Genomic DNA, 115,343 nt, shown 5'->3' with positions numbered 1-115,343 from the left:
TCCACTTTTAGATTTTAGAATCAGTTCATTCCCTTCTATAGATACTTCATAATTGTCTATTGAATCTGGTATATCTTCTCCATAAAGCTCTACTTTTGGATCCATCATAGAAGTTGTATGAATGGTTATGTAGTCTGATTTATTGTTTTCTCTATTTTCTTCAGTGAAAAGTTCTGTACAAAATTCAATATCATCTACAAAAGAAAATGTAATTGTACCATTTTGATAATCAACTTGATTTTTAGTAGGTTTGGTCTCTTTAATAATATCTTGTGGATATATAGACTTTTCATCTCCTTCTGTTACAAACGGAAAATTTATACCTTTACTTTCTTTTCCTTGAGCATTTATAAAAAAACCTTTAGGAATAGAAATATTATACAAAGTATGCCTTCTCAATTCTAAAGGATGCATATACGTATTATCTCCTGGTCCATCTTTTAAAGTGATTCTTATCTCATTATTTTGTATTGAATATTCAAACTTAAAATGATCTGCATCTTTCTCTCCATTCACCAAAATAGCTATTTCGTTGAGACTCTTATTAAGAGTTAGATTCGAATCAAATGATAAGTCTATGTATTTAACATTATAATTTACTCCTTTTTCTCCTTTATTAATCTCATTTTCATCAATCTTTACTTTCATAGATACATCTATTGTATCATCATTTTGTGCAAATCCTGTTTGAATAGGAATAGTACTTACTAATAAAATAATTGCTAAAGTAAGACTAAATATTTTTTGAAAAACTCTCATGTAATCCCTCCATTTTAAAGTCCGTATAACATAAACTTTATTTTATATGTTTCAATTTTGAAAAAATCTATAAAAAATACCCTTTTGCTTATATTATCGGACAAATTTCGACTTTTCTTTATTTTTTACCTACTTCTTATTCTACCAAATTTTTCTTGTATTGTTTGTTTCTTTTTTATTACAACCCTCATATAGTTCTTTTGGACTATTCTTAAGCTAAATGTTAATTTAAATAGAAATTCATAAAAATTAGGAATACTCATTAGATTTTGCTTATGTTTTTTATAAATCTTTTATTAAACAAAACTATAATATAGTCCTTTTTTCACGGTTGAGGTTTCACTCTTTATTGTGATACAATAAAATGAGTATATAATATTTTGGAGGTATTCATTATGAAAAGAAAAATTTTAGTATTTTCCTTAACTTTAAGTCTAATGTTTTCAGGAACGATAATAGGAAATGCAACATCTTATAGTCCAGCAAATATAAGTGCTCTTCAATATGAACTAGATCAAAAAAATATTGAAATTACAAATCTTAAATTTCAACTTAGTCAAAAGAAAATAGAACTTGAAATTTTAAGAAATGAACGTAGTACATCTACTAGTAGTAGCAATTCTAGTAGTAGCATTAAAGACGTACAAGATATTTTAAACGATCGATATGATAATCATAAAAACAATGGTCGAACTATGTATTTTGATGATTTTACTGTATCTCAACTCTCTAGTGGTAAAATACAAGTAAAAATTTATGCCGATTTTGATCGGGATGATCGTATCTGGAAAAGCAGAAGCAACTCCAATTTCGAAGATTTTATAAAAGATATTTGTAAAGAAGTAAACAGGAAATATGAAAAAGATATTGAAATTACAGTATATGATAAGGATAGAGATAGAATTGCAGAATATAGTTATGATGAATATAGAAATAAATTAAAAGATGATTATACTTACGGAGGATCATCTAGTTCTTCTAATGATCTAGATGATGTAGAAAAGATTTTAAATGATCATTACGATCGTCATAAAAATGATGGAAGAACCTTAAAATTTGATTATAAACTTGTAAATTATAGTAATACCATAGATGTAAAAATGTATGGAGACTTTTACAAAAATGATAGAGATTGGAGAAGTAGAGATAAAAAAGAATTCGAAAAATTTATAAAAGATGTTTGTAAAGAAGTTAATGATGCCTTTGACATAAATGTAATGGTTTATGTTCATGACAAAGACAAAGGAAATAGTATTGGAAGATACGAATTCAAAGACAAAGATAATTCTTTTGAAGTAAAATATGAAGAATAAAAAAAATCGCATAATGCGATTTTTTTTATTCTATCTCTACATAAAATATTTTTCCTTCTGGGTTTTTATAAATTTTAATCATATCTCCTATTCCAATCACAGAAGGAGGATTGACTTTTCCATTTTTATACACTGGGAAACCCTTATGAAAACTAGATATATTAGATCCTTGTATCAAAATATCTCCATAGATACCATCATCATTTAAAATAGTAATTACTGAATTTTCTACTCCTACTAAATTTAAAAATCTAGGATTTTGCTGAGAGGACACATAGTTTTGTATTTTTTGTATCTCTCCATATTCTACATTATATCCTTTCATTCTAAGTATTGTCTCAGAGGCTGTATCTAATACAGCTGATAACTGAGCTCTTGTAATATTAGCTTTAGGGTTTAACCGTCCCCCATCACCATTTATTATTCCTGCTTGTAAGGCAGCCTCTATCATAGGTATATTTTCAGTTTTTATATTTTTAAAATCTTTCATTGTATAAACTCTTTGTTGATTTTCATAGACAGGACTAAGCCCTAAAGTTCTTGCTGCCCATAAAATAGATTGTTCTTTATCTACAGATACTTTCCAAGTATATGCTCTTTTCATTTGATCTTTTGTTATTCTTTCTATATTTCTTAATTGTTGAGGTTTTAAATCTTCATCATCCTCATATTTCTCTCTTTTAGTTTCAATATGTTGATCTATTTTTTCCTTTTGAGCATCTGATAGTTTTTCAATTGCTTTTATTTCATCTCCAGTAAGAATCCCTAGATTTTGAGCAACTTGAATATAAGCATCCATATAAGTATCATTTTTTGTATTAAATTGATATTTTCCAGTATCTATATCTTTTATATTCCCTTGTGCTAGTGTTTGAGCTTCTTCTTCTCCTCCTAAGAGTCGTACCATCCACATTAACGCTTCTTCTCTTGAGATCTTGGCGTTTGGATAAAATTTATTTGTTCCTTTTACTACTTCTAAAATCCCCATCTTATAAATAGATTTTTTTGCCCAATGATTTCCTACATCTGTAAAGTTACTATTTTGATACATACTTGTATAGTTTTCTACACCTTCATAAGTAAGGTCAAAAGCATATGCAGAAAATGTAAAACTCAATAAAGTCATCATCACTACCAATAGTCTTGTTTTTTTCATTTCTTCACCTCTTCTATTTGTCTATTTATTATTTCGTCATATTCTTACTTTTCTTTTAGTATATATTATTTTTATAAACATAATTATCCTAAAGCAAGAACGACACTGGGATCGTTCCCTACAAGGCGAGTTTTCAAAGTTTTAGATTTTAGAGATTCATGAGATTATAGAAATCTCAAAATGAAACTTTTAGGCTATCTATTCTATTGGATTTTTATAATCATACCTAAATATAAAAATACTTAAGGCAAATGCCTTAAGTATTTTTATATTTATTCTTATAATTTTTCTCTATCTACTAATCCTCTTTTAACAATTTCAGTTACAGCAAAAGTTCCAACATCATCTGCATAAGATCCAGCACCAAAACCTGCATCATATCCTAATTCTGTTGCAAGCTCATGGCTAACTCTAGGTCCTCCACAAATCAATACCACTTTATCACGAATTCCTTCTGCTTCAATAAGTTCTACTAGGTTTGTAAGGTTTTGGATATGAACATCTTTTTGTGTAACTACTTGAGATACTAATAATACGTCTGCATTTAATTCAATTGCTTTTGCAATGAATTCTTCGTTTGGCACTTGGCTTCCTAAGTTGTATGCATCTACACCTTCATATCTTTCAAGTCCATAGTGGTGATTGTAACCTTTCATGTTCATAATAGCATCAATACCTACTGTATGAGCATCTGTACCAGTACATGCTCCTACAATAACAACTTTTCTTTTAATATTTTCTGCAATATATTCTTCTACACCTTCTTTACCAAAAGATGTTACTTCTACTTTTGGTACTTCAATAGTTGTAAAATCAATTGTATGAGAGCATTTTCCATACATTACAAACATTGTATATCCTACACCAAGATCTTGTGCATGAGAAACAGCTGGTTCTTCAAGTCCCATTTTAGCTGCAAGACGTTTAGCAGCTTCTTTTGCTTCATCTCCACAAGGAACTGGAAGGGTAAAGCATAATTGTACTATCCCGTCATTCATTGTGTCTCCATATGGTTTAATTTTAGTTAAGTCTATTTGATTTGTTGACATTATCTTGCACCTCCTAACATTAATTCAACAAATGGGTTGAAGTGTTTTGGATCTTTTGTAGTAACTCCTTCAAGACCTTTTCCTCCATCTATTGCTCTTCTGATTCCTGCAAATTTACCTTGTGCAATTGTTTCAAACATTCCTTCTTCTTCGATTTGTTCTAACAAATCAGCAGCATGAGCTAATACTTCTTGTGCTCTTTTTTGAATGATTCCATCTTTTTTAAACTCTATTTCACCGGAAATATCTCTAGCATTGTTAAATACATATTTAGCATTGTCAATAGATAATGCTCTATCTTGTAGTAGTGGAGTATGGATTGCTTCTGTAAGCATTCCTAATAATTGAAGACTTTGGTTTGTCATGATTGCAACCATATTAAATAGTGCATCTTGAATATGACCTTTGTAGATATCTCCTGTCATGAATTTTGTTGGTGGCATATATTTAAGTGGTGCTTTAGGGAATATTTCTCTTGCCATTTGTGCTTGTGATAATTCATATAAGAAACCATTTTTAGTTTGTGGATCCATTTCAAATGCATGACCAAGTCCCATTTGTTCTTCTGGAAGTCCAGCTACTAATGCAAATTGCTCATTGATAAATTGAGATGCAAGCACTGTATGTGCTTCTTCTATAGCATCTGCAGTTGTTAGATAGTTATCTTCTCCAGTATTTATAATAACTCCTGCAAAACCATTGATAATTCTTGAGAAATATTGGTCAACTAACGTTCTTTGAATATTGATATCTCTAAATAAAATTCCGTATAATGCATCATTTAGCATTACGTCTAATCTTTCCATTGCACCCATAGCTGCAATCTCTGGCATACAAAGTCCTGAACAGTAGTTACATAATCTAATATATTTTCCAACCTCTTGACCAACTTCATCTAATGCTTTTCTCATGATTCTGAAGTTTTCTTGTGTTGCATACGTTCCACCAAAACCTTCAGTAGTTGGTCCATAAGGTACATAGTCAAGTAAACTTTGACCTGTTGTTCTGATTACTGCGATAATATCTGCTCCTTGTTTTGCAGCAGCTTGTGCTTGCAATACGTCTTCATAGATATTACCAGTCGCAACAATTACATATAGATATGGTCTTGGACCTTCTCCTAATGTAGCTAAAAAATGATCTCTTTGTGCTCTATTTTGTCTAATTCTTTCAACCATTTTTACGGCAATTCCTTGAACAGCTTCTTTGATTTTTTCATCATCTGCTACAGGAACTTTTGTCAAATCAAGTTCTCCTCTTGAAACCATTTCAGCAATCTCTTGAGGCTCTTTTTTAGTGTGGATCATCGCATTACCAATCCAGTAAGCTGCTCCTGCTCCTAATCCACCACCTTCTTTAATGTTGTCTACTACAACATTTGGTAGTGGTACTTCAATTTCATCAATACCATCTATTCCTAAAAGTCTAGCAACAGCTCTCTCTACTGTTACTGTTGTATGTTTGTCGATAAAAATTTGAGTGTCTGCTGCAATTTTTTCAGAAGATTTTCTTGCTCTATCAATAATGCTTTGGTCTAGGTTTAACTTACTTTGCATTCTTTTTCCTCCTTTTTTTAGTTAGCATTTAGCCGTTAGCAGTTAGCATCTGCAAAATACTAACGGCTAACCGTTAACATTGTTGTAGATATTTCTCTGCATCTTTTAATAGATGCTCTTGAAGTCCCATAAGTCTTGCAATATTAATAGCATCTCTTGGTACTTCATATTTGTTTTTTACTTCTATCAATCTATAATCCATATATTTATGAACAACTTCTATTCCACCTTCTAAGGTTTTTCCAATTTCTTCTTTTAATGCCTCATAATCTACTCCTTTAAGACCTTTTACTTGTAGATGATCAATATCATCATCAGATGTTAATCCATCAAAATGAGAAGTAATCACTGTAATCGTCTCTTTCTCCTTTAAGAAATTGATTAGTGCTTTAGAAATTGCATATCCTTCAGATGGATTTGTTCCTCTTGCTAGCTCATCAATTAAAATGAGTCCACTTTCATAAGCTCTCTCAATAATATTTTTAATTTGTAATATTTCTGCCCCAAAAGTACTCAGTCCCATATCTGTTGACTGCAAATCTCCTAAAGAGAAAAATATATAATTCTTTATTGAAAAAGTCATCTCTTTTGCAGGAACAAATAATCCAAATTGGGCCATAGCACTTAAAACTCCTATAAGTTTTAAGGATATGGTTTTTCCTCCCATATTAGCACCTGTAATACAGGTAACACCTTTTTTTAAATTTACAGAAATAGGTGTAAATTCCTTTCCCTGTTTTCGAAGAGTGTCAGAGACTTTTATATGTCTTCCATCGATGATCGTAAGGGATTCTTTATCTGAAATTTTAGGCTTTACAGCTTCCATTCCTATTGCCAAGTATCCCTTAGCAATTAAAAGATCTAATAATCCGATAGCTTTTATATTTTTATAAAGATCTTTAATTTCCTTTTTTAAAGCTTGAGTCAAACTTGTTCTTATAACAAATTCTTCTTCTTCTTCTTTTAATTTTAGTTCTTCTAGTTTTTTAAGTATTTCATCTATATTTTCTTCAAGTTTGACTTTAAAAGTAATATTCATGTAAGTTTCTGAACTATATACAAGGCGAGAACAATTTTCCAAAGCCTTTACTGCTTTTTGATCACTCTTATTTACAGATATTTCACCATTTGGTCTTACTTTCATATTAATTTGTTGTTGTACATCTTCTCTTGCTTGTTTTTTAGAACGTTGTATTTGGCTTTCCATATCTTTAATTTGTTTTCTTAAAGATAATAATTTTTCTGAATAGGTATCATATATATAAAAAGTATTGACACCATTTTTTTCTGGATCTAATAGATCCATTAGGCTGGGCATAGGCATAATCTTTAAATCTAGTGGCACGTTCCAATTTAACTTTTGAATATTTACATCCATTTGTTCAAGCAAAAATAAGAAGCTTTTGATTTCAAATAATTCTACTGTGCTTAAGACCTCATCTTCTTCAATCCTTTTAAAAGAACCTCTCAAATCTTTAATGTGTTTAAATATATTTCGCATATCTACTAATGTGTATCTATGCTTTTGAATCAAACTCACTACCTTTTCAATTCGTTCATATTCTTCTAAAAGTACCGACTTTTGTTCTTTTAAATAAGGAATCATCTGTTTTTTAGCAGTATCTCCATAAGGAGTATATACAGTAATTCTATTAAAAATATAGTCAAGCTCTAAATTTTTAAATATTTGTTCGGAAATAAACATCTTTACTCACCACCTAACACAACATCAAAAACAGGAATTGGATTTAAAAACTTTTTCATATTTGCCAGAAATTCTTCTGGCTCATAATAATATCCTTGAGGAGCATAAGGGTTAATTGTCACCGCTAAAGGATCCATTTTATCGATCACTTGTACTTGAACGCCTGCTTTTTTAAAAAACAGCCAATCTTTTGAAGATATGAATATCTTTGTTGCATCCCTTACTATAAAAATTACATTTTTGTATTTTCTAGTAGTTTCAACAATCTTTTTTAGAGTATTGGTTACTAAAGACCCTCCTATAACTACATATCTTGTTTCATCTGTAATAGCTCTTCCAATTATATCTCCACTATTTAGTGCTGTTTGTATGTCAATAGAAGTTACTTTTTTATCTTCATCAATAATGGCATAACCTTTTTGATCTATTATTTCTTGTGCCATGATTTTAATATCTCGATCTTGTACTGGTGGCAATGCAAATAACTGTACTTGATGCATTGTCTTTTCTATAACTTTGTTCATATCACGACTAATTACTGCCCCTGTTGCCAATATGGTAGCCTCTGTAATAGATGGTGAAGCAGATGAAATTCGATCTAATGCTCCATCTACTACTATTAAATCTGCTCCTCTTGCTAGAAGTTTATCACATACCATTTTGATTTCTCGGTTTGTATTTGGTCCTGCAATCTGAACATATCCTGAAGTTTTGGCTTGAACAATCACAATTTTTCCCATAGCTGTTGAAAAATCTGTAACTTCTAAGATTTCAAGCTTTGCTTCTGTGTATTTGAAAGTCCCTTCTGTTGTTGCAAGTAAAGTTCCTTCCTCTACATAAATCATAGGTTTTTCTGTTTGAGTCACAAGATCTTGATTTTCTCCGTCTCTTCCTGTAGAAGTCAATCCTATTTTGATATTTTTTTCCATGGCTTCATCAATAATTTGATTTAGGGTTACTGTTTTTCCTGCATTTTTTGACATCCCTACAACTGAAACGACCTTGTATTTATTCAGTATTAAATCCAATAGCTGCATAAATTTTCCCCCTCAAAGTTATGAACAGCAGTTAGTTAGCAGCTAGGCTGCTAACTATAATCTGCCGAATCATTTTTACTCATGATGAGTTCTTTTTTTTCTGTCTAAATCAGTTGGCTCAAGAGCAACTTGATTTCCTTGTAATAATCCAGCAACACCAGTAATTTTGTGTTGTTTTTCGCCACTACATACTGGGCAATGACAGGTATCTTTATATGGAGAAGGCTCTGAATAAGTTGTAATAACTCCTTCGAAGTTTCTTAATACTACCTTATTTGGTGATTGAGAAATTACATATTGTGGCATAACTGGAGTTTTTCCACCACCACCAGGAGCGTCAACAACAAATGTTGGTACTGCATATCCTGAAGTATGTCCTCTTAAACCTTCAATAATTTCGATACCTTTAGAAACAGGAGTTCTGAAGTGTTCGATACCCATTGAAAGGTCACATTGGTAAATGTAGTAAGGTCTTACTCTGTTTTTAACAAGATTATGCATTAATTCTCTCATTACATGTACACAATCATTTACTCCTCTTAAAAGTACAGATTGGTTTCCTAGAGGAACACCAGCATTTGCAAGTAATTCTAATCCTCTTTCAGCAGTAGGTGTAATTTCTTTTGTATGGTTAAAGTGAGTGTTTAACCAAATTGGATGATATTTTTTAAGCATATTTACAAGTTCTGGTGTAATTCTTTGAGGCATTACAACAGGAGTTCTTGATCCAATTCTTACGATTTGAACGTGTGGGATTGCTCTAAGTTTTTTGATGATGTATTCTAATGTTTCATCATCTACTAATAAAGCGTCTCCTCCTGATAATAATACGTCTCTTACTTGTGGAGTATTTTTAATATATTCAATAGCTTTGTCAATTCTTGCTAATGGCATTGCATCGTCACTACTTCCAGCAAATCTTCTTCTTGTACAATGACGACAATACATTGAACACATGTCAGTAATTAAAAGAAGTACTCTATCTGGATATCTATGAGTAAGTCCTGGTGCAGGAGAGTCTCCATCTTCATGAAGTGGATCTTCCATGTCAGCATCAGCTTTATGAGTTTCAAGCATTGTAGGTACTGCTTGCATTCTTACTGGACAATGTGGATCATCTTTATCCATTAAAGATGCATAATATGGTGTAATACCCATTCTTAATATTTCTAATGATTTTCTAATTCCTTCTTCTTCTTCTTGTGTAAGGTTTACTACTTTTTTAAGATCTTCTAATGTTGTAATTCTGTTTTTTACTTGCCATTTCCAGTCATTCCATTGCTCATCTGTAACATCTTTCCATAGTTCGATTTCTTTGTAGTTTCTCATTGTTTAAAAAACCCCCTATAATTATATTTTAAAAGAAAATCGTTTTCTCTGCGTTGCACACAGAAATCTATTTATCTATTGGTTAAGCACCGTAGCATTTGCTACGATGCGTTATCCTATTATGCATATAATTCTTCGTAGATTTCTCTAATTTCTTTGCTTTCTCTTAAAATTTGAAGAGTTTGTTCTGCATGACCTTTTGTATATCCATTACCCATAATCATTGTTACATCAGAACCAACACCCTCTGCTCCTAATGCTGCTTTTGTAAAGCTTGTAGCCATACTAAAGAAGTAAATTACTCCATCATTTTTAGTAGCTAGGATACTTGACATTTCAGTATTTGGAACATTTACGTTATTGATTGTAACATCAGTCATTTGTCCATCTGTAAGTTCTTTGATTTTTTCCATCATTTCAACTGGTTTTGTAGCATCTGCTGCAACATATACGTCAGCTACATTTGCACGTTTTGCAACTTCTAAACTTTTTTCACTATGTCCTAAGCAAATTACTTTACCAGTAACTCCTGCTCTTCTTTTTGCTTCATAACAGCAAAGCATACCTGATTTTCCAGCTCCACCAATTACTAATACAGTGTCTCCTGGTTTTACTAATTTAGCAGTTTGAGCTGGAGCTCCTGCTACGTCAAGTGCAGATAAAGCAAGATTTTCTGGAATATCATTTGGAAGAACTGCATAAATTCCTGATTCAAATAAAATTGCTTTTCCTTTAATGTCTACTTGATCAATATCTTTTCTTACAGTTACGATTTCATCTATTCTTAATGGAGTTAAAGATAAAGATACTAATGTAGCAAGTTTATCTCCTACTTTAAGATCTGTTTTTCCTTCTAAAGCTGATCCAATTTTTTCAACTGTTCCGATTAACATACCACCAGAACCAGTTACTGGGTTTTGATGCTTTCCTCTTTCAGCAACAATTCCTAACATAATTTCTTTAATTTTTTCTACGTCTCCACCTGCTTGTTCTTTTATTTGTGTAAAACTTGCAGAGTCAACATTTAATGTTTGAACATTTAATAAAATCTCATTGTCGTAAATTTCCATATTGTTATCAATTTTTGTAGCAGGTTGTGGAAGAGCTCCTTTTGGCTCTATAACCCTGTGTGTTCCATAAGGACATCCTTTTTTCATCTTAAGTGCCTCCCTATTTAATTTGTATTTTTATATCATATTTTGTCATATTGACCTTTAATTCTTATCACCTAAATATATAAGCAAACTTCATGCCAATTTGTTTTTTGTTTTATATTTTTTCAAAAAAACCTTTGTAACCCTTGTATTTATCTTGTTTTTTCCCTTTTTATATTTTTTCATCCTTGAAAAGGTTTTCTTTTTTTATTTAGAATAATATTGATTTTTCTTTTTTGTGCCGAATTTTAAGCATTTGAATTTTCGAATAAAATGACATATTTTTTATCAAAGCAGCAATTCAATTCTAATATGAATATTATATTTTATATTTTTTTATTTTGTATTGTAGAGTTTGTCTTGGTATTTTAAGTTCATCTGCTGCATGGCTAATATTTTGATCCCACTTGATTAAAGCATCTTTAATCAAGTGTATTTCTAAATTTTCTAAAGCTTCTTTTAAAGAAATATCCTCTACATCTATTTTTTTTATATTTTTTTTATAATACTTTTCAAAATGCATAGGCAAACATTCTAATGTAATGGTATCACCATCCATAATATTCATAGCACCTTCTATTACATGCTCTAACTCTCTCACATTCCCAGGCCAATCATAATTTTCAAAAAGTTTTAATACTTCATTAGAAATTTTTTGTACATTTTTGTTTAACTTATAATTAAATTTTCCAATAAAAAATTGAGTCAAAATAGGAATATCTCCTATTCTTTCCTTAAGCTGCGGAAGTACTAAAGACACTACATTAAGACGATAGTACAAGTCTCTTCTTAAACGTTTTTGTTCTACTGCTATTAATGGATCTTCATTGCTCGCAGCTACAATTCTTACATCTACTTTTCTAGTTTTTATATCTCCTACACGTCTTATTGTTCCATCTTGTAGCACTCTTAAAAGCTTTACTTGCAATTCTATAGGCATAGAGTTGATTTCATCTAAAAATAAAGTTCCCCCATCAGCAAGTTCAAATAATCCTGCTCTATTATCAGCTCCTGTAAAGCTTCCCTTTACCGTTCCGAATAATATACTTTCTAATAAACTTGTAGGCAAAGCTCCACAGTTTTGAGCAATAAAAGGTTTATTTCTTCTTATGCTACTTGCATGAATAGCATGTACAAATAACTCTTTTCCTGTTCCTGTTTCTCCATAAATCATGATTGGAGAAGAAGTTTGAGAAGCTTTTAAAGCCAGTTCCTTAACCTTTAGAATCTCCTTGCTTTGACCTATAATATCTAAAAAAGTAAAACTTGTACTATCTTGACTTTTTTGGTCTTTTTTTTCTTTATACAAAAGTTGTTCTTGCAAAGCCATTACTCTTTCAGAAAGTTCTTGTACATGAGTAATATTTTTAGAAATTTCAATAGCTCCTATTATTTTTCCTCTTGTTTTAATGGGGAAAGAAGAATTTACAGTTGTAATTTTATTTCCCTTGTAGCTTAAAAAGCTTTGTTGTATATCAAATGTAGGCACTCCTTTTTCAATAGCTTTTAAAAGAGTACTCGTGTCAGGATCTAGTGAAGGATATACATCTAAGATATGTCTTCCTATTGCCTCTTCTCTATGTATATCTTCATATTGAGCAGCCGAACAATTGAAATACACAATTCTTCCTCTTGCATCTATAATTTGTATACCTTCTTCTACATAATCTAAAATTGTTTCTACATTACTTTTGGAAAAAATCATTTCCATCTCATCACCTCATAATGCCAGTTTTTAATCATTGCATGCCGAATTTTTGTCATCACCTCCAAAAAAAACGCAGCTTTCGCTGCTTTATTTTCACATTTTTTCTGGTGCATCTAATAAAAAAACTTGCAATATTTTCTGAATTATTTTTCTTACATATTCTATTATATTTAGCATAACATATTGTGCATTCTTTTCAAGTTTTCTAAACAAAATTTTTTCTTCTATTTTATAGAAAAGTTCACTTAAATCTATTCCATATAAAAAAATTGTTTCTGTATCTTTATCAATCATCTCTTCATATAGAAAAATCTTTTTAAGAATTTGTTTTTGTAAAGATGAAAATTCATATTCTCCTAGATTGATTTTTTCATCCATATTGATTCCCTCTTGTTTAAATATTTTTATGATGGAATAAATTCTACTATGAACATATTGCATAGAATCTATTTTTTCTTTAGGAAAAGACTTTAGACAATGTTTAATCTTCTCTTCATCTATAAATTTTAAAGGTATTTGGGTTAAGTTTTTTTGATTCAATTCCTCATACAAAGCATGAGCACTTATAAAAAAGTTTATAAATCCAGGAGAGCTTACTACTACATCCTCAAATATATTATCTGTTTTTAATAATTTTGTAATTTCATTTGCAATTTCTATAGGTAATTTATGAAGTCCTTTAGAAAGTTTAAATGCTATATTGGTTGTATAATCTCCATAAGAATTATTTTTAGGTATTGTTACTTCAATATAAGAAGGTAGCTCTTCATATCCATATTTTGTTAATACTGTTTTTTTTATTTTATCTTGTATTATTTTCATGTTCATCTACTTTCTATGAATTCATTTATTACATAATAGTAATATTAAGCTTGTTTTGACTTTCTGTCATTCCTTCTAAATTTATAAAATATTCTATATGCACTCCACCCTTTTTCGCATCTGTAATAGAATAGTTCATATCTTGTGTTAATACTTCCATATCAAATACTCCATAAGGAGTATGATAATGAGTCATATATCTTTTACCTTTTTCAAATATAATTTCTGACTTTAATCTTCCAAATCTTTTCATATAGATTTTATCTTGAGAAAGTTTTACACTCGTTGTGCAACCTTTCATTCCTGATACTTCTGTTTCTTCATATACTAAATAAACTGCATCTTCTTTTTCGTAGAGTTTTCCTTCTGTCACTAATTCAATTTTGTTTTCTTCACCATCCATATCTATTTGCATTCCTTCTATTTTTAGCATAATATTTTTCATTCGTTTCCCTCACTTATCGATTTTTATATCTTTTTATTGCAAGCTGTATAAGCTCATCAATTAAATCTTCATAAGAAAGTCCAGTTGCCTCCCATAAAAGAGGATACATACTATATTTTGTAAAACCTGGCATAGTATTGACTTCATTAATATATACTTTCAAAGAATCTTTTTCCACAAAAAAGTCTACTCTTGAAAGCCCTGATCCATCTATAGCTTTATATGCACATATTGCCATTTTTCTTATTTCGTCAGACTTCTCTTTTGGAAGATCCGCAGGAATTATAAGTCTAGATTTTTGATCGTCGGAATATTTTGCTTGATAATCATAAAATTCATGAGAAGGTAATATTTCTCCTAAAACTGATGCCTTAGGATGATCATTTCCTAAAATAGCACATTCTATTTCTCTTCCATCAATATAAGCTTCTATAATTATTTTTCTATCATGTAAAGATGCCTGATTCAATCCTATTATTAATTCTTCCCTATTATGAGCTTTACTAATCCCTACACTAGATCCTAAATTAGCAGGTTTAATAAAAACAGGATAAGAAAAAGCTTCTTCAATTTCTTTTATACATTGGTCTATGTTTTCTTTTAGTTGATATTTCATCACAAACATATATTTTCCAACAGGAAGGCCCTCTTTTTCAAATATTTTTTTACTAAGAATTTTATCCATTCCTAAAGAAGATGCCAACACCCCTGCTCCTACATAAGACATATCTGCCATCTCTAACAATCCTTGAATAGTACCATCTTCTCCAAAAGGCCCATGAAGTACTGGAAATACTACATCTGCCATTTCTTTTAGCTTGGAATATTTTCTATTTATAGGCATTATAGAAAAATCTTCGATTTGTTTGTTTTTTGCAATTTCTTCCCACTCACCTGTCTCGATCTTTTCTACGGGTCCATTATATATCATCCAATTTCCTTCTTTTGTAATTCCTATAGGAAAGCAATTGTATTTTTCTTTATTTATAGCTTTGATCACAGAAGTTGCAGACATTAAAGATACTTCATGTTCTCCTGATTTTCCCCCAAATATTACTGCTACATTTATTTTTTCCATACTCTAGCCTCCATATCAATTCTTTAATTCATTTCTATTCTATACTTATAAATTTTATTAATCAATTTATTTATGTAAAAAACAGCTAAAAATTTAGCTGTTTTAGATCATAAGTGTTCCTTTTTCATTTTTAATAACTTTTAATATTTTTTCTTCTTCTCCTGTATCTGCATTGACATAAACTAAAAAGTGATCTCCCTTATAAGAAGCTTCAAATTCATAACAATAAATTTCTCCAAAGGAGCTTGTAGGAATAATACAAAGGCTAGGTTCTTTTTCAATCGTAGCACGAAGATTAATTTTTTCTCTTGCTTGTTCTTTTGTAATTTTAGGTGGCTCAATACTTCTTATGTAATTGGTAGTTAAAAAATGAGTTGAATCAAAACCTACGATCTCACCATTATCTAAAGCAATTTTTACTTTCACTAAATCTGAATACATAAGCACTTCATCTTGCTTATACACATAATTAATTAGCAACACTCCATCATATTGTAAGGTATAAGTAGGAACTAAATTAAAAAATCCTTTTTCATTTAAAAATTTAGATGCATGTTCTACTCCTTGCTTTGGAGATAATGTAGCTTTTTTCACTTCTCTATTATTTAAAAGCCATGCTACATATCCATTTCTTTGACTAATATCAATATATACAGGATTTCCTTTTCCTGCTTCTTGATTTTTAGGAATCACTTCAAAGCTATAAGTATCAATTCTTCCTTTCCCATTTGTTGTTTTTTCTACTTTATCAACTTTTCCTCCTCCTAAAAAATCTATTACCTTTTTTTGAGCTTGCTCTTGTGTAATTTTATCTCCCTTTAATCTTGGTCTCATTCCCTCAATCACATGTTCTGAAAATGGTCCATCATAAATAAGCTCTGGATATTTTACCATTCTCTCTTCAAATTGATTAAATTTAAGCTGAATAGGATTTTTTTGCTCTGCTTCTTTATTAAGCTTCTTGCTAGCCTTTCTCCTTAATTGATCTTTCCAAACTGTACCTTTTAGAGCTGTTTTTTGAAGTTCATGCAAATCTTTTGAAAGATCTAATGCATAATTATGAAGCTGTTCTAAATTATTAATTTCCTTTTCTCCTAAAGCTTCATTATTAATACTTCTCTTTGCCATGGCAAAAGTATAATCTCCTAATTGACTTAAAAATTTTTCAATCTTTGTAATCTCTCCATGACGAATAGGCAATTGAGACAATTTTTCTTGAGCATTATATGCATTTTGCCATATATCAGAATACAAAACTATATTTTCTTTTTTTTGAGAAGATACAATAAGTTTTGATAAATCTGTAGTAATCGTCTCTACACTTCCCATCAAATCATAATACATTCTTTGAAATTGATTATCTAAAAAAGTATAATATTCATCTTTTTCTACTTGTTGATTATATCCCCATACACCTGTTCCAATCAAAGCTACAGCAAGAATAAGGGGAAGAATAAATTTTTTCATTCATCTACCTCCTTAATTTCCAAACCAATGTTTTCCTATTTTTTTCTCTACTGTTCTAGACCAAATCCACTTACTTGTAGCTGTAGCTGGATTCCAATAATATAAACATCCTCCTGTAGGATCCCATCCATTCAAAGCATCTCTAGCAGCTTTGATACAACTCTCTTCTACTGGAGCATTAATTTGTCCATCACTTACAGCAGTAAAAGCTCCGGGTTGATAAATAACACCTGCAATCGTATTTGGAAAAGAAGGGTGTCTTGTTCTATTTAATACAACAGCACCTACTGCTACTTGTCCTATATATGGTTCTCCTCTTGCTTCTCCTGTGATAGCTCTTGCTAATACATTGATTTCATCATCTCTAGATGCACTACTATTACTAGGTTTATAATCTGTAGATGCTGTAGTATCTTTTATAGGTAATCCAAGTTTTTTTGCAGTTTCATTTCCCACTACTCCATCTACAGCAAGTCCATTTTTCCTTTGAAAAGCCTTTACTGCTTCAAAGGTTCCTCCTCCATACACACTATCAATAGGTCCATTGTAATATCCCCATTGTTTTAATTTGTTTTGAACTGTTTTCACTTTTTCCCCACTTGAACCCCAATATAGAGTTTCTTGTGCACTCCCTACATATAAATATGTTTGAATGGCAACAGTCGTACAGAAAGTGAATACAATAAGCAATATAGTAATTAGTTTTTTATGACGATTCATCTACATCCTCCTTTCATAGATTTATCTTATTTTTTGTTAAATTCTGCTGAATTATTCAACATTTGATTATGTGGTTATTTTTAGCAAAAAAACTGAGGAATTTTCCTCAGTTTTTTGCCATTCTATTTAATTTGACTTTTGCTTCTTCTAACATCTCTACTACCTTAAACTTTAATTTAATAGGAACTTCTCCCTCACTTCTAGCAGTACGAATCATATTAAACTCTTCTTTTGTAAGAATATTCATCATCTCTTTTTCAGTTTTTTTGTCCGTTAGTCCATTTTCCATGTCAATAAAGCATAGAGGTGGAAACATGACACACCACCAATTTTGACCTTCTCCTTTTCCAATCACTACTCGTAAAGCCTCATAATTTCCTGCTGGAAGAGTAATAGCTCCATAATTTTTTGTAGGAAAATCATAATCCCCTAAAGAAGCTGTAACTTTATAACTTTTATTATTTTTTTTGATTTCATTTTTTGCTATATTTTCTATCTCTTTTATGTTTTCTTCAATCATCTGTCTACTTTCTTCAAGACTTTTAGACTTTTCAAATTTTGGATTCATCTCTTTAATAATTTTGTCTCTTACCTTTAGTTTTAATTCTTGATCCTTTGGATCATCACTATTTGCAAGAACATGAAATCTTATCAAATGGCTTTTGTAGCTTTGTTGATTGTTGTATACATCTTTTGTAAAATAATAAACAAAAAAAGTACTACTTAATACAAATATAATTCCTATCATCCATATCTTTTTATTTTTCAATAAATATGTATTCATAAAAATCCCCCTATCTGCCAATTTATTATCTTACTTTCAGTATTAGCAAATAAGGGAATTTTTAAACCAGTTTTTATATATTTTCCCTTGGAAATTATTGTGTATCTCCAATCCTTCTTATTATAATTTCAGAATTTACTTTTACTTGAGTTTTGGGAAATATTTCATTCCAATCTTTCTCAACTCTTTTCCATATATTTGGTTCATATTTTCTTAAGTATTCTCCACTTTGTACTAAGTCTGCTTGAAATTCTTTTTGGATCTTTTTGTACAAAGTTTCTATTCCTATATCCAATTCCTTGGATGCTATTTTTTCTACTCTTTTGAGATATCCATCATCTAGAGGTTGATTTCTTACTTCAAATAAATGTTGACTTAACTCTGCTTCTACTTTTATATCAAACGAAGTATAAATTTGTCCATTTTTTTCATATACTTTCATTTTAGTCTTGGAGTCTGTTACTTGTAAAGGAATTCTAATATTATCTATTGTTGTATTCAAAATCCCTCCATTTAATTTGTTTAGCATAAACATCATCTTCTCAGTTTCTTGTTCTCCTAACCATCCTATCTTTTTGAAATTTTTGAATACTGCTGATCCTGCAACCTTTATTTCATCCTCAGAAACAATCATTCTAGGAGTAATAGCCGCACGACTTTCATGCAAACTCCTTAATACATATCCTAAATCTGCATCTGGAATTTTAGGTGTTATTTTTTTCCTCCGCATGATTTCTCGAATAAACAATCCTGTACCTAGTTCATCCTTTATCTTTGCATTTACTACATCTTGAGCTTTTCCTTTTGTAACCATAAGATAAATTTTTCTTCCTACTCCAGGACTTCTTTCAATATTATCTAGTGATTCTCTTACTAATGTCTCATCTTTAGCAAGCTCTTCTCCTAATACAATGGCTTGTGTATGTCTAAAATTTAGAGTTCTTCCCGTTCTTGTTTCAAGTTCATCTAGTACTTCCTCTAAATTATCTCCTACTGTACTATATACATATTTGGGATCTCCTTCTCCTTTTTGAGCTAAAAGTCCTGTATTAGGAGAAGAAACTGTTACTACATATCTATTTTTTATTTGATCTAAATTTTTCTCTTCTGTCTCTATTATATTTTTTTTATCTTCTTCATATTTATCAATTCCTACAATAGCAACAAAAGCTCTCTTTTCAATTTCAATTTTATCCCAACATCCTGTCATCAATAAAATACTCATGATACATAATAAAATTTTTTTATACACCTTTATTCCTCCTTGCCTTTTTCTTTATATAAGTAATAAGCAACAAAGTAGAAGGTAAAATCAGCATATAAAAGGTTCCTAAATAATAGGCAAATCGATCTGAATAATCTCCTAATTGAGCTATATTTTCTGGAATTAAAGCCATAAAATAAACAAGAGGAATTAAAGGTAATACCAAATAGTTTTGTTCTTTTGATTTAAATATACGACTTAAAGTTAGGCTTGCACCAAAATAAAGAGGTACCAATGTCATAAAAACAGTAATAATCCATACAGCAATAACAAAAATCTGTATATTTTCAATAAATGCTCCTGGTAAATCTATAGTTTTAAATAATTCTAAAGATGGCCATATAATATGAGTTGTCTCAATAATACCAAATCTTGTAACTGTAATGATCAATATAAACATATATATAGCTGCTACCATCAAGATAGATTTATCTATATTTTTTTTTATATTCTGAGGGTCTACTACAAAATTAGCACAAACTATAATCATTTCCATTCCAACAAAACTAAAAAATGTAACAGGAATTACTTGGATGATTTTATAAATAGGGGTTCTAAAAACCGGAAGCAAATTACTAAATTCTAATTCCGATAAAACAGGTATAGTAATGATAAATGCAAAGATAATTATAAAAGGAAAAATCATCTGTGCCATTCTAGCTATAGATTCAATTCCACTTCTTGCAAAATATGAAGCTGTCAGAAGTAGAGTAATCATCAAGATTTCAATAGGTGTATTAAATAGTAGATACGCTTTTGTAATTTCTCCAAATATTCTTAGTTCAAATGCTGCAAAAATAACAAGGTAGATACAAAGCCCTACATTAATTAAAGTCCCTAAAAATTTTCCTACTAAAGAGTTGCTATATTCCACTATGTTTTGATTTGAAAATTTTCCTGCTAAAGTAGTAAGAATCCTGCCTACTCCTAAAACTAAAAATACTGTAAATACTAGAACAATCCATCCATCTGGTCCTACTTCTTCTGTAAGAGTTCTTGGAATCGTTAAGATCCCTACTCCTACAACGGTGATACTAATCAGCATACCTAGTTGAAAGCTTGAGATTTTATCATTATTTCTATTCATCCTCTGTATCCTCCTCTATAGCTGATTTTGGATTTTTAAGTCGATCATTATTCTTTCTATGTAAGAATTCCGGACGTTTTTTCATAAATTGAAGAGGTACTCTAATAAATACATCTTTAAAATCCTTCCATGTAGTCTCTGTAGCTACAAACGGACTTAAGTATGGAACCCCAAAGCTCTTTAAATTACATAAATGGATTAATATAACAATCATACCTAATATAATCCCATATAATCCAAATATTCCTGCTAATATCATAAGTATAAATCTTAGCATTCTAAAAGCGATAGCAAAGCTATAGTTTGGAGTTGTATAAGCTGCCATGGCAGTAAGTGCTACAACAATTACAATCAATGGACTTACAATTCCTGCTTGAACTGCTGCTTGTCCTAATACCAAACCTCCTACAATCCCAATGGTTGAGCCTATAGCCCCTGGAAGCCTTACTCCAGCTTCTCTTAATAACTCTAAAGATGCTTCCATAATAAAAGTTTCAATAAACGCTGGAAAAGGTACATTCATTCTACTTCCTGCCACATAAAGAGCCAAATCAGTAGGTAACATCCCTGGATGATAAGAGGTAATAGCTATATAAAGACTTGGCAAAAACAAAGCAAATACAATAGATATAAATCTTAAAATTCTTAAAGCAGATGCAATTAAAAATCTTTCATTATAATCCTCTGGAGATTGCAATAAAGCAACAATAGTTGCAGGAATCAAAAGAGCAACAGGCGTATTATCTATAATCATAGCAATTCTTCCTTCAAATAAAGCTGCTGAGACTACATCTGGTCTTTGAGTATTTTGAATTTGTGGAAAAGGAGATTTCCACTCATCTTCTATAAGTTGTTCTATGTATCCACTTTCTAAAATAGCATCAATTTTAATCTCATATAATCTTTTTTCTACCTCTTTTAGTATATCTTTATTCACAATCCCTTCTATATATAAAATAGCTATATCTGTCTTAGATCTTTCTCCTATCTGCATTTGTTTTATTTTAAATTTAGGGTCACGAATTCTTCTTCTTATTAAAGCAGTATTAATACGCAATGTTTCTACAAACCCTTCTCTTGATCCACGAATTACCGTTTCTGTTGAGGGTTCACTGATCGATCTAAATTCCCATCCTTTTGAAGCAATCACAAAAAACTTATCCCATTTGTCTACGATTAAAACAGTATCTCCACAAAGAATAGAATCAATAGCTTCATTCATATCATCTATTTCTTTTATATCTGCTACAGATATAGATTGTTTTTTTATTTCTTCATAAAGTTTTTCTTTCATCAGCCGAGGTTCTTTTAAAAGATCTGAAGATAAGAGCATCAGACTTTTTAAAACATATTCTTGCAAAAGATCTTTATTCGATATGCCTTCTGCATAAACTACTGCAAAATTCATTTTCTTATCTTTCATAGGTTGAAATTCCCTATAGATGACATCATCACAATTTTTTAAAATTTCTTTGATTGTATCTAAATTTTTTTGGTAATCTTCTTTAATTGGAACTTTTACTTTCTCTTCTTTGGGCTTGAATAAATCATCAAAAAAACTCATAAGAGTCTTTCTCCTTTCTTTAAACTATTTTAAGAACAATATAAAGTCCTATTCCTCCTATAATATATACTAGCCCTATTGTCTTACAAATTTTTGCTTCCTTGTTTAATTTTTTGTTCTTTAGATTTTTTCCATCTACCCATATAGCAAAAAATCCTATTCCTATAATCAAAAACAGCATATAAAAAGAATATATATCTTGTAATTTTTGGTAAACATACAAAGTTACTTTTTCCACACTTTATCACCCACTTTTAAAAGTCTATAATATAATATTTACCTCTTTTGAAAAAGATATGCAAAAATTCGCATGTCCCTATCAAAACTACTCATAGCGCCAACGAAAAAAGAAACAGCATTTGCTGTTTCTTTTTACTGGCATTCATCATAAGTTTTCACAAGATATACTTGATTGTATACTTTGCTTAAATTTTCATAAGCACATTTTGCCTTATTATAATCTTTGTAAATTCCAAACACAGTAGGACCACTTCCACTCATCAGACTCCCTAGAGCTTGATACTCTAGCATCTTTTTTTTAATATCTTTTATAATAGGATGTATTTTTTCCGTTACAGTCTCTAATACATTTTCTAAATTTTCCGCAATAAGTTTTATATCTTTATTTTCTAAAGCTTGAATCATTACTTCTGTTTTAGGATGATTTGAAATTTGTTCTACCTCTAAATTTCCATACACATTAGCTGTTGAAACACTAATATTAGGTTTACATAAAACAATCCACTCATCAAATCCTTTTATAGGAGTTAATCTTTCTCCTATTCCCTCTGCCAGGGCTGTTCCTCCTAATATACAAAATGGTACATCCGCTCCTAACAAAACACCTAATTCCATTAATTCTTTTTTTGTAGCTTGAAGATTAAAAAGTTCATTCATTCCCATCATAACCGCAGCAGCATCAGTACTTCCTCCTGCTAATCCTGCTGCTACTGGAATATTTTTATTGATGTAAATTTCAACCCCCTGCTCAATATGAAAATGATCCATCATAAGCATTGCTGCTTTATATGCAATATTCCCCTCATGATTAGGTATATATTCACAATTTGAATTTAAAATAATTCCATTTCCAATAATCTTCAAAGCAATTTCATCATATAAATCAATTTGCTGCATAATCATTTTCACTTCATGATATCCATCTTCTCTTCTTTTTAGAACATCTAGTGATAAATTAATTTTTGCCCTCCCTTTTATTTCTATACACTTCATTTATCTCACCTCTTTTGTTCTTTCGTATTATTTTATCATTTTTTATCTATCATTGTACACAAAAAAGCCTATAACTTTATAGGCTTTTAAACTAGTTTTTAAAACTCATATACAAAAGTTTTTTGAATGACAATCTGATCTCCAGGCTTAATAGAATCTACTTGTTCAATATGGTTGGTTTCAATTAATTCCTCTACAGTAGTATTATACCTCTTTGCAATCTTCCAAATTGTATCTCCAGGTTGTACATAATATATAGTAATACTTGGTCTTTTACTCATATCTATTTTTTCATCAGATTCTTGTGCATCTACAATGACTTCTATTTTTGTCTTTTCTTTAACTGTACAATCGGCTCCTATATTGACTTTTACTTCTATTTGTTCTGAATTAATCAAGTTATAATCTACATCATAGATATGTAATTCTACTTCTGCGTCCATGTTTTCCTTTGCTTTAGGAATTTCTACAAAGTGTCTAAAAGGAATCTCTTGCGAGAAATTTTTTGTGGCCTTTTCTCCATCTTCACATAAATACAATACATTTGTTTCTAAAACGCCTTCTATGATAACTTTTTCATTATTTAAACTCATATCTGTCATAACAGGTCTTGACTTTACATGAAGCACTTTCAAAATTCCAAGTGAATCTGAAGGTAAATCTAACATTTCTTTTACAACCATATTGCCTGTATTTTCACCTATTTTTTCATAAAAGAAAATAGGTTTTTTGTCTATTTTCAGTGCTTTTGTTGGAGAATAAGCATCTATTAATACTTCATTTTGTTCTATCTCACTTACTACTGCATCAATCTTGATTACAGCTTCTACTTCTACAATTCTTCGATCTCCATCTACATTTTCTTTTACTTCCGTGTATACTTCATCCCCTTTTAATCTAATTTTACTCTCCATCTCTTTCATAGCATTAGGAATTTCAACAAAATGGGTAAAAGGAACTTCATTTCTCATCATACACAAAGAATTCTTATCGTCATCTCCCACATACAAAGTATTAATTTTAACTACTCCACCTACAATAACCTTTCCATCTGTAACCTGTTTTTCTTTTTCTACAGGATAAGCATCACATTTTATAATCTCTAGAATATCTGGCATGTTTTCATCAATTTCAAGCTTTTCTCGTACCATAGTCTCTGATTGATTTGATCCTACTAAATCTTCATAATATATATTTTCTTTTAAAACCTGTACATCTTCTAAACCTTCTATTTTCCTAAGTACTTCTATTTTTGTAGTATCCATGCTTTTTCCTTCTAAATTTAATACTGTTTTGATTCCTATTTTTCTTTCATTCACTACATAAAAGTCAATATGTTCTATAAAAGCACTAATATCCGTCCTCATGTTCGGCTCTGTAGATGGAATATCAATATTTTGACTAAATCCAGCACTAGCATTCATTCCATATATAGGATACTCCCCTGTATCTGCAACATATAGTATTTTAAAATTTATTACACCCTCTATGCTCACTTTATCCTTTAGGGTTTCTTTTCCTGTCAGACTAATATCACCATCTACAGATATAATTCTTGAAATATCAGGTTTTACATCTGGCACTAATATTTCTCCCTCTACAAGCGCCTGTGTATCTCCCTCGCCCATCACTTGATCTATCTTTAGTAAATCTCTCATTAATTCCATAGCCATTGATTTTCCTCCTCCTTTAGTCCCTACATCACACTACTATTTATCTCTTTCTATACTTATGATTTAGTACATAAAAAAAGAAGTGAAAAATTTATTTTTCACTTCTTTTTATGAAATTCTTTCCTTCTTCAATCATTCTTTCAACATTTTTTCTAGTAGGAGATCCATATGATTTCTTTGATTCTATACAATTTTGTATTTTTATCACTTCAAAAATATCTTCTGAAAATACAGTTGAAAATTTTTCAAATTCCTCTATTGTTAAATCTTCAATGATTTTATCTTTCTCAACACAATATAGAACCATTTTTCCCACTATTTCATGCGCACTTCTAAAAGCTAATCCTTTTTTAACCAGATAATCCGCTACATCAGTAGCATTCATAAATCCTTCTTTTGTATTCTTTTTCATAACATCTTTTTTTATTTTCATAGTTAAAATCATTTCACTAAAAATATCAATACAACTACTTACATTCTCAATAGTATCAAAGAGTGGAATTTTATCTTCTTGCATATCCTTATTGTAAGCTAGGGGTAATGCTTTCATAATCGTTAATATATTCAATAAATTTCCATAAATTCTACCTGTTTTTCCTCGAATCAGCTCTGCTACATCAGGATTTTTCTTTTGGGGCATAATACTACTTCCTGTACTATAAGCATCATCTAGCTCTACAAAATTAAATTCTGCACTATTCCAAATAATCAATTCCTCACAAAATCTACTAAGGTGCATCATAATTAAAGATACATCGCTAATAAACTCAATAATAAAATCTCTATCACTTACTGCATCTAGTGAATTTTGACATATTTCAAAAAATCCAAGCTCTTCTTTTAAAAATTCCAAATTTGTATCATATGTGGTTCCTGCTAGTGCTCCTGCTCCTAGGGGCATTACATTAACCCTTTTATAACAATCTTGTAACCTTAAATAATCTCTTTGAAACATTTGAAAATATGCCATCATATGATACCCTAAAGTAATAGGCTGAGCCCTTTGAAGATGTGTATATCCTGGCATAATGGTACTTATATGTTCTTTTGAAAGTAATATTAGTGTATTTAATAATTTTTTTATTTTTTGTAAAATTTCATCTATTTCATCTCTTAGATACAATCTTATATCTACTGCCACTTGATCGTTTCTACTTCTTGCTGTATGAAGTTTTTTTCCTGTTTCTCCAATACGATCAATCAAAAATTTTTCAATATTCATATGAATATCTTCATAAGCTGTTTGAAATATTATTTTTCCTTCTTCAATATCTTTTAAAATCTCTTCCAATCCTTTTATGATCTTTTGTCCTTCTTCTTCTGTAATAATATTTGAATACTTTAGCATTTTTGCATGAGCAATACTTCCTATAATATCATGTTTATAAAGTTTTTGATCAAAAGAAATAGATGCATTAAATTCATCTACAATAGTTGCTGTATTTTTTGAAAAACGTCCTCCCCATAGCTTCATATCTTTTATTTCTCCCCTTTTGAATTTTTTTCATTCATCAAAGCACGAATCGTCAAAGGAAGTGAAAATAAGTTTATAAAACCTTCTGCATCCTTTTGATTGTATACATCATCTTCTCCAAAAGTTACAAATTCTTCGTTATATAATGAATAAGGTGAAAAAGATGCAACGGATGTACAATTTCCTTTATAAAGCTTTATTTTCACTTTTCCACTTACACATGCTTGTGTACTATCCACAAATTTAGATAATGCAGTTCTAAGAGGAGTAAACCATAATCCATCATAAACAAGTTGTGCATACTTTTGTGATATGATTTTTTTATAATTTAAAGTATCTCTATCTAGTGTAAGCTTCTCTAGAGCTTGATGTGCTTTAAAAAGTATTGTTCCTCCTGGTGTTTCATAAATTCCACGTGATTTCATCCCCACTAATCTATTTTCAATAATATCTATGGTTCCTACTCCATTTTCGCCACCTAATTGATTCAGTAGCTTCATCATAGTCACAGGATCATAATGTTTTTGATTTATTTTTGTTGGTATTCCTTTTTCAAATTCTATTTCCACAAAGGTAGGTACATCGGGAGCATTTTTAGGAGATACACTCATCATATATATACTCTCATCATGTTCATTCCATGGATCTTCTAAATTTCCTCCTTCATGGCTTATATGCCAGATATTTTGATCTCTGCTATAAATTTTTTCTTTTGTAACCGTAATTTGAATATTATGTTCTTTTGCATATTCAATACAATCTTCTCTTGATTTTAAATCCCATATTCTCCAAGGAGCAATAATTTTAATGTGGGGATCTAATGCTTTAATAGTAGCTTCAAAACGAACTTGATCATTTCCCTTCCCTGTAGCACCATGAGCGATACCAATAGCTCCCTCCTTTTGTGCTATTTCAACTAATTTTTTTGCAATCAATGGTCTAGCAAAAGATGTTCCTAATAAATAATCATCTTCATATACAGCAGATGCTTTAAGAGTTGGAAAAATATAATCTGTAATAAACTCTTCTACAACATCAACCACATAAGCACTTACTGCTCCTGTTTGTAGTGCTTTTTTCTTCACTTCCTCAAAGTCATCCTCTTGTCCTACATTTACACATACAGCAATTACTTCTACTCCCTGAGTTTCTTTTAACCAAGTCAAAATTACAGAAGTATCCAATCCTCCAGAATATGCTAATACTACTTTTTCTTTTTTCAAATGAATTTCCCCTTTCAAATTTATCTATTGAATATATTATAACAAAAATTTATAATTATTCAACATATTTATTCATATTTCTTTATAATTATTCAATTCCTTAAAATATAAACAAAAAAAGATGAAAGCAAAAGCTTTCACCCCAAAAACAAAATACCTTCTGGCTTTCCCAGAAGGTTATGATCTTTAACTAGCTTGAATTTTTTTGTCTTTATTGCATAAGGTAATTTCAACTGTTTCTGTAAGTATATCTGAATAGCTGTAGGAAACTCTTCTTACCGTATTGTATCCACCGTCTATACATACCACAAAGATGTCAGGGTAAGTTTCTTCAAGAATACCTTCTTTTATGCTGATCTTCTTTCTTCCTTTGTTGGCTTTTAATCTTACTTTTTCTCCAACAAGGTGTTCTACATCTCTTTTGATCCTAGCCAAATCATTCTTTTGAGCCATTGAATCACCTTCTTTCACATAATACAACACCATCATATCATATTACAGAACAATTGTCAAACACTTGACCTATTATTATATAATGGATATTTAATATTGTCAATAAACCTTTTAAGTTACAGCAGGAAAACATTTGCAACCTGTGTCGATACTACACGAAAATAGAAGAACACACGGTTCTTCTATCCATAAGAATAAAATCTTATTAAGCCTGTGGCGATAGCCTCTGCAATTTTATCTTGTGTTTTTTCTTCTCTCAATTTATTTTCTTCTTGTGGATTAGTAATAAAGCCAACTTCAATATGAAGAACACTAGATTTTACTTCCCTTAAAAGATAAAACTCAGCTGTTTTTGTTCCTCTTTTTATAAATCCTACTTTTTTATGAATCTCTTCTAAAATAAGATTTCCGAGAGTTTCTCCTTCTTCATCTCCTCTATAATGATAAATTTCACTTCCTGATATATTATCATTAAAAAAAGAGTTTTGATGAATACTTAGAAAAAAATCTGGTCTTACTTCATCAGATAATTTTGCTCTTTTTCCAAGAGAAACATAAATATCTTCCTTTCTCGTTTCATATACTGTAGCTCCTAAGTCTCTAAGCTTTTTGGCAAGTTTTAAGGATATATAAAGATTTACATCTTTCTCTCTAAGTCCTGTAGGTCCATATACATCCTCTGTATTCACACCTCCATGACCTGGATCAAGTACTATTATTCTCCCCGTTAAAGGTTTATTTATACTAGGCTTGTCAAAGTTTTTGATTTCTACTCCTGTAAAATAATATTTTAAAATTTCTTCTGCCTTTTTTCCTCGTGTAGCCATATTATTTGCACCATACTGACAAAGTCCTAACCCCTCACCTTTTCCTTGCATCTCAATTTGAAAGGCTATAGGCTTCCATCCAAATCTTGTTGAATTTAAACCTAATAAATTCATTACTTCTATTCCTTTAAATACTTTTCCTCCAATCTTTATAGAAACTACTCTTCCTTCTTCATCCCTTTTTATATCTTCTATAATCCCTTCTATACAAGATCCATCCAAAGCAGTAGGGGGAAGAGTTTTCGTTTTTAATCTTTTCTCCATTTCTTCAAGAGATAAAACTCTTGATTCATTATATCCAGGAGCATTCATACAACCATCACATAATACTTTTCTTAAATATATGCTTTTATTTCCTAATACTTTTTCACAATTTTCCGTAGATCCTCCACAAATAAGATGATATTTAGGATCAATAGGTTTATTATTTATAGTAATAATTTTTTCTTTTGTCTCGTGTACAATTTTTTGTATTTTATTCCAATTTTCTTCAAAATTTTCTTTCCATTTTTCTTTTAGTTCATCTACATTTCCAATGATTCCACAATGTCCATCTGTACAAAGATCTACTCCCTTGTATTTTATGCAACCTTCTCCACCAAATATTTTTGAATTTTTCACTAAAAAAGTTCTATCCATAATAGCTTGTGCTTTTAGCGCTTCTATTTGAAAATCTATATTCATTTGATTAGCTACCATAAGTTGTACTACCTGATCTATATCCATAAATATTATTTTTCCTTTAACATGATCATATATTTTAACAAAAATAGATTTTTCCTCATTCAAATTCTGCCCCTCCTTTAACTCTCACCCTTTGTTATCTTCAATCTTTTATATGTGAATAATAGGTCTACACAATAGACTAGTATGGAGTGTACAATATAAAAAAAAGATCTAAAATTTATTTAGATCTTTTGCTGTTAAAATTTATGACTTTGTATATTCTCTAAAATTTGAGATAAAGTTTTTTCTTCTCCTTGTAAGCATTCTCTCATTACTTGAATTTTTAATTTCCTTGCCTCTTCTTGCTCCCATATAGTATATGCAAACCAAGATACAAGTCCTAAGTCTAAAAAATCTTCTGTGATTAATCCTCTCATAAAAAAAGAAGATTCCATAGTGAATATACTATCAATCATTGTCTGCCTTTGTTGTTTTGTCATTCTTTTGTAAACTTCAAAATCTGTGCAATAATCAATTTTATAATAAGCCACTTCTTCTGGAATAGAAATTTTATACTTATTTTTTAACATTTTCATATTGCAAATATTATCACTTAATACTCTTTTATATCCTTCTTCATATTCTTCCTTCGTCAAGTGTCCAAACACCCTGCATACTAACGGTCTAACATCATAAATCATACATTTTCCTTCCTCATCTAAAAAAGGGCATTTGTTTTTGTCTACCATCTCTAAAAAATAATACTTTACAATTTTAGGTAAAATCATCTTATAAAGTTGTGGTCTATTTATTAAATAATGAATGATATTTAAAAACTCTACAAAATGTGTAGATACAGATTCCATACAACATTTCGTACAACCTAAGCAATTTCCTCTAGGAATAGTACGATAAATTTTATTCAACCGATCAAAACAATCAGATTTTTGTGCAAATTTAATAGATTTCTCTATATGTTTATGATTAATTTTCATTATATGCTCCTTTAAAGATTAACATGTTCCTATTATAAAATGATATCTCCTTCACATTAAAAAAGAGGATGCCCTTAAGCTCCTCTTTTTATACTCATAATCCTTATTTTCTCTCTACGATTAGAGCTGTTCCCATTCCTCCACCGATACATAATGTTGCAAGACCACGTTTTGCATCTCTTTTTTCCATTTCATGAAGTAATGTAACTAAAATTCTTCCGCCGCTTGCTCCAATTGGATGTCCAATCGCAATAGCTCCACCATTTACATTTACTTTTTCTATATCAAGATTTAAATCTTTTGCTACTGCAATAGATTGTGCTGCAAATGCTTCATTTGCTTCAACTAAATCTATATCTTCAATAGTAAGTCCTGCTTTTTCTAAAGCTTTTTTACTAGATGGAATAGGTCCTAATCCCATTACAGATGGATCTATCCCTGCTGTTGCATTAGATACGATTGTAGCTAAAGGTTTGATTCCAAGCTCATCAGCCTTTTCTTTTGACATAATTACAAATGCTGCTGCACCATCATTAATTCCAGATGCATTTCCTGCTGTTACAGTACCGTCTTTTTTGAAAGCTGGTCTTAATTTTGCAAGAGCTTCTAATGTTACTCCATCTCTAATGAATTCATCTTGGTCAAATACAATTGTTCCTTTTTTAGTTTTAATTTCAACAGGAACGATTTCATCTTTAAATCTTCCTTCTTTTTTTGCTTTTTCTGCTCTATTTTGGCTTCTAACAGAAAAAATATCTTGTTCTTCTCTTGTAATTCCATATTGCTCAGCAATATTTTCTGCTGTAATACCCATATGGTAATCATTAAATGCATCCCATAGTCCGTCTTTGATCATTTCATCAACAAACTTTGCATCTCCCATTCTTTGTCCCCATCTTGCTTTTTCAACTACATATGGAGCCCCACTCATTACTTCTGTTCCTCCAGCAATAACAATATCATTGTCTCCTGCTGCAATAGTTTGAGCAGCTAGTGCTACTGATTTTAATCCAGAACCACAAATGATGTTTATAGTTGTTGCTGGAATTTCTACAGGAATACCTGCTTTTATAGAAGATTGTCTAGCAACTCCTTGACCTTGTCCAGCTTGTAGTACACAACCAAATACAACTTCACTCACTTTTTCTGGTGCAACTTTTGCTCTGTTTAGAGCTTCTTTAATTACAATCGCTCCTAAATCAGCTGGTTTAAAATCTTTTAAAGATCCTCCATAACTTCCTACAGCCGTTCTCACAGCACTAGCAATAACTACTTCTCTCATGAATACTCCTCCTTAAATATATATAAGTTATAATGTCATATTTACTCTTACATATTTTATGCAAGATTTATGCCATATATTTTTTCTTTGTATTTCCTCATTTTTTCAGTATTTGCACGGTATTCTTACAATTTATTGCATATTATTCGTCCTTTTTTCTGTATGCATTGTTCTGTTTTCAAAACAGTATGTTTGTTTTTTTGGACATGTTATATTTAAATACTCTCACAATCATACTCTATTACTATTTTTTTATCATGAAAAACTTCTATTTTCTTTATAAATTTACAAAGAGTTACTCTATCTAAATTTTTAAATTGCAATAAATCATTTATATGATCTTTCCATCCCCTCATATCTTTTTTTAATTCTTCTTGTATTTCTCTTTTATTTTCATATAATAATTTTTGCTGTTGTTGTATCTCATAAATCTTTTCTTTGTAAATATATTCATCTACTAGATGATCTATGAGAAGATTTAATAATCTTTTTTTTTGATTTTCAAGTTTTTTAATAGACTCTTGTATTTTATCTATTTTATTATTATCATTTTCTTTTTTTATCTCTTCCATAATTTCACAAATTATATCTTCTTGTTTTTGTATATAATTGCTAATTATCTCTTTTAAAGATTTAGTAACTATTTCTTTTAATTCTTTTTCATTTATATAAGCTCCTTGACAATATTTTTTTCCCATTTTATTTACTTTTCCACACAAATAAGCTTCCTTATCTTTTTTATAATGCATAACACTTTCGCATTCTCCACAAACCAATAGATTAGAAAAAAGATGTATTCCTTGAGAACCCTTTTTCTTCCCATTTTCCTTTAGTTTTTTTTGTACTTCTTCGAAGGTTACTCGGTCAATAATTCCTTTATGAGTATTTTGTATTTTTATAATATCCTTTTGATTATATATAGAACTTATTTTTTCTTTGTTTTGAACTAAATCTCCTACATAAAAAGGATTAGATAAAATATTTCGAATCGTACTTTGATGCCATAAAAAACTACTATTTTTCTTTTTAGCTACTTGACTAGGTGTAGGGTAAGCTTTGTCATTTAGTTCTTTTGCAATTTTATAAATTCCGTTTCCTTCTACATACATAGAAAATATCTTTTTTACTACATAAGTAGATATATCTTCTGATGGAGTCATTTGATCTTTATTTTTCATATATCCATAAGGTGGATGACTTCCGTTATAGTACCCTTTTTTGGCTCTACATAATTTTCCAAATCGAATACGCTCTCCTATTTTTTCAGATTCTTTTTGTGCCATTGATAAAAGCAGAGTAAACATAAATTCATCATATTCTTCTGAATCAAACCCATCTTCAATAGTTATAAATCTTATATTTCTAGATTTTAAATCTCGAATCATCATCAGTCCTTCTAAGGTATTTCTAGCAAATCTTGATATAGATTTTGTAAGGACAACATCAAATTCTTCTTTTTTGCTATCCTCTATCAAATTTTTTAATCCTTCTCTATTTTTTATACTTTTACCACTTTCAATGTCTTCATAAATTTTATGAATTTTCCAATCTCGTTGTTCAGTATATCTTTCAAAAAAAATTTTCTGATGTGCAATACTGCTCTTTTGTGTATCCATATCTGTAGAAACTCTTACATATACAGCACACCTCAATTTTATTCCTCCTATTTATTTTTTAATTTCAAAACAATGAATTCTTTCACTACATCTCTTAAACTATTCTTGCCTGTACATCTTGCAATAACTTTATTTTCTTTTTTCACAAAATCCTCTCCTTTCATCACTCCACTAGTATCCTATAGGGTGAACTTATATAGACTACGCTGTATTATATAATATGTATGAAAAAACGAAGTGGTGCATATCGCATAAATTCTAAAATATCTAAGAATAAGAATTATTATTTTATTATGAAAAATTAAATTTAAAAAAGATATAATTACTTGATTCCTATATTTTATTGAAAATATTAAATAAATGAGTTATCATGTACATTAATTCGTATTTGAAGATTTAAATTTTTCACATTATTTTTATATTTAAATTTATATTACAACACATCAACTAATTTTAGTGTATTTATGCCAAAAGGAGTGATCTTATGAGTACTATTAAAATTATCAATGGAAAAATCCCTGACTTTAATCAAAGAAAATTTGTTCAAAAAGATATTTTTATTCAAAAAGGAAAAATTGTAGAAATAGGTCAGATTCACAAAGAAGCTAAGAAAGTTATTGATGCACAAAATAAAATTGTTTCACCAGGTTTTATAGATATACATATGCATGAAGAAAACTTAAGGGCAGAAAATTACAACTATGATATTACAAATTACATGTTAAATATGGGTGTTACCACCTGTGCAGGCGGGAATTGTGGATTATCAATGACGCCATTGGTGGACTTTATATCTTTTGTAAAAAAAACAGGTGCGCCTACTAATTACGTTATGTTTACAGGCTATAATACCTTAAGAGAAGAGGCTGGATATAATAATCGGTATACTTCCATCGATTCACAATCCATTGGAAAAATCAAAAAATTAATTGAACGAGATATTCGTGCAGGAGCAGCAGGTATGAGTTTTGGTATTGAATATACTCCTGGTATTTCATTCGAAGAAATAGTGGAAGCATCACAGGCTATTCCAAATGATGATTATCTCTTGAGTGCTCATTATCGATATGATGAAGCAAGATCTAAAGAATCTATTGAAGAAATGATTGAGATTGCAAAATATACAAAAATACCTTTTCAAATTTCCCATTTAGGAAGTGCTGCAGCATTTGGATTCATGGATGATTGTTTAGATACTATTCGAAAAGCACGTAATAATAAAATTGATATCATGGCAGATTCTTATCCTTATGAGGCATTTTGTACACATATTGGTTCAGCTGTATTCGACGAAGGCTGTTTGGATCGTTGGCATAAAGATTATAATGACTTGCTTTTGACGCAACATCCTTATAAAAATCAACGTTGTACCTTAGAGATATTTCAAGATGCTAGAAAAAATTATCCAAATATATTAACCGTTGCATTTACTATGAATAAAGAGGAAGTTATTCAAGCTTTAAAAGAACCTTTCATCATCATAGCCTCTGATGGAATTTATACAAACGGACAAGGTCATCCAAGAGGGGCAGGAACATTTCCACGAGTACTTGGTCATTTTGTTAGAGAAAAAAATGCTATGGAATTGATCGATGCTTTAGAAAAAATGACAAAACTGCCTGCACAAAGATTAAAATTATTTCACAAAGGAGAAATCAAAGAGGGTATGGATGCAGATATTACTATTTTTGATCATCAAACAATTATAGATACAGCTTCTTTTGACCGCCCCATTTTAAAGGCACAAGGTATTGATTATGTTTTAATTAATGGAAAAATATCTATTGAGAATGGTGTAGTCATAGACCATCGAAATGGAACAATTATCAAAAAATAAAATAATAAGAATTATTAATTTTTTTGCATAAAAATTTATTTTTCGATAATTCCCTCTTTATTTTTATTTTTTATATGCTATTATATTTATTAAAGGCGCCTTTAATGAAGCATCGCAATACCGTACTAAATATTATAGATTATATGAAAACGTTTTTAAAAAATATTTTAAAAATATGGAGGTCATCATTTATGGAAGAAAGTCTGGTTAGAAAACCTAAAATGTGGGAAGCTCTTATTCCTATAGTATTCTTAATACTATCTTTATCTTCTACAATCTTAATTTTTGGTGGAGATCCTCAAATACCACTTTTAGCTACCACTATTGTAGCAGCACTAGTAGGTAAACGTGTAGGTTATAATTGGGAACAAATGGAGCAAGGTATTTTTGATACTATTTTACCAGCTCTTCAAGCAATTTTAATTCAAATGATTATAGGTATTATTATAGGTACTTGGATTATAGCTGGAATCGTCCCTACTATGATTTATTATGGTTTAAAAATTTTATCTCCCGGAATATTCTTACCTGCTACTTGCTTAATTTGTGCTATTGTATCTTTAGCAACTGGAAGTGCATGGACAACTGCAGGAACTGTAGGGATCGCTTTACTTGGAGTTGGTCAAGGTCTTGAAATTAGTACTCCATTAGTAGCAGGTGCTATTATCTCAGGAGCTTATTTCGGAGATAAAATGTCTCCTTTATCTGATTCTACAAATCTAGCTCCAGCTGTAACCGGTACAAATCTTTTTGATCACATTAACCACATGATCAAAACTACAGGTGTAAGCTTTATTTTAGCTATGATTGGATATTCTATTGTAGGTATGAAATATGCTGGAAAAGAACTGGATGTAGAGGGAATCAATAGACTTCTTACAGCTTTAGGCGAACAATTTCAAATTACTCCAATTCTTTTGATTCCTCCTATTTTAGTTATTTTAATGGTTATATTCAAAATGCCAGCCATTCCTGGTCTTTTAGGAGGTAGTATTTTAGGTGGTATATTTGCATACTTCTTCCAAGGAGCAAAAATGGGAAAAATTATAAAAGCTTCTCACTATGGCTATGTATCTGAAACCGGTTTTGAAGCAGTAGACAAGCTGTTAACTCGTGGTGGATTGGATTCTATGATGTGGACGGTTTCACTAATTTTGGTTGCTATGAGTTTTGGTGGAGTTATGGAAAAAATAGGAATACTTGAAGTAATCGGAGAAAAACTTCTTACTTTTGCAACAAGTACTGGTTCTTTAGTACTGACAACTGCTCTTACATGCATATTCTGTAACTTTACTATGTCTGATCAATATCTTGCAATCGTAGTCCCAGGAAGAATGTTTAAGAAAAAATATGAAGAACAAGGTCTGCACCCTAAAAATTTATCTAGAGTGTTAGAAGATACAGGAACACTTACCTCTTCTTTAGTCCCATGGAGTACTTGTGGAGCATTTATGAGTACAACACTTAGCGTTCATCCTTTTGCATATCTTCCATATGCCTTTTTAAACTTAATTAATCCAGTTGTATCTGTCCTTTATGGATATATAGGATTTACAATGGATAAATTAGATGATGAAGATATAGCAACAGTTAAATAATACATATACTACATAACATGAATTACATAAATAAAGAACCAACCTTCAATCCAAAGGTTGGTTCCTTTATGACTATTTTATCTTGATTGTAGAAAAGCTATAAATCTTTTCATAGGAGAATCTTCTCTCTCCATTAGTAAATATGCTACTGGAATTACATATAGTGTAAGAACAGATGAAACTAACATTCCAAATATAATAGAATATGCCATAGGAGCCCATAGAAGTCCTCCTGAAATACCTAGTGGAACTAGGGAAATTACAGTTGTAATCATCCCTATCATAATAGGTCTAATCCTTGTAGCACATGCTTCTACAATTGCATCTGATAGATTTTCATACTCATTTTTTACAATCTTAATATAATCTAATAACACAATTCCATTATTTACTACTACCCCCATCAAACTAATGGCTCCTAAAAGTGACATAAACCCTATAGGATATCCTGTAATTTTAAGTCCCCATATAATACCTATAAAAGATAGTGGAATAGTTCCCATAATAATAAATGGTTCTCTTAAATCTCCAAATTGCATAACTAAAATCAAGTAAATAATAGCTACTGCAATAATAGATGGTATCTTCATAGATGTAAAGGCATCATTTCTCTCTTCACTTTCTCCTCCGACCTCTATACTATATCCTTTAGGAAGCTCATAATTTTCTAATTTTTTTATAACTTCCTTCTCTATAGAATCTGTACTATATCCATCTTGTACAAACATTCCTACAGTAATAGTTCTTTTCGTGTTTCTTCTTATAATTTTGTTTAAAGCAAATTCATTATTTATATTTGCTATATGTTGTATTGGGATATTTTCTCCCGTAATAGTAGATGTAAAAAATAAATCATCTAAAATATCTCTACTATGTTTTTTCTCATCTGAAATTTTCATGATTACTGGTAAATCGTCATCATCAATATGTTCCTGTTTTAATTTTGTAATCTCTATTCCATTAATAGCCATTCTTACAGTTCCTGCAACATCATAGTTGCTAAGACCTACAAGATTTGCTTTTTCTTCATTTACATTAATAGAAAGTTTATATGAATCTAGCCCAAAAGTATCTTGTACATTTTGACTACCTTCTATAGATTCTACTTCATGCTTAATATCTTGTGCAATTTCTTTTAGTGTTTTAATGTCTTCACCTGAAACTCTCACCTGTACTGGAAAATCTACTGGCTTAGCAATTTCAAGTTTCTTTACATTAATTCTTGCACCTGTTATTTGTTCATCTAAAACCTTTTGAATACGTGGCATATCATCTTGTTTTCCATTTACAATAATTTGTGCTTTATCACTAGAAACTTTATTAGGAATAAATGTAATATAATATTTTAAAGGACCTTCTCCCACTTTACTCATAAAAGAGTCTACAGATTTCTCTTCTAAAAGAATTTGCCCTATCTTTTCTACAATCTCTCCAGTCCTTTGTGCTGTACTTCCTTCTTGTACATCTATATCAATAACATATTGATCCCTTTCTACTGGTGGAAACAACTGTACTCCTAGACTAGGAATCAATGTCAAACTTCCTAGCAAAGCACCTATGGCAATAAATATAATAAATTTAGGTTTTTTTAATGCAATAGAAAGACTTTTTTTGTATTGTTTAAGTAAATTTGTAGATACTTTATCAATGGGAATAAACTTTTCAAGATTTCTTTGAAATATATTCTTCTTTCCCTCTCCCTTTACTTTTAAGAATGTATATCCTAAAGCTGGTACCATAGTAAGAGAGGTAATATAAGAACTAAAAAGTGCCACTGACACTAAAATAGGTAAAGTCTTTACAAACTTTCCTGCCACTCCTTCCATCATTGCAAGAGGTAAAAAAGATGCAATACTGGTAAGTGTTGAAGTCAAAATAGCTATTTGTACTTCACTTACTCCTTTTATACAAGATGTCTCTCTGTCAAATCCTTTTTGCATATAAAGATACATACTATCATTAGCTACAATTCCATTTGCAACTAATAAACTTAAAGAAATAATCAAAGATGCTATAGATACTTGATGAAGCTGCATATTTTGAAGCTTCATATATACAAAAACACTCATAATAATTAGTGGAATAGAACTAGATACTACAAGAGCACTTCTAGCTCCCATGGCTAAGAGTACAACTAATACTACTAATCCTATAGCAGATATTAGATTGCTTTCAAATAATGTAATAGCTTCATTTACATATGCTGCTTGATCTGTAAATGTAATAAGCTCCATTCCTTCATAGAGTTCACCTTTAAATTCCTCAATAATTTTGTTTAATCTTTTACTAGTTTTAACCATATTCTTGCCTTCAGAATACTTTACACCTATAGCAATAGTTTTTTCATTATTGTAATTGACAAATATCTCTTTTTTTTCTTCTTTTTGAACAATCTCTGCTATATTCTTAAGATAAATTGGATTTCCTGTTTCAGATACTCCTACTACTGTATTTTTTAAATCCTCTATATTTTCATATTCTCCCGAAGTCTGAACAGGCACTTTGATAGAACCTATCTCTAAATTTCCTCCAGGAATATTTACATTATGAGCTTTAATTAATTTTCCAATAGTACTTGGGGCAATTTTATATTGTTTTAATTTTGCCATATCTACATTGATATGTACTTCTTCATTAATTTCTCCATCTAAATCTACTGCCTTTACATCAGGATCTTCTTCTAATCGGTCCTTTAAGTCTTCTGACATAACTTTTAAATCTTTATAAGTATAATTTTCTCCTGTTAGTACCATCAAAAGACCATATGTCTCTGTAAAATCTGTTTCTACTTCTGGCTCCCATGCTTGTTCTGGTAAATCTTTTTTTACTTGATCTACATCATCCTTTAGCTCATCCCAAACCTCTTTGATTCTTTCATCACTTAAATCTATTAAGCTTACTTTAATTACTCCAACACTATCCATAGCAAAGCTTTCTAGCTGTTTTATTTCAGATATTTCATTAATCTTAGTTTCAAGAGGTTTGATGATTAACTTCTCTACATCTTCAGGGCTAGCTCCTGGATAAATACATTTGACCATAGCATCTGGAGAAATTACATTAGGATTTTCTTGTCTTTCCATGTCTCCATAGATAAACACTCCTGTAATGAAGACAAAAAAACAGATAAGCATTACTATACTTCTATGCTTTACACTCCATTTTACCATTATTTCATCTCCTCTACATGTACTGCTTCATCATTTTTTATTTTTAGTTGTCCTTCTATTACAAGTTTTTCTCCTAACTTTAAACCTTCTTTTATTTCTATCTTATCGTGAAGGATTTCTCCTGGAACTACCTTTCTTTTATATACTTTCTTTGTTTCTTGATCATATACAAACACAGCAGCTCCTTGTGGTGTATTTAAAACTGCATCTACAGGAACTAATACTGCCTTTTTCTTGTCTAGAGGAATACGTACTTTTCCCATCATACCTGGTTTTAATTGATGGTCTTTATTGTCAATCGTAATTTTTACTGGAAAAGTTCTTGTTTTTTCATCTGCTAAAGCTCCTACTTCACTCACTACTCCTTCAAATTCTTTTTCAACTCCATATACATAAACCTTTGCCTTTTGTCCCTTTTGAATTTTATTGATACTTGCATCTGCTACTCCTATTTCTATCTCTACTTGATTAAGATTTCCAAGTACCATAACAGGATATCCTTGTGCTACTGTTTCTCCAACCTCTGAGATTTTTTTAAGTACAATTCCATCGATAGGACTTCTAAGAGTTGTATCTGAAAGATCAGATTGAGCCTTGTCTTTTGCAGCTTTTGCCTGCTCTAATTCTATTTTTGTATAAACTTTGGCATCTAATGCTTCTTGATAAGTATTTTTTGCTGCTATATATTTTGTTTGTATCTCATCTAATTGAGCTGTAGAAATCGCTCCTTCTTCATAAAGATTTTTCATTCTTTCATAATTTTTCTCAATCAAATCTAAAGAAGCCTTTGCTTGTTCAATCTTAGATGGTACTTGACTATCCATTTTCATTCTTGAAGATTCAAGCTTTGCATTAGTCGAACTAAGATTTAATGTATAGTCATAAGCATCTAATGTTATTAAAACTTGATTTTTTTTGACTACAGCTCCTTCTTCTACAAAAATATTAGAAACTACTCCTCCTGGAACCTTATATGCAATTTTTACTGTTTGAGATGGTTTTATATTCCCACTCAAATCAATTTCTTCTGAATAAGATTGTTCATTTACTTCTTCTACTACAACAGGCTTTAAGCTATTTGCTTTTACCTGTTCTTCTTTTTTGCCGCATCCTGTTAAAAGCAATTGAATAGATAATAAAAAAATAAGTAGTGTTGCCATTTTTCGTTTCATACTAGCTCCCCCTTTACAAAATATCATTTTTCATCCATTACTAGTCCATAAAGAATAATATCTATCATATCATTTAAGGCTTCTCTTAACGTAATGTCATTTTTCATTAAGAAATTTCTATCCACTAATGACATAATAGATTGCACAATGATCTGTCTTAAAACAACACTATTGGCTTTTCTTAATTTTCCACTTTTCATTCCCTCCTCAATAAGTCTTTCTTCAGGTTTCCATTCATTGACCCAATGTTGTACCATCCTCCACTGCTTCGGATAGCACTGCTTCATTTCATAAAATTTGCTTATATACGTAAGCTTTGGATCATTAGGAAGAATCCTTGCAATTTCTTTTAATTTCTGAATAGGATCTAAATTTTCATTTCCTAAAATTTCCTCTTGTTTTTCCTCTATTTGTGTGAAAAAATGTTCTATAATTGCTTCCATTAAAGCTTCTTTTGAAATGAAATTTTCATATAATGTTCTTTTACTCACTCCTAATTTCCTAGCTAAATCACTCATTGTAAATTTTATTCCTTTTTCTCCTGTTTCTTCAATAGCTCCTTGAATAATTCTCATCCTCATGCACATCACTTCTTTCATCCGTGTAATCATAAAACTATTTTAGTTTTTTCAGTACCAACATTATTTTAACATCCTCTTTCATGCATGTCAAACAATATTTTCCTAATTTTCTAAGCTTATTTTTTCCATTATATATACAAAAAGATGAAAGAATATCTTTCATCTTTTCAAATATGCACATCATATACTTTCTTCATGCAAGAAACAATCTCTTTTTCACTTTCATAAGAAATAGTATTCCATTTCCATAAGTTTTTGTATAAATAAATTTCTCCTATAATTATACTTTGATATTCTTGAGAAGTTGTTCCTGAGTCTATCAAAAAGGTTTGTTCATTTTTTCTAATCTCCAAAGAAAAATTCAACTCTCTATTTTCCTCTATCTCATCATAGATCGTCGCTACACAAACTATTTTTTTAATTTGTTCATCTATTTGATCCATGGATATTTTTATAATTTTTTGATCTTCATTATAAGATATGCTTTTACAACTACTATAGGGTTGATTGTAAAAGACAATATTATTTTTATCCACTTGATTTTTTTCATTCATCATCCAAAGCATCAGATCTATAGATGTAGAAATTTCACATTTCATTTTTATAAAAATATCAACAGGTTCGCTTATTTTACATAGTTCTACTTTCTGTCCTTTAATAAGATTTTGAATCATATTCATTCCCACCTTCAAAATCAAATTGTAAGTATAAAAAAACAATAAAACCATGGGTTTGTGCATATTCTAAAAGACCATATACAGAAAGGTCTTTATTCTTTTGAAAAAAAATATCCTGAGTATCTACTTTTATAGAATAATCTACTGCATTTACATTATTTATGGGACAAATACAATTTTTATAAGAAGTTGTCCATAGATGCATTAAAAATGTTTTTACTTCTTCTGAACATTTTTTATTCCAATGTATAAAATGCGTGATATATTTTTTAAATTTTTCTCTACTAAGAATCATTTGATTCATTTGTTTTTCTTCATATTGTGATAATTCTAGATAAGTATTTTTCTTCACGGTTTCAAAGAAATTTTCATCATCTTCTATAATATAATCTATATCTCCTGAAACTATATATTTTTTCAATATTTCACTATGCTGATAAGCATGGTAGAAAAAATATCCCAAATCAGTACAAACTCTGCTCATATTTTTAAAAATTTTCCTTGCAGAATCTGTAACTGGCTCAATTCTAAAATATCCATGAAACAATCCTTCAAAATCGTCTGTTACATAATATACTTCTAATACAATATTATGTTTCTTATTTTTAGAGTAGATTTTTAAAATTTTCAATTCATCAATTGAACGAAACACATCTTTGAAATAAAAAATTCGACTTTTTATATTAAAGTCAGGGTCTTTTAAAGTACTAATCAAGCTCTCAATCTCAAAATAAGATTTGATCCATTCTATACATTCTTGTTTATTCATTTTAATCCCCTTATTTATATTGACCTCTATACTCTAAAAGCTTTTGTTTTTGTGTATTTTCAAGTTCTTTTAACTCTTTTTCTATATTTTCTCTTTTAATCTTTCCTTCTTCATAAATTTTCATAGATCCTTCAATCGTTTCAAGTAGCTTTTGATGAGTTTCTTTTAATGTCTCTATACTGATTACTCCTCTTTCACTTTCTTTTGCAATCTCTATAGTATTTACTCTTAATAGCTCTGCATTTTGCTTTAACATATTTTCAGTAGTATCCGAAACCTTTTTTTGAATTTCTAAAGCTGATTTTTGCTTATTTAACGAAATAGCCAAAGCAATTTGATTTTTCCAAATAGGAATTGTAGTTAAGATACTAGCTTGAATCTTACTTGCTAATATTTTATCATTGCTTTGCATAAGTCTTATTTGTGGTAGCGTTTGAATCGAAATTTCTCTACTTAATTTTAAATCATGAATTCTTTTTTCTATTTCACTAAGTAGTTGTGTAAAATCATTATACCTTTGAATATCTAACATATCTTGAGTTTTTTGAGCTTGTTCTTTTAATTGTACCAAAGTATTTTCTCTTAATTCTTTATATTTCAATTCTCCTGCTGCAGTATACAATTCCAATTGGTGAAGATACTCCATATTCTTTTCATATAAAATGTCTAATACATTTACATCTCTTATAAGTTCCTGTCTTGCTGTATCTAATGATACTACAATTCTATCTACAGTTTGAGTAATATTTTCTACTTGAATTTTTGCTTTTTCCATACTATTTTTGAGTTTCCCGAAAAAAGGAATATTACTCATAATTGATTTTTTTTCTTGGAACTTCTCCACATCTATTTGCTTAATAGTTGTTAAAAGAGAGGTTAGATCATTTCCAATATATCCTGTATCTTTTGTTTTGACTCCTTCTAATATACCATCTGCAAATTTCGCAATATTGCCTTGTATTTCCATTCCAAAGCTTCCTATACTATTTGTATCTTCCATTTTTATTTCTTTTTTCAAGTCCTTTACCATTTCTAATTCTCTTTGACTAAATTTGCTTAGGTCCATAGAAATATCTTGTTTTTTTTCTAAAACTACCTCTTGGTTTTCTTGTTTAGGTATTTCGGATACATTATTTTGTTCTACTTGGTTTAATAAATCCTCAAAGCTCATTTTAATCTCCTCCATTTAAAAATCTGATTGAATCAAATCCTGTATTGTTTTTAGATCGATCTTCAAATTTAAATTTTTCTGTTCTTTTATATTTTTAATCGTTTGATAAAGCTTTGTATTCATCTTTTGAATAGTCTTTATAAGTTCTTTCTTCATGATTTTGTCTTCTTCATAATTTGTTAATATATCCTGGATCATAGGAATATATTTAAAAAACAGAAGTTCTTGAACAGAAATCATTTCTTCTTCATTTTCTTTATAAAATTCTATAATAAAAGTATAATAAGATACAAAAGAATACAAACTTATAAAAATTGGTTTATCCTTTACTTGATACAAAATATTTTCTATATTTTCTAATGATTCTTTTGCCTTTTCTATCATATTATCATTAGTATTTGTTTCTTCTATATGATTTTGTTGTTTTTTTCTTTTGAATAGATGAAATATTTCCACCACATCCTTTTTGAAATTGAAAGAATTTTCTACTACATTATATCAAATGATCTAAAACTGGCAAAGGTATATTCCTGTTAATTTATTGAATCCTCTTTCTATGTATTATACAATAGAAGTAATATGATACTTGGGAGTGAGACATTTGCTCAAAAATAAAATCAAAGAAAAATTAAAAGAAAACGGCTATAAACTAACTGATCAACGAAAAGCAATATTAGAAGTTTTAATCCATCATGAACATCAATTTTTAACAGCAGAAGAAATTTATACAAGAGTAAAAAAAGATCTTTCTCAAATAAATTTTTCTACTGTGTATCGAAATCTAGAAATTCTTGAAAAAATAGATATGCTTCATAAGATTAACCTAGAAGATAAACCTTCTCAATATGAGATTATTTTACATCATGATCATCATCATCATGTAATTTGTAAAGATTGTGGAAAAACTCAACCTATTCATTTTTGTCCACTTAAACAAATACTAAACTCCCTAGAAGATGAAGATTTTACATTGACAGAACATAAATTTGAACTTTATGGATATTGCTCTAATTGTACAAAAAAGAAAAAATAATTTAATTTTAACTTATTAACAAAGTCATAAAAATCATCACTAACTTTCAATTTGGAAAATATAAATTATAAGTAGTACGCTTGCATTTTTCTGAATTTTTAAATTTCCGATAGCCTATTGCTATTTTTTTTACGAAGTGCTATCATTTTATTAAGTAGTTATTATGATTTAAGTTTTATCAATTTAATATTTTCGGATGATGATAATGGGAGAGAGATGCAAATGCATCCACCGAAGGGGTTAAGCTTTCAGGTAAAAGGACCGTTATCGGACGAGCCTCTGGAGAGACTCAGTATGAGCACCGAAGGAGCAAGCCATATTTATATGGTGAATCTCTCAGGTAAAAGGACAGAGTATCATGATTTATTTAGTCATGTTCTAGAGGCCAAATCACATAGGATTTGGCTTTTATTTATGATTTATGCATTTTTAATGTATAAATTATAATAAAAGTCTTCCTTTATCGTTTTTAAGTTTAAAACCAAAAGGAGGAAAGATTATGGAAAATATAACCAATGTATTGGAACAAATCGATTCATTTGTATGGGGTCCTCCCCTACTCATTCTTTTAGTAGGCACTGGTATTTATCTCACCCTTCGTTTAGGACTACTACAAGTCTTTAAATTACCCCTTGCTTTAAGATATTTATTTTCAAAAGATGATGATCACACTGGAGAAGGTGATGTATCTAGTTTTGCCGCATTATGTACAGCACTGGCCGCAACTATTGGTACAGGTAATATCGTAGGTGTTGCAACTGCTATTAAAGCAGGAGGTCCTGGTTCATTATTTTGGATGTGGATTGCAGCTTTCTTTGGTATGGCAACAAAATATGCAGAAGGTCTTTTGGCTGTAAAATACAGAGTTGTAGATAAAAATGGTCAAATGTCTGGTGGACCTATGTACTATATCGAAAGAGGTCTTGGCAATAAATTATTAGCTAAAATGTTTGCATTTTTCGGAATTGGAGTAGCATTCTTTGGGATTGGTACCTTCCCACAAGTAAATGCTATTACAAATGCTGCAAAAATTACTTTAAATATGCCAATTATTGTTTCATCTGTGATCCTTACTCTTTTAGTAGCTTTAGTTTCTTTAGGAGGAATCAAAAGCATTGCAAAGGTATCAGAATTAGTTGTTCCATTTATGGCTGTATTTTATATTATCGGTTCTTTAATAATTCTTATTTTAAATATTGACTTAGTTCCTCAAACTATAGGACTTGTTTTAAAAAGTGCTTTTACTCCAACTGCAGCAACTGGAGGATTCTTAGGAGCATCTGTCATGTTTGCAGTCCGAAACGGAATAGCTAGAGGTGTATTTTCTAACGAATCAGGTCTAGGAAGTGCTCCTATTGCATCAGCTGCTGCAAAAACAAAGTCTTGTGTTCGTCAAGGTCTTATTTCTATGACAGGAACATTTTTTGATACTATTGTAGTATGTACAATGACAGGTTTGGTTCTTGTTTTAACAGGTGCTTGGTCTTCTGATATGGAAGGAGCTGCTATGACCAACTTAGCCTTTAGTCAAGCTCTACCAGTATTGGGTCAATATATTGTTACAATTGGACTTATGTTCTTTGCTTTTACTACTATATTAGGTTGGAATTATTATGGAGAAAGATGTACGGAATATTTGTTTGGTGTAAAAGGAATTAAGCCTTTTAAATATATATATATTCTTCTTGTAGCTAGTGGAGCTTTCTTAAAATTAGATATGATTTGGATTTTAGCAGATATTGTAAATGGCTTGATGGCTATTCCAAACTTGATTGGTTTGATTGGATTAAGCGGAGTCATTGTAGCTGAAACAAAAACTTTCTTTGAACTAATGAAAAAGGAGAAAAAGTCTTTTTAACATAGTAAAGTAGCTTAAAGAATGTACATTTGTACATTCTTTTTTTATGGAGTAAAATATAGAATAGAATCTATTTTTTTGGGTATACAAAGGGAAGATGTAAAAAACAACGAAGGAGATGCTTTATGTTTCAAAATAACATTACATTAAAAGACAAAGCTTTATTTGAAAAATATATTTTTAGTTATCCTTATGAAACTTCTGGACTTAGTTTTACAAGCCTTTTTATGTGGCGACAATTAAATGAATTTAAGTATGAAATAATCAACGACTTTTTATGTATAGGAGGAGTTAGCCTACTCAATATGGATAAAAAAGAACCCTTTGTTCTCCCTCCTTTAGCTATCGGCCAATATGATCTGAATAAACTTTCTTTAACGATTGATGAAATAAAAAAAAGATTTGATCAAAAAGGTTTCCCTTTTCAAATCAAATTATTGCCTAAGCACTTAATATCTATATTTGATGAAGCTATGAAAAATAAGCTTAACTTTACGGAAGATCGAGTAAATTTTGATTATGTATATCTTAAAAATGACTTAATAGAATTAAAGGGACGAAAATATCATTCTAAAAAAAATCACTTAAATTATTTTATAAGAAATATCCCTTATAAATATGTTTCATTAACAAAAGATTTAATAAAAGATTGCCTTGATTTTAATAAACGTTTAATTGACTATAAAGATCTAAATTCTTTTTCAAATCATTTAATAGAAGCAGAAGAAATAGCTTTAAAAGAAGCTCTCTTAAATATGGATCATCTTAAATGCAAAGGAGGAGCTATTTTAATTGATCATAAGCTTCAAGCTTTTACTTTAGGAGGCATGCTTTATGATGATACAATTGTTGTTCATATAGAAAAAGCCAATCCTACTATTAAGGGGTTATATCAAGCTATTAATAATGAATTTTGCAAAAATGAATGTATAGATATAAAATATATCAATCGAGAAGAAGATATGGGCCTTGAAAATTTAAGAAAAGCAAAGCTTTCTTATCGTCCTTATAAAATGGTTGAAAAATTTAATGTAACCTTTAAGTAAAGGAGTGAAATGATGTTTTTAAGATTTTTGAAAAAAGAAAATATTCCCGAAGCAAAAAAATTATGGGGATATGCTTTTGAAACAGATGAACCCTTTTATAGCTGGTATTTTGATGAAGTATTTTCTCCAAAGCACTCATTAGGTATTTTTGAAGAAAATAAACTCATATCTTATATGCAATTAAATCCTTATACTATTTTTTTAAATGGATCTTTATTTGAAACTTCTTATGTAGTAGGAGTCATTACATCTGCTGAATATAGAAATAAAGGAACTATGAAGCTTCTCATCCCTAAAGCTTTAGAAGAGATGAAAAATAAAAACCATTTTATCTCTATCCTTATGCCCTTTGATACTACCTTTTATCAAGCTTATGGATGGGAATTATCCTATAGTCAAAAAAAATACAAAGTTCCTATGGAAATTATAGGTCATTTTAGTCAAAGACAAAAAGATTTTTATTTCAATGAAATCAATCTAGATCATAATTTTGAAGATTTAAATAAAATTTATGAATCTTTTTTAAATGGATATCATGGATATATAAAAAGAAACAAAAAAAATTGGGGTTTTATATTGAAAGATTTGATTGATTATGGAGGATATGCTTTTATTTTAAAAGATAACCAAAATGAATCTATTGGATATATATTGTATTTTATAAAAGATAAAAAATTTATAGTAAGAGAAATGTGTTATAAAAATTACAAAGCAAAAAAAGCTTTATTTAGTTTTATATATAGTCATATTTCTCAAGCTACTCATGTAGAATGGTCTACTCCTTTTGATGAATCTACACATCTTTTTTTGAAAGATACTATACAGCCTGAGCCTACTAATGAAGTTAGTCTCTACCCTTTCATGTGTGGGAGGGTAATAGATGTAGAGGCTGCTATTGAGCATTGTACTTTTCATCAAGATATAAACACAAAGTTCTCCATCGAAATCAAAGATCCTTATGCTCCATGGAATGAAGGAATCTTTATGGTACATATTGAAAATCAAAAAGCTATTGTTCAAAAAAATAATCATATAAAAGCAGATTTGTCTTGTTCTATCAATACCTTCTCTCAGCTTTTCTTTGGAGCTATTGATATAAATACTGCTATATTTATGGAAAATATGAAGGTTTATAATCCAAAGGCTATAGAAAATTTTTCAAAAGTATTTTATGAGAAAAAAAATTATATTAATGAATACTTTTAAGAACAGTCAAAAAAATAGAATCCTCTCGGATTCTATTTTTTATCCATTGATAGATACATTTTCTTTAGGTTGTAGCTTTTTACCTGAAATTTTATTTACTATAATCGCAATAGCTCCATCACCTGTTACATTACATGCTGTTCCAAAGCTATCTTGTGCTAAGTATAGTGCAATCATTAAAGATGTTAATGTATCTGAAAAACCAAGCATACTTTGTAGTAGTCCTAAGGCCGCCATAACTGCTCCTCCTGGTACTCCTGGAGCTGCAACCATAGTAACTCCTAACATCAAGATAAAAGGAAACATAGATGCAAAAGTAGTTTCCATTCCATTAATCATCATAACTGCCATAGCACATCCTGTAAGCGTAATAGTACTTCCTGATAAATGAATAGTTGCACATAGTGGAATAACAAATTCAGCAATTCCATCATCTACACCATTTTGTTTTGCTTGCTTTAACGTTACAGGAATGGTAGCAGCAGAAGATTGTGTTCCAATAGCTGTAAAATATGCTGGAAGCATTGTTTTAAATAATTTAAATGGATTTGCTCCTGCAAAAAAAGTTCCTGCAATAAAATATTGAATAATTAAAATAGCAATATGAAGAATGATAATCATAACAAATACTTTAGCAAATACAGACATAATCGCAGCAACTTCTCCTGCATGAGTCATATTCGCAAATATTCCTAAAATATGAATAGGTAATAGAGGAATAATAATATTTGAAATCAACTTTTCAATGATAGATTGAAATTCATGCAAAAACTTCTTCATTGTATCCCCTTCAATTACAGCCATACCTAATCCTAATGTAAATGCAATTAAAAGAGCTGTCATAACCCCCATAATAGGTGGCATCTCTACTTTGAAAAAAGGTGCCAAAAGAGCTTCCTCTGGATTTTTTGCATCTACTGCTAATGAACTTAGATGTAATACTTTAGGTAATACAGTAGTACCTGTAAAATAAGCTAGAGAACCAGAAATAATAGTAGATCCATATGCAATCAATGCAGTTACACCTAAAAGCTTTCCAGCTCCTTTTCCTAAATCTCCTATCCCAGGAGCAACAAAACCTATAATAATAAGTGGAATAGCAAATCCTAGGAAGTTTCCAAAAATATTGTTAAAAGTAACAAATATTTTGACAAGCCATTCTGGTGCTACAGTTCCTAATAAAATACCTAAAATAATAGCAATAATTAGCCTTGGAAGTAATCCAATTTTTTTCATAATTAAACTCCTTTCATATATTTTTATTTTCTACTAATTTATAAATTTCTTCTCTCCTTTCTTTTTTTAATAGTTTGAATATTTATAAAATTTTTACTTATTTGAATAAGTTTCCATTGTTGTTATTCTATCACAAAAACAAATGTATGCCAATACCGTACATGCTATATGTTAATACAAAATTTTTTAATATATTTTCTCTTTTTATACAAAAAAGTCATAAAATTAGTAACACAAACTATCTAGTTCGTGACTATTTCTATGACTTTTTTATCTTACGTGTTTAATTTTTTAATAACTCTTTATTTTCCAATTCCCTTTTCTTTTAACTTTTCAAGCATATCTTTTGTCATTTTTGATAAATCATACTCTGCTTTAAATCCCCACTCTTCTTTTGCGGCTGTACAATCTAAAGAATTCGGCCAACTATCTGCAATCTCTTGTCTAATTGGGTCTACATCATAATTCATTTCAAAGGATGGAATATGCTTTTTAATTTCTTGTGCAATTTCTTCAGGTGTAAAACTCATAGCTGTTATGTTAAAAGCATTTCTATGTTTTAATTTTGATGGATCTGCTTCCATTAAATTTATAATTGCACCTATTGCATCTGGCATATACATCATATCCATGTAAGTTCCCTGTCCAATATATGAAGTATACTTTCCAGACTTTAATGCTTCGTAGTAAATGTCTACTGCATAATCAGTAGTTCCTCCTCCTGGAGGTGCTACATACGAAATAAGTCCTGGAAATCTTACTCCTCTTGTATCCACACCAAATTTATAATAATAATAATCACAAAGAAGTTCTCCTGATACTTTATTTACTCCATACATAGTTGTAGGTCTTTGAATTGTATCTTGTGGTGTATTGTCTTTTGGTGTAGACGGACCAAATGCACCTATTGAACTTGGTGTGAAAAATTGACATCCATATTCTCTTGCTATTTCTAATGCATTTACTAAGCCTCCCATATTTAAGTTCCATGCAAATAATGGTTTAGCTTCTGCTGTAGCAGAAAGTAATGCAGCCAAATGTACAATGGTATCAGAGTTATATTTTTTTACTAATCGATTCATATTTTCTCCATCCATTGCATCTAATATTTCAAAAGGCCCTAATTCTACAACTGGATGATCTGTAGGCTTTCTGATATCTGTAGCTACTACATTATCATTTCCATAGACTTCTCTCATTTTAGTAACTAACTCTGTACCTATTTGACCTAATGCTCCTGTGACAAATATTTTCTTCATCACCTATTCCCCCTTATAAAATGCCCATTTCTTTTCCTACTTTTTCATATATCTTTAAAGCTTTATCTAACATTTCTTTATTATGAGCTGCTGTAGGCATATTTCTTACTCTACCGGTTCCTCTTGGAACAGTTGGAAATACGATAGATTTTGCATAGACTCCCTCTTCATTAAGTCTTTTACTAAATAATTGAGTCTGATTTTCATCTCCAATAATACAAGGTGTAATAGGAGTCTCACTTTTTCCTATATTAAATCCAAGCTCTTTTAATCCTTTCTTTAAATAATTTCCGTTTTCCCAAAGCTGATCATGAAGTTTGGTACTCTCTGTAAGAATAGATATAGCTTCTATACATGCTGCTGCTGCACCTGGTGTAAGAGAAGTGGAAAATAAAAATGGTCTTGAACGAACCTTTAACCAATCAATTAGATCTTTCTTCCCTGCTACATATCCGCCTACTACTCCAATAGCTTTAGATAATGTTCCTATTTGAAAATCTATTTTATCTGAAAGTCCAAAATGTTTTACAGTACCTGCACCTTTTCCTAATACTCCTGAACCATGAGCATCATCTACATATGTAATCAGATCAAACTCTTGTGCAATTTCTACAATTTCAGGAAGCTTTGCAATATCTCCATCCATTGAAAATACACCATCTGTAATAATCATTATTTTATTGTATTTTCCTGATTCTTTTGCCTTTTTTGCTACTTCTCTTAAATGATCCATATCAGAGTGATTATAACGAATAATTTCTGCTTTTGATAATCTACAACCATCAATGATAGATGCATGATTGAGTTCATCTGACAAAATAGCATCATTTTTATCCATAACTGCTCCTATTGCACCCATATTACAGTTAAAACCTGATTGAAAAACAATAGCTCCTTGTGTATGTTTAAATGTAGCAAGTTTTTCCTCTAGTTCTATATGTATATCTAACGTTCCATTAATAGTACGAACAGCGCCTGCTCCTACACCATATTTTTTAGTGGCTTCAATACAAGCATCTACCAATCTTTCATTCGTAGCAAGTCCTAAATAATTATTAGAAGATAAATTAATAAGTTCTCTTCCTCTTATTTTTATAATAGGTCCATTTGCCCCTTCTAATGGATCTATCTCATTATAAAGTCCTCTTTTTTTTAAATCTTCTAAATTTTCCTCTAAGAATTTATTTAATATTTGACTAGACATTTTATATCCTCCTTTTTATTTTTTGTATTCACATGACATACATATGTGTTTTTAATGTTTTTATTTTCTTCATTTTAGTATTTTAATCAACTCTATTTGATTCACAATTTTATTAAATATATAATTTCATATACATCATAAAATATGATTGCCTCCTACGGACAGTATATCATTTTATATATTCTTATTCAATATTTTCCAAAATTATATTGAATATTTTAGAATATATAATATAAAATTAATTTTCTTTCAATTGACTTATATTTTAAAATTTTTTCCTCTTTAAAATATTTTTATGCATATAAAATATTTTCATTCTCCACAAAATACTTCTTGACACATAAAAAAAGAAATGCTACGATATTTCCATACAAGTGAATAAAATCTTCAGGGCAGGGTGTAATTCCCGACCGGCGGTATAGCCCGCGAGCCACTTTTGTGGTTGACTTGGTTAAATTCCAAGGCCGACAGTATAGTCTGGATGGAAGAAGAGAACTATGTAGATCTATATGTGTATTCATATTTTTATAGATGTACTTTTGCTATAATCAGATAGCCCTGAAAATAATATTTTTCAGGGCTTTTTTAATTCATAAAATTATGAGAAATTTTTATAAATTTTGGAATAATATAATCATATGTTGATTCCACAGAGGTGAAAAAATGGACACTTTTTATATGAAAAAAGCTTTAAATTTAGCTACTAAAGGCATTGGCTATACAAATCCGAACCCTTTAGTAGGAGCAGTTATTGTAAAAAATGGACAAATTATAGGAGAAGGTTATCATGAAAAATTTGGAAATCCTCATGCAGAAATCAATGCCTTCTTAAATTCAAAAGAAGATGTTAGTGAAGCTACTATGTATGTAACTTTAGAACCTTGCTCTCATTATGGTAAGACTCCTCCTTGTGCACAAGCCATTGTAGAAAACAAAATAAAAAAAGTAGTTATTGCTATGAAAGATCCAAATCCTTTAGTTTCAGGACATGGAATAGAAATATTAAAAAATAACAATATAGAAGTAGTTACAGGAGTTTTAGAAGAAGAAGCAAAAAAATCAAACGAAATATTTATAAAATATATCACTACAAAATTACCATTTTGCATATTAAAAACCTCAATGACACTAGATGGAAAAATTGCTACCTATACTGGAGATTCCAAATGGATTACCAATCTCTCATCCCGTGAATATGTCCATCTACTTAGACACAAAGTATCAGGAATCATGGTAGGAATTGGAACTGTTTTGGCAGATGATCCTCTATTAACTACTCGCCTTGTAAACCTTGAAGGAAAAAATCCTATTCGAATCATTGTAGATTCCAAAGGAAGAATCCCTCTAGATAGTAATATATTAAAAACGAGTAAAAATATAAAGACCATCATTGCCACAACTGATGCAGTTCCAACTGAAAAAATAAAATCTATACAAGATACAGGTGCACAAGTTTTAATTACTCCATCCAAAGATAGACAAGTAGATCTTTCTTACTTGATGAAAATCTTAGGAGAAAAAGGTATTGATAGTATTTTATTAGAAGGAGGAGGAACACTAAATTTTTCTGCTCTTCAAGAAGGAATCATAGACCAAGTAATATCTTTTATTGCTCCTAAAATAATAGGAGGAAAAAATGCACTAACACCTGTAGAAGGACAAGGTTTTTCTTTTATGAAAGATGCTTTATCCCTGCATCATATAGAAATACAACATTTCCACGAAGACATTATGCTCAAAGCCTATATTTCAAAGGAGGGATGACATGTTTACAGGTCTTATAGAAGAAATAGGCACTATTTTTTCTATTACAAAAGGAGAAAAATCAGCAAAAATCACAATTAAAGCAAAAAAAGTATTAGAAAATATTCATTTAGGAGATAGTATTGCTACAAACGGAGTATGTCTTACAGTTACTGATTTTAATACAGATTTTTTTTGTGTAGATGTAATGGCAGAAACTATGAGAAAAAGCAATTTAAAAGATCTTTTACCCAAAAGTCTTGTGAATCTAGAGAGAGCACTAAGAGTAGGTGATCGGCTAGGAGGTCATATTGTAAGTGGCCATATTGATGGAGTAGGAATTATTACAGATCTTCAAAGAGAAGATAATGCTATATGGATATCTATAAAGACAGATGAAGATATTTTAAAATATATTGTTTTAAAAGGTTCTATCACCATCGATGGTATTAGTTTGACTATAGCTTATGTAGATAATCATATATTCAAAATATCTATTATTCCTCATACAAAAAATATGACTACACTCCTTCATAAAAAAATAGGAGCTAGTGTCAATTTAGAATGCGATATGATGGGAAAATATATTGAAAAATTTTTAATGCAAAGACAAGCTTCTCCTAAAAAAGATATCAATATGAGTTTTTTATCCGAACATGGATTTATATAAATTTAGATACAGTATAGATTTTTTATAATTTAAAACGAGGTGATAAAAATGTATAAATTTAATACAATTCAACAAGCTTTAGAAGATATTAAAGTTGGAAAAATGGTTGTAGTCATTGATGATGAAGATCGAGAAAATGAAGGAGATCTTTTAATGGCTGCTGAGTTTGTAAAGCCTGAACACATCAATTTTATGGCAAAACATGCAAGAGGATTAATTTGTATGCCTATATGCAAAGAAAAGCTAAAAGAGTTAGATATGCCTCAGATGGTATCTCACAATACAGATAATCATCAAACTGCATTTACTGTATCTATTGATGCTATAGATACCACAACTGGAATTTCTGCTTTTGAAAGAGCTCATACTATACAAAAAGTGTTGGCTCCAAATAGTACATCTCATGACTTTAGAAAGCCTGGTCATATTTTCCCCCTTGAGGCCAAAGAAGGAGGCGTATTAAAAAGAGCAGGTCATACTGAAGCTTGTGTAGATTTAGCAAAGCTTGCTGGTCTTTATCCAGCTGGAGTCATTTGTGAGATTATGAATGAAGATGGATCTATGGCAAGAACTCCAGAGCTTATGGAATATGTTAAAAAGCATAATCTAAAAATTATTACTATTGCAGATTTAATAGAGTATAGAAGAAAACATGAAATACTCGTAGAAAAAATGGCAGAAGCTTCTCTACCTACAAAATATGGAAACTTTAAAGTCATAGGATATCAAAACAAATTAAATAAAGAGCATCACATAGCCCTTATAAAAGGAGATATTTCAGACGGAAATCCAGTTTTAGTAAGAGTTCACTCTGAATGTCTCACAGGAGATGCTTTTGGCTCTCTTCGTTGTGATTGTGGTGAACAATATGAGTCTGCTATGAGACAAATCGAAAAAGAAGGACGAGGAGTTCTTTTATATATGCGCCAAGAAGGAAGAGGCATTGGTCTTATCAATAAATTAAAAGCTTATGCTCTTCAAGATCAAGGAATGGATACAGTACAAGCTAATATTGCATTAGGATTTCCTGAAGATATGAGAGATTATGGAATAGGTGCACAAATTCTTTCTGACTTAGGAATTAAAAAAATAAAACTCATGACAAACAATCCTAAAAAGCTTTCTGGTCTTTCTGGCTATGGATTAGAGATGGTAGAAAGAGTTCCTATTATCATGGACTATCATAAAGAAAATGAATTTTATTTAAAAACAAAAGAAGAAAAAATGGGCCATATGTTAAACACAGAGGAGGAATAAAAATGAAAATATACGAAGGAAAATTAATTGTAAAGGAATTAAAATTTGCAGTAATCATAGGAAGATTTAATGAATTTATTGGAAGTAAGCTTTTATCAGGTGCATTAGATGCACTAAAAAGACATGGAGCTGATGAAAGTGATATAGAAATCATATGGGTCCCAGGAGCTTTTGAAATCCCTTTAGTTGCTAAAAAACTTGCCAAATCTAACAAATATGATGGAATCATTTGTTTGGGTGCAGTGATAAGAGGTGCCACTCCTCATTTTGATTATGTATCTAGTGAAGTCACAAAGGGAGTAGCTTTAGTAGGACTTGAAACTGAAGTTCCAGTAGTATTTGGAGTACTTACTACAGATACTATAGAACAAGCTATTGAAAGAGCAGGAACGAAAGCTGGAAATAAAGGATACGATGCAGCTATGACTGCTATTGAAATGGCTAATTTACTTAAAGAATTCTAAAAAGGTGGCTTTGCCACCTTTTACTTAATCATACGATCAATAGTTGTAAGAATCTCCTCTATCACCTCTTCATCTCCTTCTTTTATACGCTCTACAATACAAGTACGCATATGACTCTCAAGCAATACTCTTCCTACTCCCTTCATAGCGGATTGTATAGCTGCTATTTGAATCAAAATATCATTGCAGTAAACTCCCTTTTCAACCATTCCTTTAATACCTCTTACTTGTCCTTCTATTCTGTTTAATCTATTTACCAAAGCATTCGTTACTTCTTGTGAACGATGACTTACTTTTTCTCCATCTATGATATGACAACAAGGTTCCTTTTTTTTCATAAATTTCCTCCTTACAAGAAAAGTCTTAGAAGAAGCAATTCTATCTAAGACTTTTTTTGTTATATACTTTTTATTTCAATAACTTCATAGCCTACTTCTTCTACTTCATTTTTCAATGCTTCATCTTTCACTTCTTTACTTAATTGTATCACAGCATTTTTTCCTTGTAAATCTACTACAACCTCCTTAACTCCTTCTAGTTCTTCTAATGCATTCTTTACATGATTTACACAATGCATACAACTCATTCCTTCAATGATCATTAATTTTTTCATAATCTCTCCTCCTAATTTGGTTTAAAATTCTTAAGTCTTAAAGCATTTGTTAGCACAGATACAGAACTTAAAGACATTGCAGCTCCCGCAAACATAGGATCTAAAAGGGGCCCTCCTAATGCATAAAACACTCCTGCCGCCAATGGTATTCCTGCTGTATTATATAAAAATGCCCAAAAAAGATTTTGCTTGATATTTCTAATGGTGCTCTTACTTAATTGAATAGCAGTAGAAACATCCATCAAATCACTTCTCATAAGCACAATGTCCGCTGATTCCATAGCAACATCTGTTCCTGATCCTATTGCAATCCCTACATCCGCTTGAGCTAGAGCTGGAGCATCATTAATTCCATCTCCCACCATAGCTACAACGTCTCCTTCATTTTGAATTTTTTTCACTTCACTTGCTTTGTCTTCAGGTAAAACTTCTGCATATACTCTATCAATTCCTACTTGTTTGGCTATAGCATTTGCTGTTCTTTCATTGTCTCCTGTAATCATAGCGACTTTTATACCCATGTTGTGAAGCTTTTTTATAGCGTCTTTACTATTTTCCTTCACTACATCTGCAACAGCAATAAGAGCTACTAACTCATGATCTATTGCCATATACATAGGAGTTTTCCCTTCATCTGCTAGTTCTTGTCCTATATCTTTTGCTTTTTCTATTGGTATATTTTTTTGTTTCATTAGTTTTTTATTTCCTAAAAATATATTTTTATTTTCTATTTGTACTTCAATACCATGTCCTGGAATGGCTACAAAATCTTCTGATTTCAAAATATTGATTTGTTTACTTTTAGCCTTTCTTACAATAGCTTCTCCTAAGGGATGTTCTGATCCTCTTTCTGCCGATGCTGCAAGCTTAAGTATTTCTAGTGTATCCATATCTGTAAAAGTAATAAGATCTGTAACCTCAGGTCTTCCCTGTGTGATCGTTCCTGTTTTATCAAATACTACTGTTTGAATTTTATGAGCCGATTCTAATGCTTCTCCCCCTTTTATCAAAACTCCATGTTCTGCTCCTTTTCCTGTCCCAACCATAATTGCAGTAGGAGTAGCTAATCCTAATGCACAAGGACATGCAATAATCAATACTGAAATAAATATAGTAAGAGAAAATACAGGATCTTTTCCACTTACATACCAAATCAATGCAGATAATGTACCAATGCAAAATACTATAGGAACAAAATAAGAAGAAACTACATCTGCTAACTTAGCAATAGGAGCCTTTGAACCTTGTGCCTCTTCTACTAATTGAATAATTTGTGAAAGAGCAGTATCTTCTCCTACCTTTGTAGCTTTAAAATAAATCATTCCTTGCTTATTGATACTTCCTCCTACTACTTTGTCTCCTTTTTTCTTTTCTACAGGAATACTCTCTCCCGTAAGCATGGATTCATCTATGAAAGTATTTCCATCTATCACTTCTCCATCTACAGGTATTTTCCCTCCAGGTTTTACTAAAACTACATCTCCTACCTGTACTTCTTCAATAGGAATTTCTATCTCTTCTTCGTTTCTTATAATAATCGCATTCTTAGGTGCTAATCCCATTAATTTTTTAATAGCTTGTGAAGTTTTTCCTTTACTTACACTTTCTAGATATTTTCCTAAGGAAATTAAGGCAATAATTACTCCAGCTGATTCAAAATATAGATGATGAGCATACATCACTTCCCCATTTGCTATTTTATAAGTTGCATAAATTCCATATAAAACTGCTGCTCCTGTACCCATTGCAACCAAAGAATCCATATTTGGATTTTTTCTAAATATTGCTGAAAATCCTACTGTATAAAACTTATATCCATAACTTAATATGGGTATAACAAGTAATATTTGAATCCATGCAAAATTCAATGGATGAATCATAGGATGAATAAACTTCGGAAGATATAATCCTATCATCGGTCCCATAGCAATATAAAGAAGCGGTAGTGCAAATACAGTTGATACAAAAAACCTTTTCTTTAGATTTTTTATTTCTTGTTCTTTTCGGTCTTCATCTAATACTGTATTTTTCTCAATATTCAAGGGAGTATATCCAGCTTTTTTGATTGCTTCCTTAATATCTAAAAGCTTTACTTTATCTTCATCATATTCTAAAGACATTTTCTCTGTAGCAAAATTTACACTTACCTCTTGTACACCATCTAACTTCTTTACTACTCTTTCTGAAGCTTTTGCACAAGCTGCACAAGTCATACCATTTATTTTTAGCATTTCTTTTTTCATATTACCCCTCCTTTATACCCCTAGGGGGTATCTTGCTTTTATATTATATGACTTTCTTTTTTTTGTCAAGTCTTTATAAATTTCTTGTGTATCACAATCTCACTTCTACGCATATCCTATAACTGAAGAAAGAAATTTTTTATTATTATAAGGGGGAAAAAAAAATGTCTGTACATGAAGAATATATGAGAGAACCTAGCATGGATCGTGATCCATACCCAATGCCACCTGTTGGAATGCCCGGTATGCCACCTGGAATGCCTGGTATGCAACCTCCTATTGGTATGCCACCTCAAATGCCTGGCATGTGTCCTCCTATTGGTATGCCACCTCAAATGCCTGGCATGTGCCCTCCTATTGGCATGCCACCTAGCATGCCCGTTATGGGAGAACAAGATCTCAAAGAATTATGTTATATGGAACATATGCATGAATCCATGGCTTATATGTGTAAAGCTGAAGCATGTAGAATGCGTGCAATGCAATGCATCTACAACGATTAATTTGATATTTAAAAAGATACTGCTAAAGGGCAGTATCTTTTTAAATGGTTAATGTCTTTGGTTTTGTACCATATCTACTGTGCCTAATAATATATGAGCAAGACCAAAGCCTACAATCCCTGCAGCAATCATAGGTGCTATATCTTTTCTTTTCATAATAGTTCCTGTTAAAGTAACAGCAGACCCTAATGCAGTAGGAATCATTCCTTCTCGAATATGCATATCATTTCCTCCTTTAGCATAAAAGCTTACTATTAGATTGCTCTTTCTCCTTCCTTTTATCCATGGGAATCATTACAAAATATCGATTATTTTTACTCATACTTTTTAGGTATTTCTTCTAAAGTTATTTTTAAATTTATTTCTTTTCCATTTCTCATAACTTTTACATCGATCTTATCCTCTGGTCTATATTGATAAAGTCTTGTTGAAAGTTCTCTCATACCAGATATCTTTTGATCTTGTATACCTATAATAATATCGCCACTGCGAAGATCTCCTTTATTCGCCGGAGAATTAGGTGTAATCTCTAGTATATATACTCCTTTAGGTACAGATAAATCTGTATTCATATATTTTTCAAAAACATCTACATCTACACCTTTAATTCCTAAATAAGTTTTACTAAATTCACCTTTTTGTATAAATTGATCTACAATTGGCTTTGCTATATTAATAGGAATAGCAAAACCTAAACCTTCTCCTGATTGAATTTTAGCTGTATTAATCCCAATAACTTCTCCTTTATTATTTAAAAGAGGTCCTCCACTATTTCCTGGATTGATAGAAGCATCTGTTTGAATCAAATTTTCAATACTCTCTCTTTCATTGATTTGTACTTTTCTTCCTAATCCACTAATAATACCTGAAGTCACAGTTTTTTCAAATTCCATACCCAATGGATTTCCTATAGCAATAGCGACTTGCCCTACCTGCAAATCATCAGAATCTCCTAAATCTGCTACAGCTAAATTTAGCCCCTCTACTTTTAATACTGCCAAATCTAGCATCGAATCATTCCAAAGAATCTTAGCTTCTTTCTTTTTTCCATCATCAAATAAAATATTGATTTGTTGTACTTTTCCATTGTTAATCACATGTGAATTTGTTAAAATGTATCCATTTTTATCTACAATAACTCCAGTCCCTAACCCTTGTGCTACTTTTCTTCCAAAGAAAAAATCTTCTTCTACACTTTGAGTTGTAATCCCAACTACACAAGCCATAGATTTTTTTGCAACTGCCGATACTAAAAATTGTGTATTTGTATCCTCTACTTGAATGACTTGCTTTTTATCTTTTCCAAAGTAATGATCCGGATAAGGAAGAATATGTCCAAATATGTAAACAGGCATTATATAACTTGCAATGATTCCCCCTAACAAAGCTGAAATTAAAATAATACAAATCATAAAATATCCTTTTTTTCTATTTGGCTTTTTTTCCTCTTTTACTGTATAAACTACTGGAACATCAATAATTTCTATTTTTTCATCTTCCATTTTCATCCCCTCTTTCTGTTGATAAGTGTATTATATAAAAAGGTTATGAACAGAATATGAACAATTTGTGAACAATTTATTCTTTTAAAATAGAAAGCGAAAAAATAAAAGTAGTTCCTTTATTCATATGACTTTCTAAGATTATTTTCTCTTTATGCCTATCTATTATTTTTTTTACAATATACAAACCAAGTCCTGTTCCTTCTTTATTTCGATCTCTAGATTTATCAATTTTATAAAATCTATCCCATATTTTATTTTGCTCTTCTTTTTCAATACCTACTCCTTCATCTTCTATTTTTACCCATACCTTATTTTTTTCTTCATAAGTATAAATTTTAAGATTTTTATTTTCTTTCATAAACTTTATAGCATTATCTAAAAGATTTACAAGTACTTGCTCATATGCATCCTTATCCGCCCATACAAGTGATATTTTTTCTTTCAAATGAAGATCTATATAAATATTTTTTCTTTCAATCGTCTCTTCATATTTTAATAAAGTTCTTACAATCAATTCATTGATATGAAACTTTTGTGGATAAATAGGATATTGATCAGATTCCATTTTTTGAATATCCAATAAATTACCAATAAATTTTGTAAGTCTTTTTGTTTCGCCTAAGATAATATGTAAATATTTCTTCTGTTCATCTTTTTTTATTGTTCCATCTACCATTCCCTGTACAAAACCTTGAATCAACGTAAGAGGAGATCTCAATTCATGAGCAACAGCAGAGATAAAACTTCTTCTATGATCTTCAATTCTTTCCAATTGCTCTGCCATATCATTAAAAGTTTTTGTAACTTTCCCAATTTCATCTTTCTCATCTATTACCTCTACTCTTTGACTAAAATCTCCTTTTGCAATTTTTTGAGCTGCTTGTCCCATTGATCTTATAGGACCTGAAAGCTTTTTAGCCAACACATAAAGAATCACAAAAGAAATAAGAAGAGATACAGCCATAGCCTTCCATATAATTTTGTGAACTTCTTTAATAACCTTTGTAATTTCATAAAGGGGCGAGTGCATAACAATAGCATTATCTACTCTTCCATTGATAAAAATAGGCATTCCTACGGTAACCATTGGAGCTTGTCCTATCCCTTCATACACTCCTTTTTTTACAATTATTTTTCCTTCAAACACCTCTAAAATATCTGTGGTAGTAATCTGCTTTCCAATCCATTTCTTTTCATCACTAGATACTCCATAAATAATTCCTCTTTGATCAATTATCCATATTCTTGTATTTAAAAATCTCTCTACAGATTGAAGTTCTATATTTAATCTTTCCTTTGTAATATTTCTATTTAAATAATCAATCACTAATTCATTAATTTTTTCTCCTTCTTGTAAAAGTAATTTTTCATGTCTATTAAAAAAATAATTTTCAAAAAGTTGAGAAGCTAACAAACCTAGTATTAAAAAAGTAATAATAATAATTATAAAATAAGTAGCAAATAACTTTTTAAATACTGTATCAAGCATTATTTTTCACCTCAAACTTATATCCTACTCCCCATATAGTTTGGATACTATATTGATTTTTTAAAGATTCAAGCTTTTTCCTTATTCTTTTAATATGTACATCTATAGTTCTTATATCTCCTTCAAAATCGAATCCCCAAATGTTTTCAATTAGTTGTTCTCTTGTAAATACTATATTTTTATTTTTAACTAAAAAATATAAAAGCTCCATTTCCTTTGGAGGCAACACAATAATTTTGTCATTTATTTTTACTCTATAAAGATCCGTATCTATAGATAAATTAGGAAGAATAATACTTCTTGTAGTAACAGGCTTCTCTCCCATCCTTCTTAAAACAGCTTCTACTCTTGCTATTAACTCTCTAGGTTCAAAGGGCTTTACTATATAATCATCTGCTCCTAATTTTAATCCCAAGACCTTATCAAAAGTATCTCCTTTTGCTGTAAGCATAATAATAGGTACATTACTTATTTTTTTTATCTCTCTACATACATCCCATCCATCCATTTTGGGAAGCATAATATCTAAAATTACAAGACTTGGTGTTTCTTCTTTAAATTTTTCTATGACACTTACTCCATCATAAGCTACACAAACTTTATATCCTTCTTTTTTTAGATACATCTCAATCAATTCACAAATATATATATCATCATCTACAATGAGTATTTTTCTTTTATCCATATCCATCCCTCCTCTCTTTTATTATATCAAAAAGGCCTCATAAAGGCCTTACACATCTGCTTGTTTTGTTGGAATACATATAAGTCTTCCAGGAGCAAATTCACTTGTAATCATGTTAGGATTCGCTTTTAACAATTCATTGGCTCCCACTACAAATTTTTCTGCTACAGAAGATAAACTTTCTCCAGGTTGAATAATATAAGTTTTATTTTCTGGACAAGTTAGAGAAGGTTTGGACTTAGGAATACATATTTGTTCTCCTACTACAAGATGGTCTACATCTAAATTAGGATTTGATGTCTTAAGTAATTCATAAGAAATATCAAATTTAGTAGCAATCTTAAAGAAAGTATCTCCGTCTTCTATAGTATATAATTTTCCACTCGGACATGATATTGTCTTTTTAGGAATACATATCACTTGGCCTACCATCAAATGATAAGGATTTAAATATGGATTGAGTCTTATAATTTCATTTACAGAAATATTATATTCCTTTGCAATTTTATATAATGTATCTCCATATTTGATAGTATAATAACTTCCAGTAGGACAAGATATATTAGGCATCATAGGTACACAAAGCCCCTCTCCTACTTGAAGGTTATTTGGATTTTTTAATCCATTTAAAAAAACAAGATACTCTACTGTAGTATTATATTTTTTTGCAATTGCATATAAACTATCACCTGGCTTTACAACATAACTTATCGTTCCCGTTGGACAAGATCTATACATGAAATATCCCCCTTTTATTTTAACTTAATACATCTTATGCTCTAACTAGCAAAATAGTTTCAATGAACTTGTTTGTATGTTACACTTATATAAGAATATATGGATAAGGAGCTGATTTTATGAGTGAAAACTATAAATTTCATCAAAATAGCAAATGTGAGTATTTTCCCTGTCATAAAGTAAAAGATGAAGAAAGCTTTAATTGCCTTTTTTGTTTTTGTCCTCTTTATATGTTAAAAGATAAATGTGGAGGAAATTTCATTTATACAAACGGTGTAAAAGACTGTAGTAATTGTATGATTCCCCATGGAAAAGGAGCATACGATTATGTCATGTCTAAAATGGGTGAAGTCATTCGTATTGGTAGCGAAAAAGAATAGCAAAATATATTATGAACATATTTAGTCAGCAATCCACACCATCTCCGTCATAAATAAAATAATATTCAAAAAATATTTACAAATTTCAGAATATATAGTATCATATATATAGTAGATCTTAAAAGAAAATGTTTAAACTTGTACTATATTTGGTATTCTACATTCGTTAAAGGGGAAGCGATGGGGATATGAGAAAAACAAAGGAAATCAAAAGGGAAATTGAAGATTTAAGGAATCATTTGTATTATTTAATTAATCAAAAGAAAAATCTAGTTACACCAGAAGTTGTCATAGTTAGTCAAGCACTAGATCAGGTACTCAATGAATACAATACTACTATAAAAAAACAGATAGCATAGCTATCTGTTTTTTTATAGTAGTAAAACATTATATATTTAAATAAAATTTCAAATTACTTCAGAAGATATGATCATCCAAATTTTTTATATAGTTTGAATAATTTCTAATACTAATTTTGCACTATTTACTAAATCTTCTATTTTTAAATGCTCCTCTAATGTATGAGGCTTTTTCTCTCCTATTCCTAAATTAATTGCTTTTAAACCATTTGCATTAAATATATTTGTATCACTACCGCCCCCTGAACTTTGAAGAGAAGACATCATTCCAAGCTTTCCACAAGCTTTTTTTACAATATTTACAATTTCATCATTTTCATGTATTTCAAAAGCACTATACATTCTTTTGGCCTCTACTTCTGCCTTTGCACCATATTCCTTTGCAGCTTTTTCAAAACAATCTAACATATGAGCGGTTTGTTGATCTAGTTTTTCATTATTTAAACTTCTAGCTTCTGCTTGAATGATAACCTCTGGACAAACAATATTTGTAGCTTTTCCACCTTCTATACTTCCTATATTGGCAGTAGTTTCCTCATCAATTCTTAAAAGCTTCATCATACTAATCGCTTTTGAAGCAACCTCTATCGCACTGATTCCTTCTTCTGGAGCTACTCCTGCATGAGCTGGTTTTCCAATAATTTTTGCATGGATTTTATCTTGTGCAGGTCCTTTTACAATAATTTGTCCTGGTTCTCCACCACTATCTAATATAAATGCCTTTTTTGCTTGTATCTTAGTATAATCTAGATTTTTTGCTCCATGTAGTCCTCCTTCTTCAATAATACTAAATACTACCTCAATCGGTCCATGGTCTATATTTTTTTCTTTTACAACTTTTAACGCTTCTATTACAGCTGCAATTCCAGCTTTATCATCTCCACCTAATATAGTCGTTCCATCACTATAGATTACTCCATCTTTTATAATAGGCTTAATTCCTTCACTAGGATCTACTGTATCCATATGGCAACTAAATAAAATAGATTCTACTTCTTTATTTCCTTCCAATCTTGCAATAACATTTCCTGTGTCTGATCCTACCTTTTCTCCTGCATCATCTATATGTACTTTAAATCCCAAAGCCTCTAATTCCTTAGTAATAAATTTTGCAAAATTTCCTTCTTTTCTTGTTGGACTATCAATTTGTACATACTCTAAAAAAGCATTGACAATTCTTTCTTGATTGATCATTTAATCTCCCCCATTTCTTTTTTCTATATTATGTATTCTATTTTTTTCTATAATATCCTTTTTATACATAAAAGACACCCTAAGGTGCCTTTTAATCTACATTGGTATATGAATAAATGCATCTGGTCCAATAGGAGCCCCTGTTAGATACCAACCTATTAACAATACAGTCCATCCAGCTAAAAATACAATAGAATATGGAAGCATTGTAGAAATTAAAGTACCAATTCCAGTATCCTTATCATATTTTTGAGCAAATACTACAATTAATGCAAAATAAGACATTAAAGGTGTAATAATATTTGTACAAGAATCTCCTATACGATATGCAAGCTGTGTAAACTCTGGTGTAAATCCTAATTGATACATCATTGGAATAAAGATAGGAGCCATAATTCCCCATTTAGCAGATGCTGATCCAATAAATAAATTAATAAATCCAGCAACTATAATAAACGATATTACTAGAGGAAGTCCTGTAAATCCTATAGCTTCTAAGAAGTTTGCACCACTTACAGCTAAAATAATTCCTAAATTTGTATATGAGAAGTAATTGATAAATTGAGCAGCAAAGAAACATAGTACTAAATAACCACCCATGCCTCCCATAGCCTTACTCATACATGAAATAACATCTTTATCATTTTTAATAGCACCTACTACGATTCCATATACTAACCCTGGAACTAAGAAGAAAAACATAATTGTTGGAACCAAACCATCATGAATAAAAGTTTTTAATTCTCCGTCTACTCTCAATACTGCATTTTCAGGAATCATTAAAAATAACATAATTCCAATAAATGCCAATACAGAAAATCCTGCTGCTACTAGTCCTTTTCTTTCTCGGTCTGTTACTTCCATAGAATTATCTTCTTCATGCACTCCTTTGTATTCACCAAGTCTTGGCTCTACTATTTTTTCAGTTACTATTGTACCTAAAATAGTAATCAAGAATGTAGAAACAAACATAAAGTAATAATTAGAAGTAGGTAAAATCGTTAAATCCATTCCACCTGCTTTCATAGCTTCATTTGTAATTCCTGTTAATAATGGATCTAGTGTACCTAATAAAAGGTTGGCTGAAAATCCACCAGATACTCCTGCAAAAGCTGCTGCCATACCAGCTAGTGGATGACGTTTAAAGCCTAAAAATACAATAGCCCCTAATGGAACCAATACGATATACCCTGCATCTGATGCAATATTTGACATAACCCCTGCAAATACTAAAACAGCAGTAATCAGTCTTTTAGGTGTGCTAAGTACTAATTTTTTAAGTGCAGCATTGATCATACCTGTTCCTTCTGCAACACCTACTCCAAGCATAGCTACTAAAACTGTTCCTAACGGACTAAATCCTGTAAAGTTTCCTGTAGCTGTGTTAAACATAAACCTTAGCCCTTCAGCATTAAATAGAGATACAGCTGCCACTGTTTTTTCTGCTTGTGCTTTTGCATCATAAAAATTCACAGCAAGATCTCGACGAACAGCAATTTCTGAAATAACAATTACAATAAATGCTAATAGTAAAAAAATGATTGCTGGATGAGGTAATTTGTTTCCTACTACTTCAACTACATTTAAAAACTTGTTAAACAAACCATTCTTTTTTGTTTCAGATGCCTTTGATAAATTTGACAATATAATTCCTCCTTCTCTTAAATTAAGATTTACTATTCTGAAAATTGAGCTTGGTTGTATGTATAATTTATATTATCATATTTTTTATCTTCCATTTTTTAAGTTTTTGTAATGATTTCCTTGTAATTGTTTCAAAAACTTAATTTTTTTCACATGATTATTTATTAATAATGCATATTACAGAATTTTTATATATTTTATCTTTAAAAATAAAGGTGGAAGTATCACCCACCTTTATTTTTTTCTTCTTATTAATACACTTGCAGTAATTGCAGTAAGTGGAATAGTAAGGACTAATCCTATACTTCCTGCAAGGGATCTTATTACTTCTGTAGCTATAATATCTAAATTTAAAATTTTAATCATAGATGTTTCATACGCCATAAATAAAAGCAAAAGAGGAATCGAGCTTCCTGTATAAGCTAAAATTAGTGTATTGGTCATAGTCCCCATAACGTCTGTTCCTATATTCATACCTGCCTTAAATAATTCCTTTGTATTCATAGATGGATTCGCCTTATGAATTTCTTCTATAGAAGACGATATAGACATACCAATATCCATAACTGCCCCTAATGCTCCCATAATCATTCCTGAAAATAATAAATCTTTAAAATCAAAATGAATATTTTGTGGAATAAATAAAAGCATATTTGCTTCTTCACTACTCATTCCTGTAAGCTTTACTTGACTTCCTATATAATAGGCAATCATTCCTGCAATAATTACGCCTCCACTCGTTCCAATAATTCCTGCAATACTTTTACTATTTATTCCTCCTATAATTAACATAGTCAATACAGTAATTCCAATAGATATTATAATAGTAATAGGTATTGGATTTACTCCCTTTAAAATCATAGGAAGAAGTATTTTCATCACTGCTAAAATAGTTAACGTAAGAGTAATCACAGCTTTTACTCCCTTTTTTCTTCCTATTAATATCATCAGTAACATAAATATAACATATAAATACATCATATAATGTTGCCTCATATACTCTGTAATTGCTACATTTACATAATTATTTTCTTCTTCAATAGCTATGATTACCTTATCCCCTGTTTTTACAGGAATAGCAAAAGAAGAATTATCAGGAATATCATGTTCAATTTCATATATTTTTCCTTTATATTTTCCACTATTTACTTTTAATTTTACATACTGATATTGTTGTGTATATCCTTGTGTAATTGTTATTTTTTGTATTTCACTACAATCTAAAACAACTGCACTTTCTGTATAACTAATGGGATTATCTTGTAAATCTTGTGCATATATAGCATCACATGATAAAATCATCAAAATAAAAACTAGGAATATTTTCTTCATTATTTCCCTCCATTTAAGTCTTTTGTCCTAGTATACCATTTTTCTTTTATAAAAACAAAAACTCCTAATGTTTAGGAGTTTTTGTTTTTGACGGACAATTGTAATCGCTGCATCCACTGCATCCAGTACAACCGCCACCTGTTATTTCTTTTTTAATGCTTTTTATAAGACAATAGATTCCAAGACCTATAATAGGTATTCCTATGATCCATGTCATATGATCATCTCCTTAAAATCCTAAAAGACTTCCAACTTGATATACAACAAAAGATACAATCCATGCAATCAATGTAGTATAAACTATTGAGAACCAAGTCCATTTCCAAGAATTTGTTTCTTTTTTGATTACTCCAATTACAGCTACACAAGGAAGATATAATAAAGAGAATACCATAAAAGATAGTGCACTCATACCTGTAAATCCTGCAGCCTTTAATGCTCCTGCCATACCCATGACATCACCTTCCATAGCTGCCTCTCCTACCGCTTCTCCAAGTCCATAAATTACTGCCATACTACTTACTACTACTTCTTTTGCTAATAATCCTGTAATTAGAGATATTCCTGCTTGCCATGATCCAAATCCTAATGGTTTAAAGAAAGGTGCCATAAAGTTTCCTATACTTGCTCCTATACTTTGTTCCATATCTACCATTCCTGTAAAGTTAAATCCTAAAATAAACCAGATTAATATGGAAGCTGAGAATATAACAGTACCTGCACGAAGAAGATATCCTTTTACTCTTTCTAATACACTAATTCCTGTTCCTCCTAATGTTGGGAATCTATATGGAGGAAGCTCCATTACAAAAGGAGTTTGTTCTCCTTTAAATAAAGTCTTTTTAAATAATAATGCTGAGAAAATTGCAACAATAATTCCAAGCACATACAAAGCAAATACTATTGTACTTGTATATTGTGGAAAAAAGATTCCTGCAAATAATATATAAATAGGCGCTCTTGCTCCACAAGACATAAAAGGTACTACTAATATAGATGCTAGACGATCTTTTTCATCTTCTAAAGTTCTTGTTCCCATTACCGCTGGAACTGAGCATCCAAATCCTATAAGCATAGGGATAAATGCTTTTCCACTAAGACCTATTTTTCTCATAGCTCTATCCATTATAAAAGCAACTCTTGCCATATATCCACTATCTTCTAAAATAGAGATGGCAACAAATAAAAATGCAATTTGTGGTAAGAATGTCATAACTGCTCCTACTCCACCTATAATTCCATCTACAACTAAAGAAATCAACCATTCTGCACTTCCTGCTGCTTCTAATGAAGCTTCTGCTACTTCTCCTAATGCTCCAAAACTTTCATCAATCATATCTAAAAATATTTCTCCAACGTTAATAGAGAACCAAAATACAAAATACATAAGTCCTGCAAAAATAGGGAGTCCTAACCATTTATTTGTAATGACTTTATCAATTTTATCAGAGGTAGTAAGAGCTGCATCTTTAGGTTTTTTAATACATTTCTGAATAACACTTGAAACGTATTGATATCTTTGATCAGCAATTAAACTTTCATAATCATCTAAAAGCTCATCTCCTGTTACAGCTAACTCTTCTTGTGTTTGAATACTTGGCTTTAAATTTAATAAATCCATGACTACTTCATCTTCTTCAATTACTTTTAAAGCTAGCCATCTTAAATTATATTTAGAAATATTTGTTTTTGTTTTTAACATCTGTATAGCTTCTTCAATTTTCTTTTCTAGATCTTTTCCATAATTCACTTGATTTGGACTATACTTTATATTTTTAAGTGCAATATCTACAGCTTTATCCAAAAGCTCTTTAAGTCCTTTTTTCTGTGTTGCTACAATAGGTACAACAGGTACTCCTAAACTTTCTGATAATTTCTCTACATTGATCTTATACCCTCTTTTTTCTGCCATATCCATCATATTAAGAGCTAACACAACAGGTTTTCCAAGCTCTATAAGCTGCATAGAAAGGTATAAGTTTCTTTCTATATTAGATGCATCTACTATGTTTATAACTACATCTGGACTTTCATCTACTATATAGTTTCTTGCAATCATCTCTTCTAATGAATAGGGAGATAAACTATATGTTCCTGGTAAATCCACTGCAATCATATTGTGATCCTTATACTTTACTTTTCCTTCTTTTTTCTCAACTGTAACCCCAGGCCAGTTTCCCACTGAATGCCTAGCTCCCGTTAAAGCATTAAATAATGTGGTCTTCCCACTATTAGGGTTTCCAGCTAAGGCAATAGTAATATTTTGGGCCATCATTATCACTCCTTATTTGAATATAAAAATCATTCTCAGTCTATAAACAAAAAAATAATACCTCTACTCCATGATGATATTTTTAGCATCTTCTTGTCTTAAGGTTAAATTATATCCTCTTACCTTTACTTCTATAGGATCTCCTAGAGGTGCTTTTTTTTCTACATATATTTCTGTTCCTGCTACAACTCCCATATCCATAAGCCTTCTTTTTGTTGGACCTGCTCCTAAAACTTTTGCAATTTTTCCACTTTCTTTAGGCTGTAAGTCTTTTAATGTTTTGTTCACACCTATACCTCCTTTACGCCATCTCAACCATAATTTGTTGTGTTACAACACTTCCTAAAACTAATCTAGAGCCTCTTACATTCACAATAAATGCTCCATTTGTATTGTTAGAGATTACATTTAATTTCACCCCAGGAGTCAGTCCCATATCCTGAAGCTTTTTCTTTAGTTTTGGACCCCAATTAATAGCATTTAAAATTACTTCTTGTCCTGGATTGGCCATAGATAAAGGCATCACTCATCCTCCTTTTTTAATAACAATTATCATTTATTATATATAATCTCTTTTTTATGACTATGATTATCATTTACATTGGTATTATATTCTAAATGCTGTGAGCTGTCAACTACTTTTAGTTTTACAATTTTTACATATTCCATAAAGGGTAATTCCCATTCCCTTTATTTTAAATTTTTCTTGATCATATTTTATTTTTTCTTTATTCAATGGAATGCACTTTTTCTGTTTGCATTTTTTGCATACCATAAAGCAATAATTGTTTTCAACAAGTTGAAAATATCTCATTCCCTTATAAAAATCATTACAATAAATTTTTTTAATATTGATCAATTTTTCTAATGCTCTATAAATAGTTCTTTTGCTTATTTTTTTATTTTCTTCATCAATTTTTGTTGTGATTTCTTGAATGCTGAAAATAGACAAAGGATTTTTGTTGAATATTTCATAAATAATTCTCTGCTTCATAGATAATTCTTCTAAAGTATTCAAATTCAATCATACCTTTCATCAATCTATAAACATTTTTTAATAAATAAATCTACTAATTCCTTATCAAACTGAGTATTTTGTCCTTCTTGTAGTCTTTCTATAGCATCTTTTTTAGATAAAGCTTTTTTATATGGTCTCTCTCCTGTCATAGCTTCATATGCATCACAAATGCTAAGCATTTTGACTTTATAAGGAATCTCCTCTTTTAAAAGTCCAAATGCATATCCCTCTCCATCTACTCTTTCATGATGATATAAGATATAAGGAAGAAGTTGTTTTGGGCCTTTCATTTTTTTAAAAATTTCATATCCTCTTATAGAATGATTTTTCATAACTTCATATTCTCTTTGCGTCAATTTATCATTTTTTAAAAGAATTTTATCTTCAATATTAATTTTTCCTATATCATGTACAATACCTGCTTGATAAAGTTCTTCTATATTATCCATAGAGTCATTCAATTTTTCACCAAATCTTTTTGCATACCAAGCGACTTGTAAAGAATGATTCTTTGTAATCTCATCTTTTTTTTCTAACAGTTTTATGACTTTTTCTATGATCCATACATTATTTACTTCTTTTTTAATTAGCTTTTTTGCATACATATAATCTTAGGGCTTTTGCCTTTGTACTCCTTTCGTAATTATAAACGATATTCATTATCAATAATGTTACCATATTATTATTTGTTTGTAAAATACTTTATAAGTATTAAAAATCTTCTATTGACAGAAACCTATTTGAAAACTACAATATATTTGATAATAATTATCAATTAAGTAAAGGAGTCTTATTATGCTTGATTTGAAAATTTCTAAAACCAAAATGATAGAAGAATTATATTTAAGTATACACCTTATGGTTGGACTTATAGGTGTACTCATTGTAACTCACCTTGATCAAGGTATTTTTTCTTTACATACTAAATCTTTATTATGGATTTATTTTTTCTATTCTATTATTTATGTTATACATTTTATTAAAAAAGTTTATTTTAAAAATATTTTATCTATTGATCCTAATATTTATCTGGCTTTCTTAGATGGTATATTTATTACATTATTTTTGTATCTATCTCCTAAAAATTTTTATGCAATTTTTCATTTTTTTTATATTTATATTGCCCTTGAAAGCATTCGTTTTTATGATAAAAATTCTTCTATTTTTAGCACTTTTGTTTCTATATGTTATACCTTAATTATCATTCTTGATAACCCTCGTAGTATTATTTCTTTTGAATTTTTTATACATATAGCTTCTTTTTATTTATTAAGCTATATTTTATCTTCTGTCATTCATGAAATCCATCAACTCGAAAATCAAGTACATTTTATGTTTGAGGAAATTAAAACAAAGAATAATATTTTAAAAGAAATAGCTTCTAAAGATTACCTAACTAAATTGTACAATCATAAAAGTTTTTACGAGTTTTTTGAAAAAATAATCACAACAACCAAAATCGATAACACTCCATTTTGTCTAACTATTATGGATATTGATAATTTTAAAAAAGTCAACGATACTTATGGGCATGTAGTAGGAGATATGATTTTAAAAGAAATATCCTTAATCATAAAGAAAAATACAAGGAAAACAGATATTGCTGCTCGATATGGAGGAGAAGAATTTGCTATATTATTTCCAAATACATCTATAGATGAATCCCAAAAAATATGTGAAAGAATTAGAATATCTATTGAAAAACATGTATTTTTTATTCATGATCATAAGATTCAAATTACTATTAGTGGAGGTTTAGGCGGTGCTATGATCTCATCTATATCTTCTAAAGGAGTATTTTTTATTGAATTTGTAGATCAACTTTTATACGAAGCAAAAAGATTTGGAAAAAATCAAATTAAATCTTCTTCACAAATTGTTTTCATAGAAAACTAAAAATTCGCATGTTCTTATAAGAACATGCGAATTTTTATATTCATCTAAAACAAGTCTTAGTTTATGTACAACAACCTCTACAATTTTTACAAATTGCTAACTTCTTAGATAAGTCACTTGTAGCTCTTTTAGCAAATATACAGGGTACATCCAAATTTTTAGATTCCCTCTTAATAATATTGACTAAATTATGTTCTATAAAATCATACAAAACAATAATCATATCAATATTTCCTGGTAAATCTTTTTTTCTCATTCCTTTTTTTCTTCCAGCCCAATGAATATAGTCATGAATTCCCTGTTGACTTAATACTTCAGGAATATTTCCAAGTCGGTCTCCACCTACAATTAATGCAGTCACATTTCCACTCTCCTTATTGATATTGATTATCATTATTATATACTAATGATAATTTTATGTCAATTCATATTTTTTATACATTTTATTTTAATCCATAATTATTCTATTCCTATCTTTCATGTCCAAAGAAATTTATTTATAATATTGTTATCGATTGTAAATGAAACGATAAATTATATTATAAATAACCAAACTGTTGACAAACTATATTTTAGCAAAGTCATAGATTATGTTATAATCAATAAAAAGATATAATCATAAGCCTTTATAATGAAAAAATGATATACTTGGAGGGATTTATATGATCAATACAGTAAATCAATTTACAAAAGAAATAAAAGATGAACTTATTTATTTAAGTGAGTACATAAGAAACAATCCTGAACTAGGATATGAGGAACATAAAGCGTGTACAGCTCATGTAGAAATCTTAAAAAAACATGGCTTTGATGTAGAAGAAAATTTTTTAGGAATATCCACTGCTTTTCGTGCAGAATTTGATAGTAAAAAAGAAGGTAGAAATATTGCTTATCTTGCTGAATATGATGCCCTGCCTGGAATTGGTCATGGATGTGGCCATAATCTTTTAGGAACTACAAGTACTGGAGCAGGAATTGTACTTAGTAAACTTATAAAAGATATCGGTGGAAAAGTAGTAGTGTTTGGAACTCCTGCTGAAGAAACTAGTGGTGCAAAAGTAGATATGGCAACTGCAGGAGCTTTTAATAATATTCATGTAGCTATGATGGCTCATCCTGCTGATTTTCATTATAAAAGTGGTAGCTCTTTGGCTATGGAAGCTATTGAATTTACGTTTAGAGGTAAAACATCTCATGCAGCAGCTTCTCCTGATAAAGGAGTCAATGCACTAGATGCATGTATCAATACTTTTAACAATATCAATGCTTTAAGAGAGCATATCAAAAGTGATGCAAGAGTTCATGGAATTATTAAAGAAGGTGGACAAGCTGCTAATATTGTTCCTGATCTTTGCATTGCTCAATTTTATGTTCGTGCTACTACAAAGACTTATTTAAAAGAATTAATAGAAAAAGTAAAAAATTGTGCTCGAGGAGCTTCTTTAGCTGCTGGCACTACTCTTGAGATTAGAAATTATGAAGCAAGCTATGACAACTTAGTTACCAATGAAACTTTATCTAAAGCTTATACAAAAAAATTACATGAAGTAGGTGTTACAGAAATTCATGAGCCTAAAGATAGTTATGGATCATTAGATGCAGGAAATGTAAGTCATATATGTCCTACCATCCACCCATACTTTGGTATTTGTGAAAGTGAAACTCCTGGTCATACTATAGAGCTTCAAGAAGCTACTAGTAAGCTTTTAGCTTTTAATAGCATGGAACAAACTATCGATGCCTTAGTCTTAACAGCTATAGATATAATTACAAATGATGAGTTATATAAACAAATCAAATTTGAATTTGATACTGCACAAAAATAAACCGCCAATTGGCGGTTTATTTTTTAATATTTTCTTCTTTTAAAATATCCTCTTCCTATTAAAGCTACAAGTCCTAATCCAATTACAATAGCAGGCAGTGCTACTCCATTGCTGGCTTCCTTTTTAGTTTCTTTTTTCTCGATTTCATATGCTTTTCCCATAGCTTCTTGTGCTTGTTCTGGTTCTTCTGGTTCTTCTTTTTTTTCATTTAATTGCTCTTGTCTGTTTCCTACATTACTTTTTGATAGGTCTTGAGTTTCTTTAATAACACCTGTACTATTTGTATTGATCTTTTGATCTTCACTTTCTTTTGCTATCCCCTTTTGAACAGCTGTAGCTTCTTGTTTTACAACTTCTGTAGGTGTTACTATGCTTTTTGGTGTTTCTTGTACATTTGAATTTTTTTGTATCTTTTCATCTGCTTGTTGTTGTTCTTTAGAAGGTATTTCTGTTTTTGGATCTTCTTGTTTTACCTCCTCTTGTTTCACTTGTTCTTGTTTTATATCTTCTTGTTTAGGTTTATTTTTACTTGAAGAAGAAGATGATGATGGTGTAGATGGTTGCTGATTTTTAGATGTATCAATTTTTATATCTTTATGAGTTGCATCTTTAAATATACTTTCAAATTTTTTCATTGTATCTTGATCTAGAGTAGAAAAGCTTGCTGCTAGTTCATTTACCTTTACATTTCCACAAGTATGATGACAACATACTACTCCGTATTCTACTGCATTATTAATATAAATATCAGCAATCTGTTTCATAGTTTCTGCATCTGCATTCCACATATCTCTTCTTGCAGCTTCCATTTGCCATCCAATAATAGATTGCATTACATATGGATCTAATTGTGCTCTTACATTTTCATCTAATATAATGGCATCTGCTACACTTTTCCATCCCCAATCATCAATTGCATCTAAAGTAGCATCCATTAAAAACATATTGCCTATATGTTTTCCTATTTCTGCACTTCCTGCATATCCTTCCTTTAACATTCCTTCAATCCATTTTGGATTTAAAATTCTTGTTCTTAATTCTGTAGATATAAATTCTGATAAACTTTGTACTTTAGGATCTCCTGCTTTTCTTGTATTGATAATAAATGTTTTTATATCTTTTCCAGATGCAGCTTTAGCAGCAAGTCTTAATCCTCCTAAATATTGTGCCACATCATCATTATCTAAAGTTCCCCATAAAGAATCTCTTATTTGAGTTACTGTATCTACATTTTTAAGAGCCTCTTTAAATATATCCTTTGCTTCTTTTCCATAGGTCTCTTTTCCATAAATATAAGACATACGATTCATATAAGTATTTACTAAATCATCTTGTGTCTCCCAAGCACTAGTAGTTTCTGCCAAAGTAGATACCCCAGTTCCATAAGTTCCTGGTGCATCTCCAAATATTCTAGCTCCTGCTAACAATTCTGCTTCTTTTTCACTTACTCCTTTTTCTTTTAGTTGATTTAAAATTTCATCATAGTGTTTTTTAACATGATTTTGATCATTGCTTTCATCTACTTTTGATACTTCTCTAAAAGCTTCATCTAAAACTCCTATTGTATTTGAAAAAGTATCTCTAAATAATCCTGATATACTTACCACTACATCTACACGAGGTCTTCCTAATTCTTCTATAGGTGTAACTTTTACAGAGTTTACATTTCCTTTTTTATCCCATACTGGCTCTGTTCCTATCATTCTTAAAATCATTCCAACACTTTCTCCATTTGTTCTCATCGTTTCAATAGCCCATAATACAACCCCTACAGAATCAGGATATTTCCCAGTTTCTTGTTTATATCTTTCTAAAAGATCATCAGCAGCTTTTTTTCCTGTTTCCCATGCAGCTTTATCAGGAATTTGTCTAGGGTCAAAAGTTGAAAAATTTCTTCCTGTAGGCATAGCATCAGGAACTCTTATAGGATCTCTTGATGGACCTGGTTCTATGTACTCTCCATTTAATGCACGAATCAAATTGATAATTTCTTGACTTGCCAAGCTTAAATTTTTTTCTATAGTTTCTCTATCACTTTCTCTACTCTTATCATATCCAATGATAGAGTTTACCATTTGATCAAATAAATCTCCCTTAGGTGCTACTCCTAGTGTATGAAGTCCATAAGGCATAAGTTCTGTTGCCAAATCCTCTAGGTATTCATGAAGATCTTCTGCTGATTCATAAAAGTTTGTTTCAAGATTCAAATTGATTTCTTGATCAATATGATTATTTTTCACCATTTCAATTATTTGTTTTTGAAGCTCTAAAGCTCTTGCTTCATTGTTTTTTCTCATTTCATCTAAATAACTTACTACTAAATTTTGAAGTTGAACCAACTCTCCATAAAGCTCTGGTTGAACCATAGGAGGAGTCAAATGATCAATAATTACTGCATATCCTCTTCTTTTTGCTTGTGTTCCCTCTCCTGGATTATTCATAATATAAGGATTAATATTTACCATATTTCCAATTAATTGATCTGGCCAATCATTCTCTCCTAATCCTACACTTTTTCCTGGTAACCATTCTAGTGTACCATGAGTCCCTAAATGAATCACTGCATCTGCTTTAAATTCATTTTGAAGCCAAAAGTAAAAAGCAATATATTGATGATTTGGTGGAAGCTTTGCTGAATGAGCAATTTTATTTGGATCATCTCCCCATCCTCTCATTGGCTGTGGTCCTACAAAAACATTTCCCATCTTCATTCCTGGGATGATCATCTTTCCATCTACAACCATTACATTTCCAGGAGCTGATCCCCACTCTTTTTCTACCTCCTCTTTTAAGATTTGAGGAAGCTTTTCATACCATTTCATATATTCATCTACAGATATTGTTAAAATATCTTCTTGTAAAAGCTTTTCCATCTCTCCTGGTGCCCAACTACCTACATTTCTTCCTTGCTTTTGAATCATCTCTTCTAAAGTTTTTGCATCTGTATGTTGATCTATTGTATATCCATCTTGTTTTAATGCTCCTAATACATTGGATGCACTTTCTATTACATTTAAATAAGATGCTTTGATTCCATCTTTACCTCCATCATGATTGTAATAAACTAAAGCTATTTTTTTATCTTCATTTTCTTTATTTCTTAAACTTGCCCAAGAAAGAGCACGACCACTAAGTCTTTGTATATTATAATCAATAGGTGTCTTTTTAAGAATAGCTACTCCTGTAGTAGGATCTTTTTCTACTTCCTTTGTTCCCCCCATAAATATAGGCTCAATTCTTCCGTCTAATTCAGGTAGTACAACTTGCCAATATAACTCTCTTGATATACCTGCAGGATTTTCTTTCCATTCTTCTAAATCACTACTATATACAGGTGTAATTACAGGTATATTTAAATCTTTAAAAAGTTCTACTGCTTTTTCAGGGCTTCCACTAATAAAATTAAATCCCATTCCAGCTATGTATACATCTATATTTGGTTTATTTTCTTCTATATAAAAATCTTTGATCAAGTTTTCTCTCTTACTATCTGTAAGAGTAAATATAACATTTGCATTATTTTGTTCTAATTCTTTTAATAAAGCTATATACATATCTGTATCATCATTTTTAAAAGCACTATTATATGTGCTTACTCCAATCCATGGTCCATCATTTTTATGATTGCTTACTTTATACCAAGCTTTATACGCGTTTAGATTTTCGAATGCACCTGGCATGTTAGGATCTTTTATAATACTTTGTCTTATTTTTTCAACAAGTACAGTATCTGTAAATCCGTTGAGTTGATTCATAATAGCATCATATAAATCATCTGTTGTCACTGTACTATGATTTTTTAATGATGTATAAGCTGCATCTATGATCATAGCTGTCTTTTGTGGATCATCTTTTTCATAAACTAAATCTGTTACTGTTTTTAAAAAATCATCTGAATTTTCAAAGGATAAAACTATATCTTTCCAATCTTTTTCATAAACTACATTTACTACACTTTCTTTTATCAATCCTTGTAATAAATAGATACTTTCATCATAGACAGATCCATATACAGTGTTTTGTACAGTATGGTGAATATCGTTTGTTATAAGTCCTATATTTTGTGGATCATTTTGAAAAGCTTCTTGAATAGTTTTATAAAAATGATCTACATCAAAAGAAATATTTTCTGCATCTGGATGATAAATAAATCGATCTGGCATATCTACTGTTTTTATAGATTCTTTGACTTCCATTCCTCCTAGGTTTCCTAAGAAAAGCAGGAGTCTTTTCATATTTTCTACTCCCCCCTTTACAAAATACTCTTTTAATTCCTCCTCTTTACTATAATCTAAAGAAGGATAATCATGACTAAAATCACTACTTCTTGTTATGTACATATGACAAGATGAAGGAACCTCTTTGATCACAGGTCCTAAATTATCAATTCCTTGTGAACCTATCATCTCCATAAGTGCAATATTTGCATCCTTTAACTCTTCTTTTACTTTTTCTGCATCTACATTCGTTGTACTGATTATCTTTACATCTAGAGGATATTCATCTTTAATCTCTCCATAAGCTTGAGCTACAGAAGCAATATAACTATCACTTCCAAGAATTAAAACTACTTTTGTAATACCTTGTGCACTTGCAAAAGACATATTCATACCTAAAATCATTGTAAATAAGATCATAAAGATCATAAAAGATCTAAAAAACCTTTTCATTGTCTTCCCACCTTTATTTATTTTTTTTCATATTTCCTTCAATTAAAATGAGTTTTCCTGTTTTAGGATCTTGAAACACAGTTCCCATTTCATTGAAGCCTTCTCCTGACCCCTCTTCAAAATCAGGTACTTCTTTCAATTCTCTTCCTTTATCCACCTCCATAATTTGCTGAAGTCTTTGCTGCATTCTTTGTCTTTCTTCTGGTGTTTTCTCCTTAAAAATAACACTTTGAAGGTTCCAAGAAACAACTAAAGCTACCATAAGTCCACAGCAAAACACCATCATTACATCCATCAAATTGGCCATACCTGATAGTGGATCAGTTTCCTCCTCGTCTAACATTCTTCTTTTCTGTCTCCTGAGCAACCTCTTCCCCTCCATCAATAAGTTCTAATAATACTTCCATACGATTTAAGTCCTTTTGATACCATCTTTTTCTTACTTTAGATATCATAGATGCTAATGCACCCGCAGCTACTCCTACTACAGTAGTATCAAAGGCAATGATCATAGATTCAGAAAGACCGGCTACATCTCCTTGTCCTAGCTGCCCTAGTCCTGGTCCTAATGGAATGAGAGTTCCCATAAGTCCTAATACCGGGCCTAGCTTTGTAATTAAATCTGTCTTGTCTAATATTTTTTTTATTCTAGACTCTTCTTGATCTAAAATATCTATAGCCAATGCTTTTTTAGCACTTTGATCTATATTCTTTTTTTCAATATAATTAAGCAAAATATCTTTTTGTCTTTTCGACAATCCACTTTGTTCTACAACTTGACATAAATTATTTTTTTTCCAAACTTCATCTTGTACGTGGCAAAATACTTCTACCAACTCATTCTTTTTGTATTCCTTTCTTTTTTGCCTCTCAGCAATAAAGTGCCCAAACTCCATAAAAATAAATAACACCATAAAAAGTAGTCCTAGAATTACAGGTATTAAAAAACTTTGTGCAATAGCATGTAGTATAGTAGTCAACCACTGAGAACCTACAATATTCAATTTTATATCCTCCCTCTATAAATTAAATTTTTCTTTAAGATACTAACTCATTCTTAGAATTTCTCTACTTTCAAAAATAAACTTCTTTAATTTTTTATTTTATAATGAACAAATCCCATACTAATGACTCCAATCATTCCAATACATACTGTTTTTAATATTTTAAATGAATCTACTTTTATTGGAGAGAAGTTCATCTTTGCAGAACTTACATAATTGGGAATAAACAATCCTAAAAGTAATGTGAAAATTCCAAAGAATAATAAAATACTATTTAATATATTTGATGGATTTACCTGTGTACGTTTTGTCATCCACTTCATTCCAGTAGCTACCAAAAATATAAATATAAAAAACAAAATAGATATAGTAATTTCTAGTAGATGATCTGTTCTTTTTAACTGTACCTTTGAAAGCATAATACTAATAGACATAGCCAAAAGGCAAAAAGGACAAGGTAGATACGCAAGTATTTTATGACCCATACTTTCTTGGTAAGAATCTGAGTTATGAAGTCCTAAATAAATTAAAAATATAGCCAAAATCATAGAACCTATAAAAGTATATCGATCAATAAGATGAGCAATATATTTCATATAGCTCGTAAGAAAAATACTTAAACCATACAAAATACTTGAAAATAAAAAGCTCATCCACGCCATATACTTTTTATTTGTAGAAGATACTCCTAAAATCATTCCTGTTTTTATACTCAATACAAACAAAGCAAAAATCATAGTAAAAATTGAAGTCCACAATTTATATCACCTCCTTTTTACTTAAAAATTTTCCAATAAAAAACCTCTCAAATAGAGAGGTTACATACAAAATAATATAAACTTTTTAAAAGTTACTTCTATGTACACCTCCCTATGACCCGTAGGGTTTACGTGCTCGTCATAATAGGCAGGTCTTCTGGCTTATGGTCATCATCTTTTTGCTTTCCTTCCCAGTTTCCTAGTGGTTATAAGCTAAGACTACCATTTTACAGCGGCGGCACCGCGCAGGATTTTCACCTGCTTCCCTTTTCATCTAATAGACACCTATCGACATATATTGATTTTTTTTATTATATTATAGCATATGCCAGTAGATTTTTCTATCTTTAGTAAAAATAATACCTTAACATCTAAAAATTTCTTTATACTGTATTTTGATCAAATTGAATAAAACACTCTATAAATGAAATCTTTTCATCATTAAGTCTTTTATCTTTATCACCTTTAACTTCCTTTTATTTTTTTATTGAAATCACATATTTTATAATTTATAGTATTTTATGTAATATTATATATTTTTACAAATTTGATCTTGTAACTTCATTTGTGTATCTTCATTTTTTTTCTTTAATTCTTTTAAGTAATTTTCCATATCTTTATATTCTAAAATTTCTCCTATTAATATGATTTCTAACATATTTCTAACTTGATGAATTCTTTTATCAGCTTTATAATCTTTCTCTTTACTATTATGAAAATATAAAAGTACTACACTTAAAGCATAAATGACTCTTTCTTCATCAAAGTTTTTATTTAAACTTTCTTTTAAAATATTTATTTGTCCTTTAGGTAGAGATTCATTTTGAATAATGTTTTCTATCAACTTCTTTGTATATCCAATCATACAATGTCTTCCTTCACATGGTCCACATTCTGTTTCTCCTAAACAAATTTTTTCTAAATTTTGTTGCATTTCTTGAGCATGATCATAAAGAGTAATAGCTGCTTCTTTAAAACAAGATAAAGCACCTTCTGTTTTCTCCTTGATCATAGGTGTTACTAAAAAATATATACAGACTCCTATTACAATAAAAAATATACTTATATTTATAGGAGTAATATACAATTTAGGAATAGTATTATACAATTTAGTCACTCCAAAGATCATAAATATACTAGCAGAAGCTATTTTAATAGCTATTTCAGGAACTTTATCTCCAATTTTACTTCCTACTACTATTGCAAGTCCACTGGTAAGTAACATTCCTGATACAGTTCCTATCAATACAAATATAGGATATGAAGAATCTACTGCTAAAGTAATGGCACTAAGCTGAGTTTTATCTCCAAGTTCTCCAATAAAAAATGCCACAGCTACTGTTAAAATAGGTCCTATATTCCTGTTTTGTTGCTCTTGTTCTTCTTCATCTTTTTTTAAAGTCCAAAGGCCAAATCCTATAAATAAAAAACCTGCTACAATCTGCATTTTGTCTAGTGGAATCACATTTGAAAGATATGCCCCTAAAGCTACTGCAATTCCATGATTTAATAAAGAACCTATAAAAACCCCTATTAAAACTTCATATACTGTAAATTTTGTAGCAAAAGTCATAGCAAGAATTTGTGTTTTATCGCCCATTTCTGCCATAAAAATAAGAAATAATGATTTTACAAATGATGTAAGCATTTTTGTCCTCCTTTTAAATTTTTATTCTTTTCTACTACATATCAAAAGCGAGACCTATAGTTTAATAAAGCTATTGATTAAAATAGCTTTATTAAGCTAAAAGTCTCGCCCCTTTTTTTAAAAAATTCCTCTAAAAAGTAAATAGAACCAGGTATTTTCACCAGTATGTTGATTCATATTTGCAGAAAATTTCCGCGGCTACTCCCTTTTTCACTTAAAAATCCTAAAAAAATATATCATATATTATTATAAATCACAAGTCTTATGTTTATTCAATTTTTTAAAGTATGTTTTAATATTTAAAAATATATTTTAATAATATTTCTAGATATGAAAATATTACTTTATTCTCTATTTATATTTTTATGCCTTTATTGATTGTTCGTATAAAGTATTTATCATTAGCAAATACTATTTATGAATTTTAAAAGGAGGTGTATCGTATGAAAGCAAACAATAGCATTGGATGTAGTGTGACGGAATGCAAATATCATGCAAAATCCGTCCCTAAGTGTAGCCTTGATCATATAGAAGTTGTAAAACATGAAGCAACTGCAACTACAGTAGAATCTACTGATTGCGGAAGCTTTGAAAGATCATAATTTTTCTATTTTCATAAGAAATCCTTATTTTTAAGGATTTCTTTTATCATCAATCAAAGGAGTGATATTTTGTATATTGTTTATCATGATGTAGATGGAACTCATTCTACCATTGTAGCTGCTGCAATTCATTTAAATCAACTTCCATTAGATGCTGTTCCAAATAAAAATGATCTTCTTACACTTCCTTTATTTGATCAACTACAACAAAAAGATATTGCACGACTTATTTATCATGGAAAAGATGAATATGGTCATTGTATATATACAATTGGAAGAAAACATTCTGCTCATCTTGTAGTCAATGCCATTGAAACTGTATTTAGTATGCTACATCTACCTCAAAGTGAAATTCTTTGTGTGAATACATCTCCTTGTGTAAATAACTTGATGAGAATAGGGGGAGGTAGTTCTAGAAAATTTGGTCTAGTATCATTTGGAAGACCCATTGTTACTTATGGAACTTTAAAAGCCTACCCAAAAATTTCTGAAATTGTAAGAAAAACAAAAATAAAAATAGCACCATCAATTTAGTACTATTTCATAAACTTTATAATTGTCTTTAATACCTTATCTAATTCTTCTTTGGTTATAGTATCTTTATCCTCTATTAAACAATCTTTTGCATGTTCTTCTAATATAATGAGTCCTACTTTATGAATAGATGCTCTAATAGCTGCAATTTGAAGAAGAATATCATTACAACTTTTTGTATCTTCTTCAATCATTTTTTCTACCCCAGCTATATGCCCCTTTATAGTTCTTAATCTATTAATTAAATCTTTCTTTGAATCTTCTTTAGACATATACTCTCCTCCGTTAAAATTTCTTTTCATATTATTGTATCACATTTTTCAAAAAATCATTATAAAAATAGTATCACTTTTATACTCTGAGCAATATGATATATTAAGAGCGCATTATTGTTTCTTAAAAGGGGGATGTAAACATATGGAACAAACTAAACAAGGTTTATTTGGCTGTGGAAATGACATATGGATTTGGGTTATTGCAATATTTTTCATATTCTATATTTTTGATGGTGGATCTCCATTCTTCGGACTTGGAAACAGATAACTTTACGTATTTTTCAGCATAAAAAAATCCTTTGTTTTCATACAAAGGATTTTTTTTATGTGCTTCATATTTTTATATTCACAAAGATCCTACAAATTTCATAGACTATAGTAGACAAAAGAAAAACAAAATGTTTAGTTTTTAAACTTAAAAATATTTTATCTTAAAAGGAGGTATATATGATGGCTGATGCACAACAATATGGATATGGTGGCTGTGGATACGATAGCAGTTTATTATTTTTCTTCTTACTTTTAGTTATTTTATTCTGCGGTGGCTGTGGCTATGGAATAGGTTATTGATTGCTAAATTTAAAAAAATATTTTTTCTTCCTTTTAAAAAAGAATTGGGTGTTCACCCAGTTCTTTTTTATGTAATAGGAATTCTATGCATAAAACAACTATCATACAAATATATTATTAGTACAATGTCAACATAGCGAGGTGATTCATTTATGTTAAAAATCCTTATACTCAAAAGACGAACCTTATATATTGCAATTTCCCTTCTTTTCATCCTACTTATTGGAATTGTTTTTTATACTATTTCAGGCTCAGATGAAACCTTTTCAGAAAGAGTAAAATACAATTATAAAAAAATATCTTATGACCAAGCTCAAGTACTTTTAGAAAAAAATCCAGATGCAATTGTATTTGACATTCGAGATGAAGAAGAATATTTAGAGGGACATATTCCTAATGCTACACAACTTTCTTACAAGGAACTGAGAAAAAAATTAGACTATTATAGTCCAGACAACATTTACATGATTTATGGAAATAGTGATAAAAAAAGTGAAAAAGCTGCAGAAGTTATGGCTAACAACGGTTTCTCAAAGATCTATATGCTAAGTGGAGGCATTAAAGATTGGCCCTATGAAATTGAATAAAAATCGCATGTTCCCATGGGAACATGCGATTTTTAACGAGGAGGTATTGTTTTATTAGATGGCACAACTGCATTTCCAGTTTTGGCATCAATATATAATATCCAATACCCATAATCTCCCTTTTCATTTTTTTTATCTTCTAAGGAATGCCAATATACAAATCCTGTTTTTCCTTCATAAGGCTGTTCACTTAATATAAATCTTCCTGGAACTCCATATAAATAGTACTCTACTTCTCCTTTTTGATCTTTCATCATTCCAAAAATATAATGTCTATATTTATAAATAGAAGAAGGACATACAGATGTATAAGGTGTATACGGAATATAACTATACATATAATTAACATATCCGTAAAAAGGGATAAAATTTCTATACAAGGTTTGTTGATTACAATCAATCTTCCACCAAGCACAGTTTTTCATATTTTTTTCAAAAGGCTCTACAGAAGGATAATATTTTAATATATTGTCAACATATCCTCCCACCATTTTGAAATACTGATGATAATACTCGTAGGGATTTTTGCAATCATAAGATTTCATAGATGTATACTCCTGAGCATACTCATTTTCTTCATATCTTCTAAATCCATTGATAATCCGTTGATGATAACTATATTCCTCAATTCTTTGTTTATTTTCTTTATTGTATACTTCTTCACTTTCCGTTATTTTTTCTTCCATTTCTTTTTCTTCTTGTAAATCCTTTTGTTCCACTTCTTTTTTTTCTTCTTGTAAATTCTTTTCTTTCTTAGCTTCTTCTTTTACTACTTCTTTATTGTCAATTTCTTCTTTTCTTATTTTTTCATTCTCTTTATAGCTTTCTTGTTCTTGTTTTTGTTCTTGGTCTTGGTCTTGTTCTTTTTTTATCTCTTCTCGCTCTATTTCAGCTTCTTTCTTTTCTTGAATTTCTACAAATAATTCTTTTTCTGTATTTTGTGTATATCTATCTTCTTGTTTGATGTCTTGTTCCATCTTTTCTTCTTTAATTTCCTCTTTTTCTTTCTCTATACTTTTAGTAGCTTCAAGATTTTCTACATTAGAAAGTATTTTCTGATCTTTTTCTTCCATAACATGTTTAAAAGCTACCTTCTTTTTATCTATAAAGCCTACTAAGGGGGTAGATCCTTCTTTTCCATGTTCTCTTGGCTTTGCCATAATTGCAATTACATTAAAGTCTTCAATGGAGTGACCTTTTCCATCCATATTTTCAGGGTCAAATTTCCAAGTTACTTCTCCTTTTCCGTATTGGTCAATAATAAAAGTTCCATTCTCCACATAAATATTATCTTTTGTTCCAATTAAGTACCCTTTATACATATACTTTGCATCTTCAAAATACTTCATATTTTCAATATAGTGACTAAGTACCCCTTTTCCATTTCTAGTTTCGATCTTTGTATATCCTTTTGGCAATTTTCCTTCTTTATTTTCAAATCCTTTATCTTCATGACCGAGTATGATAAAGTATCTTCTAAACTTTTTCCTGTCCATATTCACCATCCTCCCTTTAATCACTTACTATTAATATATGTACCAACTAGTAAATAAGTTCTTTTTTTACAAAAAAAATAAGCCTTTAAAGGCTTATATATTCATATACTACATCTGCTAATTTTCCAAATTCTTCTATATCCAAAGTCTCTCCTCTACGATTTTCCTCTATATCACTTTTTTGTAAAATTTCTTTGATCATCTCTTTTTCTAAACCAAGACCACTATTAGACAATGCATTTAATATAGTTTTTCTTCTTTTTCCAAAAGCTGCTCTCACTACTCTAAATAATAATTTTTCACTTTTTACTGCTACCTTTGGTTTTTCTAATACATCTAGACGAATTACTGTAGATTCCACATTAGGTTGAGGAATAAATACAGACCTTGGAACCTTTGTAATGATTTTAGGATCACAATAATACTGAACTGCTACAGATAAAGCACCATACTCTTTTGTATTGGGCTTTGCTTGCATTCGATCTGCAACCTCTTTTTGAATCATCACAACCATATTTTTAATAGGTACTTTTTCTTCTAAAAATTTCATGATGATGGGTGTAGTCACATAATATGGAAGATTTGCTATGACTTTTACTGATCTTTGTTCACATTTTTCCTCAATCAATGAATGTAAATTTATTTTTAAAATATCTCCATTGAGCACCTCTACATTATCACAATTTCCTAAAGTCTCTTCTAAAATTGGAAGCAATGTTTTATCTATTTCTACTGCAATAACTTTTAAAGCTCTTTGAGCTAATTCTTGAGTCAATGTTCCAATTCCTGGTCCTACTTCAATAACTACATCTTCTTTTCCTGCCTCCGCTCCATCTACTATTTTTGTTAATATATTTTCATCAATTAAGAAATTCTGTCCTAAACTCTTTGAAAATTTAAATCCATATTTGCTCACAATTTCTTTTGTTTTATGAGCTGAAACTAATTTTTCCATAAATCTCTCCTATCTAAAGCTTTTTTAAAGCCTCTTCAAATTCATCTCTTGTAATACCATAATTATTTAATCTACTTAAAAATTGTTTTGCATTTGCATAGCCTATTCCTAATATTTTTCCTGCTTTATCTCTTCTATGACTGGCTTGATTTGATCCTATAAAATCATTTTGAATCAAATCAATTTGCTTAAATTCATCTCTTTTTTCTTCGCTTTTAGATCGAACTTTACTCAAAGCCGCAATAATACTTTCTTTAGATGCATTTTCAATCCCTATATCTCCATTTTTTGTAGCTTCTTCTCTTGGTAAAAATGCATGCTTACATCCTGGAATTTTAGTGTCTATTCTTTTTCTAATAGTTTCTCCTGCATGATCTGGATCTGTAAAAATAATAACACCTTTTCTTTCCTTTGCTAGTTCTATCCTTTTAAATGTATTTTCTTTTATTCCAAAACCATGTGTAATAATTACTTCTGCTTCTACTGCTGCTTTTACAGCAATTTCATCATCTCTACCTTCTACTACAATAACTTCTTTAATCATATTTTTCACCTACCCTAGATTTCTATCCTTCAAACATTGTACAATATCCCTAAAAGATTGTAAAATACAATGTTTCTTTTTTATATTGTTTCCTTTATAATGAATGTAAATATAAAGATGGAGAGATTATGATGGATATACAAAAAAAATACCAAAATCTTAAAAAAATCATTCTTGATTTTAAAAAAGTAGCTGTTGCTTTTTCTGGTGGTGTAGACTCTACTTTCCTTATAAAGGTATGTCAAGACCTTTTAGGAGATAATGCTTTAGCCATTACTATTTGTGCACCCATTCATTCTAGTAGAGAAATAGAAGAAGCAAAAGCCTTCATGCAATCTATGGGAGTTTCTCATAAAATTATTCCTTTAAATATTTTAGATCTAGATGCTTTTGTGAAAAATCCTAAAGATCGATGTTATTTCTGTAAAAAAGAAATTTTTTCACATATAAAAGAAATAGCCCATCAATATAATATACCATATATTTTAGATGGTTCAAATTTAGATGATTTATCTGATTATCGACCAGGACTAAAAGCTTTAAACGAACTAGATATTTTAAGTCCACTAAAAGAAGCTCATCTTACAAAAAAAGAAATCCGGATACTTTCTAAATCTTTAAATCTTCCTACATGGAACAAACCTGCTTTTGCCTGTTTAGCTAGTAGATTTCCTTATGGAGAACCTATCTTAGAAAAAGATCTTAAAAAAGTAGAAAAAGGGGAAAACTATTTGATGGATTTAGGCTTTCGTCAATTTCGAGTTAGATTTCATAACAATCTTGCTAGGATAGAAGTAGCCCCAACACAAATAAATAAATTCTTTGATCTGTCCTTGATGAATGAAATCTCTAGGTATTTTAAAGCTATTGGATTTTCTTATGTTACTCTAGATCTTGAAGGATATAGAATGGGAAGCTTAAATGAAAATATATAGGAGTGAATAAATTTGGAATTAAAATATATTGAAAACATACTACAAAAAGTTAAATCTGGTTCAATCAATGTAGAAGAAGCTATGAATCATTTAAAAAATCTCCCATTTGAAGATATGGGTTATGCAAAAATTGATCATCATAGAAGCCTTAGAAATGGATATCCTGAAGTCATTTATTGTGAAGGAAAATCTATAGACCATATTTACGGTATTGTGGAAAATATGCTAAAAAAAGATACAAATATATTAGCCACAAGAGCCAATGAAGAAATCTATCAATCTTTAAAAAATTTAACCAATGATTTAGTTTATAATCCTCTATCTAAAACTTTGGTGATTCAAAGAAAAAAAACGCAAAAATACAAAGGAAAGATAGTAATTGCTACAGGAGGTACTTCAGATATCCCTGTAGCTGAAGAAGCTTATGTTACAGCAGATATATTAGGAAATCAAGTGCAAAGGTTATATGATGTAGGAGTTGCAGGAATTCATAGACTTCTTGCCAATACAGATATACTTATGAATGCTAATGTAATTATTGCAGTTGCAGGAATGGAAGGAGCATTAGCAAGTGTCATAGGAGGTCTTGTAGATAAACCTGTCATTGCAGTTCCTACTAGTGTAGGCTACGGCGCTCATTTTAATGGTCTTGCTCCCCTTTTAGCTATGCTCAATAGCTGTGCAAGTGGTATTGGTGTTGTAAATATTGACAATGGCTTTGGAGCTGCCTATCTTGCAAGTACTATTAATAGACAAATTGAATTAGCTAGAAAGGAATGAAAATACTATGGAAAAAATACTTTATTTTGATTGTCTCTCTGGGATTAGTGGAGACATGAGTATCGCTGCATTACTTGATTTAGGAATTGATCAAAAAGATTTTTTAAACGAATTAAATAAGCTCAATATAGAAGGGTATACAATACAAATTAAGAAAAATCAAAAAAATGGTATTACAGGAACAGATTTTTATGTTGTTTTACATAATGAGCATGATCATTCTCATCATGATAAACACGACCATAAACACCATCATAAAGATCACACTCATGCACATGATCATGAACATAGAAATCTTTATGATATTGAAAAAATCATTGATGAAAGCTCTTTAAATGAAAATGTTAAAAATTTAAGCAAAAAAATTTTTACTCATGTAGCAAATGCTGAAGCTAAAGTTCATGGAAAAAGTATTGATCAAGTTCATTTTCATGAAGTAGGAGCTATAGATTCTATTGTAGATATTGTAGGTGTAGCCATTTGTATAGATCTTTTAGATATTGATCATATTTATGCATCTCCTTTACATGTGGGTACAGGCTTTGTCAAATGTGCTCATGGAACAATTCCTGTACCTGCCCCTGCTACTTTAGAAATTTTAAAAGATATTCCTATCTACTCTCAAGGAATTCAAAGTGAATTAGTAACCCCTACAGGTGCTGCCATCATTAAAAGCTTAGCAAAAGATTTTATTCCACTTCCATCCATGGCTATAGAAAATATAGGCTATGGTTTAGGTAAAAAAGATCTTCCTATTTCTAATTTGCTTCGTGTTTATATAGGTAAAAAAAAAAGTGATGAATCTTTATTAGTTCTTGAAACCAATATTGATGATATGAATCCTGAAATCTATTCTTATCTCATGCCTACTTTATTTGAGCATGGTGCACTAGATGTGTATTTTACAAACATTATAATGAAAAAAAATAGACCTGCGATAAAGTTAACTATTCTTTGTACGAAAGAAAAAGAGGCTATATTAGAAAATATACTTTTTAGAGAAACTACTACTTTGGGTATTCGAAAATATCAAGTCACAAGAAATACTCTTTCTCGAAAAATCATAAAATTTATGAGTTCATTTGGAGACATTTCTTTAAAGGTAGCTTATAAAGATGAAAAAATATTAAAGTATTCTCCTGAATATGAAGAATGTAAACAAATAGCACAAAAATATAATATTCCTCTACAAAAAGTATATGAAACTATATTGTATGATTGTAACCAAGTTTTCCTTTAGAATATTTATAAGTAGACTTTTTTGAAGCAAATGATGCAAATCATATATTTATCCACAATTTTACAAAGTATACAGTTTCTATGTATATAAAAAAGTTAAAATAGACAGAGATAAATCTCTGTCTATTTTAATATATATACCAATACTTTTCTTCTTCCATATCTTTTCGTATCTTTAGGACTTTCAAAATACAGATCAATCTTATTTCCTTTGATGGCTCCTCCTGTATCTTCTGCAGTAGCAAATCCATAATCTCCTGATCCATCTAGTGCCTTGATATATAGTTTTGTTCCTAAAGGAATTACTTTTGGGTCTACTGCTACTACTCCAGGTCTTACTCTAGTTCCACTACTTGTAATTCCATGGTAAGGATGTCCTGGATGTTTTCCTGTACTTGCATAAGAGGCATCGTATGCAGTAGATGTCATTTGTATAGCATTTTTAGCACTGATACTACCTCTTGAAGTAGCCACATAAATAGCTGCTCCTTTTTCTACGATTTCATTTTTAGGACTTACTATAATTTGTTCTTGTATCAATTCTTTTGAAATCTCTATATCATCTTCATAAATGATTTTATACTTAACTTCCTTTTGTCCATTTTCCCCTTTTTGCATTACATTGACCTTCCCATGATCTAGCTTTTGATTGTATTTAACAACATTCTCAAAAGGAACCACTTCTTGTTGTTCAACTATTTTTTCTGTTACTCTAGCGATTTTTATAGTCTCATTTATTCCTATACTTTCAGAAAGATCGGGTTGTACTTTATCATTTTTCCCTATCTTAATTTTATGTTCTTTTAAAATATCTTTTACTTTTTCATGGGCAGTCATAACTTGGATCTCTTTTTGATCCGCGTAAACATTTACAGGATGTGCTCTTTTGATTTGTATGATCATTCCATCTTTGACTTTGTCATCTAAGGGATAAGATACTTGGTCATAATCACCTAGTACAAGATTTGATTTTTGAATGGCATCTGCTACACTTGAAAAAAGAACTTCTAATTTTACTGCTTTATTTCCATCTTTGATTGTAATCTGTTTTGTCAATGCAGTACTTCCTAGAAATATCCCTATTAGCACAACCAATCCCAGAATCATGAAATTTCTTTTATTTAGAAATTTCATATTCCTAAAGTGTGTTTCCATAGGTTTTAGCCTCCTTATTTTTTACGTAGAATCATAGAAAAATGAATCCTACATTTTTGAAAAATCTGCCAAATGGTTGATTTTTCCTGTCTTTTGAAGAATCTATAGTATTTTACACAAAAAACTTTTATAAGTCAAATTTTTGGACATATATTTTCAACTAACTAAAACTTTTCTATCCTTATTATTCTCATAAAATCCATTTTTATACATATTTTCTTTTTTGTCCTTTTCCCAGGCAATTTTCAAAAAATAAATAAGAAGGGCTTCCTTCTTGATATTTCATTCTATTCATCAAATTATTTTTTATGCTATAAAAATACCCTTTTTTTTATCTACTTAATCAAAATTTCATATATAAAATAGGATAGGCCTTTGGCCTATCCTATTTTATATTAAAAAATTTCTTTGCATTTTGAGTTGTTTGATGAGCTACTTCCTCTATAGATATTCCTTTAATTTGTGCAACTTTTTCTGCCACATATTTTACATAAGACATTTCATTTCTTTTTCCTCTATAAGGTATCGGAGTCAGATATGGAGAATCTGTTTCTACAAACAAATACTCTAGAGGAATATTTTCTACTACTTCTACTGTTTTTCTAGCATTATTAAAAGTTATGGGTCCTGCAATAGAAATATATGCTCCTAGCTTTATATATTGTCTAGCAAGCTCTTTGCTTCCTGAATAACAATGAAGTAAAACTCCTGTTTCAAAAGCTTTTTCTTCTTTTAAAATACTCATTACATCATCATTTGCTTCTCGATCATGAATAATAATAGGAAGTTTTACTTCCTTTGCTAGATGAATTTGTCTTCTAAACCAGTCTCTTTGTAAATCTCTTGGAGAATGATCATAATGATAATCAAGGCCAATCTCTCCAATAGCTACTACCTTTGGCTTTTTAGATAATCCTTTGAGTAAAGATAGAGTAATTTCATCCATATCTTTTACATCATGAGGATGTACTCCTACAGCGGCATATACCATATCATATTCTTTTGCCATCTCAATAGCTCTTACTGAAGTTTCAAAATCTGCTCCAGGATTTACAATGTATGATATGCCATTATCCTTTGCCCTTTTAATTATTTCATCTCGATCTTTATCAAATCTAGGATCATCTAAATGGGCATGTGAATCAAATAACATTTATTTTCCCCCTTTAGCTTACTTGTGCTCCTTCTTTTATATCAGCAGTTACAAGAGTCAGTTCTTTTCCATCCGCTGCTGCCAAAATCATTCCCCTTGATTCTTCACCTCTTAGTTTAATAGCCTTTAAATTTGTCACCACTACTACTTTTCTTCCTACTAATTCTTCAGGACTAAAATGCTTTGCAATCCCTGATACAATTTGGCGTACTTCTTCTCCTATTTTTACTTGAGATACAAGTAATTTATCTGCCTTTGGATGCTTTTTACATTCTAGAATTTTTCCTACCTTTAAGTCTACTTTATCAAAATCATCTATCGTAATTTCAGGCTTCTGAACAATTTCTTTCTCTTCTTCTTTTGATTCTGGTTTTTGAGCCATTTTCTCTAATTCTTCTAATTCTTTAGCGATATCAATTCTCGGGAATAAAGCTTCTCCCTTATGTACTTTTGTACCACTTAAAAGTTTTCCAAATTCAAAACTATCTTCCCAAGAAGTCCCTTTTCCATATTCTATTCCTAATTGATTATATATTTTTTTAGTTGTAATATGCATAAATGGCTCTATTAAAATAGCTATGATTCTAATACTATCTGCTAAGTTGTATAGTACTGTATCTAATCTATCTTTTTTGTCTTCTTCTTTAGCCAGTGTCCAAGGCATAGTTTCATCAATATATTTATTGGTTCTTCTTACAAGCTTCCATATTTCTTCTAATGCATTGCTAAAATCTAAATGATCCATTTTTTCTTCTACTTTTTTAGCTACACTCATTGCCAGTATTTTTAAATCTTCATCAAATTCTCCTATTTCTTTAGAATCTGGGATCATTCCTCCATTATATTTTTCAATCATAGCAATGGTTCTACTTACTAGATTTCCTAAATCATTAGCAAGATCAGAGTTAATTCTATTGAGTAACACTTCATTTGTAAATACTCCATCTTGACCAAAAGAATATTCTCTTAAAAGGAAATATTTTAGTGCATCTACCCCATACTTTTCTACAAGTATTACAGGATCTACTATATTTCCTTTTGATTTTGACATTTTTCCTCCCTCTAACAAAATCCACCCATGACCAAATACTTTTTTAGGAAGAGGAATATCTAGTGCCATAAGCATAGAAGGCCAAATAATCGTATGAAATCTTACAATTTCTTTTGCCATTAAGTGAACATCTGCTGGCCAATATTTTTTATAATCTCCATCTACCTCTTCTGGGTATCCTAAAGCTGTAATATAGTTTGATAGTGCATCTAGCCATACATAAATAACATGCTTTTCATCTATAGGTACAGGTATACCCCAATCAAAGCTTGTACGAGAAATACATAAATCCTCAAGTCCTGCCTTTATAAAGTTTACCATTTCATTTTTTCTAGAAGCAGGCTCTAAAAACTTAGGATTTTGTTCAAATAATTGTAAAAGTCTATCTTCATATTTAGATAATTTAAAAAAATATGCTTCTTCTTTTGTTTTTTCTACAGGTCTACCACAGTCTGGACATTTTCCATCTACTGCTTGAGTTTCTGTCCAAAAGGATTCACAAGGAGTACAATACAATCCTTCATATTCCCCTTTATAAATATCTCCTTTTTCATAAAGCTTTTTAAATATTTCTTGTACCCTTCTTATATGAAAATCATCTGTAGTTCTAATGAAAAAATCATAAGAAATCTCCATAGTCTCCCATAATTTTTTGATCCCATCCACAATTGTATCAATATATTCTTTAGGCTTCATTCCCTTTTCAGCTGCTGCCTTTTGAAGCTTTTGCCCATGTTCATCAGTACCTGTTAAAAACTTTACATCATATCCTGTAATTCTTTTAAATCTTGCCATAGCATCTGCTGCTACAGTACTATAAGTATGCCCTATATGAAGATTAGAACTTGGATAATAAATAGGTGTTGTAATATAAAAAGTTTTTTTATTCGTAGTCATAGATTTTCCTCCTCTTTTTCTTTCTTTTTCTAAGTTCTAGCTGTCCTTTTCTCCACTCTATAAGCCCTAAAAATAACATAAACAGATGTCCTATCAAAGTTGGAAATAATTTGTTAGATCCTTCTTTGATATACTTGATCACAATAATTGAGAAGGACTCAGGATCAAATAAAATGACAGTTATTCCTACTACAATATACATGATTGAAATAACGATTAGTCCTTTTAAATAACCATAAATAAATCTTAAAAGAAGCATTTTAGGCTTCCCGGATTTCAAAAGCATCACCTCACTCGCATACAAAAAAATCCCGCCCCAAGATAAGGGACGAGATCTACTCGCGTTACCACCCTAATTTGTCTATATTTCACAATATAGACCTTAGTAAGTGAAATTCACTTTGCACCTTTAACGGATGCAACTCCGGCATAGCCTAAAACATTTTCAGCTATGCAGTTTAGGGGCCATCTTCAAGATCTTCCTTGCACCAGTTCTCAGCAATCCTGGCTCTCTTTTGCAAATCCATATCCTTACTCTTCCCATCATTACTATTAATCTTATTATATATATAATTTATAAAAATATACATGTATTGTCAAGAGATTTATAAGGTTTTTACGTGAAACTATGCTCTTCTATTAACTTGTATACAATAATTTGGAATAAACCATCCAAGACCTAATCCTATAACATAGCCTATAATTAATAATACAATACTATTTATTTGAAGAATTCCTGTAAGAAGTGGTCCAAATAAGAGCATTGTACAAATAGCCACTCCTACTTTAAAGAAATTTTCTAATCCTGCAAACATAAGGATTTCTCCATTTCTCTCCATCTTATTTTTTAAGAACAATCTATATCCTATAAAAATCATAATCATAGATGCGATTACTAATATTCCCATTATTAAATTTATTTTATCTATACAATCATGAAATGTTCGTTCAGGAAGTATATACAATGGTAATGTAAAAAACCTTACAATATCTCCCATTTCTCGAATGAATGTATCATTAAAATGAATAGCTAATGTATACCGTATCGCTTCAGCATTCATCATCAAAAGTCCCCAAAGTCCACCAGGCAAAAACATAAATATAACAGTTAATATGACTTGTGCGATAGTCGTTCCTACTAACATTCCCATAAGCATAGAAAAGCTAAAAAATAATAAAATTGGTACAATACTCATATATATCCAATGAACTACATCTCCATATCCATAAAGATTAGCTACTTCCTTTATAGAATATCTCATCAAAAGAGTAATACAAAAGTTTAATAGATAAGGAACAATCATTATACTAAGTCCTGCTAATACTTTACTCATATAAATTTGTACTCTTTTATAAGGCATAACCCCTAAAAGCTCTAGTGTCTTTGTTCTTCTTTCTTCTCCTAATAAAAATCCTGCTATCATAATAGGAAATATAAGAAGAATAAAAAATTGTATAGGACTTTCTCCTTGTATAGGATCTGTAATCATATATGATCTCCAAGCTAATTCTTCTATATATTGATAACTCATAGGATCTAACTTAGAAATCTCATTTAAATATCTAATATGACTCATAGGTAAATCTAAAAATAATAATCCAAATATGACAATTCCAAAAACCCAATGAAGTCTTATATCTTTTTTGTATAAATTTTTATTAAAAAGTGAAGTCACCAAATTCATAGCCTTCTCCTCCCATCTTGTAGATAAATATTTCTTCTAAACTCATATCTATGGTCTCTAAAAGAATTGGATCATATTTTTTAATCTCTTCCATTACCTTTTCTACTCCTTCTTTTACAACCATTTGATATACTTTTCCAACATTTTCTATTTTTAAAAGATCTTTATGTTCTTTAATTTCTTTTGGTATTTCTCCTTTAAAAGCTACTTGTATTTTTCTTACCTTTTCTTTTAAATCATCAAGATTTGTCTCTAAAAGTACTTTTCCTTTATTCATCATACCTATATGATCACAGATTTGTTCAAGCTCTCCTAAATTATGAGTAGAGATCAACACAGTAGTATTATTTAAACTCACTTCTTGTACAATTAAATTAAGCACCTCACGTCTTATGACTGGATCTAGTCCACTTGTAGGTTCATCCATCACCATAACTTTAGGCATAATAGAAAGATTTAAATGTATACCAAGCTGAGTTTTCATTCCCTTAGACAATTGTCTTATTTTTTTTTGATCTTGTATTGAAAATAATTCCTTTAGCTTTTGGTATCTTTCTTCATTCCAATCTCTATAAGTATGTCGATAAAAATCCACCATATCTTTTACCTTAAATTGATTGTAGAAATTTTGATAATCTGGTATATATGCAATTTTTTCTTTCATAGAAGAACCATCTATAAGCTTTTGTCCATCTATAAAAATTTCTCCTTCATCTGGTGTATAAATGCCTACCATATTTTTAATCAAAGTAGTTTTTCCAGCTCCATTAGGCCCTAATAGCCCGTAGATTGCTCCTTCCTTTGCAAATAAATTGACATCATCTAATATTTTATTTTGTCCTAATGATTTAGATACGCCTACTACACTAATCATTTAGATCCTCCTTCCAACTCTTTTATAATCTCATCAATCATAATCATGATTTCTTTTTTATCTATTCCCATATAATAAGCTTCTACAATTGCTTTTTTAAAAATATCTTTAAGCTCTGTCATCTTTTCCCCATCCTTTTTTGCCTCGTATTCCATAGATACAAAAGTTCCTCTCCCTCTAAAAGTTTCTATGACCTTTTGTCTTTCTAGCTCTTGATAAGCTTTTGCTACCGTATTAGGATTTAATGTCATCATCTTTGCAAGCTCCCTTACAGAAGGCATTTTATCTCCAGGTTCTATTAAACCCTTTAAGATATTTTCCTTAACCCCTTCTATAATTTGCTGATATATAGGTGTACTGCTTCTAGGATCTATAATAAACATATCTTCACCTCCTACATTGTACTCTTTGTATTATTTAAAATAGTACACTTAGTACATGTATAAAATATCACTTTTATAAATTTTTGTCAATACAAAAAAGATGAGCAAATATTTGTCCATCTTATCCTATATTGCAGTACTTTTTATTTCTTTTTCTACAACCTTCACTAGATACTTAAGAAACTCTTCTCTTAAATCTTCACGTTTTAAAGCAATCTCCACTGTTGCCTCTAAGAATCCTTGCTTATCTCCTACATCATATCGTCTTCCTTCAAATTTATAAGCATACATAGCTTCCCTTTGTGCTAACTCCTTTAATCCATCAGTAAGCTGTATTTCTCCACCAGCTCCAGGCTTAATATGCTCTAGTATTTCAAATATTGCAGGGTTTATGATATACCTTCCAAGAATCGCTACATTAGAAGGAGCTTCTTCTACTGCAGGCTTTTCCACAAGTCCCTGTACTTTATATACCCTACTTCCTATCTGCTTTCCCTCAACAATTCCATATTTACATACATCTTCTACGGCTACTTCCTGTACTCCTAGAATAGATGTCTTGTATTCATCATAAGCTTCAATCATTTGCTTTAAGCAAGGCTTTCGTGCATCAACAATATCATCTCCTAATAAAACTGCAAAAGGCTCATCTCCTATAAAGCTTTTTGCACAATATATAGCATGCCCTAATCCTTTAGGCTCTTTTTGTCTAATGTAGTGGATATTGACCATATTTGATATTTCTCTTACTTGTGTTAATAAATCTTTTTTCCCTTTTATTTCAAGCTCTAGCTCTAATTCTACTGATTTGTCAAAATGATTTTCTATGGAAGATTTATTTCTTCCTGTTATAATAAGAATCTCTTCTATGCCAGAATCTACAGCCTCTTCTATAATATATTGCAACGTAGGCTTATCTACGATTGGTAACATTTCCTTAGGCTGTGCCTTGGTAGCTGGTAAGAATCTAGTCCCTAGTCCTGCTGCTGGTATAATTGCCTTACGTACTTTCATTACTAGTTCCCCCCTTTGAAGTCTATTCAAATCATCCAAAGAATTACTACTGTCCATGAATAATCATCCTTATTTGTTTTTTATTTTTAATTATATTGTTATAATTCCTTCTCAGTAAATTGATAGATTTAGTAGCTCTCCCCATAAGTTTTATTCTTACTATTATTTTATCAGAAAGAATAGTTTTATTCTATATTCAAAAATTTAGAAAGAGAAAACTTCCCCAAAAGGTAATTTACTAAAAAATATATTTACAAATCCATACAGATGCTACTACTGCCCCTATGTGAGAAATAATAGCCGCAAGTAAAGTATGTCTACTCTCTTTAATTCCTATCGCTCCAAAATAAATAGCCATGGTGTAGAATATAGTTTCTGATGATCCCATCATAGTAGATGATACTCTTCCTATAAATGAATCAGGCCCATAAGTATTTAATAAATCACTTACAACTCCTAATGCTCCACTTCCTGATACTGGTCTCATAAATACTAAAGGTAGTACTTCTTTTGGAATACCTAATGCCTTTGTAATAGGAGAAAATATTTTTATAAGTAAATACAATGCTCCAGAGTCTTTAAAAATACCAATAGCCAAAAATATAGCAATAAGATATGGCATAATACGAATAGAAGTTTTAAAGCCTTCCTTTGCTCCTTCTACAAACGTTTCATATATATCAATTTTTTTTATCATTCCATGTCCTAAGATCATAGTAATCATAATCGGAAGCATCATGATAGAAATAAATTGTAATAAATTTATCATATTAACTTTTCCTTTCTAATATTTTACAAGATAATATACCGACTATTGTAGATACAGTGGTTGCTACTAAAGATGTTCCTATAATTTCTGTAGGATTTACACTTCCTGTATCCACTCTGATCTTTAAAACAGATAGAGGGACTAACTGAATAGAGGACATATTAATGACCAAAAACATACACATAGCATTAGTAGCTTTTCTTTTATTTGAATTTAGGTTTTGTAAATCCTCCATAGCTTTTAAACCTAGCGCTGTTGCAGAATTTCCTGCTCCAAACATATTTGCTGCCATATTCATAACCATAGCACTCATAGCAGGATGATTTTTAGGAATATCAGGAAATAAAATGCCCATAAAAGGACTCATTATTTTCCCTATTTTATCTATAAGACCAGATTTTTTAGCTATATTCATAAGTCCTAACCATACAGACATAATCCCTGTAAGACCTATGGAAAACATAACTGCATCTTGAGTATTTTTAATCAGTACATCATTGACTATATCTATTTTTTTTGTGATGGCTGCCACACCCATTCCAAAAAATATCATAAAAGCCCATATTTTATTCATACTTCACCATCCTTTTGATTCATAAACATATTCTTTACTACTGTATTTTTATATCAAGAAAATATTACACAAAAAAAGACGCCTTAGCGTCTTTTTAATCTGTATTTATAGCTTTGTGATCATACTAATCCTGCAAGTACTGATGCTCTTACAATAATTCCTAAAAGTTTTTTTGTATCATCTACTACTGCAATTGGATATTTTGTCTCTACAGCTTTAGGAATAAGTTCTTGCACATACATCTCAGGGTCTGTCATAAAGTAATCTTGTTTTAAAATATCTTCAACACTTTTCTTTTCCTTTATTGCTTTTATAGTATCATCTATTGTAATAATCCCTTTGAGTCTTCTTTCTTTATCTACTACAAATATACTAGATATTCCATGAGACTTCATTTCCTTCATAGCTACATTAAGTCCATCTTTGCTAAATAAAAGAGGAGATGGAGTAAACATAATGTTTTTAGCTTGCAAAATCTTTGATCTATCAATATCTTGTATAAAATTTTCGATATATTCATCCACAGGATTTTCCAAAATTTCTTCAGGAGTACCTATCTGCTTAATTTGTCCATCCTTCATTACTGCTACTCGATCTCCTATTTTAAATGCCTCATTTACATCATGTGTAATAAATATAATAGTCTTTTGAAGTTTTGCTTGAATATCTAATAATTCAAGCTGCATATCACGCCTTATCATTGGGTCTAGCGCACTAAATGGCTCATCCATAAGTAAAATATCAGGATTATTAGCAAGGGCACGAGCAAGCCCTACCCTTTGTTGCATTCCTCCACTTAGCTCATGGATCATTTTTTCTCCCCATCCTAAAAGTCCTACAGTTTCTAGTGTATCATTTGCAATCTTTAATCTTTTTTCTTTAGGAATATCTTTTACTTCAAGCCCATAAGCTACATTTTCAATAACTGTTCTATGACTGAAAAGTCCAAAATGTTGAAAGACCATTGCAATATTATTTTGTCTAAATTTCCTTAATTCTGTTTTATTAAATTTTACGATATCTTTTCCTTCAAAAAGTATCTGTCCAGCTGTAGGTTTATTCAAAAGGTTTAAACAACGAATCAAGGTAGACTTTCCACTTCCTGAAAGCCCCATAATTACAAATATTTCTCCTTCTTTCACTTCAAAAGACACATTATTAAGTCCTACAGTATGACCTGTTTTGTTTAAAACTTGATCTTTAGTCATGCCTTCATTTATCTTTTTTAGTATAGATTTTGGATGTCTTCCAAATATTTTTGTTAGATTTTTAACTTCCATCTTTTCTGACATAGGTATTACCTGCTTTCTTATTCTAAAATCTTAAACTTATCTGCTAATGATTGTGTCATTCTATCAATAATAATGGCAATCACTACAATAGCAAGTCCTGCTTCTGTGCCTTTTGCAATGTCTAGTCTATTAATAGAAAGAAGTACTTGTTCTCCAAGGCCTCTTGCTCCAATCATAGATGCTACTACTACCATAGACATGGCCATCATAGTCGTTTGATTAACTCCTGTCATAATAGTAGGGAGAGCTTGTGGCAATTCTACTTTAATTAGAACTTGCATAGGTGATGATCCAAAGGAGTGAGCTGCTTCTACCATCTCTTTGGATACATTTCGAATAGCAAGATTGGTAAGACGAATAATAGGAGCTACTGCATAAATAGTAGTTGCAAATACTCCTGGAACTTTTCCAAGTCCAAATAGCATACTTGCAGGAATTAAATATACAAAGGTTGGCATAGTCTGCATTCCATCTAGTATAGGACGCATAATCATTTCTATTTTTTCACTATAGGCCATCCATATTCCCATTGGAATTCCAATAATTAAAGAAATGATTACAGAGGTTAAAACTACTGCCAATGTAGACATCATCATCTGCCAAAGTCCAAAGGTTCCTATCAAAAATAACATCACTCCATATACAATTCCTGATGAGAGTTTTTTCATACGCCATCCTATGATAAAAACTACTGCTATTACAAACCACCAAGGTAACCATTGTAAAAAAAATTCTACTTTCATTAAAAACCATAAAATACTTTCTTTTATTGCATCAAAGAAACTTCCATAATTTCGAATAAGATATTTCACAAAATTTTCTACGTATTTTCCAATTTCAATCCTTAATGTATTTGGAAATGAATTCATATCATTTCACCTCTTTTCTATTTTACTGCCTCTTTTACTTTGTTTGATACTTCATCTGATACCCATTTTGTCCATATTTCTTCATGTTCTTTTATAAACCATTTGGCTGCTTCATCTGGTTCTACTTCATTTTCTTGCATAAAAGCAAGGGCATCACTAGTAATTTGACTGCTTGTTTTATAGTTTTTCAAAAAGTCTACTACATCTGGAGCTGTTTTTACTAAGTCTTTATTTACTGCAACACTTACCTTAGTTGAAGGAAACTCACAAGCATAACCTTTTTCCCATAGACTCTCATCATACGCTACATCATCTAAAAGTGTTAAATCATATTTTCCAGTAATCCAAGTTGGTTCCCAATAATATCCTACCCATGGTTCTCCCTTTTCATAAGCTGCTGCAATAGACGAAGCTAAAGCTGAATCAGAGCCTGGACTAAAATAGTTGTATTTTTTATCTAATTCATAAGTTTTGATTTTTTCTCTCATAATATTGTCTACTTCCCATCCTGGAATGGCCCCATATATTCTTCCCATTGTAGGATCTTCTTCATCTTTGAAAACTTCAGGATATTTTAAAAGATCTTGTACAGATTTTAAATCTGGCGTGGTGGGTTTGATTCCTCTTTCTTTGTCTCCTTTGATCATATAAGTTGGTACATAAAAGCCTTGTGCATTGTCATCATAATTAATAGACAATTCAACAATATCTCCACTTTCTATAGCATCCTCATAATCAGATAAAAGAGTACTCCAAGCTTCCATATAAATATCTATATCTCCACTTCTAAGTCCTATAAAAGTAGCCGGAGTTGATCCTCTTGTAACATCTGTTTTGTATCCAAGTCCATCTTCAATAATAATTTTTGCTACTTCATTATGAAAGGTAAAGCTATCCCATCCTGCATCTCCTAAAATTAATTTTGGTTTTTCTGTTGATCCTTCTTGCTGGTTTGTTCCACAAGCTGTTAGTCCAATCATAGAAAAAGCCACAATCAGAATCATCAGTTTTTTTAAACTCTTTTTTTTACTCAGAAAATTCATTTTGTAATATTCCTCCCTTGTATTTTTAAATTTAATATATAAACTTATTATTATCAAATCATATTTATTTCAAACTATCTAATTTAAATTTAAGAGGTAAAACAAAAATACCTGTTTTATTAAAACATGGCAAACCATCTTCTATCTTTTCAAAATTTTTTATGACAAATTCATATATTCTTATAAACACTGCTCATAGTTGGTAATTATGATAAGTTTTTGTAGGCATTTCTATCAATCACTTATAGATAAGATATTTAGATAATCATATACAGATATGTATGTTTATATATGAAATTTTATACAGTTGTATTTCAATGTTTAAAAGTATAGCATAAAAATAATTTATTGTCAAAATTGGTTGAAATCTTCCTTTTCTTTTGTGCTCAATCAATGATATAATAAAACAAAATATTATAGAATTATTTTCCAATATTATGATAAAAGGAGTGATACCATGAAATTATTAAAACAATTACAAGCAAAGAAAGAGTTAGAAAAAAGAAAAAAATTTGCTAAAGGTATGGCATTAGGAAGTTTAGTAGGTACAATCGTAGGAAGTGCAGCAGGAATTTTATTAGCACCTGATTCAGGAAGAAACACTAGAAAAAAAATAAAAGATCAAGCTGGGGAAGTAAAGTACCAATTAGATAATAACATAGAGAAACTTAAAGATAATATTTCTCAATCTGTAGAAAATAAAAAAATGGATATGAAACAAGCTGTAGAGAAAATACGTACTATCAAAGATGTCACAGCAGAAGTTGCCACTTCTGAAGAAAAATCTGAAAACTAGAAATATTTTATATGGAGTGATTATTAGTGAACGTTACCCTTTCTTTAAGTGATTTAGGGATTCTTTTATTAGGAGGCACCTTTTTAGTATTACTGATTTATGGAATTCTGATTTTTAAAAATTTTTACGAAACTATAAAGGTAATAAAAAAAGTTGTCATAGACAATCAAAAAAATATTGATGAAGTTTTAGAAGAAGCACCTTCTATTGCAAAGCATATTGAAAGCTTAAGTCATGATCTTTCTCATAATGTAAAAGCTGTACAAAATACATTTGATCAAATTCTAGGCACTACAGAAGTAGCAGCTTCTAAGTTTTCAGAGCATACAGATGTATTATCCAGTATCATGGGAGTTGTTCAAGTAATTTATACAATCAAAAGTTTTTTTGAACATAAGAAAAAATGGTTTTGAGAGAAGAAAATCAAGATAGATTTTCTTCTCTTTGTCTTTCTTTTTGAACACATCTTTGAATATATTCTATAGCTCTTTCTCTTTGAGGAGGCAATTCTCCAAAAAATATTTCTTTCCTTAAACCTTCTAAAATTTTATCTGACTTTTCTTTACATATATTTTTAAGATTTGTTTTTATATCTTCTAATCTCAATATATCCTCAAGAGATTGTACTTCTTTAAATCTAGTCAAATAACTATTCACAAGATACTCTACATGAATTTTATACATACCCATTTCTTCCTCTGGATGCAGAAGCTTTCTTGTTGCAATCACATCAGAAAGTCCTAGTAGTAAAATATCTAGCACTTCTTGCCCTAGCTTTTTAAACAACTCATAGGTTGCTCGTCCACTTACATCATTTCTTTTATAAAGATTTAAAGCCCACATATGTTCTCTTACCATTTTGCAAAGATATTTTTTAGATGCTTTAGGTAATTGAAAGCGATTTGCTATATTTTCCATCATTTCTGTTCCTACTACTTCATGTCCTATGAATCTAGTTTTTCCTCTTTCATCAATCCATTTTGCCATAGGCTTTCCTATATCATGAAATAATGCTCCTAATTTTAATAACTGACTTCTTGTATGTCCACCAGGTAAAATTTCTTGCATATGCTTTTTATAAGCTTTTTCTATATGTCCTTCAAAATATTCTTTTGAGTAAATAATTTTTTCTATTTCTTTTAAAGTATACAAGGAATGATCCCATGCATCTACTACATGATAATCACATTTACCTACATTTTTCATAGGTAAAATTTCTGGAAATATATATTCAAATAAATTTAATTCTTCATCCATTATTTTAAAGTATTGATAAGTATTTTTTTCCTTTAATATCTCAAAAATTTCAAAGGCTATTTCATCTCCTGCTGCTCTTTGTATCTCTTTTGCGTTTTCTTTTATAAAAATGGCTGTTTTTGGATCTAAGGAAAGATTATATTGACTCATGAAACGTACAGCTTGTAATAAACAAATAGGATTTTCCTTACATATGTGAAAATCTACTATAGAAATCATTTCCTCTTGATCATCTTGTATTGAAAAAAAAGGATTATGGAAAGTATTCACTGTATTCACTCCCTACTATTATTCGCCAATTTTCGTCCTTATCTATCATATTAAATATTATACCCAGACATGTCAACTTTAGTTTTATATTTTCTCATATTTCATTAAATTTATAGTTTGAAGCATTCTAATCCAAAAAAATATTTTTTTTTAAATTTTTATGTTGACTTTTATTTACAGTTCTGGTACTATTTAATTACAGCAAATTATGTCGAAAATTGTTGAAGAAGGGAAGTTGAAAAATGAAATCAACAGGTATTGTAAGAAAAGTAGATGAGCTAGGTAGAGTGGTTCTTCCAATCGAATTAAGAAGAACTTTAAACATCAAAGAAAAAGATTCTTTAGAAATTTTTGTCGATGGAGATCAAATTATTTTAAAAAAATATGAACCAGCTTGTATCTTCTGTGGTCAAGCAAAAGATGTTCATAATTTTAAAGGAAAAAATATTTGCCCAGCTTGTATTGAAGAATTAAAGTAAAAATAGAATTCGCATGTTGAAAAATCAACATGCGAATTTTATTTTTCTCTTTCATATATTTTGTGAATTTCTTCTGTATAAGTACCGTCCTCGTTATATACATACAAAGGATCCATAAACTTAAGCTCTGCATTTCCATATTTAACGCATTCAATTAAAAAGATATTTGGCTTTTTATTCTTATTTGGATGAATAAATCTAATTTTTTTAGGTTCTAATTTGTATTTTCTACATAAATAAATTATATCTACTAATCTATGAGGTCTATGAATCATATAAAAGTGTCCTCTATCCTTTAAGAGTTTAAACGATATAGCAATAATATCTTCTAATGTACACTTTACTTCATGTCTTGAGATAGCTTTTTTGCTCTCTGGATTGATCAGTCCTGCCCCTACATTCATATAAGGAGGATTTGATGTAACTGCATCAAAAGAATAAGCTTGTGTGCATTCTAGTATTTTTTTTAAGTCTTTATGTATAATCTTTACTCGATCCTCAATTTTATTTAGCTTTACACTTCTAATTGCCATATCTGCTACTTCTTGTTGTATTTCAACTCCTAAAATTTCTTTTGCATCTGTTTTTCCAGATAAAAGTATTGGAATAATTCCAGTTCCTGTTCCTAAATCTATGACTCTCCATCCTTTTTTTATTTCGCAGAAATTGCTAAGAAGTACTGCATCTATTCCAAAGCAAAAACCTTCTGGGTTTTGTATGAGTTTTAGCCCTCTACACTGTAGATCATCGACTCTTTCGTATTCTTTTACTAATTCTTCATCCATATTCATCTCTCCTACTTTTTGTGTTTCGTTTTTTCAATTTTTTGTATAATTTCTTCTTTGTCTATTGCTTCCCAGGAAAAATCTGTAATATTTCCTTCTTCATCTATTATATAAGTAAAAGGATATTCTCTTACCTTATATCCTATAGCTACATCTCCATTTATATCAAAAAGTACTGGAAATGTATATCCTTTTTCATCTAAAAAAGCATTTACTTCATCCATATTCTTTTTTTCAGCAGCTAATACATTAACTGCCAAAGTTATAACATCATCTTTTTCATATTTCTCATATACTTGCTGTAAATTCTTTAGTTCTTTTGCAGATTTAGGAGATTTTGTAGTGAAAAAATGAATCAAAACTACTTTTTCTTTTAAATCTGAAAGTCTAATTTCATTTCCTTCTCGATCTAAAAGAGTAAAATCATAAGCTTGCTTTCCTACATATACCTCAGACTTTTCTGTAGTTCCTTCTTTTTTAATCAGCTCTACTTCTTTTTCATTTTTCAAACATCCACTTACAAGTAAACATATTGCTATCATCATACAAATCCATATAGATTTTTTATTCATATTTTCGCCTCCTTATATTTTATATGAAGAAAAATATCTATATATGCTCATAGAAAAAGTCCCTACTTAGGGACTTTTTTATTCAGGTCTTGGTGCATCTACAGGACATACATTGGCACAAGCCCCACAATCAATACATCCTGATGCATCAATTACATATTGATCATCACCTGCACTAATTACACTTACAGGACACTCAGGTTCACATGCACCACAACTAATACATGCATCTGTAATCATATATGCCATACATTCCACCTCCAAGTATAGTGAAAAATCTATTCCTCAGTAAGTATCTCCTAACTTTAGTATTCTTATTCTTCTAGATGCTTAAGATTTTCTAGATCTTCTAGATCTTCTTCTCTTTTTTTGCAACAACAAGAATGTATTCTTTGTATAACAGTTTTATCATAGATCGTTAAATCATCACTTAATTTGTCTTCTCTTCCTTCTCTTTCTTCTATAATCAATCTTACTTTTACACATTCTAAGAGTACATTATTATCTACTACAATTCCTTTACCATCTGGAGTAATTACTTTTTCTCCAACTTCTGCAAGATTTTGACGTAAGCATTGATACGTATCATGCTCATATTTTAAACAGCACATAAGTCTTCCACAAATTCCTGATATTTTTGTAGGATTTAAAGATAAATTTTGCTCCTTTGCCATTTTAATAGAAACAGGTTCAAAATCTCCAAGCCAATTGGCACAGCAAAGACCTCTCCCACAAGGACCTAGTCCTCCTATCATCTTTGCTTCATCTCTTACTCCTATTTGTCTTAATTCTATACGAGTTTTAAAAACTGCAGCTAAATCCTTTACTAACTCTCTAAAATCGACTCTTCCATCTGCCGTAAAATAAAAGATTACTTTATTGTTATCAAAAGTATACTCTATATCAATAAGCTTCATGTCTAATTTATGGACTACAATTTTTTCAAGGCAAATTTCAAAAGCTTCCTTCTCTTTTTCTATATTTTGCTGATTTTGTATCTCATCTTCTAATGTAGCAACTCGAATTACTTTTTTTAAGGGTGCTATAATATCTTCCTCTGGAATTTCTTTTGGTCCTACTACTACCTCTCCAAATTCTATTCCTCTGGCAGTCTCTACAATTGCATTGTGTCCTTTTTGTACCTGTACTTCATCTGGATCAAAATAATAAATTTTTCCAGCTTTCTTGAATCTTATTCCTACAACAGTTACCATTTTATCCCTCCTGCATAGATAAAAGCATCATTTCTATAGCTAATTGGAAATTTACATTTGCTTTTATATCATTCTTTGTTTTTTCTATTATTTTTATCATATGGATTATGTTTTCATGAGATACATTTTTCATGTGAGCGTTTAAAATTTCTCTTTTATCTAAATTAATCAAAAATATATCTGAATGAGTTTGAGACAATAAAAGAATATCTCTAAACCAAAAGATCATCATATCTAATATTTCATCTATATGTTCTTTATTTTCTTTAAAAAATTCAAATAGTTCAAAGGAGTCCAGATAATTTTTTGCAAACAATTTTTCAATTATTTTTATAATCTCTTCTCTTCTTTTTTGAAATCCTTCTGATTCTTTTAAATAGATTGCCTTTCCTAAAATTCCATCAGAGAAAATAGCCATAATTCTTGTTTCTTCATGATTTAGATCATATTTATTTTTTAAAAGCTCTTCAATATATTTCTGTTTTACTTTATTTAATTTTATAATTTGACAACGAGATCGGATAGTAGGTAATAAAATATTTGCATTTGTACTCATCAAAATAATAACCCCATATTCAGGAGGTTCCTCTAATGTTTTTAATAATCTGTTTTGTGCACTCGTAGTCATAGTCTGTGCTTCTTTAATAAAATAAATCTTTTTATCAGATTCATATGGTTTTTTATATAGATCTTGTTGAAATTCTTCAATTTGGTGATTTTTAATGCTTTTTCCTTCTGGCTCAATAACTTTTATATCTGGATGATTATGTGTATTTACTTTTATACATGAACTACATTCATCGCAAGCATCTCCATGATTATATTGACAATGAATAGCTTTGGCAAATAACTTAGCTAATGTATTTTTTCCGATTCCTTTTGGCCCCTCAAATAAATAGGCATGTACAATTTTTTGTTGTTGAATAGTATTTTTAAAATATTTTATGATTTTTTCTTGCCCTATAATCTCTTTAAAACTCATTTGTATTCCCCTTATTATGCCTTTTCAAATTGCTCTACATCTACTACAAATATCGTAGCTCCTCCTACTTGTACTTCTACAGGATAACCTACAAATATTCCCGCATTTCCCATTATCGGAGTAGGGCTTGGCGCCATTTCTTTACGACTTTTACATTTTTCTTTAATAATCTCAATGACTTGACTTACTTTTTCTTTCTCTACTCCTACCAATATTGTTGTATTTCCTGATCTTAAAAATCCTCCTGTTGAAGATAACTTTGTAACTCTATATCCTTCTTGTGTTAATTTTTTTACTAAATTCGGAGCATCTTCATCTTGAATAATTGCAATAATTAATTTCATAGATTTTCTCTCCTTCCTTTAAATTCATATTTTAGAAACAATGATATTATAAATCTCTTCATGAATTTCATCTATGAGTTTTAAAACATTATCTTTCATACAATTAATTTTATTCCAATGATAATATTCACAAACCCATAACGCATTCTTATAAGTTTTTTGAAGATATTTTACATCTCTTTCATGAATATCTTTTTTAAATTCTCCTGTAATTTTGTTGGATCTATTTTTCATAAGCTCCATACTCATTTGAATATCCATATCTAAAAAAATCACTTCATTTGGAATAGGAAGCTTCATTTTGATAAATTCTAAGTCCCAAAGCCAATCTAAAAAAAGTTTTTTCTCTTCTTCTGTTTGAAACTTTGACGCTTGATGAACCATATTAGAGGTAGTATATCTATCAGCTATAAGAATACCTCCATCTTCTAAAAACTCTTTCCATTCCATAGTGTAAGAAGCAAATCGATCTACAGCATAAAATGTTGACGCTGTATAAGGGTTTACATCATCTGGCTTTTCTCCAAAATCTCCATTTAAATACATTTTTACTAATGAAGATGAATCACTATTATAATTAGGAAAAGTAATCTTTTTTACTTTTAATCCTTCTTCTAATAATCTTTTGTATATTTTTTCTGACTGAGTTGCTTTCCCACTTGCATCTACTCCTGATTCTATGACAAATAATTTCCCGTTCACCCTAGTCCTCCTGTAGCTTATCTATATTCTTTTTATTATTGTATCATATATCGTATCATAATTTCCTTAAAAATATAAAAGCCATTAACATTTGTTAATGACTCTTACATGGAGATTAAAAAATTATGCCACATTTTCTTTAATAAAATATTATAATATTCATATTCTATATCATGCTCTTTAAGTCTTATAATTTTTTGTTCACATTCTTTGCATATGTATTCATCTAAAAAATTTATATAGTCTATAGTATCCTCATTACAAGTATAACAATGAACTGTTTGTGTATGCATAAGCTCACCAACCTTTTTATTCTCATTATGAACCTATATTTATCATTATATTCACAAGTAAGATGTCTCGTTATACTTTTTTTTATTCATTTATATTTTTAATTTAAAAAAACCTATATTTTATCAATATAGGTTAATAACTTTTTTGAAAAGATGAGATTGTATTTAATATATCTTCATTAGGTTCTATAATAAAAATATAATAATCCTTATTTCTTGTAAATTCTCCTACATACCAGTTATTCGTACACTTACCTGATACAAATCGATACACTTTATTTTTTTTATAATTTATTTCATGAAGATCTACAGATCTATAGGGTCTAAACTCTTCTAATTCACTTAATTTTAAAGTAAGAAAGATATGATGTGACTTACTAAATACTTTCTCCATAATTAATTCATCTTCAATCAGTTTATAATTAAAATAAGCAGAATGTTTATATATAATAAATAAACAGCTTATTACAGCCCCTATTAAAGTAATGAGTCCTCCTATAGTACCAATAACAGGATGATATGGATTTAATAGTTGTATAACCATATTCATAATAAATATAGGAACACAAATCATAAGTATAATTTTCCAAAGCGAAAGCTCTTTCTTCTTGATGGTTTGTTTAATTAACGCCATATGCTTTCTCCTTATTTAAATAGAATTTCTTTTTCATATTGTTCTTACCATCATATCATCTTATGTTTTTTTTCGCAACCATCCACTATTTTGCAGCTCTCATAGTTGTCTTTCTTCTCTTAGTCTTTTTAATAGTTAGCTTTTGCATAGATTGTATCTCTTTTTTCTTCTTTAAATCCTTTGTAGCAAGGCTACATAAATAATATTGAAAACATCCTATAGGAATACATATCATAATCAAAAAAATTATTTTTAAAATCATCTCTCTCATCCTTCTTTAATAATTTTTAACAAAAACACGTTTCTTATATTGATCTCTATAGTATATTCTATAAATCTATTCTTTTCCCTTTGTTATATCCTTAGTTCTTTTGGCCTATTTATTCTTTTATTGTCGAAGATAACTTTGTATACCCCTACATGTTGTTTCATCTTTAATAAATTTATACCATATGTATTCGTCTTTTTTTTCATTTATATAGAAAAAAGCTCAGAATAATATTCTGAGCTTTCAAACTAGCGACGACCTACTCTCCCAGGGCGCTACCGCCCAAGTACCATCAGCGCTGAAG

115 protein-coding genes, 4 riboswitches and 1 other annotated feature (1 of these 120 running past the window's edge) are annotated in these 115,343 nt (G+C 30.1%); of the genes, 26 read left to right on the top strand and 89 right to left on the bottom strand.

Annotated features, from left to right (window positions below):
* On the bottom strand, positions 1 to 759 hold the beginning of the coding sequence (locus tag EK368_RS10090) for a hypothetical protein (RefSeq protein ID WP_129599238.1). It extends 3,054 nt beyond the left edge of the window; the window shows 759 of its 3,813 coding nt (coding positions 1-759); it begins with the start codon at positions 757 to 759; its stop codon lies off the left edge, out of view.
* A gap of 395 nt (positions 760 to 1,154) precedes the next feature.
* Between EK368_RS10090 and EK368_RS10085 the strand changes: the two genes are divergently transcribed.
* The gene (locus EK368_RS10085; protein ID WP_129599234.1) at positions 1,155 to 2,072 is read left to right on the top strand and encodes a hypothetical protein; all 918 of its coding nucleotides are present in this window, start codon (positions 1,155 to 1,157) and stop codon (positions 2,070 to 2,072) included.
* 25 nt (positions 2,073 to 2,097) lie between these two features.
* Here EK368_RS10085 and EK368_RS10080 read toward each other — a convergent pair whose 3' ends face one another.
* From EK368_RS10080 to EK368_RS09950, 27 genes are all read right to left on the bottom strand, one after another.
* Complete coding sequence (locus tag EK368_RS10080; RefSeq protein ID WP_129599231.1) at positions 2,098 to 3,228, bottom strand: S-layer homology domain-containing protein; 1,131 nt, start codon at positions 3,226 to 3,228, stop codon at positions 2,098 to 2,100.
* A gap of 278 nt (positions 3,229 to 3,506) precedes the next feature.
* Positions 3,507 to 4,277, bottom strand: a complete 771-nt coding sequence (gene kamE / locus EK368_RS10075) for a lysine 5,6-aminomutase subunit beta (protein ID WP_129599229.1) — start codon at positions 4,275 to 4,277, stop codon at positions 3,507 to 3,509.
* Positions 4,277 to 5,833, bottom strand: a complete 1,557-nt coding sequence (kamD, locus tag EK368_RS10070) for a lysine 5,6-aminomutase subunit alpha (protein WP_129599226.1) — start codon at positions 5,831 to 5,833, stop codon at positions 4,277 to 4,279. Before kamD ends, kamE begins: the two co-directional genes overlap by 1 nt.
* A gap of 73 nt (positions 5,834 to 5,906) precedes the next feature.
* Entirely contained in the window at positions 5,907 to 7,538 is a 1,632-nt protein-coding gene (gene kamC / locus EK368_RS10065) for a lysine 5,6-aminomutase reactivase ATPase KamC (RefSeq protein ID WP_129599224.1), read from the bottom strand.
* A gap of 2 nt (positions 7,539 to 7,540) precedes the next feature.
* Positions 7,541 to 8,575, bottom strand: a complete 1,035-nt coding sequence (kamB, locus tag EK368_RS10060) for a lysine 5,6-aminomutase reactivase subunit KamB (RefSeq protein ID WP_129599222.1) — start codon at positions 8,573 to 8,575, stop codon at positions 7,541 to 7,543.
* 75 nt (positions 8,576 to 8,650) lie between these two features.
* A complete protein-coding gene (kamA, locus tag EK368_RS10055; RefSeq protein ID WP_129599219.1) occupies positions 8,651 to 9,904 on the bottom strand; it encodes a lysine 2,3-aminomutase in 1,254 nt (417 codons plus the stop codon).
* A 119-nt stretch (positions 9,905 to 10,023) separates the two neighbouring features.
* Positions 10,024 to 11,061 (bottom strand): L-erythro-3,5-diaminohexanoate dehydrogenase, encoded by a 1,038-nt coding sequence (gene kdd / locus EK368_RS10050; protein WP_129599217.1) that lies wholly within the window; start codon positions 11,059 to 11,061, stop codon positions 10,024 to 10,026.
* Between the two features lie 316 nt (positions 11,062 to 11,377).
* Positions 11,378 to 12,769, bottom strand: a complete 1,392-nt coding sequence (locus EK368_RS10045; RefSeq protein ID WP_129599215.1) for a sigma-54 interaction domain-containing protein — start codon at positions 12,767 to 12,769, stop codon at positions 11,378 to 11,380.
* A gap of 90 nt (positions 12,770 to 12,859) precedes the next feature.
* The gene (locus EK368_RS10040; RefSeq protein ID WP_165000413.1) at positions 12,860 to 13,588 is read right to left on the bottom strand and encodes a DALR anticodon-binding domain-containing protein; all 729 of its coding nucleotides are present in this window, start codon (positions 13,586 to 13,588) and stop codon (positions 12,860 to 12,862) included.
* Positions 13,589 to 13,616: 28 nt separating this feature from the next.
* Entirely contained in the window at positions 13,617 to 14,033 is a 417-nt protein-coding gene (locus EK368_RS10035; RefSeq protein WP_129599210.1) for a YwiB family protein, read from the bottom strand.
* Between the two features lie 13 nt (positions 14,034 to 14,046).
* On the bottom strand, positions 14,047 to 15,111 hold the full coding sequence (locus EK368_RS10030; RefSeq protein ID WP_129599207.1) for a D-alanine--D-alanine ligase: 1,065 nt from the start codon (positions 15,109 to 15,111) through the stop codon (positions 14,047 to 14,049).
* Positions 15,112 to 15,213: 102 nt separating this feature from the next.
* Positions 15,214 to 16,578, bottom strand: a complete 1,365-nt coding sequence (gene ypeB / locus EK368_RS10025) for a germination protein YpeB (RefSeq protein WP_129599205.1) — start codon at positions 16,576 to 16,578, stop codon at positions 15,214 to 15,216.
* Positions 16,579 to 16,590: 12 nt separating this feature from the next.
* On the bottom strand, positions 16,591 to 17,298 hold the full coding sequence (gene sleB / locus EK368_RS10020) for a spore cortex-lytic enzyme (RefSeq protein ID WP_129599202.1): 708 nt from the start codon (positions 17,296 to 17,298) through the stop codon (positions 16,591 to 16,593).
* A gap of 106 nt (positions 17,299 to 17,404) precedes the next feature.
* Complete coding sequence (spoIIR, locus tag EK368_RS10015) at positions 17,405 to 18,082, bottom strand: stage II sporulation protein R (protein WP_129599200.1); 678 nt, start codon at positions 18,080 to 18,082, stop codon at positions 17,405 to 17,407.
* Positions 18,083 to 18,176: 94 nt separating this feature from the next.
* Complete coding sequence (locus tag EK368_RS10010; RefSeq protein ID WP_129599197.1) at positions 18,177 to 19,334, bottom strand: Ger(x)C family spore germination protein; 1,158 nt, start codon at positions 19,332 to 19,334, stop codon at positions 18,177 to 18,179.
* Positions 19,327 to 20,433 carry a GerAB/ArcD/ProY family transporter gene (locus tag EK368_RS10005; protein WP_129599195.1) on the bottom strand — a complete coding sequence of 369 codons (1,107 nt, stop codon included), beginning with the start codon at positions 20,431 to 20,433 and terminating at the stop codon, positions 19,327 to 19,329. Before EK368_RS10005 ends, EK368_RS10010 begins: the two co-directional genes overlap by 8 nt.
* Complete coding sequence (locus EK368_RS10000) at positions 20,426 to 21,997, bottom strand: spore germination protein (protein ID WP_129599192.1); 1,572 nt, start codon at positions 21,995 to 21,997, stop codon at positions 20,426 to 20,428. Before EK368_RS10000 ends, EK368_RS10005 begins: the two co-directional genes overlap by 8 nt.
* Before the next feature lie 19 nt (positions 21,998 to 22,016).
* On the bottom strand, positions 22,017 to 22,235 hold the full coding sequence (locus tag EK368_RS09995; protein WP_129599190.1) for a CLC_0170 family protein: 219 nt from the start codon (positions 22,233 to 22,235) through the stop codon (positions 22,017 to 22,019).
* A 134-nt stretch (positions 22,236 to 22,369) separates the two neighbouring features.
* The gene (gene ispE, locus EK368_RS09990) at positions 22,370 to 23,230 is read right to left on the bottom strand and encodes a 4-(cytidine 5'-diphospho)-2-C-methyl-D-erythritol kinase (protein ID WP_202976462.1); all 861 of its coding nucleotides are present in this window, start codon (positions 23,228 to 23,230) and stop codon (positions 22,370 to 22,372) included.
* Positions 23,231 to 23,328: 98 nt separating this feature from the next.
* Complete coding sequence (locus EK368_RS09985; protein WP_129599186.1) at positions 23,329 to 24,903, bottom strand: DUF3794 and LysM peptidoglycan-binding domain-containing protein; 1,575 nt, start codon at positions 24,901 to 24,903, stop codon at positions 23,329 to 23,331.
* Between the two features lie 91 nt (positions 24,904 to 24,994).
* Positions 24,995 to 26,377: an argininosuccinate lyase gene (gene argH, locus EK368_RS09980; protein WP_129599183.1), complete on the bottom strand. Its 1,383-nt coding sequence runs from the start codon at positions 26,375 to 26,377 to the stop codon at positions 24,995 to 24,997.
* Positions 26,378 to 26,382: 5 nt separating this feature from the next.
* Positions 26,383 to 27,600, bottom strand: a complete 1,218-nt coding sequence (locus EK368_RS09975; RefSeq protein WP_202976461.1) for an argininosuccinate synthase — start codon at positions 27,598 to 27,600, stop codon at positions 26,383 to 26,385.
* Between the two features lie 186 nt (positions 27,601 to 27,786).
* Entirely contained in the window at positions 27,787 to 28,053 is a 267-nt protein-coding gene (locus EK368_RS09970) for a Veg family protein (protein WP_129599181.1), read from the bottom strand.
* A gap of 182 nt (positions 28,054 to 28,235) precedes the next feature.
* The gene (gene spoIID, locus EK368_RS09965) at positions 28,236 to 29,669 is read right to left on the bottom strand and encodes a stage II sporulation protein D (RefSeq protein WP_129599178.1); all 1,434 of its coding nucleotides are present in this window, start codon (positions 29,667 to 29,669) and stop codon (positions 28,236 to 28,238) included.
* 134 nt (positions 29,670 to 29,803) lie between these two features.
* Positions 29,804 to 30,541 (bottom strand): YkgJ family cysteine cluster protein, encoded by a 738-nt coding sequence (locus tag EK368_RS09960; protein ID WP_129599175.1) that lies wholly within the window; start codon positions 30,539 to 30,541, stop codon positions 29,804 to 29,806.
* A 103-nt stretch (positions 30,542 to 30,644) separates the two neighbouring features.
* Positions 30,645 to 31,823: an acetyl-CoA C-acetyltransferase gene (locus EK368_RS09955; protein ID WP_129599172.1), complete on the bottom strand. Its 1,179-nt coding sequence runs from the start codon at positions 31,821 to 31,823 to the stop codon at positions 30,645 to 30,647.
* Between the two features lie 215 nt (positions 31,824 to 32,038).
* Entirely contained in the window at positions 32,039 to 33,475 is a 1,437-nt protein-coding gene (locus EK368_RS09950) for a recombinase family protein (protein ID WP_129599169.1), read from the bottom strand.
* Between the two features lie 448 nt (positions 33,476 to 33,923).
* On the opposite strand from EK368_RS09950, the gene EK368_RS09945 reads away from it, so the two are divergent.
* Positions 33,924 to 35,276, top strand: a complete 1,353-nt coding sequence (locus EK368_RS09945) for an amidohydrolase family protein (protein WP_129599166.1) — start codon at positions 33,924 to 33,926, stop codon at positions 35,274 to 35,276.
* Between the two features lie 191 nt (positions 35,277 to 35,467).
* On the top strand, positions 35,468 to 36,874 hold the full coding sequence (gene nhaC / locus EK368_RS09940; RefSeq protein ID WP_129599163.1) for a Na+/H+ antiporter NhaC: 1,407 nt from the start codon (positions 35,468 to 35,470) through the stop codon (positions 36,872 to 36,874).
* A gap of 77 nt (positions 36,875 to 36,951) precedes the next feature.
* On the opposite strand, the gene EK368_RS09935 is transcribed toward nhaC, so the two are convergent.
* The 7 genes from EK368_RS09935 to EK368_RS09905 all read right to left on the bottom strand — a co-directional run bounded on the left by EK368_RS09935 (position 36,952) and on the right by EK368_RS09905 (position 44,870).
* A complete protein-coding gene (locus tag EK368_RS09935; RefSeq protein ID WP_129599160.1) occupies positions 36,952 to 40,044 on the bottom strand; it encodes an efflux RND transporter permease subunit in 3,093 nt (1,030 codons plus the stop codon).
* A complete protein-coding gene (locus tag EK368_RS09930; RefSeq protein WP_165000412.1) occupies positions 40,044 to 41,216 on the bottom strand; it encodes an efflux RND transporter periplasmic adaptor subunit in 1,173 nt (390 codons plus the stop codon). The genes EK368_RS09935 and EK368_RS09930 overlap by 1 nt, the downstream gene beginning before the upstream one ends.
* A gap of 23 nt (positions 41,217 to 41,239) precedes the next feature.
* Entirely contained in the window at positions 41,240 to 41,797 is a 558-nt protein-coding gene (locus tag EK368_RS09925) for a TetR/AcrR family transcriptional regulator (RefSeq protein WP_165000411.1), read from the bottom strand.
* A gap of 167 nt (positions 41,798 to 41,964) precedes the next feature.
* Positions 41,965 to 42,471 carry a TerD family protein gene (locus tag EK368_RS09920; RefSeq protein ID WP_165000410.1) on the bottom strand — a complete coding sequence of 169 codons (507 nt, stop codon included), beginning with the start codon at positions 42,469 to 42,471 and terminating at the stop codon, positions 41,965 to 41,967.
* Positions 42,452 to 43,243 (bottom strand): hypothetical protein, encoded by a 792-nt coding sequence (locus EK368_RS09915; RefSeq protein ID WP_129599148.1) that lies wholly within the window; start codon positions 43,241 to 43,243, stop codon positions 42,452 to 42,454. The genes EK368_RS09920 and EK368_RS09915 overlap by 20 nt, the downstream gene beginning before the upstream one ends.
* A gap of 10 nt (positions 43,244 to 43,253) precedes the next feature.
* Positions 43,254 to 44,414, bottom strand: a complete 1,161-nt coding sequence (locus EK368_RS09910) for a toxic anion resistance protein (protein WP_165000409.1) — start codon at positions 44,412 to 44,414, stop codon at positions 43,254 to 43,256.
* 15 nt (positions 44,415 to 44,429) lie between these two features.
* On the bottom strand, positions 44,430 to 44,870 hold the full coding sequence (locus tag EK368_RS09905) for a hypothetical protein (protein WP_129599142.1): 441 nt from the start codon (positions 44,868 to 44,870) through the stop codon (positions 44,430 to 44,432).
* A 145-nt stretch (positions 44,871 to 45,015) separates the two neighbouring features.
* Here EK368_RS09905 and EK368_RS09900 point away from each other — a divergent pair, with 145 nt between their 5' ends.
* The 4 genes from EK368_RS09900 to EK368_RS09885 all read left to right on the top strand — a co-directional run bounded on the left by EK368_RS09900 (position 45,016) and on the right by EK368_RS09885 (position 49,557).
* Positions 45,016 to 45,447, top strand: coding sequence for a Fur family transcriptional regulator (locus tag EK368_RS09900; protein WP_165000408.1), 432 nt, complete (start codon positions 45,016 to 45,018; stop codon positions 45,445 to 45,447).
* Positions 45,448 to 45,643: 196 nt separating this feature from the next.
* Positions 45,644 to 45,721: riboswitch (glycine riboswitch) on the top strand.
* 3 nt (positions 45,722 to 45,724) lie between these two features.
* Positions 45,725 to 45,801: riboswitch (glycine riboswitch) on the top strand.
* Positions 45,802 to 45,946: 145 nt separating this feature from the next.
* Positions 45,947 to 47,305 (top strand): alanine/glycine:cation symporter family protein, encoded by a 1,359-nt coding sequence (locus tag EK368_RS09895; RefSeq protein ID WP_129599136.1) that lies wholly within the window; start codon positions 45,947 to 45,949, stop codon positions 47,303 to 47,305.
* 125 nt (positions 47,306 to 47,430) lie between these two features.
* Positions 47,431 to 48,351: a DUF2156 domain-containing protein gene (locus EK368_RS09890; RefSeq protein WP_129599133.1), complete on the top strand. Its 921-nt coding sequence runs from the start codon at positions 47,431 to 47,433 to the stop codon at positions 48,349 to 48,351.
* 12 nt (positions 48,352 to 48,363) lie between these two features.
* Positions 48,364 to 49,557 (top strand): GNAT family N-acetyltransferase, encoded by a 1,194-nt coding sequence (locus tag EK368_RS09885; RefSeq protein ID WP_165000407.1) that lies wholly within the window; start codon positions 48,364 to 48,366, stop codon positions 49,555 to 49,557.
* Positions 49,558 to 49,596: 39 nt separating this feature from the next.
* Here the strand turns inward: EK368_RS09885 and EK368_RS09880 are convergent, their stop codons facing one another.
* The 3 genes from EK368_RS09880 to EK368_RS09870 all read right to left on the bottom strand — a co-directional run bounded on the left by EK368_RS09880 (position 49,597) and on the right by EK368_RS09870 (position 53,256).
* Complete coding sequence (locus EK368_RS09880) at positions 49,597 to 50,793, bottom strand: dicarboxylate/amino acid:cation symporter (protein WP_129599127.1); 1,197 nt, start codon at positions 50,791 to 50,793, stop codon at positions 49,597 to 49,599.
* 302 nt (positions 50,794 to 51,095) lie between these two features.
* Entirely contained in the window at positions 51,096 to 52,052 is a 957-nt protein-coding gene (locus EK368_RS09875; protein ID WP_129599124.1) for an L-threonine 3-dehydrogenase, read from the bottom strand.
* 13 nt (positions 52,053 to 52,065) lie between these two features.
* A complete protein-coding gene (locus EK368_RS09870) occupies positions 52,066 to 53,256 on the bottom strand; it encodes a glycine C-acetyltransferase (protein WP_129599120.1) in 1,191 nt (396 codons plus the stop codon).
* Positions 53,257 to 53,635: 379 nt separating this feature from the next.
* Positions 53,636 to 53,753: riboswitch (FMN riboswitch) on the top strand.
* A 166-nt stretch (positions 53,754 to 53,919) separates the two neighbouring features.
* Here EK368_RS09870 and ribD point away from each other — a divergent pair.
* The 4 genes from ribD to ribH are packed head-to-tail and all read left to right on the top strand — an operon-like array spanning position 53,920 to position 57,390.
* A complete protein-coding gene (ribD, locus tag EK368_RS09865; RefSeq protein WP_129599117.1) occupies positions 53,920 to 55,020 on the top strand; it encodes a bifunctional diaminohydroxyphosphoribosylaminopyrimidine deaminase/5-amino-6-(5-phosphoribosylamino)uracil reductase RibD in 1,101 nt (366 codons plus the stop codon).
* A 1-nt stretch (position 55,021) separates the two neighbouring features.
* Positions 55,022 to 55,669 (top strand): riboflavin synthase, encoded by a 648-nt coding sequence (gene ribE / locus EK368_RS09860; protein ID WP_129599114.1) that lies wholly within the window; start codon positions 55,022 to 55,024, stop codon positions 55,667 to 55,669.
* A gap of 48 nt (positions 55,670 to 55,717) precedes the next feature.
* Positions 55,718 to 56,926: a bifunctional 3,4-dihydroxy-2-butanone-4-phosphate synthase/GTP cyclohydrolase II gene (locus tag EK368_RS09855; protein WP_129599109.1), complete on the top strand. Its 1,209-nt coding sequence runs from the start codon at positions 55,718 to 55,720 to the stop codon at positions 56,924 to 56,926.
* Positions 56,927 to 56,928: 2 nt separating this feature from the next.
* Positions 56,929 to 57,390 carry a 6,7-dimethyl-8-ribityllumazine synthase gene (gene ribH / locus EK368_RS09850; RefSeq protein ID WP_129599106.1) on the top strand — a complete coding sequence of 154 codons (462 nt, stop codon included), beginning with the start codon at positions 56,929 to 56,931 and terminating at the stop codon, positions 57,388 to 57,390.
* Between the two features lie 20 nt (positions 57,391 to 57,410).
* Here ribH and EK368_RS09845 read toward each other — a convergent pair whose 3' ends face one another.
* From EK368_RS09845 to EK368_RS09835, 3 genes are read right to left on the bottom strand one after another with little or no spacing between them, the layout of a single operon-like run.
* Positions 57,411 to 57,728 (bottom strand): metal-sensing transcriptional repressor, encoded by a 318-nt coding sequence (locus EK368_RS09845; protein WP_129599103.1) that lies wholly within the window; start codon positions 57,726 to 57,728, stop codon positions 57,411 to 57,413.
* 59 nt (positions 57,729 to 57,787) lie between these two features.
* Positions 57,788 to 58,003, bottom strand: a complete 216-nt coding sequence (locus EK368_RS09840) for a heavy-metal-associated domain-containing protein (RefSeq protein WP_129599100.1) — start codon at positions 58,001 to 58,003, stop codon at positions 57,788 to 57,790.
* A gap of 11 nt (positions 58,004 to 58,014) precedes the next feature.
* On the bottom strand, positions 58,015 to 60,246 hold the full coding sequence (locus EK368_RS09835; protein ID WP_129599097.1) for a heavy metal translocating P-type ATPase: 2,232 nt from the start codon (positions 60,244 to 60,246) through the stop codon (positions 58,015 to 58,017).
* 164 nt (positions 60,247 to 60,410) lie between these two features.
* On the opposite strand from EK368_RS09835, the gene EK368_RS09830 reads away from it, so the two are divergent.
* Positions 60,411 to 60,749: a hypothetical protein gene (locus EK368_RS09830; protein WP_129599094.1), complete on the top strand. Its 339-nt coding sequence runs from the start codon at positions 60,411 to 60,413 to the stop codon at positions 60,747 to 60,749.
* Between the two features lie 48 nt (positions 60,750 to 60,797).
* Here EK368_RS09830 and EK368_RS09825 read toward each other — a convergent pair whose 3' ends face one another.
* The 5 genes from EK368_RS09825 to EK368_RS09805 all read right to left on the bottom strand — a co-directional run bounded on the left by EK368_RS09825 (position 60,798) and on the right by EK368_RS09805 (position 65,166).
* On the bottom strand, positions 60,798 to 60,971 hold the full coding sequence (locus EK368_RS09825; RefSeq protein WP_129599091.1) for an asparagine synthase: 174 nt from the start codon (positions 60,969 to 60,971) through the stop codon (positions 60,798 to 60,800).
* Between the two features lie 92 nt (positions 60,972 to 61,063).
* Entirely contained in the window at positions 61,064 to 62,251 is a 1,188-nt protein-coding gene (gene htrA / locus EK368_RS09820; protein WP_243109398.1) for a serine protease HtrA, read from the bottom strand.
* Between the two features lie 76 nt (positions 62,252 to 62,327).
* Complete coding sequence (locus tag EK368_RS09815; protein WP_129599088.1) at positions 62,328 to 63,743, bottom strand: sensor histidine kinase; 1,416 nt, start codon at positions 63,741 to 63,743, stop codon at positions 62,328 to 62,330.
* Entirely contained in the window at positions 63,736 to 64,428 is a 693-nt protein-coding gene (locus tag EK368_RS09810) for a response regulator transcription factor (protein WP_165000406.1), read from the bottom strand. Before EK368_RS09810 ends, EK368_RS09815 begins: the two co-directional genes overlap by 8 nt.
* A gap of 48 nt (positions 64,429 to 64,476) precedes the next feature.
* Positions 64,477 to 65,166 (bottom strand): muramidase family protein, encoded by a 690-nt coding sequence (locus EK368_RS09805; protein WP_165000405.1) that lies wholly within the window; start codon positions 65,164 to 65,166, stop codon positions 64,477 to 64,479.
* 119 nt (positions 65,167 to 65,285) lie between these two features.
* Here EK368_RS09805 and EK368_RS09800 point away from each other — a divergent pair, with 119 nt between their 5' ends.
* Positions 65,286 to 65,546 carry a cysteine-rich small domain-containing protein gene (locus EK368_RS09800; RefSeq protein WP_129599082.1) on the top strand — a complete coding sequence of 87 codons (261 nt, stop codon included), beginning with the start codon at positions 65,286 to 65,288 and terminating at the stop codon, positions 65,544 to 65,546.
* Positions 65,547 to 65,734: 188 nt separating this feature from the next.
* Positions 65,735 to 65,905, top strand: coding sequence for an aspartyl-phosphate phosphatase Spo0E family protein (locus EK368_RS09795; protein ID WP_129599079.1), 171 nt, complete (start codon positions 65,735 to 65,737; stop codon positions 65,903 to 65,905).
* 84 nt (positions 65,906 to 65,989) lie between these two features.
* On the opposite strand, the gene EK368_RS09790 is transcribed toward EK368_RS09795, so the two are convergent.
* The 9 genes from EK368_RS09790 to EK368_RS09750 form a co-directional block, all read right to left on the bottom strand.
* Entirely contained in the window at positions 65,990 to 67,099 is a 1,110-nt protein-coding gene (locus tag EK368_RS09790) for a M20/M25/M40 family metallo-hydrolase (RefSeq protein WP_129599077.1), read from the bottom strand.
* Positions 67,100 to 67,195: 96 nt separating this feature from the next.
* Positions 67,196 to 68,743, bottom strand: coding sequence for an AbgT family transporter (locus tag EK368_RS09785; RefSeq protein WP_129599073.1), 1,548 nt, complete (start codon positions 68,741 to 68,743; stop codon positions 67,196 to 67,198).
* Positions 68,744 to 68,977: 234 nt separating this feature from the next.
* On the bottom strand, positions 68,978 to 70,075 hold the full coding sequence (locus tag EK368_RS09780; RefSeq protein WP_129599071.1) for a YibE/F family protein: 1,098 nt from the start codon (positions 70,073 to 70,075) through the stop codon (positions 68,978 to 68,980).
* Positions 70,076 to 70,139: 64 nt separating this feature from the next.
* On the bottom strand, positions 70,140 to 70,292 hold the full coding sequence (locus EK368_RS09775; protein ID WP_129599068.1) for a FeoB-associated Cys-rich membrane protein: 153 nt from the start codon (positions 70,290 to 70,292) through the stop codon (positions 70,140 to 70,142).
* 12 nt (positions 70,293 to 70,304) lie between these two features.
* Entirely contained in the window at positions 70,305 to 72,347 is a 2,043-nt protein-coding gene (feoB, locus tag EK368_RS09770) for a ferrous iron transport protein B (protein ID WP_129599066.1), read from the bottom strand.
* Positions 72,348 to 72,410: 63 nt separating this feature from the next.
* Positions 72,411 to 72,635 carry a FeoA family protein gene (locus EK368_RS09765; RefSeq protein ID WP_129599062.1) on the bottom strand — a complete coding sequence of 75 codons (225 nt, stop codon included), beginning with the start codon at positions 72,633 to 72,635 and terminating at the stop codon, positions 72,411 to 72,413.
* A 13-nt stretch (positions 72,636 to 72,648) separates the two neighbouring features.
* Complete coding sequence (locus EK368_RS09760) at positions 72,649 to 72,870, bottom strand: FeoA family protein (RefSeq protein ID WP_053954836.1); 222 nt, start codon at positions 72,868 to 72,870, stop codon at positions 72,649 to 72,651.
* A 108-nt stretch (positions 72,871 to 72,978) separates the two neighbouring features.
* On the bottom strand, positions 72,979 to 73,341 hold the full coding sequence (locus EK368_RS09755) for a transcriptional repressor (RefSeq protein WP_129599060.1): 363 nt from the start codon (positions 73,339 to 73,341) through the stop codon (positions 72,979 to 72,981).
* A 47-nt stretch (positions 73,342 to 73,388) separates the two neighbouring features.
* Positions 73,389 to 73,970 carry an HD-GYP domain-containing protein gene (locus tag EK368_RS09750; protein WP_129599056.1) on the bottom strand — a complete coding sequence of 194 codons (582 nt, stop codon included), beginning with the start codon at positions 73,968 to 73,970 and terminating at the stop codon, positions 73,389 to 73,391.
* Between the two features lie 190 nt (positions 73,971 to 74,160).
* Here EK368_RS09750 and EK368_RS09745 point away from each other — a divergent pair, with 190 nt between their 5' ends.
* Positions 74,161 to 75,261, top strand: a complete 1,101-nt coding sequence (locus tag EK368_RS09745; protein ID WP_129599054.1) for a GGDEF domain-containing protein — start codon at positions 74,161 to 74,163, stop codon at positions 75,259 to 75,261.
* Positions 75,262 to 75,322: 61 nt separating this feature from the next.
* Here EK368_RS09745 and EK368_RS09740 read toward each other — a convergent pair whose 3' ends face one another.
* Complete coding sequence (locus tag EK368_RS09740; RefSeq protein ID WP_129599050.1) at positions 75,323 to 75,622, bottom strand: DUF2325 domain-containing protein; 300 nt, start codon at positions 75,620 to 75,622, stop codon at positions 75,323 to 75,325.
* A gap of 301 nt (positions 75,623 to 75,923) precedes the next feature.
* Here EK368_RS09740 and EK368_RS09735 point away from each other — a divergent pair, with 301 nt between their 5' ends.
* Positions 75,924 to 77,087, top strand: a complete 1,164-nt coding sequence (locus EK368_RS09735) for a M20 family metallopeptidase (RefSeq protein ID WP_129599048.1) — start codon at positions 75,924 to 75,926, stop codon at positions 77,085 to 77,087.
* A 23-nt stretch (positions 77,088 to 77,110) separates the two neighbouring features.
* Here EK368_RS09735 and EK368_RS09730 read toward each other — a convergent pair whose 3' ends face one another.
* The 5 genes from EK368_RS09730 to EK368_RS09710 form a co-directional block, all read right to left on the bottom strand.
* Positions 77,111 to 81,757 (bottom strand): cobaltochelatase subunit CobN, encoded by a 4,647-nt coding sequence (locus EK368_RS09730; protein ID WP_129599044.1) that lies wholly within the window; start codon positions 81,755 to 81,757, stop codon positions 77,111 to 77,113.
* A gap of 13 nt (positions 81,758 to 81,770) precedes the next feature.
* A complete protein-coding gene (locus EK368_RS09725) occupies positions 81,771 to 82,124 on the bottom strand; it encodes a DUF2149 domain-containing protein (protein WP_243109397.1) in 354 nt (117 codons plus the stop codon).
* Positions 82,078 to 82,761, bottom strand: a complete 684-nt coding sequence (locus EK368_RS09720; RefSeq protein ID WP_129599039.1) for a MotA/TolQ/ExbB proton channel family protein — start codon at positions 82,759 to 82,761, stop codon at positions 82,078 to 82,080. Before EK368_RS09720 ends, EK368_RS09725 begins: the two co-directional genes overlap by 47 nt.
* An 86-nt stretch (positions 82,762 to 82,847) precedes the next feature.
* The gene (locus EK368_RS09715; protein ID WP_129599037.1) at positions 82,848 to 83,519 is read right to left on the bottom strand and encodes a DUF2162 family putative transporter; all 672 of its coding nucleotides are present in this window, start codon (positions 83,517 to 83,519) and stop codon (positions 82,848 to 82,850) included.
* A gap of 130 nt (positions 83,520 to 83,649) precedes the next feature.
* Positions 83,650 to 83,821, bottom strand: a riboswitch (cobalamin riboswitch).
* A gap of 227 nt (positions 83,822 to 84,048) precedes the next feature.
* Entirely contained in the window at positions 84,049 to 85,167 is a 1,119-nt protein-coding gene (locus EK368_RS09710; protein WP_129599034.1) for a TMEM165/GDT1 family protein, read from the bottom strand.
* Between the two features lie 443 nt (positions 85,168 to 85,610).
* On the opposite strand from EK368_RS09710, the gene EK368_RS09705 reads away from it, so the two are divergent.
* Both EK368_RS09705 and EK368_RS09700 read left to right on the top strand, forming a co-directional pair.
* On the top strand, positions 85,611 to 85,769 hold the full coding sequence (locus EK368_RS09705) for a DUF1540 domain-containing protein (protein WP_129599032.1): 159 nt from the start codon (positions 85,611 to 85,613) through the stop codon (positions 85,767 to 85,769).
* A gap of 69 nt (positions 85,770 to 85,838) precedes the next feature.
* Positions 85,839 to 86,303, top strand: a complete 465-nt coding sequence (locus tag EK368_RS09700; RefSeq protein WP_129599029.1) for a DUF3189 family protein — start codon at positions 85,839 to 85,841, stop codon at positions 86,301 to 86,303.
* A 2-nt stretch (positions 86,304 to 86,305) separates the two neighbouring features.
* On the opposite strand, the gene EK368_RS09695 is transcribed toward EK368_RS09700, so the two are convergent.
* Positions 86,306 to 86,575, bottom strand: coding sequence for a metal-sensitive transcriptional regulator (locus EK368_RS09695; RefSeq protein ID WP_129599028.1), 270 nt, complete (start codon positions 86,573 to 86,575; stop codon positions 86,306 to 86,308).
* A gap of 145 nt (positions 86,576 to 86,720) precedes the next feature.
* Here EK368_RS09695 and EK368_RS15265 point away from each other — a divergent pair, with 145 nt between their 5' ends.
* Positions 86,721 to 86,846 carry a hypothetical protein gene (locus EK368_RS15265; RefSeq protein WP_279222277.1) on the top strand — a complete coding sequence of 42 codons (126 nt, stop codon included), beginning with the start codon at positions 86,721 to 86,723 and terminating at the stop codon, positions 86,844 to 86,846.
* A 454-nt stretch (positions 86,847 to 87,300) separates the two neighbouring features.
* On the top strand, positions 87,301 to 87,735 hold the full coding sequence (locus tag EK368_RS09690) for a rhodanese-like domain-containing protein (RefSeq protein WP_129599025.1): 435 nt from the start codon (positions 87,301 to 87,303) through the stop codon (positions 87,733 to 87,735).
* 32 nt (positions 87,736 to 87,767) lie between these two features.
* Here EK368_RS09690 and EK368_RS09685 read toward each other — a convergent pair whose 3' ends face one another.
* The 3 genes from EK368_RS09685 to rnmV all read right to left on the bottom strand — a co-directional run bounded on the left by EK368_RS09685 (position 87,768) and on the right by rnmV (position 90,730).
* A complete protein-coding gene (locus EK368_RS09685; RefSeq protein ID WP_129599022.1) occupies positions 87,768 to 89,231 on the bottom strand; it encodes a DUF7922 domain-containing protein in 1,464 nt (487 codons plus the stop codon).
* Positions 89,232 to 89,316: 85 nt separating this feature from the next.
* On the bottom strand, positions 89,317 to 90,186 hold the full coding sequence (gene rsmA, locus EK368_RS09680) for a 16S rRNA (adenine(1518)-N(6)/adenine(1519)-N(6))-dimethyltransferase RsmA (RefSeq protein ID WP_129599019.1): 870 nt from the start codon (positions 90,184 to 90,186) through the stop codon (positions 89,317 to 89,319).
* A 13-nt stretch (positions 90,187 to 90,199) separates the two neighbouring features.
* The gene (rnmV, locus tag EK368_RS09675; protein WP_129599016.1) at positions 90,200 to 90,730 is read right to left on the bottom strand and encodes a ribonuclease M5; all 531 of its coding nucleotides are present in this window, start codon (positions 90,728 to 90,730) and stop codon (positions 90,200 to 90,202) included.
* A gap of 131 nt (positions 90,731 to 90,861) precedes the next feature.
* Here rnmV and larE point away from each other — a divergent pair, with 131 nt between their 5' ends.
* From larE to larC, 3 genes are read left to right on the top strand one after another with little or no spacing between them, the layout of a single operon-like run.
* On the top strand, positions 90,862 to 91,665 hold the full coding sequence (gene larE, locus EK368_RS09670) for an ATP-dependent sacrificial sulfur transferase LarE (RefSeq protein WP_129599013.1): 804 nt from the start codon (positions 90,862 to 90,864) through the stop codon (positions 91,663 to 91,665).
* Positions 91,666 to 91,677: 12 nt separating this feature from the next.
* Positions 91,678 to 92,445, top strand: coding sequence for a nickel pincer cofactor biosynthesis protein LarB (larB, locus tag EK368_RS09665; protein WP_243109396.1), 768 nt, complete (start codon positions 91,678 to 91,680; stop codon positions 92,443 to 92,445).
* A 7-nt stretch (positions 92,446 to 92,452) separates the two neighbouring features.
* Positions 92,453 to 93,685 carry a nickel pincer cofactor biosynthesis protein LarC gene (larC, locus tag EK368_RS09660; RefSeq protein WP_129599010.1) on the top strand — a complete coding sequence of 411 codons (1,233 nt, stop codon included), beginning with the start codon at positions 92,453 to 92,455 and terminating at the stop codon, positions 93,683 to 93,685.
* 122 nt (positions 93,686 to 93,807) lie between these two features.
* Here larC and EK368_RS09655 read toward each other — a convergent pair whose 3' ends face one another.
* The 13 genes from EK368_RS09655 to EK368_RS09595 all read right to left on the bottom strand — a co-directional run bounded on the left by EK368_RS09655 (position 93,808) and on the right by EK368_RS09595 (position 106,443).
* A complete protein-coding gene (locus tag EK368_RS09655; protein WP_129599007.1) occupies positions 93,808 to 94,839 on the bottom strand; it encodes a 3D domain-containing protein in 1,032 nt (343 codons plus the stop codon).
* A gap of 385 nt (positions 94,840 to 95,224) precedes the next feature.
* Complete coding sequence (locus tag EK368_RS09650; protein WP_129599004.1) at positions 95,225 to 95,992, bottom strand: TatD family hydrolase; 768 nt, start codon at positions 95,990 to 95,992, stop codon at positions 95,225 to 95,227.
* A 13-nt stretch (positions 95,993 to 96,005) separates the two neighbouring features.
* Entirely contained in the window at positions 96,006 to 97,940 is a 1,935-nt protein-coding gene (metG, locus tag EK368_RS09645) for a methionine--tRNA ligase (protein ID WP_129599001.1), read from the bottom strand.
* Complete coding sequence (locus tag EK368_RS09640; RefSeq protein ID WP_165000404.1) at positions 97,927 to 98,220, bottom strand: hypothetical protein; 294 nt, start codon at positions 98,218 to 98,220, stop codon at positions 97,927 to 97,929. Before EK368_RS09640 ends, metG begins: the two co-directional genes overlap by 14 nt.
* Before the next feature lie 41 nt (positions 98,221 to 98,261).
* Positions 98,262 to 98,496: a binding site (T-box leader), on the bottom strand.
* Positions 98,497 to 98,566: 70 nt separating this feature from the next.
* Positions 98,567 to 99,625, bottom strand: coding sequence for an ABC transporter permease (locus EK368_RS09635; RefSeq protein WP_129598994.1), 1,059 nt, complete (start codon positions 99,623 to 99,625; stop codon positions 98,567 to 98,569).
* Positions 99,600 to 100,499, bottom strand: a complete 900-nt coding sequence (locus tag EK368_RS09630) for an ABC transporter ATP-binding protein (protein WP_129598991.1) — start codon at positions 100,497 to 100,499, stop codon at positions 99,600 to 99,602. The genes EK368_RS09635 and EK368_RS09630 overlap by 26 nt, the downstream gene beginning before the upstream one ends.
* Positions 100,496 to 100,882 (bottom strand): GntR family transcriptional regulator, encoded by a 387-nt coding sequence (locus EK368_RS09625; protein ID WP_129598988.1) that lies wholly within the window; start codon positions 100,880 to 100,882, stop codon positions 100,496 to 100,498. Before EK368_RS09625 ends, EK368_RS09630 begins: the two co-directional genes overlap by 4 nt.
* Positions 100,883 to 101,008: 126 nt before the next feature.
* On the bottom strand, positions 101,009 to 101,896 hold the full coding sequence (gene galU, locus EK368_RS09620) for a UTP--glucose-1-phosphate uridylyltransferase GalU (protein ID WP_129598985.1): 888 nt from the start codon (positions 101,894 to 101,896) through the stop codon (positions 101,009 to 101,011).
* A gap of 238 nt (positions 101,897 to 102,134) precedes the next feature.
* Positions 102,135 to 102,665: a spore maturation protein gene (locus EK368_RS09615; protein ID WP_129598982.1), complete on the bottom strand. Its 531-nt coding sequence runs from the start codon at positions 102,663 to 102,665 to the stop codon at positions 102,135 to 102,137.
* Position 102,666: 1 nt separating this feature from the next.
* Positions 102,667 to 103,239, bottom strand: a complete 573-nt coding sequence (locus EK368_RS09610) for a nucleoside recognition domain-containing protein (RefSeq protein WP_129598978.1) — start codon at positions 103,237 to 103,239, stop codon at positions 102,667 to 102,669.
* Between the two features lie 119 nt (positions 103,240 to 103,358).
* A complete protein-coding gene (locus tag EK368_RS09605) occupies positions 103,359 to 104,531 on the bottom strand; it encodes a quaternary amine ABC transporter ATP-binding protein (protein WP_129598975.1) in 1,173 nt (390 codons plus the stop codon).
* Positions 104,532 to 104,548: 17 nt separating this feature from the next.
* Positions 104,549 to 105,400 carry an ABC transporter permease gene (locus EK368_RS09600; protein WP_129598973.1) on the bottom strand — a complete coding sequence of 284 codons (852 nt, stop codon included), beginning with the start codon at positions 105,398 to 105,400 and terminating at the stop codon, positions 104,549 to 104,551.
* Positions 105,401 to 105,417: 17 nt separating this feature from the next.
* On the bottom strand, positions 105,418 to 106,443 hold the full coding sequence (locus EK368_RS09595) for an ABC transporter substrate-binding protein (protein WP_129598970.1): 1,026 nt from the start codon (positions 106,441 to 106,443) through the stop codon (positions 105,418 to 105,420).
* A 457-nt stretch (positions 106,444 to 106,900) separates the two neighbouring features.
* Between EK368_RS09595 and EK368_RS09590 the strand changes: the two genes are divergently transcribed.
* Together EK368_RS09590 and EK368_RS09585 are read left to right on the top strand one after the other, a co-directional pair.
* The gene (locus EK368_RS09590) at positions 106,901 to 107,239 is read left to right on the top strand and encodes a YtxH domain-containing protein (protein ID WP_129598967.1); all 339 of its coding nucleotides are present in this window, start codon (positions 106,901 to 106,903) and stop codon (positions 107,237 to 107,239) included.
* Between the two features lie 26 nt (positions 107,240 to 107,265).
* On the top strand, positions 107,266 to 107,652 hold the full coding sequence (locus EK368_RS09585; RefSeq protein ID WP_129598964.1) for a DUF948 domain-containing protein: 387 nt from the start codon (positions 107,266 to 107,268) through the stop codon (positions 107,650 to 107,652).
* 10 nt (positions 107,653 to 107,662) lie between these two features.
* On the opposite strand, the gene EK368_RS09580 is transcribed toward EK368_RS09585, so the two are convergent.
* A complete protein-coding gene (locus EK368_RS09580) occupies positions 107,663 to 108,766 on the bottom strand; it encodes an HDIG domain-containing metalloprotein (protein ID WP_129598961.1) in 1,104 nt (367 codons plus the stop codon).
* A gap of 242 nt (positions 108,767 to 109,008) precedes the next feature.
* Between EK368_RS09580 and EK368_RS09575 the strand changes: the two genes are divergently transcribed.
* Positions 109,009 to 109,245: an AbrB/MazE/SpoVT family DNA-binding domain-containing protein gene (locus tag EK368_RS09575; RefSeq protein ID WP_129598957.1), complete on the top strand. Its 237-nt coding sequence runs from the start codon at positions 109,009 to 109,011 to the stop codon at positions 109,243 to 109,245.
* Positions 109,246 to 109,283: 38 nt separating this feature from the next.
* Here EK368_RS09575 and EK368_RS09570 read toward each other — a convergent pair whose 3' ends face one another.
* The 10 genes from EK368_RS09570 to EK368_RS14910 all read right to left on the bottom strand — a co-directional run bounded on the left by EK368_RS09570 (position 109,284) and on the right by EK368_RS14910 (position 115,033).
* A complete protein-coding gene (locus EK368_RS09570) occupies positions 109,284 to 110,030 on the bottom strand; it encodes a tRNA1(Val) (adenine(37)-N6)-methyltransferase (RefSeq protein WP_129598954.1) in 747 nt (248 codons plus the stop codon).
* 11 nt (positions 110,031 to 110,041) lie between these two features.
* Positions 110,042 to 110,602: a TlpA disulfide reductase family protein gene (locus EK368_RS09565; protein WP_129598951.1), complete on the bottom strand. Its 561-nt coding sequence runs from the start codon at positions 110,600 to 110,602 to the stop codon at positions 110,042 to 110,044.
* A gap of 78 nt (positions 110,603 to 110,680) precedes the next feature.
* Positions 110,681 to 110,851, bottom strand: a complete 171-nt coding sequence (locus EK368_RS09560; RefSeq protein WP_129598948.1) for a 4Fe-4S binding protein — start codon at positions 110,849 to 110,851, stop codon at positions 110,681 to 110,683.
* Positions 110,852 to 110,916: 65 nt separating this feature from the next.
* Complete coding sequence (locus EK368_RS09555; RefSeq protein WP_129598945.1) at positions 110,917 to 111,816, bottom strand: PSP1 domain-containing protein; 900 nt, start codon at positions 111,814 to 111,816, stop codon at positions 110,917 to 110,919.
* A gap of 1 nt (position 111,817) precedes the next feature.
* Complete coding sequence (holB, locus tag EK368_RS09550) at positions 111,818 to 112,798, bottom strand: DNA polymerase III subunit delta' (protein WP_129598942.1); 981 nt, start codon at positions 112,796 to 112,798, stop codon at positions 111,818 to 111,820.
* 14 nt (positions 112,799 to 112,812) lie between these two features.
* Positions 112,813 to 113,142 (bottom strand): cyclic-di-AMP receptor, encoded by a 330-nt coding sequence (locus EK368_RS09545; protein ID WP_129598939.1) that lies wholly within the window; start codon positions 113,140 to 113,142, stop codon positions 112,813 to 112,815.
* 24 nt (positions 113,143 to 113,166) lie between these two features.
* Complete coding sequence (locus EK368_RS09540) at positions 113,167 to 113,844, bottom strand: dTMP kinase (RefSeq protein WP_129598937.1); 678 nt, start codon at positions 113,842 to 113,844, stop codon at positions 113,167 to 113,169.
* A gap of 104 nt (positions 113,845 to 113,948) precedes the next feature.
* Complete coding sequence (locus EK368_RS09535) at positions 113,949 to 114,137, bottom strand: sigma factor G inhibitor Gin (protein WP_129598934.1); 189 nt, start codon at positions 114,135 to 114,137, stop codon at positions 113,949 to 113,951.
* A 133-nt stretch (positions 114,138 to 114,270) separates the two neighbouring features.
* Complete coding sequence (locus EK368_RS09530) at positions 114,271 to 114,771, bottom strand: hypothetical protein (RefSeq protein WP_129598931.1); 501 nt, start codon at positions 114,769 to 114,771, stop codon at positions 114,271 to 114,273.
* A gap of 85 nt (positions 114,772 to 114,856) precedes the next feature.
* Positions 114,857 to 115,033, bottom strand: coding sequence for a hypothetical protein (locus EK368_RS14910; RefSeq protein WP_165000403.1), 177 nt, complete (start codon positions 115,031 to 115,033; stop codon positions 114,857 to 114,859).
* Between the last annotated feature and the right edge of the window lie 310 nt (positions 115,034 to 115,343).

It is taken from the genome of Anaerophilus nitritigenes (assembly GCF_004138215.1).
Classification (GTDB): domain Bacteria; phylum Bacillota; class Clostridia; order Peptostreptococcales; family Thermotaleaceae; genus Anaerophilus; species Anaerophilus nitritogenes.
This window is presented reverse-complemented; position numbering and strand designations above follow the sequence as displayed.

Bases quoted from the DNA above. Each gene is read 5' to 3' on its own strand.
- EK368_RS09790 (WP_129599077.1), bottom strand. From the start codon at position 67,099: ATGATCAATCAAGAAAGAATTGTCAATGCTTTTTTAGAGTATGTACAA.
- EK368_RS09760 (WP_053954836.1), bottom strand. From the start codon at position 72,870: ATGCCTTTATCTATGGCCAATCCAGGACAAGAAGTAATTTTAAATGCT.
- EK368_RS09960 (WP_129599175.1), bottom strand. From the start codon at position 30,541: ATGAAAATTAATCATAAACATATAGAGAAATCTATTAAATTTGCACAA.
- EK368_RS09825 (WP_129599091.1), bottom strand. From the start codon at position 60,971: ATGCATATTCGAGAAGGAATGATTCCTACTGCATTAGGGTCTGCTGTT.
- EK368_RS09890 (WP_129599133.1), top strand. From the start codon at position 47,431: ATGTTTCAAAATAACATTACATTAAAAGACAAAGCTTTATTTGAAAAA.
- EK368_RS09925 (WP_165000411.1), bottom strand. From the start codon at position 41,797: ATGAGGATGAGAATTATTCAAGGAGCTATTGAAGAAACAGGAGAAAAA.
- EK368_RS10085 (WP_129599234.1), top strand. From the start codon at position 1,155: ATGAAAAGAAAAATTTTAGTATTTTCCTTAACTTTAAGTCTAATGTTT.
- larE (WP_129599013.1), top strand. From the start codon at position 90,862: ATGGATATACAAAAAAAATACCAAAATCTTAAAAAAATCATTCTTGAT.
- EK368_RS09710 (WP_129599034.1), bottom strand. From the start codon at position 85,167: ATGCTTACATCATTTGTAAAATCATTATTTCTTATTTTTATGGCAGAA.
- EK368_RS09630 (WP_129598991.1), bottom strand. From the start codon at position 100,499: ATGATTAGTGTAGTAGGCGTATCTAAATCATTAGGACAAAATAAAATA.
- EK368_RS09605 (WP_129598975.1), bottom strand. From the start codon at position 104,531: ATGTCAGAAAAGATGGAAGTTAAAAATCTAACAAAAATATTTGGAAGA.
- EK368_RS09565 (WP_129598951.1), bottom strand. From the start codon at position 110,602: ATGAATAAAAAATCTATATGGATTTGTATGATGATAGCAATATGTTTA.
- EK368_RS09775 (WP_129599068.1), bottom strand. From the start codon at position 70,292: ATGACATGGATCATAGGAATACCTATTATAGGTCTTGGAATCTATTGT.
- EK368_RS09870 (WP_129599120.1), bottom strand. From the start codon at position 53,256: ATGTCTAGTCAAATATTAAATAAATTCTTAGAGGAAAATTTAGAAGAT.
- EK368_RS09750 (WP_129599056.1), bottom strand. From the start codon at position 73,970: ATGTATGCAAAAAAGCTAATTAAAAAAGAAGTAAATAATGTATGGATC.
- rsmA (WP_129599019.1), bottom strand. From the start codon at position 90,186: ATGGAAAAATTAGTTTCAGCTCATAAAACAAAAGAAATTGTGAGCAAA.
- EK368_RS09635 (WP_129598994.1), bottom strand. From the start codon at position 99,625: ATGAATTTGGTGACTTCACTTTTTAATAAAAATTTATACAAAAAAGAT.
- EK368_RS09655 (WP_129599007.1), bottom strand. From the start codon at position 94,839: ATGGAAACACACTTTAGGAATATGAAATTTCTAAATAAAAGAAATTTC.
- feoB (WP_129599066.1), bottom strand. From the start codon at position 72,347: ATGGCCCAAAATATTACTATTGCCTTAGCTGGAAACCCTAATAGTGGG.
- metG (WP_129599001.1), bottom strand. From the start codon at position 97,940: ATGACTACGAATAAAAAAACTTTTTATATTACAACACCTATTTATTAT.
- EK368_RS10005 (WP_129599195.1), bottom strand. From the start codon at position 20,433: ATGAATAGAAATAATGATAAAATCTCAAGCTTTCAACTAGGTATGCTG.
- EK368_RS09570 (WP_129598954.1), bottom strand. From the start codon at position 110,030: ATGGATGAAGAATTAGTAAAAGAATACGAAAGAGTCGATGATCTACAG.
- kdd (WP_129599217.1), bottom strand. From the start codon at position 11,061: ATGAAAAAAGGATGTCCTTATGGAACACACAGGGTTATAGAGCCAAAA.
- ribD (WP_129599117.1), top strand. From the start codon at position 53,920: ATGGACACTTTTTATATGAAAAAAGCTTTAAATTTAGCTACTAAAGGC.
- EK368_RS09885 (WP_165000407.1), top strand. From the start codon at position 48,364: ATGTTTTTAAGATTTTTGAAAAAAGAAAATATTCCCGAAGCAAAAAAA.
- EK368_RS09830 (WP_129599094.1), top strand. From the start codon at position 60,411: ATGTCTGTACATGAAGAATATATGAGAGAACCTAGCATGGATCGTGAT.
- EK368_RS09845 (WP_129599103.1), bottom strand. From the start codon at position 57,728: ATGAAAAAAAAGGAACCTTGTTGTCATATCATAGATGGAGAAAAAGTA.
- sleB (WP_129599202.1), bottom strand. From the start codon at position 17,298: ATGAATCGTCATAAAAAACTAATTACTATATTGCTTATTGTATTCACT.
- EK368_RS09625 (WP_129598988.1), bottom strand. From the start codon at position 100,882: ATGTTTATTATAGATCCTAGAAGCAGTACACCTATATATCAGCAAATT.
- EK368_RS09840 (WP_129599100.1), bottom strand. From the start codon at position 58,003: ATGAAAAAATTAATGATCATTGAAGGAATGAGTTGTATGCATTGTGTA.
- EK368_RS09650 (WP_129599004.1), bottom strand. From the start codon at position 95,992: ATGTTATTTGATTCACATGCCCATTTAGATGATCCTAGATTTGATAAA.
- EK368_RS09735 (WP_129599048.1), top strand. From the start codon at position 75,924: ATGATCAATACAGTAAATCAATTTACAAAAGAAATAAAAGATGAACTT.
- EK368_RS09690 (WP_129599025.1), top strand. From the start codon at position 87,301: ATGTTAAAAATCCTTATACTCAAAAGACGAACCTTATATATTGCAATT.
- EK368_RS09695 (WP_129599028.1), bottom strand. From the start codon at position 86,575: ATGTCTAAAGAAGATTCAAAGAAAGATTTAATTAATAGATTAAGAACT.
- EK368_RS09810 (WP_165000406.1), bottom strand. From the start codon at position 64,428: ATGGATAAAAGAAAAATACTCATTGTAGATGATGATATATATATTTGT.
- EK368_RS09910 (WP_165000409.1), bottom strand. From the start codon at position 44,414: ATGAGCTTTGAGGATTTATTAAACCAAGTAGAACAAAATAATGTATCC.
- EK368_RS09615 (WP_129598982.1), bottom strand. From the start codon at position 102,665: ATGATAAATTTATTACAATTTATTTCTATCATGATGCTTCCGATTATG.
- EK368_RS09875 (WP_129599124.1), bottom strand. From the start codon at position 52,052: ATGAAGAAAATATTTGTCACAGGAGCATTAGGTCAAATAGGTACAGAG.
- EK368_RS09800 (WP_129599082.1), top strand. From the start codon at position 65,286: ATGAGTGAAAACTATAAATTTCATCAAAATAGCAAATGTGAGTATTTT.
- EK368_RS09895 (WP_129599136.1), top strand. From the start codon at position 45,947: ATGGAAAATATAACCAATGTATTGGAACAAATCGATTCATTTGTATGG.
- EK368_RS09835 (WP_129599097.1), bottom strand. From the start codon at position 60,246: ATGAAAAAAGAAATGCTAAAAATAAATGGTATGACTTGTGCAGCTTGT.
- EK368_RS09560 (WP_129598948.1), bottom strand. From the start codon at position 110,851: ATGGCATATATGATTACAGATGCATGTATTAGTTGTGGTGCATGTGAA.
- EK368_RS09915 (WP_129599148.1), bottom strand. From the start codon at position 43,243: ATGAATAAACAAGAATGTATAGAATGGATCAAATCTTATTTTGAGATT.
- galU (WP_129598985.1), bottom strand. From the start codon at position 101,896: ATGAAAGTACGTAAGGCAATTATACCAGCAGCAGGACTAGGGACTAGA.
- ribH (WP_129599106.1), top strand. From the start codon at position 56,929: ATGAAAATATACGAAGGAAAATTAATTGTAAAGGAATTAAAATTTGCA.
- EK368_RS09590 (WP_129598967.1), top strand. From the start codon at position 106,901: ATGAAATTATTAAAACAATTACAAGCAAAGAAAGAGTTAGAAAAAAGA.
- ypeB (WP_129599205.1), bottom strand. From the start codon at position 16,578: ATGAAAAAATTTATTCTTCCCCTTATTCTTGCTGTAGCTTTGATTGGA.
- kamD (WP_129599226.1), bottom strand. From the start codon at position 5,833: ATGCAAAGTAAGTTAAACCTAGACCAAAGCATTATTGATAGAGCAAGA.
- rnmV (WP_129599016.1), bottom strand. From the start codon at position 90,730: ATGATTAAAGAAGTTATTGTAGTAGAAGGTAGAGATGATGAAATTGCT.
- EK368_RS09795 (WP_129599079.1), top strand. From the start codon at position 65,735: ATGAGAAAAACAAAGGAAATCAAAAGGGAAATTGAAGATTTAAGGAAT.
- ispE (WP_202976462.1), bottom strand. From the start codon at position 23,230: ATGAAGTGTATAGAAATAAAAGGGAGGGCAAAAATTAATTTATCACTA.
- EK368_RS09545 (WP_129598939.1), bottom strand. From the start codon at position 113,142: ATGAAATTAATTATTGCAATTATTCAAGATGAAGATGCTCCGAATTTA.
- EK368_RS15265 (WP_279222277.1), top strand. From the start codon at position 86,721: ATGGAACAAACTAAACAAGGTTTATTTGGCTGTGGAAATGACATATGG.
- EK368_RS09555 (WP_129598945.1), bottom strand. From the start codon at position 111,816: ATGGTAACTGTTGTAGGAATAAGATTCAAGAAAGCTGGAAAAATTTAT.
- kamC (WP_129599224.1), bottom strand. From the start codon at position 7,538: ATGTTTATTTCCGAACAAATATTTAAAAATTTAGAGCTTGACTATATT.
- EK368_RS09985 (WP_129599186.1), bottom strand. From the start codon at position 24,903: ATGGCTATGGAATTAATGAGAGATTTACTAAAGATAGATCAAGTGATG.
- EK368_RS09920 (WP_165000410.1), bottom strand. From the start codon at position 42,471: ATGATTCAAAATCTTATTAAAGGACAGAAAGTAGAACTATGTAAAATA.
- EK368_RS09730 (WP_129599044.1), bottom strand. From the start codon at position 81,757: ATGAAAAGGTTTTTTAGATCTTTTATGATCTTTATGATCTTATTTACA.
- EK368_RS09815 (WP_129599088.1), bottom strand. From the start codon at position 63,743: ATGCTTGATACAGTATTTAAAAAGTTATTTGCTACTTATTTTATAATT.
- htrA (WP_243109398.1), bottom strand. From the start codon at position 62,251: ATGGAAGATGAAAAAATAGAAATTATTGATGTTCCAGTAGTTTATACA.
- kamE (WP_129599229.1), bottom strand. From the start codon at position 4,277: ATGTCAACAAATCAAATAGACTTAACTAAAATTAAACCATATGGAGAC.
- kamB (WP_129599222.1), bottom strand. From the start codon at position 8,575: ATGCAGCTATTGGATTTAATACTGAATAAATACAAGGTCGTTTCAGTT.
- argH (WP_129599183.1), bottom strand. From the start codon at position 26,377: ATGAAGCTATGGGGAGGACGTTTTTCAAAAAATACAGCAACTATTGTA.
- EK368_RS09745 (WP_129599054.1), top strand. From the start codon at position 74,161: ATGCTTGATTTGAAAATTTCTAAAACCAAAATGATAGAAGAATTATAT.
- EK368_RS09755 (WP_129599060.1), bottom strand. From the start codon at position 73,341: ATGAAGCAGAGAATTATTTATGAAATATTCAACAAAAATCCTTTGTCT.
- EK368_RS09595 (WP_129598970.1), bottom strand. From the start codon at position 106,443: ATGAATTTTCTGAGTAAAAAAAAGAGTTTAAAAAAACTGATGATTCTG.
- EK368_RS09855 (WP_129599109.1), top strand. From the start codon at position 55,718: ATGTATAAATTTAATACAATTCAACAAGCTTTAGAAGATATTAAAGTT.
- ribE (WP_129599114.1), top strand. From the start codon at position 55,022: ATGTTTACAGGTCTTATAGAAGAAATAGGCACTATTTTTTCTATTACA.
- EK368_RS09945 (WP_129599166.1), top strand. From the start codon at position 33,924: ATGAGTACTATTAAAATTATCAATGGAAAAATCCCTGACTTTAATCAA.
- holB (WP_129598942.1), bottom strand. From the start codon at position 112,798: ATGAGTTTTAAAGAGATTATAGGGCAAGAAAAAATCATAAAATATTTT.
- EK368_RS09535 (WP_129598934.1), bottom strand. From the start codon at position 114,137: ATGCATACACAAACAGTTCATTGTTATACTTGTAATGAGGATACTATA.
- EK368_RS09880 (WP_129599127.1), bottom strand. From the start codon at position 50,793: ATGAAAAAAATTGGATTACTTCCAAGGCTAATTATTGCTATTATTTTA.
- EK368_RS09930 (WP_165000412.1), bottom strand. From the start codon at position 41,216: ATGAAACGAAAAATGGCAACACTACTTATTTTTTTATTATCTATTCAA.
- spoIIR (WP_129599200.1), bottom strand. From the start codon at position 18,082: ATGAATACATATTTATTGAAAAATAAAAAGATATGGATGATAGGAATT.
- EK368_RS09575 (WP_129598957.1), top strand. From the start codon at position 109,009: ATGAAATCAACAGGTATTGTAAGAAAAGTAGATGAGCTAGGTAGAGTG.
- larC (WP_129599010.1), top strand. From the start codon at position 92,453: ATGGAAAAAATACTTTATTTTGATTGTCTCTCTGGGATTAGTGGAGAC.
- EK368_RS09780 (WP_129599071.1), bottom strand. From the start codon at position 70,075: ATGAAGAAAATATTCCTAGTTTTTATTTTGATGATTTTATCATGTGAT.
- EK368_RS09530 (WP_129598931.1), bottom strand. From the start codon at position 114,771: ATGGCGTTAATTAAACAAACCATCAAGAAGAAAGAGCTTTCGCTTTGG.
- EK368_RS10045 (WP_129599215.1), bottom strand. From the start codon at position 12,769: ATGGAAATGATTTTTTCCAAAAGTAATGTAGAAACAATTTTAGATTAT.
- EK368_RS09705 (WP_129599032.1), top strand. From the start codon at position 85,611: ATGAAAGCAAACAATAGCATTGGATGTAGTGTGACGGAATGCAAATAT.
- EK368_RS09805 (WP_165000405.1), bottom strand. From the start codon at position 65,166: ATGTATAGATCTTGTCCAACGGGAACGATAAGTTATGTTGTAAAGCCA.
- EK368_RS10080 (WP_129599231.1), bottom strand. From the start codon at position 3,228: ATGAAAAAAACAAGACTATTGGTAGTGATGATGACTTTATTGAGTTTT.
- kamA (WP_129599219.1), bottom strand. From the start codon at position 9,904: ATGAGAAACTACAAAGAAATCGAACTATGGAAAGATGTTACAGATGAG.
- nhaC (WP_129599163.1), top strand. From the start codon at position 35,468: ATGGAAGAAAGTCTGGTTAGAAAACCTAAAATGTGGGAAGCTCTTATT.
- EK368_RS09955 (WP_129599172.1), bottom strand. From the start codon at position 31,823: ATGAGAGAAGTAGTTATTGCTAGTGCTGTGAGAACGGCTGTAGGAAGT.
- EK368_RS10040 (WP_165000413.1), bottom strand. From the start codon at position 13,588: ATGAAAATAATACAAGATAAAATAAAAAAAACAGTATTAACAAAATAT.
- EK368_RS10030 (WP_129599207.1), bottom strand. From the start codon at position 15,111: ATGGAAAAAATAAATGTAGCAGTAATATTTGGGGGAAAATCAGGAGAA.
- EK368_RS10000 (WP_129599192.1), bottom strand. From the start codon at position 21,997: ATGAGTTTTTTTGATGATTTATTCAAGCCCAAAGAAGAGAAAGTAAAA.
- EK368_RS09600 (WP_129598973.1), bottom strand. From the start codon at position 105,400: ATGAATTCATTTCCAAATACATTAAGGATTGAAATTGGAAAATACGTA.
- EK368_RS14910 (WP_165000403.1), bottom strand. From the start codon at position 115,033: ATGATTTTAAAAATAATTTTTTTGATTATGATATGTATTCCTATAGGA.
- EK368_RS09685 (WP_129599022.1), bottom strand. From the start codon at position 89,231: ATGGACAGGAAAAAGTTTAGAAGATACTTTATCATACTCGGTCATGAA.
- EK368_RS09935 (WP_129599160.1), bottom strand. From the start codon at position 40,044: ATGGTAAAATGGAGTGTAAAGCATAGAAGTATAGTAATGCTTATCTGT.
- EK368_RS09970 (WP_129599181.1), bottom strand. From the start codon at position 28,053: ATGGCTCAAAAGAATGATTTGGCTAGGATCAAAAGAGATGTAGAACAC.
- EK368_RS09610 (WP_129598978.1), bottom strand. From the start codon at position 103,239: ATGAATAAAATATGGGCTTTTATGATATTTTTTGGAATGGGTGTGGCA.
- EK368_RS10035 (WP_129599210.1), bottom strand. From the start codon at position 14,033: ATGAAAAATATTATGCTAAAAATAGAAGGAATGCAAATAGATATGGAT.